The 103,193-nt window shown below is 73.2% G+C and carries 89 protein-coding genes; 26 read left to right on the plus strand and 63 right to left on the minus strand.

Annotation, left to right across the window (positions count from 1 at the left end):
* Positions 1–22 precede the first annotated feature (22 nt).
* Complete coding sequence (locus tag ACR9ZK_RS00005) at positions 23–1,078, plus strand: peptidoglycan-binding domain-containing protein (RefSeq protein ID WP_481338689.1); 1,056 nt, start codon at positions 23–25, stop codon at positions 1,076–1,078.
* Between the two features lie 93 nt (positions 1,079–1,171).
* On the opposite strand, the gene ACR9ZK_RS00010 is transcribed toward ACR9ZK_RS00005, so the two are convergent.
* From ACR9ZK_RS00010 to ACR9ZK_RS00025, 4 genes are all read right to left on the minus strand, one after another.
* Positions 1,172–2,455, minus strand: a complete 1,284-nt coding sequence (locus ACR9ZK_RS00010; RefSeq protein WP_481338691.1) for an MFS transporter — start codon at positions 2,453–2,455, stop codon at positions 1,172–1,174.
* On the minus strand, positions 2,452–5,481 hold the full coding sequence (locus ACR9ZK_RS00015) for a bifunctional [glutamine synthetase] adenylyltransferase/[glutamine synthetase]-adenylyl-L-tyrosine phosphorylase (protein WP_481338693.1): 3,030 nt from the start codon (positions 5,479–5,481) through the stop codon (positions 2,452–2,454). Before ACR9ZK_RS00015 ends, ACR9ZK_RS00010 begins: the two co-directional genes overlap by 4 nt.
* Positions 5,482–5,511: 30 nt before the next feature.
* Entirely contained in the window at positions 5,512–6,849 is a 1,338-nt protein-coding gene (gene glnA, locus ACR9ZK_RS00020) for a type I glutamate--ammonia ligase (protein WP_481338695.1), read from the minus strand.
* A gap of 120 nt (positions 6,850–6,969) precedes the next feature.
* Entirely contained in the window at positions 6,970–9,288 is a 2,319-nt protein-coding gene (locus ACR9ZK_RS00025; protein ID WP_481338697.1) for an immune inhibitor A domain-containing protein, read from the minus strand.
* Positions 9,289–9,580: 292 nt separating this feature from the next.
* Here ACR9ZK_RS00025 and panB point away from each other — a divergent pair, with 292 nt between their 5' ends.
* The gene (gene panB / locus ACR9ZK_RS00030; RefSeq protein ID WP_481338699.1) at positions 9,581–10,501 is read left to right on the plus strand and encodes a 3-methyl-2-oxobutanoate hydroxymethyltransferase; all 921 of its coding nucleotides are present in this window, start codon (positions 9,581–9,583) and stop codon (positions 10,499–10,501) included.
* A 55-nt stretch (positions 10,502–10,556) separates the two neighbouring features.
* On the opposite strand, the gene ACR9ZK_RS00035 is transcribed toward panB, so the two are convergent.
* The gene (locus tag ACR9ZK_RS00035) at positions 10,557–10,790 is read right to left on the minus strand and encodes a methionine aminopeptidase (RefSeq protein WP_481338701.1); all 234 of its coding nucleotides are present in this window, start codon (positions 10,788–10,790) and stop codon (positions 10,557–10,559) included.
* A gap of 81 nt (positions 10,791–10,871) precedes the next feature.
* On the opposite strand from ACR9ZK_RS00035, the gene map reads away from it, so the two are divergent.
* Together map and ppgK are read left to right on the plus strand one after the other, a co-directional pair.
* Positions 10,872–11,750, plus strand: a complete 879-nt coding sequence (map, locus tag ACR9ZK_RS00040; RefSeq protein WP_481338703.1) for a type I methionyl aminopeptidase — start codon at positions 10,872–10,874, stop codon at positions 11,748–11,750.
* Between the two features lie 104 nt (positions 11,751–11,854).
* The gene (gene ppgK, locus ACR9ZK_RS00045) at positions 11,855–12,619 is read left to right on the plus strand and encodes a polyphosphate--glucose phosphotransferase (RefSeq protein WP_481338705.1); all 765 of its coding nucleotides are present in this window, start codon (positions 11,855–11,857) and stop codon (positions 12,617–12,619) included.
* Positions 12,620–12,702: 83 nt separating this feature from the next.
* Here ppgK and ACR9ZK_RS00050 read toward each other — a convergent pair whose 3' ends face one another.
* The 5 genes from ACR9ZK_RS00050 to ACR9ZK_RS00070 form a co-directional block, all read right to left on the minus strand.
* On the minus strand, positions 12,703–14,277 hold the full coding sequence (locus ACR9ZK_RS00050; protein WP_481338707.1) for a hypothetical protein: 1,575 nt from the start codon (positions 14,275–14,277) through the stop codon (positions 12,703–12,705).
* Positions 14,253–15,065 carry an ABC transporter ATP-binding protein gene (locus tag ACR9ZK_RS00055; RefSeq protein WP_481338709.1) on the minus strand — a complete coding sequence of 271 codons (813 nt, stop codon included), beginning with the start codon at positions 15,063–15,065 and terminating at the stop codon, positions 14,253–14,255. Before ACR9ZK_RS00055 ends, ACR9ZK_RS00050 begins: the two co-directional genes overlap by 25 nt.
* A gap of 64 nt (positions 15,066–15,129) precedes the next feature.
* A complete protein-coding gene (locus tag ACR9ZK_RS00060; protein WP_481338711.1) occupies positions 15,130–15,783 on the minus strand; it encodes an MBL fold metallo-hydrolase in 654 nt (217 codons plus the stop codon).
* A gap of 9 nt (positions 15,784–15,792) precedes the next feature.
* Positions 15,793–16,653, minus strand: a complete 861-nt coding sequence (locus ACR9ZK_RS00065) for a hypothetical protein (RefSeq protein WP_481338713.1) — start codon at positions 16,651–16,653, stop codon at positions 15,793–15,795.
* The gene (locus ACR9ZK_RS00070) at positions 16,650–17,261 is read right to left on the minus strand and encodes a hypothetical protein (RefSeq protein ID WP_481338715.1); all 612 of its coding nucleotides are present in this window, start codon (positions 17,259–17,261) and stop codon (positions 16,650–16,652) included. Before ACR9ZK_RS00070 ends, ACR9ZK_RS00065 begins: the two co-directional genes overlap by 4 nt.
* Positions 17,262–17,343: 82 nt before the next feature.
* Between ACR9ZK_RS00070 and ACR9ZK_RS00075 the strand changes: the two genes are divergently transcribed.
* Positions 17,344–18,144 (plus strand): DUF5995 family protein, encoded by an 801-nt coding sequence (locus ACR9ZK_RS00075; RefSeq protein WP_481338717.1) that lies wholly within the window; start codon positions 17,344–17,346, stop codon positions 18,142–18,144.
* A 27-nt stretch (positions 18,145–18,171) separates the two neighbouring features.
* On the opposite strand, the gene ACR9ZK_RS00080 is transcribed toward ACR9ZK_RS00075, so the two are convergent.
* From ACR9ZK_RS00080 to ACR9ZK_RS00090, 3 genes are all read right to left on the minus strand, one after another.
* Positions 18,172–19,233, minus strand: a complete 1,062-nt coding sequence (locus ACR9ZK_RS00080) for an aldo/keto reductase (protein ID WP_481338719.1) — start codon at positions 19,231–19,233, stop codon at positions 18,172–18,174.
* A gap of 34 nt (positions 19,234–19,267) precedes the next feature.
* Positions 19,268–19,468: a hypothetical protein gene (locus ACR9ZK_RS00085; protein ID WP_481338721.1), complete on the minus strand. Its 201-nt coding sequence runs from the start codon at positions 19,466–19,468 to the stop codon at positions 19,268–19,270.
* A gap of 543 nt (positions 19,469–20,011) precedes the next feature.
* Positions 20,012–21,031, minus strand: a complete 1,020-nt coding sequence (locus tag ACR9ZK_RS00090) for an SDR family NAD(P)-dependent oxidoreductase (protein WP_481338723.1) — start codon at positions 21,029–21,031, stop codon at positions 20,012–20,014.
* An 85-nt stretch (positions 21,032–21,116) separates the two neighbouring features.
* On the opposite strand from ACR9ZK_RS00090, the gene ACR9ZK_RS00095 reads away from it, so the two are divergent.
* A complete protein-coding gene (locus ACR9ZK_RS00095; RefSeq protein WP_481338725.1) occupies positions 21,117–22,301 on the plus strand; it encodes a zinc-dependent alcohol dehydrogenase in 1,185 nt (394 codons plus the stop codon).
* Positions 22,302–22,387: 86 nt separating this feature from the next.
* Complete coding sequence (locus tag ACR9ZK_RS00100; protein ID WP_481338727.1) at positions 22,388–22,855, plus strand: hypothetical protein; 468 nt, start codon at positions 22,388–22,390, stop codon at positions 22,853–22,855.
* Between the two features lie 105 nt (positions 22,856–22,960).
* Here ACR9ZK_RS00100 and ACR9ZK_RS00105 read toward each other — a convergent pair whose 3' ends face one another.
* Both ACR9ZK_RS00105 and ACR9ZK_RS00110 read right to left on the minus strand, forming a co-directional pair.
* Complete coding sequence (locus tag ACR9ZK_RS00105) at positions 22,961–23,692, minus strand: UdgX family uracil-DNA binding protein (protein WP_481338730.1); 732 nt, start codon at positions 23,690–23,692, stop codon at positions 22,961–22,963.
* A complete protein-coding gene (locus ACR9ZK_RS00110; protein ID WP_481338732.1) occupies positions 23,692–24,597 on the minus strand; it encodes an SDR family oxidoreductase in 906 nt (301 codons plus the stop codon). Before ACR9ZK_RS00110 ends, ACR9ZK_RS00105 begins: the two co-directional genes overlap by 1 nt.
* Positions 24,598–24,806: 209 nt before the next feature.
* Here ACR9ZK_RS00110 and ACR9ZK_RS00115 point away from each other — a divergent pair, with 209 nt between their 5' ends.
* Complete coding sequence (locus ACR9ZK_RS00115) at positions 24,807–25,709, plus strand: sigma-70 family RNA polymerase sigma factor (RefSeq protein ID WP_481338734.1); 903 nt, start codon at positions 24,807–24,809, stop codon at positions 25,707–25,709.
* Positions 25,710–25,839: 130 nt separating this feature from the next.
* On the opposite strand, the gene ACR9ZK_RS00120 is transcribed toward ACR9ZK_RS00115, so the two are convergent.
* The 7 genes from ACR9ZK_RS00120 to ACR9ZK_RS00150 form a co-directional block, all read right to left on the minus strand.
* Entirely contained in the window at positions 25,840–26,778 is a 939-nt protein-coding gene (locus tag ACR9ZK_RS00120; protein WP_481338736.1) for a carbohydrate ABC transporter permease, read from the minus strand.
* A complete protein-coding gene (locus tag ACR9ZK_RS00125; protein WP_481338738.1) occupies positions 26,775–27,722 on the minus strand; it encodes a carbohydrate ABC transporter permease in 948 nt (315 codons plus the stop codon). The genes ACR9ZK_RS00120 and ACR9ZK_RS00125 overlap by 4 nt, the downstream gene beginning before the upstream one ends.
* Positions 27,715–29,082, minus strand: a complete 1,368-nt coding sequence (locus ACR9ZK_RS00130; RefSeq protein ID WP_481338740.1) for an ABC transporter substrate-binding protein — start codon at positions 29,080–29,082, stop codon at positions 27,715–27,717. Before ACR9ZK_RS00130 ends, ACR9ZK_RS00125 begins: the two co-directional genes overlap by 8 nt.
* Positions 29,083–29,165: 83 nt before the next feature.
* Complete coding sequence (locus tag ACR9ZK_RS00135) at positions 29,166–29,966, minus strand: GAF and ANTAR domain-containing protein (protein ID WP_481338743.1); 801 nt, start codon at positions 29,964–29,966, stop codon at positions 29,166–29,168.
* A gap of 133 nt (positions 29,967–30,099) precedes the next feature.
* The gene (locus tag ACR9ZK_RS00140; RefSeq protein WP_481338745.1) at positions 30,100–30,606 is read right to left on the minus strand and encodes an ANTAR domain-containing protein; all 507 of its coding nucleotides are present in this window, start codon (positions 30,604–30,606) and stop codon (positions 30,100–30,102) included.
* Positions 30,603–31,325, minus strand: coding sequence for a GAF and ANTAR domain-containing protein (locus ACR9ZK_RS00145; protein WP_481338747.1), 723 nt, complete (start codon positions 31,323–31,325; stop codon positions 30,603–30,605). Before ACR9ZK_RS00145 ends, ACR9ZK_RS00140 begins: the two co-directional genes overlap by 4 nt.
* Entirely contained in the window at positions 31,322–31,876 is a 555-nt protein-coding gene (locus tag ACR9ZK_RS00150; RefSeq protein ID WP_481338749.1) for a GAF domain-containing protein, read from the minus strand. Before ACR9ZK_RS00150 ends, ACR9ZK_RS00145 begins: the two co-directional genes overlap by 4 nt.
* 365 nt (positions 31,877–32,241) lie before the next feature.
* Here ACR9ZK_RS00150 and ACR9ZK_RS00155 point away from each other — a divergent pair, with 365 nt between their 5' ends.
* Positions 32,242–33,240, plus strand: coding sequence for a helix-turn-helix transcriptional regulator (locus ACR9ZK_RS00155; protein ID WP_481338752.1), 999 nt, complete (start codon positions 32,242–32,244; stop codon positions 33,238–33,240).
* Positions 33,241–33,747: 507 nt separating this feature from the next.
* The gene (locus ACR9ZK_RS00160) at positions 33,748–34,509 is read left to right on the plus strand and encodes a glycosyltransferase family 2 protein (RefSeq protein ID WP_481338754.1); all 762 of its coding nucleotides are present in this window, start codon (positions 33,748–33,750) and stop codon (positions 34,507–34,509) included.
* Between the two features lie 6 nt (positions 34,510–34,515).
* Here ACR9ZK_RS00160 and ACR9ZK_RS00165 read toward each other — a convergent pair whose 3' ends face one another.
* The 5 genes from ACR9ZK_RS00165 to ACR9ZK_RS00185 form a co-directional block, all read right to left on the minus strand.
* Complete coding sequence (locus ACR9ZK_RS00165; RefSeq protein ID WP_481338756.1) at positions 34,516–35,406, minus strand: PRC-barrel domain-containing protein; 891 nt, start codon at positions 35,404–35,406, stop codon at positions 34,516–34,518.
* Between the two features lie 7 nt (positions 35,407–35,413).
* The gene (locus tag ACR9ZK_RS00170; protein WP_481338758.1) at positions 35,414–36,643 is read right to left on the minus strand and encodes an NRAMP family divalent metal transporter; all 1,230 of its coding nucleotides are present in this window, start codon (positions 36,641–36,643) and stop codon (positions 35,414–35,416) included.
* Complete coding sequence (locus ACR9ZK_RS00175; RefSeq protein WP_481338760.1) at positions 36,640–37,098, minus strand: hypothetical protein; 459 nt, start codon at positions 37,096–37,098, stop codon at positions 36,640–36,642. Before ACR9ZK_RS00175 ends, ACR9ZK_RS00170 begins: the two co-directional genes overlap by 4 nt.
* A gap of 157 nt (positions 37,099–37,255) precedes the next feature.
* On the minus strand, positions 37,256–37,822 hold the full coding sequence (locus tag ACR9ZK_RS00180) for a hemerythrin domain-containing protein (RefSeq protein WP_481338762.1): 567 nt from the start codon (positions 37,820–37,822) through the stop codon (positions 37,256–37,258).
* Between the two features lie 163 nt (positions 37,823–37,985).
* Complete coding sequence (locus ACR9ZK_RS00185; RefSeq protein ID WP_481338764.1) at positions 37,986–39,107, minus strand: YihY/virulence factor BrkB family protein; 1,122 nt, start codon at positions 39,105–39,107, stop codon at positions 37,986–37,988.
* Positions 39,108–39,205: 98 nt separating this feature from the next.
* Here ACR9ZK_RS00185 and ACR9ZK_RS00190 point away from each other — a divergent pair, with 98 nt between their 5' ends.
* A complete protein-coding gene (locus ACR9ZK_RS00190; RefSeq protein WP_481338766.1) occupies positions 39,206–39,733 on the plus strand; it encodes a CinA family protein in 528 nt (175 codons plus the stop codon).
* Positions 39,734–39,743: 10 nt separating this feature from the next.
* Here the strand turns inward: ACR9ZK_RS00190 and ACR9ZK_RS00195 are convergent, their stop codons facing one another.
* The 6 genes from ACR9ZK_RS00195 to ACR9ZK_RS00220 form a co-directional block, all read right to left on the minus strand.
* Positions 39,744–40,196, minus strand: coding sequence for an SRPBCC family protein (locus tag ACR9ZK_RS00195; RefSeq protein WP_481338768.1), 453 nt, complete (start codon positions 40,194–40,196; stop codon positions 39,744–39,746).
* Positions 40,193–41,800 (minus strand): phytoene desaturase family protein, encoded by a 1,608-nt coding sequence (locus ACR9ZK_RS00200; protein WP_481338770.1) that lies wholly within the window; start codon positions 41,798–41,800, stop codon positions 40,193–40,195. The genes ACR9ZK_RS00195 and ACR9ZK_RS00200 overlap by 4 nt, the downstream gene beginning before the upstream one ends.
* A 109-nt stretch (positions 41,801–41,909) precedes the next feature.
* Positions 41,910–42,986 carry an NAD-dependent epimerase/dehydratase family protein gene (locus tag ACR9ZK_RS00205; RefSeq protein WP_481338772.1) on the minus strand — a complete coding sequence of 359 codons (1,077 nt, stop codon included), beginning with the start codon at positions 42,984–42,986 and terminating at the stop codon, positions 41,910–41,912.
* A gap of 40 nt (positions 42,987–43,026) precedes the next feature.
* Positions 43,027–43,509, minus strand: a complete 483-nt coding sequence (locus tag ACR9ZK_RS00210) for a hypothetical protein (protein WP_481338774.1) — start codon at positions 43,507–43,509, stop codon at positions 43,027–43,029.
* On the minus strand, positions 43,506–45,881 hold the full coding sequence (locus tag ACR9ZK_RS00215; protein ID WP_481338776.1) for a molybdopterin oxidoreductase family protein: 2,376 nt from the start codon (positions 45,879–45,881) through the stop codon (positions 43,506–43,508). The genes ACR9ZK_RS00210 and ACR9ZK_RS00215 overlap by 4 nt, the downstream gene beginning before the upstream one ends.
* 75 nt (positions 45,882–45,956) lie before the next feature.
* A complete protein-coding gene (locus ACR9ZK_RS00220; RefSeq protein ID WP_481338778.1) occupies positions 45,957–46,994 on the minus strand; it encodes a glycosyltransferase family 2 protein in 1,038 nt (345 codons plus the stop codon).
* A gap of 167 nt (positions 46,995–47,161) precedes the next feature.
* Between ACR9ZK_RS00220 and gntA the strand changes: the two genes are divergently transcribed.
* The 3 genes from gntA to ACR9ZK_RS00235 are packed head-to-tail and all read left to right on the plus strand — an operon-like array spanning position 47,162 to position 49,325.
* Positions 47,162–47,932 carry a guanitoxin biosynthesis heme-dependent pre-guanitoxin N-hydroxylase GntA gene (gene gntA, locus ACR9ZK_RS00225; protein WP_481338780.1) on the plus strand — a complete coding sequence of 257 codons (771 nt, stop codon included), beginning with the start codon at positions 47,162–47,164 and terminating at the stop codon, positions 47,930–47,932.
* Positions 47,929–48,597: a DUF1989 domain-containing protein gene (locus ACR9ZK_RS00230; RefSeq protein ID WP_481338782.1), complete on the plus strand. Its 669-nt coding sequence runs from the start codon at positions 47,929–47,931 to the stop codon at positions 48,595–48,597. The genes gntA and ACR9ZK_RS00230 overlap by 4 nt, the downstream gene beginning before the upstream one ends.
* The gene (locus tag ACR9ZK_RS00235) at positions 48,594–49,325 is read left to right on the plus strand and encodes an alpha/beta fold hydrolase (RefSeq protein ID WP_481338784.1); all 732 of its coding nucleotides are present in this window, start codon (positions 48,594–48,596) and stop codon (positions 49,323–49,325) included. The genes ACR9ZK_RS00230 and ACR9ZK_RS00235 overlap by 4 nt, the downstream gene beginning before the upstream one ends.
* A 368-nt stretch (positions 49,326–49,693) precedes the next feature.
* On the opposite strand, the gene ACR9ZK_RS00240 is transcribed toward ACR9ZK_RS00235, so the two are convergent.
* On the minus strand, positions 49,694–51,124 hold the full coding sequence (locus tag ACR9ZK_RS00240) for an aminotransferase class I/II-fold pyridoxal phosphate-dependent enzyme (protein WP_481338786.1): 1,431 nt from the start codon (positions 51,122–51,124) through the stop codon (positions 49,694–49,696).
* 113 nt (positions 51,125–51,237) lie between these two features.
* Here ACR9ZK_RS00240 and ACR9ZK_RS00245 point away from each other — a divergent pair, with 113 nt between their 5' ends.
* A complete protein-coding gene (locus ACR9ZK_RS00245) occupies positions 51,238–52,272 on the plus strand; it encodes a UDP-glucuronic acid decarboxylase family protein (RefSeq protein ID WP_481338788.1) in 1,035 nt (344 codons plus the stop codon).
* On the opposite strand, the gene ACR9ZK_RS00250 is transcribed toward ACR9ZK_RS00245, so the two are convergent.
* From ACR9ZK_RS00250 to ACR9ZK_RS00285, 8 genes are read right to left on the minus strand one after another with little or no spacing between them, the layout of a single operon-like run.
* Positions 52,230–53,222, minus strand: a complete 993-nt coding sequence (locus ACR9ZK_RS00250) for a glycosyltransferase family 9 protein (RefSeq protein WP_481338790.1) — start codon at positions 53,220–53,222, stop codon at positions 52,230–52,232. The genes ACR9ZK_RS00245 and ACR9ZK_RS00250 overlap by 43 nt on opposite strands.
* Positions 53,219–53,929 carry an SDR family oxidoreductase gene (locus ACR9ZK_RS00255; protein WP_481338792.1) on the minus strand — a complete coding sequence of 237 codons (711 nt, stop codon included), beginning with the start codon at positions 53,927–53,929 and terminating at the stop codon, positions 53,219–53,221. The genes ACR9ZK_RS00250 and ACR9ZK_RS00255 overlap by 4 nt, the downstream gene beginning before the upstream one ends.
* On the minus strand, positions 53,926–55,377 hold the full coding sequence (locus tag ACR9ZK_RS00260; RefSeq protein WP_481338794.1) for a PfkB family carbohydrate kinase: 1,452 nt from the start codon (positions 55,375–55,377) through the stop codon (positions 53,926–53,928). Before ACR9ZK_RS00260 ends, ACR9ZK_RS00255 begins: the two co-directional genes overlap by 4 nt.
* Positions 55,374–56,033 (minus strand): D-sedoheptulose-7-phosphate isomerase, encoded by a 660-nt coding sequence (locus tag ACR9ZK_RS00265; protein ID WP_481338796.1) that lies wholly within the window; start codon positions 56,031–56,033, stop codon positions 55,374–55,376. The genes ACR9ZK_RS00260 and ACR9ZK_RS00265 overlap by 4 nt, the downstream gene beginning before the upstream one ends.
* Positions 56,030–57,229 carry a glycosyltransferase gene (locus ACR9ZK_RS00270; RefSeq protein WP_481338798.1) on the minus strand — a complete coding sequence of 400 codons (1,200 nt, stop codon included), beginning with the start codon at positions 57,227–57,229 and terminating at the stop codon, positions 56,030–56,032. The genes ACR9ZK_RS00265 and ACR9ZK_RS00270 overlap by 4 nt, the downstream gene beginning before the upstream one ends.
* Positions 57,226–58,356 carry a glycosyltransferase family 9 protein gene (locus tag ACR9ZK_RS00275; RefSeq protein ID WP_481338800.1) on the minus strand — a complete coding sequence of 377 codons (1,131 nt, stop codon included), beginning with the start codon at positions 58,354–58,356 and terminating at the stop codon, positions 57,226–57,228. Before ACR9ZK_RS00275 ends, ACR9ZK_RS00270 begins: the two co-directional genes overlap by 4 nt.
* Positions 58,353–59,888 carry an HAD-IIIA family hydrolase gene (locus ACR9ZK_RS00280; protein ID WP_481338802.1) on the minus strand — a complete coding sequence of 512 codons (1,536 nt, stop codon included), beginning with the start codon at positions 59,886–59,888 and terminating at the stop codon, positions 58,353–58,355. The genes ACR9ZK_RS00275 and ACR9ZK_RS00280 overlap by 4 nt, the downstream gene beginning before the upstream one ends.
* Entirely contained in the window at positions 59,885–61,516 is a 1,632-nt protein-coding gene (locus ACR9ZK_RS00285) for a carbamoyltransferase family protein (RefSeq protein WP_481338804.1), read from the minus strand. Before ACR9ZK_RS00285 ends, ACR9ZK_RS00280 begins: the two co-directional genes overlap by 4 nt.
* Before the next feature lie 215 nt (positions 61,517–61,731).
* Here ACR9ZK_RS00285 and ACR9ZK_RS00290 point away from each other — a divergent pair, with 215 nt between their 5' ends.
* The 4 genes from ACR9ZK_RS00290 to ACR9ZK_RS00305 all read left to right on the plus strand — a co-directional run bounded on the left by ACR9ZK_RS00290 (position 61,732) and on the right by ACR9ZK_RS00305 (position 65,594).
* Positions 61,732–63,105, plus strand: coding sequence for a UDP-glucose dehydrogenase family protein (locus ACR9ZK_RS00290; protein WP_481338806.1), 1,374 nt, complete (start codon positions 61,732–61,734; stop codon positions 63,103–63,105).
* 5 nt (positions 63,106–63,110) lie between these two features.
* On the plus strand, positions 63,111–64,106 hold the full coding sequence (locus ACR9ZK_RS00295; RefSeq protein ID WP_481338808.1) for a glycosyltransferase: 996 nt from the start codon (positions 63,111–63,113) through the stop codon (positions 64,104–64,106).
* Entirely contained in the window at positions 64,103–64,957 is an 855-nt protein-coding gene (locus ACR9ZK_RS00300; protein ID WP_481338812.1) for a glycosyltransferase family 2 protein, read from the plus strand. Before ACR9ZK_RS00295 ends, ACR9ZK_RS00300 begins: the two co-directional genes overlap by 4 nt.
* A 115-nt stretch (positions 64,958–65,072) precedes the next feature.
* The gene (locus ACR9ZK_RS00305) at positions 65,073–65,594 is read left to right on the plus strand and encodes a DUF4383 domain-containing protein (RefSeq protein ID WP_481338814.1); all 522 of its coding nucleotides are present in this window, start codon (positions 65,073–65,075) and stop codon (positions 65,592–65,594) included.
* On the opposite strand, the gene ACR9ZK_RS00310 is transcribed toward ACR9ZK_RS00305, so the two are convergent.
* Positions 65,546–67,243, minus strand: coding sequence for a RecQ family ATP-dependent DNA helicase (locus tag ACR9ZK_RS00310; RefSeq protein WP_481338816.1), 1,698 nt, complete (start codon positions 67,241–67,243; stop codon positions 65,546–65,548). The genes ACR9ZK_RS00305 and ACR9ZK_RS00310 overlap by 49 nt on opposite strands.
* 123 nt (positions 67,244–67,366) lie before the next feature.
* Between ACR9ZK_RS00310 and ACR9ZK_RS00315 the strand changes: the two genes are divergently transcribed.
* The 3 genes from ACR9ZK_RS00315 to ACR9ZK_RS00325 all read left to right on the plus strand — a co-directional run bounded on the left by ACR9ZK_RS00315 (position 67,367) and on the right by ACR9ZK_RS00325 (position 69,503).
* Positions 67,367–67,807 carry a hypothetical protein gene (locus tag ACR9ZK_RS00315; protein ID WP_481338818.1) on the plus strand — a complete coding sequence of 147 codons (441 nt, stop codon included), beginning with the start codon at positions 67,367–67,369 and terminating at the stop codon, positions 67,805–67,807.
* A 70-nt stretch (positions 67,808–67,877) separates the two neighbouring features.
* Positions 67,878–68,672, plus strand: a complete 795-nt coding sequence (locus ACR9ZK_RS00320; RefSeq protein ID WP_481338820.1) for an SDR family oxidoreductase — start codon at positions 67,878–67,880, stop codon at positions 68,670–68,672.
* Between the two features lie 75 nt (positions 68,673–68,747).
* Complete coding sequence (locus tag ACR9ZK_RS00325; RefSeq protein ID WP_481338822.1) at positions 68,748–69,503, plus strand: ZIP family metal transporter; 756 nt, start codon at positions 68,748–68,750, stop codon at positions 69,501–69,503.
* A 67-nt stretch (positions 69,504–69,570) separates the two neighbouring features.
* On the opposite strand, the gene ACR9ZK_RS00330 is transcribed toward ACR9ZK_RS00325, so the two are convergent.
* The 6 genes from ACR9ZK_RS00330 to ACR9ZK_RS00355 are packed head-to-tail and all read right to left on the minus strand — an operon-like array spanning position 69,571 to position 78,705.
* A complete protein-coding gene (locus ACR9ZK_RS00330) occupies positions 69,571–70,707 on the minus strand; it encodes an enolase C-terminal domain-like protein (RefSeq protein ID WP_481338824.1) in 1,137 nt (378 codons plus the stop codon).
* Between the two features lie 7 nt (positions 70,708–70,714).
* Positions 70,715–72,520, minus strand: coding sequence for a thiamine pyrophosphate-requiring protein (locus ACR9ZK_RS00335; RefSeq protein WP_481338826.1), 1,806 nt, complete (start codon positions 72,518–72,520; stop codon positions 70,715–70,717).
* 1 nt (position 72,521) lies between these two features.
* A complete protein-coding gene (locus ACR9ZK_RS00340; RefSeq protein ID WP_481338828.1) occupies positions 72,522–75,527 on the minus strand; it encodes an FAD-binding and (Fe-S)-binding domain-containing protein in 3,006 nt (1,001 codons plus the stop codon).
* A gap of 30 nt (positions 75,528–75,557) precedes the next feature.
* Entirely contained in the window at positions 75,558–77,357 is a 1,800-nt protein-coding gene (locus ACR9ZK_RS00345) for a glycoside hydrolase family 15 protein (protein WP_481338830.1), read from the minus strand.
* Entirely contained in the window at positions 77,354–77,647 is a 294-nt protein-coding gene (locus ACR9ZK_RS00350) for a hypothetical protein (RefSeq protein WP_481338832.1), read from the minus strand. The genes ACR9ZK_RS00345 and ACR9ZK_RS00350 overlap by 4 nt, the downstream gene beginning before the upstream one ends.
* Before the next feature lie 53 nt (positions 77,648–77,700).
* On the minus strand, positions 77,701–78,705 hold the full coding sequence (locus tag ACR9ZK_RS00355; RefSeq protein ID WP_481338834.1) for an SDR family oxidoreductase: 1,005 nt from the start codon (positions 78,703–78,705) through the stop codon (positions 77,701–77,703).
* Between the two features lie 76 nt (positions 78,706–78,781).
* Between ACR9ZK_RS00355 and ACR9ZK_RS00360 the strand changes: the two genes are divergently transcribed.
* Positions 78,782–79,261, plus strand: coding sequence for a MarR family winged helix-turn-helix transcriptional regulator (locus ACR9ZK_RS00360; protein WP_481338836.1), 480 nt, complete (start codon positions 78,782–78,784; stop codon positions 79,259–79,261).
* A gap of 175 nt (positions 79,262–79,436) precedes the next feature.
* Here ACR9ZK_RS00360 and ACR9ZK_RS00365 read toward each other — a convergent pair whose 3' ends face one another.
* From ACR9ZK_RS00365 to ACR9ZK_RS00380, 4 genes are all read right to left on the minus strand, one after another.
* Positions 79,437–80,141 (minus strand): GAF and ANTAR domain-containing protein, encoded by a 705-nt coding sequence (locus ACR9ZK_RS00365; protein WP_481338838.1) that lies wholly within the window; start codon positions 80,139–80,141, stop codon positions 79,437–79,439.
* A gap of 309 nt (positions 80,142–80,450) precedes the next feature.
* Positions 80,451–80,969 (minus strand): DinB family protein, encoded by a 519-nt coding sequence (locus ACR9ZK_RS00370; protein ID WP_481338840.1) that lies wholly within the window; start codon positions 80,967–80,969, stop codon positions 80,451–80,453.
* Positions 80,970–81,052: 83 nt separating this feature from the next.
* The gene (locus ACR9ZK_RS00375; protein WP_481338842.1) at positions 81,053–81,814 is read right to left on the minus strand and encodes a class I SAM-dependent methyltransferase; all 762 of its coding nucleotides are present in this window, start codon (positions 81,812–81,814) and stop codon (positions 81,053–81,055) included.
* 97 nt (positions 81,815–81,911) lie between these two features.
* A complete protein-coding gene (locus ACR9ZK_RS00380) occupies positions 81,912–85,433 on the minus strand; it encodes an ATP-binding cassette domain-containing protein (protein ID WP_481338870.1) in 3,522 nt (1,173 codons plus the stop codon).
* 399 nt (positions 85,434–85,832) lie between these two features.
* Here ACR9ZK_RS00380 and ACR9ZK_RS00385 point away from each other — a divergent pair, with 399 nt between their 5' ends.
* Positions 85,833–86,159, plus strand: coding sequence for a hypothetical protein (locus tag ACR9ZK_RS00385; protein ID WP_481338844.1), 327 nt, complete (start codon positions 85,833–85,835; stop codon positions 86,157–86,159).
* Positions 86,160–86,552: 393 nt separating this feature from the next.
* On the plus strand, positions 86,553–87,980 hold the full coding sequence (locus ACR9ZK_RS00390; RefSeq protein WP_481338846.1) for an NAD(P)/FAD-dependent oxidoreductase: 1,428 nt from the start codon (positions 86,553–86,555) through the stop codon (positions 87,978–87,980).
* Positions 87,981–88,053: 73 nt separating this feature from the next.
* Here ACR9ZK_RS00390 and ACR9ZK_RS00395 read toward each other — a convergent pair whose 3' ends face one another.
* The 8 genes from ACR9ZK_RS00395 to betA form a co-directional block, all read right to left on the minus strand.
* Positions 88,054–90,363 carry an FdhF/YdeP family oxidoreductase gene (locus ACR9ZK_RS00395; protein WP_481338848.1) on the minus strand — a complete coding sequence of 770 codons (2,310 nt, stop codon included), beginning with the start codon at positions 90,361–90,363 and terminating at the stop codon, positions 88,054–88,056.
* A gap of 176 nt (positions 90,364–90,539) precedes the next feature.
* Positions 90,540–91,424, minus strand: a complete 885-nt coding sequence (locus tag ACR9ZK_RS00400; RefSeq protein WP_481338850.1) for a universal stress protein — start codon at positions 91,422–91,424, stop codon at positions 90,540–90,542.
* Positions 91,421–93,247: an amino acid permease gene (locus ACR9ZK_RS00405; protein WP_481338852.1), complete on the minus strand. Its 1,827-nt coding sequence runs from the start codon at positions 93,245–93,247 to the stop codon at positions 91,421–91,423. The genes ACR9ZK_RS00400 and ACR9ZK_RS00405 overlap by 4 nt, the downstream gene beginning before the upstream one ends.
* Before the next feature lie 115 nt (positions 93,248–93,362).
* Positions 93,363–94,220, minus strand: a complete 858-nt coding sequence (locus ACR9ZK_RS00410) for a bifunctional methylenetetrahydrofolate dehydrogenase/methenyltetrahydrofolate cyclohydrolase (protein ID WP_481338854.1) — start codon at positions 94,218–94,220, stop codon at positions 93,363–93,365.
* 70 nt (positions 94,221–94,290) lie between these two features.
* Positions 94,291–95,433 carry an aromatic ring-hydroxylating oxygenase subunit alpha gene (locus ACR9ZK_RS00415; RefSeq protein ID WP_481338856.1) on the minus strand — a complete coding sequence of 381 codons (1,143 nt, stop codon included), beginning with the start codon at positions 95,431–95,433 and terminating at the stop codon, positions 94,291–94,293.
* Positions 95,434–95,544: 111 nt separating this feature from the next.
* A complete protein-coding gene (locus ACR9ZK_RS00420) occupies positions 95,545–96,717 on the minus strand; it encodes an NAD(P)/FAD-dependent oxidoreductase (protein WP_481338858.1) in 1,173 nt (390 codons plus the stop codon).
* A complete protein-coding gene (locus ACR9ZK_RS00425; protein WP_481338860.1) occupies positions 96,714–97,079 on the minus strand; it encodes a bifunctional 3-phenylpropionate/cinnamic acid dioxygenase ferredoxin subunit in 366 nt (121 codons plus the stop codon). Before ACR9ZK_RS00425 ends, ACR9ZK_RS00420 begins: the two co-directional genes overlap by 4 nt.
* Before the next feature lie 149 nt (positions 97,080–97,228).
* Positions 97,229–98,893 (minus strand): choline dehydrogenase, encoded by a 1,665-nt coding sequence (gene betA, locus ACR9ZK_RS00430; RefSeq protein ID WP_481338862.1) that lies wholly within the window; start codon positions 98,891–98,893, stop codon positions 97,229–97,231.
* A 173-nt stretch (positions 98,894–99,066) separates the two neighbouring features.
* Between betA and ACR9ZK_RS00435 the strand changes: the two genes are divergently transcribed.
* Complete coding sequence (locus tag ACR9ZK_RS00435; RefSeq protein ID WP_481338864.1) at positions 99,067–99,897, plus strand: IclR family transcriptional regulator; 831 nt, start codon at positions 99,067–99,069, stop codon at positions 99,895–99,897.
* 162 nt (positions 99,898–100,059) lie between these two features.
* On the opposite strand, the gene ACR9ZK_RS00440 is transcribed toward ACR9ZK_RS00435, so the two are convergent.
* Both ACR9ZK_RS00440 and ACR9ZK_RS00445 read right to left on the minus strand, forming a co-directional pair.
* Positions 100,060–102,498 (minus strand): GcvT family protein, encoded by a 2,439-nt coding sequence (locus tag ACR9ZK_RS00440; protein WP_481338866.1) that lies wholly within the window; start codon positions 102,496–102,498, stop codon positions 100,060–100,062.
* A 192-nt stretch (positions 102,499–102,690) separates the two neighbouring features.
* Positions 102,691–103,193 (minus strand): glycine betaine ABC transporter substrate-binding protein (locus tag ACR9ZK_RS00445; protein ID WP_481338868.1); only part of this gene is annotated, 503 nt, incomplete at its 5' end.

The raw sequence follows: 103,193 nt of genomic DNA on the forward strand, positions 1-103,193 counted from the left end.
TCCGTCGTCGGCAGCGTCAGATGTGTATAAGAGACAGATGCACCACACCCCCACCCGACCGTCGACCCACCCCTCGCACGACCTCACTTCCCGCCCCTCGCCCGACAGGACGTCGCGGCGCCGTCCCGTCCGCGCTCTCGTCGTCGTCGCCGCCCTCGTCGCCGCGATCCTCGTCCCCGCGCTCGCCTCCCCCGCTCGGGCGGGCGACGCCACCGTCCCACCCATCCCGAGCGGGCTCCCGACCGCCATCGAGGGCCTGTCACCCTACGTGCCGAACACCGGCTGCGACCTCCGCAACCGCACCGGAACCCTCAAGCTCGGCAACCTCATCAAGGCCACCTACGCGAACAGCTACAGCACGCTGCGTTCGTGCACCGGTGCGACCAGGCCGAACTCCGAACACTTCGACGGGCGCGCCCTCGACACGTTCTTCAACGTGCGCGACACCGCCGAGCGGGCCGACGCCGGCGCCCTGCTCACGTGGCTGCTCGCGACCGACGACTCCGGCAACCGCTTCGCCAACGCGCGCCGCCTCGGGGTCATGTACATCATCTGGAACAACAAGATGTGGAGCTCCTACCGCACGGACGAAGGGTGGCGTCCGTACCTCAACTGTGCCCAGACGCCGGAGCCGTCGGCCGACACGAACTGCCACCGCAACCACATCCACCTCACACTCTCGTGGGAGGGCGCGCTCGGTCGCACCTCGTTCTGGACCAAGCAGGTCGCTGCGGTCGACTGGGGCCCCTGCCGCCCGTCGGACCTCAACTGGTCCGCCGGCTACTCGAGCGCCAATGTCCGACGCTGCCCGGCCTACAGCACGGTCACGGCGCCCGCGGGCGCGAGCTCGCTGCTCAAGGAGCTGGTGCCGCGCTCCGGCATGGTGCTGCGCTACGGCATGACCGGGGCCGCGGTCTCGTCGCTGCAGAAGGCGATCGGCGTCTCGCCGACCGGCAGCTTCCTGTCCACGACCTCGGCTCGGCTCAAGGCCTGGCAGCTGGCCCACGGCCTCGTGGCGAGCGGCATCGCGTACCACTCGACGTGGCGGGCCCTGCTCAAGGCCAACGGGATGCGCTGAGGCCCATCCACCCGCTCGACCCGCTCGACCCGTCAGCCCGCCCGGCCGCCCCGCCGGGCGGGCTGACGCGTCCCCGGCGCCGCGGGTGACGCCTCAGGCGGCGTGGGACGACGGAGCGTAGGCGTGGTCGACAGCGCGGCGGACGTGGGCGTGCGGCCACGACATCGCGAGCAGGCCCACGAGGAGGAGGCAGACCGCGGCGCAGATGGCGACGGCCGGATGGGGCCCGGCGTGCGAGCCGAGCCACCCCGCCACGAGGTAGGCGGCCCCCGCCGCGGCGATCGACACCGACCCGGCGAGGGAGAAGATGCGGCCACGCAGCTCGGGCTCGGTGACGAGCGCGAAGGTGGCCTGCAGCGGGACCATGAACGCCTGGCACATGCCGGACACGAGGAAGAGCCCCGCGACGATGACGACCGGCGGTTGCAGGGCGGTCGCGAGCAGCGGCAGCGGCATGAGCAGCGCGAGCGGCACGATGGAGCGGTTCTGCTGGTGCACGCCACGCCGGCCGATGATGACGATGCCGACGATGGCCCCGACGATGGGCGCGGCCATGAGGACGCCGCCCCAGCTGGCCGCTCCGTGGTGCGCCGCGATCGGGATGGCCAGCGCCTCGGGGGCCGCGATGCCGAGGCACGCCACCGCGCTGAGCAGGACGAGGCGGGCCAGCACGGGATGCCGGGCGAGGTCACCGGCTGCGGTGCCGAGGTCGTGCAGGAAGCCCCGCACGCCCTTGCCGCGCTCGCCCGACACGGGCCGCAGGTCGACCACGACGAGGATCACGAGGGCGGCCAGCACGAAGGTCACGAGGTCGATGAGCAGCCCGAGCTCCGGGCCGACGAGCGCGACGATGCCACCGCCGAGGGCCAGACCGATGGCCTGGTTGGCCTGCTCGGACATCGCGCCGAGGCCGATGGCGCGAGCGTAGGTGTGGCGGTCCTCGAAGAGGTCGGTGAGCAGCACCATGTTCGAGGCGACCGAGGCTCCCCCGACGAGCTCGAGGAGGAACAGGACCGCGAACACCGACGGCAGGTGGACGCCGGAGCCGCCCACCACGAGCCACATCAGGCCGAGGACGCAGGCGGCGCGCAGCAGGTGCGACCAGATGAGGACCCACTTGTAGGGGAACCGGTCGACGACCGGCCCGACGAGGCTGCGGCCGAAGAACGAGGGCACGAGGCTCACCGCGAGCGTCGTGGCCGTCGCCAGCGGCGAGGACGTCATCTGGTAGACGACGGCCGCGATGGTGACGCGGGCGATGTAGTCACCCCACATCGACAGGGCGTTGGCCCCGAAGACCGGGAGGAAGTGCGGGGTCCGGAGCACGGCGGCGTAGGACGGCACGCCGGGGCCTGCCTCACCACCGCTCGCACTCACGGGATGACGCTACCCCGAGGTGGTGAGTCGTAAAAGTTGAAATCAGTCGCGTGCCGACAGCGTCGGGCGACGCGCCGCCACAGCTCCCACAGCTCGGCTCCCTCACCCGCCGGCCGACCCATGATCCGGCCCATGCCGTCGGCGTCGCGGACGTCCGAGGGCACGCTGTCGATGGACCGCCCACGCCAGAGCACGCCGGCGTTGCGCAGCATGGCGCCGAGCCGCCACGCGTCGCGCAGGGCCGTGGCGTCGTCGGCGTCGATGAGCCCCGCGTCGGCGAGGGCGTCGAGCGCCGCCATCGTGCCGGTGACGCGCAGCGCCGGGTGGTCGTGCGCGTGCCGCAGCTGGCCCAGCTGGACGGTCCACTCGACGTCCGTGAGGCCGCCGCGGCCCAGCTTGATGTGCGTACGCGGGTCGGCGCCCCGCGGAAGCCGCTCGCTCTCGACGCGCGCCTTCATGGTGCGGATGTCGCGCACCTGGCCCTCGTCGAGGCCGCCCTCGGGCCAGCGCAGCGGCGCGATGAGCGCGCGGAAGTCCTCGGCGAGGGCGTCCGAGCCGGCGACCGGCGTCGCCCGCAGCAGGGCCTGGAACTCCCACGTCAGCGCCCACCGCTCGTAGTACGTCCGGAAGGAGTCGAGGCTGCGCACGAGGGGGCCGTTCTTGCCCTCGGGCCGAAGGTCGGCGTCGAGCCCGAGGGCCGGGTCGGCGCCGGTGGCCGACAGCAGCTTGCGCAGGTCCTGGACGACCGCGGTGACCCGAGCCTGGACGTCCGCCTCGGCGAAGCCGTCCCCGGGGCGTGTCACGAACATGACGTCGGCGTCCGAGGAGTACGTCAGCTCACCGCCACCGAAGCTGCCCATGGCGACGACGAGCACCTCGCCGCCCAGCGGCTGCCCGCCACGCTCGGCCTCGGCGACGACGGCCTCGAGGCTCACCTGGATCGTCGCGGCCGTGAGGTCGGTCAGGGCCGTGCCGACCCCGGCGAGGTCGAGCTCGCCGACGAGGTCGGCGAGGACGATCCGCAGCAGCTCGTGACGCCGGATCGCGCGCACCGCGGCCACGGCCTCGGCGGCGGTGTCGCGGCGCCCGGCCGCCGAACGCATCGTCGCCTCGATGGCCGCACGACCCCGGGCGGCGAGACCGTTCGGGTCACCGAGGACCGACACGCTCTCGGGCGAGCTGACGAGCAGGTCCGCGGCGTAGCGGCTGCGGGCGAGGCAGTGCGCCAGCCGGTCTGCCGCGCGGCCCTCGTCGCGCAGCATCTTGAGGTACCAGTGCGTCGTGCCCAGCTCGTCGGAGACGCGGCGGAAGGACAGCAGCCCGGCGTCGGGGTCGGCCTCGTCGGCGAACCACGCGAGCATGACCGGCAGCAGGGTGCGCTGGATCGCGGCGCGTCGGCTCACCCCGGTCGTCAGCGCCTCGATGTGCCGGAGCGCGCCCGCCGGGTCGCGGAAGCCGAGCGCCGACAGCCGCTGCCGCGCGGCCTCCGCGCTGAGGCGGGCATCGGTCGGGCTGAGCTTGGCCACGGCCGCGAGCAGCGGGCGGTAGAAGAGGCGCTCGTGCAGTCGCCGGACCTCGCGTGCCGACGCCTGCCGCTCCCCCACGACCTCCTTCTCGGGGTCCGTGCGGTGGCCCATCGAGCGGCCGAGCCGCCGCAGGTCGGCCTCGGTCACCGGCATGAGGTGGGTGCGCCGCAGCCGGTGCAGCTGGATGCGGTGCTCGAGGCAGCGCAGCTGACGGTAGGCACGGTCGAGCACCGCGGCGTCGTCGCGGCCGACGTAGCCGCCGCGGGCGAGGGCGGCCAGGGCCTCGAGGGTCGTCGCCGAGCGAAGCGACGCGTCGGTGCGGCCGTGGACGAGCTGGAGCAGCTGGACGCTGAACTCGACGTCGCGCAGCCCACCCGGCCCGAGCTTGAGCTGGCGCTCGGCCTCACCGGCCGGGACGTGCTGCTCGACGCGACGACGCATCGCCTGGACGTCCTCGACGAAGTGGCCGCGGCTCGCCGCCTCCCACACCATGGGCGTGATCTCGGCCTTGTAGCGCAGCCCGAGGTCCTGGTCACCGGCCGAGACCCACGCCTTGAGCAGCGCCTGGAACTCCCACGTCTTGGCCCAGCGCTCGTAGTACGCCTTGTGGCTGCGGATTGTCCGCACGAGGGGTCCCTGCTTGCCCTCGGGACGCAGCGCCGCGTCGACCGGCCACAGGCTGCCCTCCGGCGTGGGCGTCGAGCAGGCCCGCATCGTCGCGGTCGCGAGAGCCGTCCCGACGCGCAGGGCGGTGTCCTCGTCGACGCCCTCGGCGGGCTCGGCGACGAAGATGACGTCGACGTCGCTGACGTAGTTGAGCTCGCCGCCGCCGGTCTTGCCCATCCCGATGATGGCGAGCCGGCAGGCCTCGTGGCCCGGACCGTGCTCCTCGCGGGCGATGACGAGGGCCGCCTCGAGGGCTGCCTCGGCGAGCTCGGCGAGGGCCTCCCCGACCGTCGGCATCATGGCGAGCGGGTCGGCCGAGGTCAGGTCGAGCGCGGCGACCCGGATCAGCCCGCGACGGTAGGCGATGCGCAGGCTGTCGAGGGCGGACAGCCCCTGCCCTCGGTGGGTGACGGCGCCGACGAGCTCGGCCCGGATCTCCTCCCCGCTGACACGTCGCGCGCGCGCCGCCTCCACCCAGTGCTCGGGGTGGCGCACGAGGTGGTCGACGAGGGCCGTCGACCCACCGAGCACGGCCGTGACGCGGACGCGGCCCTCGCCCTCGGTGGCCAGCTCACGCGCGAACGCGCTGATGCCCCAGTCGGCGTCGTCGTCGAGGCGGGCCAGCGACTCGGCGACGCGGACCAGCCCGAGCAGGCCCTCGTCGGGGTCGGCGGTGTCGCCGACCGCCGCGACCAGGTCGTCGAGGTGCCCGTCAGGGGTGGCGGCCCGCAGCGGAACCAGCGCCCGGTCGCCGAGCAGGCCGGCGGCTCGTGCCGGGTCGGCGAAGCCGAGCCGGGCGAGCGCCCCGGCGGTCGTGGTCGTGCGCGATGACATCGGTGTCGGGTCAGCTCGCTTCGGGTCGCGTCAGAGGCGGGGCAGGTAGCGGTTCAGCTCGAACTGGCTGACCTCGTTGCGGTAGTCGACCCACTCCTGGCGCTTGTTGCGCAGGAAGAAGTCGAAGACGTGCTCACCGAGGATGTCGGCGACGAGGTCGCTGCTCTCCATCACCTCGAGGGCGCGGCCGAGCGAGGCGGGCAGCGGCTTGATGCCCATGGCGCGACGCTCGGAGTCGGTGAGGCTCCACACGTCGTCCTCGGTCTCCGGCGGCAGGTCGTAACCCTCCTCGATGCCCTTGAGACCGGCACCGAGCAGCACGGCGAACGCGAGGTAGGGGTTGCACGCGGCGTCGAGGGAGCGCACCTCGACGCGCGTCGACTGGCCCTTGTTGGGCTTGTGCATCGGAACCCGCACGAGGGCCGAGCGGTTGTTGTGGCCCCAGGTCAGGTGGGCCGGCGCCTCGCCCCCTCCCCAGAGCCGCTTGTACGAGTTGACCCACTGGTTGGTGACGGCGGCGATCTCGGCGCCGTGGGTCAGCAGGCCGGCGATGAACTGCCGCCCGACCTTGCTGAGCTGGTACGGCGCCCCGGCCTCGTAGAAGGCATTGGAGTCGCCCTCGAAGAGCGACAGGTGGGTGTGCATGCCCGAGCCCGGGTGCTCCGAGAACGGCTTGGGCATGAAGGTCGCGTAGATGCCCTGCGTCAGCGCGACCTCCTTGACGACCGTGCGGAACGTCATGATGTTGTCGGCGGTGCTCAGGGCGTCGGCGTAGCGCAGGTCGATCTCGTTCTGGCCGGGCGCCCCCTCGTGGTGGCTGAACTCGACCGAGATGCCCATGTTCTCGAGCATCGTGATCGCCGCCCGGCGGAAGTCGTGGCCCGTGCCGTGCGGCACGTGGTCGAAGTAGCCGGCGTCGTCGACCGGCACGGGGCGGCCCTGCGCGTCACGGCCCTGCTCGAGGAGGAAGAACTCGATCTCGGGATGGGTGTAGAAGGTGAAGCCGAGGTCGGCGGCCCGGGTCAGCGCCCGCTGGAGGACGTGCCGGGGGTCGGCGTTGCTCGGTGAGCCGTCCGGCAGCTGCAGGTCGCAGAACATCCGGGCGGTTCCCGGCGGGTCCCCCCGCCAGGGCAGGATCTGGAAGGTCGAGGGGTCGGGCTTGGCGAGCATGTCCGCCTCGTACACCCGGGTCAGGCCCTCGATCGCCGAACCGTCGAAGCCGATGCCCTCGGCGAACGCGCCCTCGAGCTCCGCCGGCGCGACGGCCACGGACTTGAGGGTGCCCAGCACGTCCGTGAACCACAGACGGACGAACCGGATGTCACGCTCCTCGATCGTGCGCAGCACGAACTCTTCCTGACGGTTCATGTGTCGATCCTGCCGCATCGCTGTTTCACCGACGTTAAGAGACTCGCAGCCCGAGACACCCGACGCGCACGGGCCCCCGGGGACACGTCCCCGGGGGCCCGCACGTCAGCCGACCTCAGGTCACTTGAAGCTGACCTTGACCTGCAGCTCGTTGCCACCGTCGGAGGTCTTGGCGACCGTCATCGTCGTGCCCGAACCGGCCACCTTGGTGGAGGCCCACGGGTTCGCCGAGGACCAGTACCGGTTGACGTCGGAGTCGTCGAAAGTCGGGATGGCCGGCCGCGACGGGACCACGGTCTCGACGCCGTTGCGGTGGAAGCTCACCGCGTCGGTGGCCTCCTGGCCGAACGTCGCGTCGAACGGCTGGCGACGGTTGCCGAGCATCGTCTGGGTGCCGTTGGCGTTGTCCAGCATGATCGGCGCGGGTCGCGCGTCGACCGGCAGCACCTGACCGCCACCCGGGTGGTCCTTCGTGTTGTTGTCGCCGTACTCACCGTTGGCGAACCAGACGAGCATGCCGTTCTGGTACGGGAAGCGCTCCACCCAGTCGGGCTTGGTCGTGGCCCAGCCGAAGTTGTACGGACCGGTCTTCAGCGTGGCGTCATAGCCGCTGTAGACGCGGTTCTCGGCGAAGTAGACGTCCTGCACCTGCTTGGAGGTCGTGCCGTCGATGATGCTGAACCCGTCGGCGGTCCACGCCCCGGCGCCCGACTCGACGTCGTCGACCGGACCGGCCGTGCCGTCCGTCGTCACCGTGACGTCGTCGACGAATGCCTCGCTCGCCACGCCGCCGTCGGTGGCGACGCGGAAGCGGAACTGGACCGACGTGCCCTTGTAGGCCGACAGGTCGAAGCTCTTCTTCGCCCAGCCGAAGATGCCGTTGACCGGCTGGCCCACCTGCGTCCACGTCGCACCGTTGTCGGTGGAGACCTCGCCGTAGAGGTAGTCGTAGTCCGGCTCGAGGTTGCCCTGGACCCAGGCGTCGACCGAGGCCGACGTCGTGGCGCCGGTCAGGTCGACGGTGCGCGACAGGGTGGCGTCGAGGTTGTCGCCGAAGCCGCTCCACCACTCACCCGAGCCCGAGTGGGGGGTGTTGCGGTCGGAGGTGACGGTGCGCTCGGGCAGCGGGACGACCAGCGCCTGGTAGTTCGTCCTGCTCGCGCGGTCGGCCGGGCCGAGCTTGACGGTCATGTCGGTGCCGTACGGGACGACCTTGTAGTCGAGCCAGCCGAGCTGGAGCTTCTCCCACGGGCCCATGTAGCCGGGCGTCGTGCCGATGGAGTCGGTGCCGTGGTTGAGCCACGACCCGCCGCTCATGAGAGTCCAGAAGGCGGTGCTGTTGTCGCCGCCGTTCGTGTCGTAGAGGTCGGGCAGGCCGAGGTCGTGCCCGAACTCGTGCGAGAACACGCCGAGGCCGCCGTTCTCGGGCTCGGTCGTGTAGTCACCGATCCAGATGCCGGAGCTGCCGAGCGGCACGCCACCGAGCTTGTTGCCCTCCGGTCCGGTCTTGCCGGCGTCGGTCGAGAAGGCGTACCAGCGGTGCGACCAGATGGCGTCGACGCCCTGGGCGCCACCGCCGGCCTCCTCGCCCTCACCGGCGTGGATCGCCTGGAAGTGGTCGATGTAGCCGTCCGGCTCGTTGAAGTTGCCGTCGCCGTCGTAGTCGTAGCGGTCGACCTTGTCGAACTGCTTGAGGTAGTCGGCGATCTCGGCGTCGGACCTGCCCTTGGCCTTCTGGTCGTCGTACCAGGCGCTGGCGGTGTCCTTGATGTAGTTCCAGTAGCCGTCGGCGTTGTTCTTCGCGCCGTAGCGGGCCTCGTTGTAGGGGACGGTCACCCAGTCGGAGACGTCACCCTTGGCCAGGAAGCGGCCGTTGGACTGCTTGAGGTAGAAGTTCTTGAACGACTCGCCGTCGCCGAACATCATGTCGAGGTAGTGGGCGCGGTTGAAGTCCGGGACCCAGTACGTCGAGTTGTCGTCGGTGCTGTTGCCGTCCCAGGTGCGGTCCGGGCTGGCGATCTGGTTGTGCACCGGGCCGGGCGCCGTGCTGAAGCCGGTCTTCGTCTGGGTGCCGAAGTCGGTAAGGACCGTGAAGATGTCCTCTTCACGGTTGACCGGGTAGTCGACGTACCGCGACGTACCGGGCTTGCCGCCCTTGCCCTTGCTCTTGACCTCGATGACGCGGTTGCCGCCGATGGTCTTCGTCGTCGCCTCGCCCCTGAGGAGCTTGTGGACGGCGTCCTGGCGCTCGGCGTTCTTGGCCTCGGCGAGGGGGTTGGGCAGGTTGTCGGGCTGCGAAGCCTGCGCGGCCGCGGGGTCACCGCTCACCGTCGCCGTCGCCACGGGCGTTGCCTGAGCCTGCGTCGGGGCGGTGAGGCCGGTGACGACGAGCGCCCCCACGGCCAACCCCGAGACAGCACTCCACTGGCGCTTGTTCAAGATCTGTCCTCCTGGTCACAGAGCGCCTCCATCCGGCGCCATCGCGTATCAGAACACAGATCACCGACAATGTGGCCGGGAGTGGACGGGGAAACGAAAAAACTTGTGGTACAGGGCTGTTCGGACAGGAGAACGTAAAAACTTCGTAAAGAGACGGGTATCGGACCTTGGCAACGGCGAGACGATCGGATACGGGTCACAGCAGTCACACCGGGCCCGTGTCTGCGAGGCCCGGGGACCACCCGACCGGACCGGTCCGGGGTCCCGGCGGCCCGTCGATATGCTCGGCGACATGAGCAGCGACGCCGCCGAGGAGCCGAGCCCGTACGGCTCGGGCGCCCGGGACCTGTCAGGTGGCGCCGGGAGCACCGGGCCGGGCTCGGGCTCGGGCTCGCCCGTCGTGGACCCCGGGCCGCGCCGGGTCCGCATCCCGCACCTGCAGGCGATGAAGGCCGAGCGGCGTCGCTGGGCGATGCTCACGGCGTACGACATGTACGCCGCGCAGATCTTCGACGAGGCCGGTATCCCCGTCCTGCTCGTCGGCGACTCCGCCGGCAACAACGTGTACGGCTACGAGACGACGGTGCCGGTGACGCTCGAGGAGCTGGTGCCCCTCGTGCGCGCGGTCTCGAGCGCCGCCCGGCGCGCGCTCGTCGTCGCCGATCTCCCGTTCGGCTCGTACGGGGCCTCCGTCGAGCAGGGCTTCGCCAGCGCGGTGCGCCTCATGAAGGAGGGCCTGGCCCACGCGGTCAAGCTCGAGGGAGGCACCGCCATGGTCCCCCTTGTCCGGACCCTCACCGATGCCGGCATCCCCGTCATGGCGCACGTCGGGTTCACCCCGCAGAGCGAGCACCAGCTCGGTGGCTACCGGGTGCAGGGCCGTGGCGACGCCGCCGACGCGCTCGTCGACGAGGCGTTGGCCCTGCAGGACGCGGGCGCCTTCGCGGTGGTCCTGGAGATGGTTCCCGCCCCGGTGGCCGAGCGGGTCACCGAGGTGCTGGCCATCCCCACCATCGGCATCGGCGCCGGGCCGGCGACCGACGCCCAGGTGCTCGTCTGGAGCGACTTCGCCGGGCTGCGCGCGGGCCGGGCACCGCGGTTCGTCAAGAAGTACGCGGACCTGCGCGGCACCCTGCTCGCGGCAGCGCGCGCCTACGCCGAGGACGTCGCGGCAGGCACCTTCCCGGGTCCCGAGCACTCCTTCGACAGCTGAGGCGAGCCGGCCCGGCACGAAGGGTGCCGCCCGGCCGGCCGCGTCCTCGGGACCGTCAGTCCTCGACCTCCTCGTCGTCCCACGACGTGCCCGTCGTCCCCCTGCCCGCGGAGCCCTTCTCGTTCCAGGCGCGGTCCTCCGCGTCCCACTGGTCCGTCCTCGCCCGCGCGGTGTCGAGGGCGCGGCGCGCCTCCTCCTCCGTGGCGTACGGGCCCAGGACCTGCTCGCCGCGGCTGCGGTTCTCGTCGGTCTCGACCTGACCGGTGTCGACGTTGTACCAGAAGCTCACCTTCGCACTCCTTCTCGACCGGGGTCCGTCTCGTGGGCAGCCCTCGTGGCGGCCCACCTGCGACGACCTACACTCCACCGTATGCCGTTGCTCCAGCCCGGGGTGTCACCGCACCCGCTCAGTCCGCGACGCCCGGTGCCGGCCTCCATCGAGCGTCCCCACTACGTCGACGTGCCGAACCCCCGGGAGGACGGCGACGTCCTCGTCAAGGACGCCGAGACGATCGAGCGGATGCGGGTGGCGGGCCGGATCGCGGCCGACGCCATGGCTGCCGCGGCCCAGCGCATCGCGCCCGGCGTCACCACCGACGAGCTCGACGCCGTCGCCCACGAGTACCTCCTCGACCACGGCGCCTACCCCTCGCCGCTGGGCTACAAGGGTTTCCCGAAGTCGGTGTGCACGAGCGTCAACGAGGTCATCTGCCACGGCATCCCCGACGCGCGCCCCCTCGAGGACGGTGACATCGTCAACATCGACGTCACCGCCTACATCCACGGCGTGCACGGCGACACCGACGCCACCTACCTCGTCGGTGACGTCCCCGAGGAGTCCCGGCTGCTCGTCGAGCGGACCCACGAGGCGATGATGCGCGGCATCAGGGCGGCCCGGCCGGGCCGTGAGATCAACGTCATCGGACGCGTCATCGAGAGCTACGCCAAGCGCTTCGGCTACGGCGTCGTGCGCGACTTCACCGGCCACGGCATCGGGCTGGAGTTCCACTCCGGGCTCATCGTGCCCCACTACGACGCCGCGCCGAGCTACGCGACCGTCATCGAGCCGGGCATGACCTTCACCATCGAGCCCATGCTCAACCTCGGCACGCCGGAGTGGCGGATGTGGGACGACCGCTGGACCGTCGTGACGCGCGACGGCAGCCGCTCGGCCCAGTTCGAGCACACCATCGTCGTCACCGAGGACGGCAACGAGATCCTGACGCTGCCGACCGCGGCCATCCCCTAACCTCGCACGAGCGCCCGGTACCGGACCGTCGCTCCGGAGGCGCGACGACGACGACCACGACCACGACCACCACGACGACACGTCCTCAACACGAAGGCAGGGACATGGGCAAGAAGGGCAAGCCCCTCGGCATCGACATCGGCGGGAGCGGCATCAAGGGCGCACCGGTCGACCTCGCCGAGGGCGACCTCGCCGGCAAGCGGCTCAAGATCCTCACCCCGAAGCCAGCGACGCCCGACGCCGTCGCCGAGGTCGTCGACCAGATCGTCGAGCACTTCGCCGACGTCACCGGCGACTCGCCCATCGGTGTCACCGTGCCGGCCGTCGTCATCCGGGGCACCGTCCTGTCGGCGGCGAACATCGACCCGTCGTGGATCGACACCGACGCCGAGGCGCTCATCAAGGAGCACACCGGCCGCGCCGTCACCGTCCTCAACGACGCGGACGCCGCCGGCCTCGCCGAGATGTACTACGGCGCGGCGAAGGGCGTGCAGGGCCTCGTCATCCTCACGACGCTCGGCACCGGCATCGGCACGGCCCTCATCCACGACGGCCGCCTCGTCCCGAACTCCGAGCTCGGCCACCTCGAGATCGACGGTTTCGACGCCGAGGACCGGGCGGCGTCGTCGGTCAAGGACATCGAGGGCCTGTCCTGGGACGAGTACGTGGAGCGCCTCCAGCGCTACTACGACGTCATCGAGAAGCTCTTCTCCCCCGACCTCATCGTCGTGGGCGGCGGCATCTCCAAGGACAGCGAGGAGTTCCTGCCGCGGATCAAGCTGCGCTGCCCGATCGTGCCGGCGCAGCTGCGCAACCAAGCGGGAATCATCGGGGCAGCGCACCTCGCCGTCGACCTGGCGCAGGCCTGACTCAGGCCTGAGGGCAGCGCAGGTCGCGCGCGGGATGGGCGTGGGTTCGCCTGCGCCCCTGGGCATCCCGCGCGACGGCATCGTCAGGTGCCTCGGAGGCTCGCGAGCAGGTCAGGTGCGCGCCGGTCGTACAGGCGCGCACCGTAGCGGACGCCGACCGCGACCAGGACCGGTCCGAGTGCGAGCCCAGCGACCGCGGTGACCCACAGGAGCCAGGTCGCGGCCGGCGGCGAGTACGCGAGCCACGCGAGCAGCAGCACCGGCGAGGACAGCGCGACCGTGCCCGCGCTCGCCAGCGACTGGGCCACGATGGTGATGCCCGCAGCGCCCGGCGGCGCGCCGAAGGGGCTCTCCCCCGGCTCGGCCACCGGGTAGGGCAGCACGATGCTCATGACGCTCGACACCGCGTTGCCGGCGCCGAGGACGGTGACCGCGACCCCGAGGATGAGCGGCAGCAGGTCCCACCGGCCCCCGAGCCAGCTGCCGACGACGACGTACACGGGTCCCAGCACGGCGGCCAGCACGAGGTTCGGCACGACGCGACCGACGCGGTCGTCGAGACCGCGGGTGCCGGCGGCCACGTGCAGCCAGAACGCCCCCGACTCGTAGGCGATCGCGTTGTGCTCGCTCCAGCCGAGCAGGAAGGCCAGCAGCGGGCCCATGAGCAGCGGCGTCCACGTGACGTCGGCAGTCGCCCAGGGGATGAGCAGGGCGAGCGGGAAGACCGGCGTCATGAGCAGGCCGATCTGGTAGCGCGGGTCGCGTCGCCAGTACGTGAGGACCCGGGCCGCGACCGCACCCGCGGGCCGGTCCGGCACGCGGCCGAGCAGGCCGAGGTCGCCGGGAGGACTCGTGCCGGAGTCGCTGCGCGACACGGCGCGCGGGTTCTCGACCTGGCGGCGGACGGCGCGCGCCCAGAGGGCACCGACGCCGAGCAGGAAGGCGACGGCCAGGGCGAGGCGCAGCGCACCGACGAGCGGACGGCCGGCCGCCACGTCCCCCGGGGCGGCCCACGCCCAGCCGAGCGGCGTCCAGGCCACGACGCCCGACACGCGCACGGCGAGGCGTTGCACGTCGTCGACGTGGGCCGCGACCGACACGGCCGGCCCGACGAGGACGAGCACCACCAGACCGGCGACGACGAGGGTGTCGCGCCCACGGCGGCTCGAGGTCGCGGCCGTGGCCAGCGCGGACACCCACCGCGAGAGCGTGACGGCCGTGAGGAGGCCGACGGACGTGGCCAGGAGGGCGACGACCGTCGAGGCAGGGGTCCGGGACCACGCGACGACGACGCCGAGGCCGAGGATCCCGCTCGCGACGGACGGCAGCCCGACGAGCGCGGCCGCGACGAGGCCCACCGCGAGGGTCCGCGCCGGCACCGGGAAGGGGGCGAAGCGACCGGGGTCCAGGGTCGGGTCGGAGCCGAACGAGAAGAGCGGCACGACGACCCAGAGCACGATGCCGGCAGCCCCGGCGAGGGGCAGGGCGACGGTCGCGACCTCCAGCGAGCCGCGCAGCGACGCCAGGATGAGCGTCAGCCCGGTGACGAGGACCGAGAAGTAGACGATGCCGACGACGGCGCCGACGGTCTGGGCCCGACTGCGGCGGAAGATGTTCCGCAGCAGGGTCAGCTTCAGTCGGACGAGGTGCGCAACCACGAGAGCCCCACCACCTCGGTCGACCCGCCGACGAGGTCGACGAACCGCTCCTCGAGCGAGCGTCCCGCGCGGACGTCGTCGAGACCCCCTGCCGCGAGGACCGAGCCCTCGGCGATGACGGCGACGTGCGTGCAGATCCGTTCGACGAGGTCCATGACGTGGCTGGACAGGACGACGGTGCCGCCGGCGGAGACGAAGTCGGTGAGGATGCGGCGGATCGTGGCGGCGGACACGGGGTCGACCGCCTCGAAGGGCTCGTCGAGGACGAGGACGCGCGGGGCGTGGACGAGCGCCGACGCGAGGGTCACCTTCTTGGCCATCCCCGCCGAGTAGTCGACGACGAGCATGCCCTGGGCCTGCGTGAGCCCGAGCGCGTCCACGAGCTCGGCGGCTCGCTCGGCGGCCAGCTCGCGGGGCATGCCCCGCAGCAGCCCGGCGTAGGTGATGAGCTGCAGGCCCGTCAGCCGGTCGAAGGTCCGCAGGCCGTCGGGCAGGACGCCGAGGAGCCGCTTGGCGGCGGTCGGGTCGGCCCACACGTCGCGGCCGAGCACGAAGGCCCGACCTGCGTCGGGCCGGAGCAGGCCCGTGACCATCGACAGCGTCGTCGTCTTGCCCGCACCGTTGGGCCCGACGAGCCCGAAGAACGATCCGCGTGGCACGTCGAGGTCGATGCCCCGGACGGCGACGAGGTCACCGAACCGCTTGCCCAGGCCGCGGACCGCGATGGCGGGGCCGTCGGCTGGAACCCCCTGCGGCGCAGGCAGGTCCGGCGCTGCCGACTCGGTCATGGTCCCCCTGACGCTCGGTGGGTCTGGGCCGGTGGCGGGTCGGCCGGGTGGCGGGCGGTGGCCCTCAGAAGGTGGCGGACTCCTCGTCGCGCAGGTCGGTGTACTCGAGGCCCTCGACGCCGGCGAAGGTGCGGACGTGCCCGGCGTACATGTCGCGCCCGACGTCTGAAAGGAGCGCGTCGTGGATCGGGATGAAGACCTTGGGTGCGATGCGGCCGACGAAGGCGATGGAGTCGCGGCTCGCCGCCCACGGTGCGTTGAGCGGGTGGGCGAGCACGTCGACCGGGCCGGGCTCCCCGTCGTAGGCGTCGCCCGGGTGGTAGAGCGAGGGCTCGCCGGCGGCGCGCAGGACGACGCCGACGTTGGGGATGCGCGGCATCGCGTCGTGGTTGAAGGCGTGCAGCTCGCCGACCGGCGTGACGGTGACGTCACCGACCTCGAACGGTTCTCCCTGCCGCGTCGGTACGGCGTCGAGCCCCTCCTCGCGCAGCTTCTCGGCCGTGAGCGGGTCGGTGTGCACCGGCGTCGAGGGGTTCGCGCGCACGAGTGCCGGGACACGGTCGGGGTCGAAGTGGTCGGCGTGGTTGTGCGTCACGAGGATCGCGTCGAGCCCGGTCAGCTGCTCGAAGCCACGCGAGAACGAGCCCGGGTCGATGAGCAGCCGGCGGCCGGCCGTCTCGACGAGCAGGCAGGCATGTCCGAGGTGAGTCACGCGCATGGCCTCAACCTAGCCCAGCGGTCCCGCCCGCGAGCCCGACCGGAGCACGCGGACCGAACCGGCCAGGGCGCCCGCCATCCCCGTGACGAGCAACCACGTCATCGGGCGCCCGGCATCGAGGGAGTCGCGGTCGCGCAGCATCGCCACGAGCATGGCGACGACCATGACCGTCTCCGCCTCGACGAGCAGGCGCAGGCGGACCCACCTCCAGTCGCGGAACGCGACGAGCCCGGCGCTGCCGAGGCAGAAGATCGCGCCGAGGACCCGGGCGGTCAGGGGCGTCAGCGCCCACGGCCAGACGCGTGACACGAGGCCCGGACCCGCCCAGAGCAGGACGCCGAGGGCCAGCGAGACCGCTCCCCCGCCCCCGATGACGGCTCGGGTCACCGGGCCGACGCGGCGTTCGTCCTGGCGCGGCGGTGTCGCGGCGCGCGCGTTGGCGAGCCACACCGCCACGACGGCCGGTGGTGCGACGAAGTACAGGCCCGCCCAGACCCAGAAGGCGGGGTGGTCGTGGGTGAACCGGTCCCAGTGCACGACCGTCGCGACGCCGAGCAGCGCGGCGAACAGGGCGACCGCGGGCAGGCCGGCGGACACCAGCGCCCAGCGCGAGGCCCGGGCGGCACGGAGGAAGAACCAGATGCCGCCGAGGTACGCGGAGGCGAGGACCATCGCCGTGAGCGGCGGCGTGACGGGCCACGCGAACAGGCGTCGGGTGTCGCCCGGGAACCCGTAGAGCAGGACGACGCCCGCGACGAGGAACGGCACGATGCCGACCGCGAGGGCCCGGGTCGAGGCGAGCACGCGGTCCTCGCCCTGCTGCCGCCGAGCGGGGAGCTCGCCCGTCGCCGTGCGGCCGACGCGGCTCATGACGCCGCCTCCCCGACCCGCGAGACGGCATCGAGCAGCGCGCTGTGGCTGGCGACGAGTGCCCTGCGCTCCTCGCCCAGCAGCGGGTCCGAGGCGTTGCAGCCGGCCGCGACCCACCGGTCCGACAGGTCCATCGCCTCGACCCGGTGCCGCGCAGCCGGTTCGACACGGTCCGGCGGCTCCCCGTAGACGTGGGCGTAGAGGCGCACGAGGGACGCGACGAGCTCGTCACGCGTCACGTCCTCGTGGTGCTGGTGGGCGCGGTGGACCCGCCACCACTCCACCTCCAGGGCCGCGGCCTCCGCGGGGTCCAGGGGTAGGTCCCCGCGCCGCGCGACGAGGGCGTAGAAGCGGCGCATCTGCTCGCGGGCGCCGTCACCGTCGTTGTCGGGGAAGGGCGCCCAGAGCTGGTTGGCGCGCAGCACGTGCCAGGTCGCGCGCACGGTGGCGACGCGTCCCAGGCCGAACCCCTCGGCCACCATGCCGAGGGCAGCCCGGAGGAAGGCCGGCCACTCGCGGCGGTAGTAGGCCGCCCACGCGTCGGTCTCGCGGTGTGCCACGACCACCGGGTCGAACGACCGCGGGCCCCGCCCGGACGCATCACGCATGGCCCCTCCTCACCCGGAGGCCGACGGGCGTCACGTGCGCGTTCTCGCTGACGCCGCGCGGTCCTCGCTCCAGAATAGGAGCGTGAGCGCGACCCGTGAGCGTATTCCGGACATGGGCGGACCGGCGGACGGACGCGGCGTCGCCGACGTCGTGGCGAGGATGGACGAGCGTCTGGCGCGGCTCGCGTCGGCCGAGCACGACGGTCGCGCCGCGCAGCGCGACTTCCTCGCGACCTACCGGCGCACGACGCTCGCCGTCGGCCGGGCCCTCGAGGGCGCGTGCTTCGAGGACACCGAGTGGGTGGAGCGGTGGGACGTCGTCTTCGCCGGCCTCTACCTCGAGGCGCTCGACGCGGACCTCACCGGTGTCGGAACCGTGTCGCGGCCCTGGCGCCTCGCGTTCGACGTACCGGCCGGGCTCCCCCCGCTGCGCAACGTCCTGGCCGGCATCAACGCGCACGTCAACTACGACCTCCCCCAGGCGCTCCTCGCCGTCATCGACGACGCCGACTTCGACGACCCGCGCCTGATGGCCCGGCGCCGGCGCGACCACGAGCGCATCGACGCCGTCCTCGCCGGACGCGTCGCCGCCGAGGACGCCGAGCTGGCGGCGACGTCCCGGCGCACCCTGCTCGACCGCGTCCTCGTGCCCGCCAACCGGGGCGCGTCGCGGCGGTTCCTCCGCGAGGCGCGACAGAAGGTGTGGCACAACACCGGCGAGCTGCAGCGTGCCCGTCTCGCCGGGCCCGACGCCTACGCCGCGCGGCTGCGCGAGCTGGAGGTGCTCAGCGCGGCCCGGGTCGCCGACCTGCTCGCTCCCGGTCAGGTGCTCCTGCGCCTCGCCGTGGCCGGGTTCGGAGTCACGCTGCCACCGGCGGCCTGAGGGGTCGGCGCCGGGAGCCGCGAGGCCTCAGTCGTCGATGGAGGACATGTCGCCGTAGCGGGCCCCGACGACGGCATCGCGCGGCACCGCGGCCTCGAGCGCCGTCAGGTCGTCCGGGGTCAGCACGACGGCCGCTGCACCGACGTTCTCCTCCAGGTAGCGCACGCGCTTGGTGCCGGGGATCGGCACGACGTCCGCGCCCTGCGCGAGGACCCAGGCGAGGGCGAGCTGCCCGGGTGTCACCCCCTTGGTTGCGGCGAGCCCGCGGACCCGGTCGACGAGCGAGAGGTTGGCCTCGAGCGCCTCGCCCTGGAAGCGCGGGAAGTACGCCGTGCGGCGCGAGTCACCCGACTCGAGGTCCGCCTCGGCGGTGATGGCGCCGGTGAGCATGCCGCGGCCGAGCGGCGAGTAGGGCACGAGCCCGATGCCGAGCTCGCGCAGCAGGGGAAGGATGTCGTCCTCGACGTCGCGGGTGAACAGCGAGTACTCGGTCTGCAGGGCGGTGATCGGGTGCACCGCGTGGGCGCGGCGGATCGTCTCCGGCGAGGCCTCGGACAGACCGAGGTGGCGCACCTTGCCGGCGGCCACGAGCCCGGCCATCGCACCGACGGTCTCCTCGATCGGCACGTTCTTGTCGACGCGGTGCTGGTAGTAGAGGTCGATGTGGTCGACGCCGAGCCGCTGCAGCGACGCGTCGGCGGCCCGGCGGACGTACTCGGGGCGCCCGTTGATGCCGAGCCGCCTGCCGTCCTCGGCACGCTCGTTGCCGAACTTCGTCGCGACCCGGACCTCGTCCCGGCGCCCGGCAATGGCCGAGCCGACGAGTCTCTCGTTCGTGAACGGCCCGTACATGTCGGCGGTGTCGAGGAAGGTGACGCCGAGGTCGAGGGCCCGGCGGATCGTCGCGATGCCCTCCTGCTCGTCACCCGTGCCGTAGAACTCGGACATGCCCATGCAGCCCAGCCCGAGGGTCGACACGGTGAGTGCGGCGGGACCGCTACCGAGGGTGCGGGTGCCGAGGGTGCGGGTGCCGGCCGGTGTCCCGGTGGAGCCGGCCGAGGGAGTCGTCTCGGGACTGTTCGCTGTCATGAGGACGAGTCAAGACCCTCGAGCGCGCTCGAGGTCAAGCCGTGGCGCCGTCCTCCGGGCGCGCGTGGGCCCTGCGGCAGGCCAGGCGCGCGAGGCGCACGCGGCGGAGGCGCGCACGGCCGCCGCCGGCCGAGGCCCCGCGAAGGGCGTGCAGCCGACGCTCCTCGGCGTCCGGCCAGGCCCAGCACGAGTGCGTCTCCAGGCGCCGGTGCGCGCAGACGTTGTCCTCCGTCATGGCCTCGCCCCGGCGAACCGGTCGAGCCGGGAGTCCCTCGAGATCGACACGCTGACCCGCTCCTTCCACATGTGCGGTGGCTGTGCGGACCCGTGAGGTTCCCCCTGACGCTCACCGGCCCGTGAACCACTCGCGCCAGCACGGGCCGTGGCCCGATGTCAGTTACAACGACGTCACCCCCACCTCGGTCACGGACGGCGTCCGAGAGTCTGGTGGAGCCTGACGGACGAGGCCGGGCCGGCCCCTCCACGAACCGGCCTGGCCCCGTCACAGTGAAGACGGCCCGATGACGGATTCGTGACACGCTTTTCGAAAGTTTCTCGGCGACTGCCGGGATTTCCCCGTGCGGACCCGTAACGCCGTCGCGTCGGTGGCGATGGAGGCACCGGAGCGCCCGTTCGACGACCCCTGACCGAACGGTCGCTCCACCCGCTCCCGGCATCCCTCCACGACCCGTGCCGCGGACGCTGCGAAGCCCCGGTCCGTCCCCGTCGGACCGGGGCTTCGCTGACCCACCGGCCGAGCAGCGCCCCGGGCCGCGGTTCAGGGCTCGTCGCGCTCGTTCGTCTGGGCGGCAGCGCGGTCCCCGAACGTCGTGAGGCGGTCGACGAGCGGGGATGCGAGGCGGCGGGCCGCCTCGTAGCCGGGCACGGACCGCCGGCTGCCCCGCGCCGGGCGCTCAGGCAGCAGCCGGCCGGCCAGACCGAGCAGGCGAGTCGTCGTGGCCGGTGCCAGGCCGTGCACCCGCATCCCGACCCACGCGAGCGGGGTCAGCACGACCATGGGCCGTCCTCCGAGCACCCCGTCGACGATGCGTCGGGCGGCGCGGTCGGCGTCGACCGACAGCAGGGGCATCGAGGCGGCGGGCGCGAACCACGCGTACTCGGCCGTCCCCTCGCCGGCGAACACGGCCCGCTGGTGCGACCCGGTGCGCATGAGACCGGGCACGACCGTCGTGGCCGTGACGCCCGACCCGCTGACAGCCGCGGTGAGCCCCTCGGAGAACCCGACGGCGCCGAACTTCGCCGTGGCGTACGGCAGCAGGTGGGGCGGCGGCACGACCCCACCGATCGAGGTGACCGTGCCGATGCGCCCGCGGCCTCGCCGCTGCATGTGAGGCAGCACCGACAGCGCGGCGTGGATCGGCCCCCAGGTCATCGTGGCGATCGCGTCCTCGAAGTCGCCCATCGTCATGGCGCGCGCCGGACCGACCTGGATGATGCCGGCCACGGTGAGGAGCACCTCGATCGGGCCCAGCTCGCGCTCGACGTCGCCCACGAGGGCTCCGACGGCGTCACGGTCGCGGACGTCGCAGACGCGCGCGTGGACCTCGCCCTCGGCTTCGAGCTGCTCGACGGCGCGGTCCAGCTCTGCCTCGTCCCGGGCCGCCACGACGACGCGGTGGCCCCGCTGCAGAAGCTCGCGCGCCAGCAGCAGGCCCAACCCGCGCGAGGCCCCGATGACGAGTGCCACGGGCTCGGAGGCGGCCTCCGATCCCGGTCGGCCGGTCGGCGGGGACGTCGCGTCGGTCGTCGGCACGGTGGCGTCCTGTGCGGGGTCCATGGGTGTCCTCTCGAGGTGCCGCGGTGCGGTCACCACCCGGGTCGTGCGGATGTTTGGCACCCGACACGCCGGGTAGGTCGGGGTCATGAAGGCTGTGTGCTGGTGGGGCATGGAAGACGTCCGTGTCGTCGAGGTACCCGAACCGACCATCGACCACACGACCGACGCGATCGTCCGGGTGACCTCGACCGCCATCTGCGGCTCCGACCTGCACCTCTACGGCGTGCTCGCGCCGTACCTGAAGCAGGGCGACGTCCTCGGGCACGAGTTCATGGGCATCGTCGAGGAGGTCGGCGACGCCGTCGGCACGCTGGAGCCGGGCGACCGCGTCGTCGTGCCGTTCAACATCTCGTGCGGGCGGTGCTGGATGTGCGAGCGGGGGCTCTTCGCCCAGTGCGAGACGACCCAGAACACGGAGCAGGGCAAGGGCGCCAGCCTCTTCGGCTACACGAGCCTCTACGGGTCGGTCCCGGGCGGTCAGGCCGAGTACGTGCGGGTCCCCCACGCCGACTTCGGCCCGATCGAGGTGCGACATGGCCGGCCGGACGAGCGCTACCTGTTCCTGTCCGACATCCTCCCCACGGCGTGGCAGGCCGTCGAGTACGCCGGCGTCAACGGCAACGACACGCTGGCGGTCCTCGGCCTCGGGCCCGTGGGTCAGCTCGCCGTACGCAGCGCCCGCCACCGCGGCGTCGGACGTGTCATCGGCGTCGACCTCGTGCCCGACCGGCTCGAGCTGGCGCGGCGCAGCGGCGCCGAGGTCGTCGACCTCTCGGACGTCGACGACGTCGCGGACGCCCTGCGCGACCTGACGGACGGCCGCGGACCGGATGCCGTCATCGACGCCGTGGGCATGGAGGCCCACGGGAACCCGTTGTCCGAGAAGGCCATCTACGCCGCCGCGCGCCTGCCCAAGGCGCTGGCCCGCGCCGCGGTCGAGCACGGCGGCATCGACCGGCTCGCGGCCCTGCACACCGCGGTCGACGCGGTACGGCGGGGCGGCACCCTGTCGATCAGCGGCGTCTACGGAGGCACTGCCGACCCGATGCCGATGATGGACCTCTTCGACAAGGGACTGACCATCCGAATGGGCCAGTGCCACGTGCGCCGGTGGTCCGACGAGCTGCTCGACATCGTCGACGCCGACGAGGACGTCCTCGGGCTCGAGTCGTTCGCCACCCACCACGGCAGCCTCGAGGAGGCGCCCGAGCTGTACCGGACCTTCCGCGAGAAGGACGACGGCTGCCTCAAGGTGGTGCTGCGCCCGTGACCACGCCCGGACCGAACCCCTCGCGAGCCACGCGACGGGGCTCGCGACAGGCCCCGGGCGGCCCGTCGGCGAGGGACCAGCTGGCGGTGTACCTGCGGAACCACGACGCGGTCGAGCTCGCCGGCGCGAAGCGGCTCTCGCTGACGGCAGGCAACCACCTGCAGGCCTCCGTGCGACGCGAGCTCGGTGAGCTGCTGGAGGACGCGACCGCCGACCGGGCCGCGCTGGCCGGGGCGATGCGGGCCCTCGGCGTGCGGCCCAGCCGCGTGCAACGGACGGTGAGCACCTTCGGTGAACGCATCGGGCGCCTCAAGCCCAACGCGTCGTGGTCACACCGGACGCCGATCACCGACGTCGTCGAGCTCGAGGCCCTCGGGCTCGCGGCGACCGGGACCCTGCGCCTGTGGCAGACGCTCGAGGCGCTCACCCCGCTCCACGGCCGGCTCGGCGACCTCGACCTGCCGGCGCTCGTCGCCGGGGCGCGCCGACGGGTGGAGACGCTCGAGCGCCTCCACGCCGACAGCGTGCGCGCTCTCGTCCACGACGGCGGGTAGGGCGGGTCGGGGACGGCACGTCGCGCTGACCCGGCCGTGCGGGCGTCAGTCGCGCGGGCGTCAGTCGCGCGGGCGTCAGTCGCGCGGGCGTCAGTCGCGCGGGCGTCAGTCGCGCGGGCGGTCCCCGTCGTCGAGCAGCTGCCGCGCGACGACGAGGTCGGCCACGAGCGCCTCGAGGTCCTCGTCGCGGTGTCGTGACCGCAGCACCGCCGAGGGGTGGGTGGTGGCGACGACCGCGGACGGGGTCCAGGCCGACGCGCTCCGCTCGGGCCACTCGAGCCGCCGGCCACGCATGGCTCCCACCCGGAAGGACGAGCCGAAGACGGCCTGGCCGGCGGTCGCTCCGAGCAGGACGACGACCGGTGGGCGCACCGCGCCCAGCTCGGCGAGCAGCCACGGCTCGCAGGCGGCGACGTGCCAGCGCGACGGTCCCTCGTGGATCCGCCGCTTGCCGCGCTGCGTGAAGCGGAAGTGCTTGACCGCGTTGGTGCGGTACACGGCGCCCGGGTCGAACCCCGCCTCCGCGAGTGCCTCGTCGAGGAGCCGACCGGCGGGGCCGACGAAGGGCCGACCGGCGAGGTCCTCCTTGTCGCCCGGCTGCTCGCCGACGACCATGAGACGCGCGTCCGTCGGGCCGTCGCCCATGACCGCCTGGCTCGCCGCCCGGAACAGGTCGCATCCCCGGCAGTCGTCGACCGCGCTGCGGAGGGCGGCCACCGTCGCGTGCGGCGGAACCCACTGCCCCGCGCCGGGGAACTCCTCGGACCCCAGGGTGGGGGGCGCAGCGGACGCCTCACCGTCGTCCGGGGAGGGCGTCGCGCCCCGGCGGCGCGGCATCAGAACACCGCCCCGCCACCGGTCACGCCGAGGACCGTCCCGGACACGTAGCTGGCATCGCTCGGCGAGGCGAGGAAGACGTACGCGGGCGCCACCTCGGCCGGCTGCCCGGCCCGGCCGAGCGGCGTCTGGGCGCCGAAGGTCTCCATCCTGTCCGCCTCGCGGGTCGCCGGCTGCAGCGGTGTCCAGATGGGCCCCGGCGCCACGGCGTTGACCCGGATGCCCCGAGGGCCGAGCGACGCCGCGAGGTTGACGGTGAGGTTGTTGAGGGCAGCCTTGGTGGCCGCGTAGTCGAGCAGGCTCGGTGACGGGTCGTAGGCCTGGATGGAGGTCGTGTTGATGATGCTCGACCCCGGGCCGAGATGCGGCAGCGCCGCCTGGCACAGCCACAGCACCGCCTCGAGGTTCGTGCCGAGCACCCGGTGGACGTTGTCGGGTTGCAGACCCTCGAGCCCCTGGGGGCCCTTGTCCCAGTGGAAGCCCGCGTTGTTGACGAGGATGTCGAGGCCGCCCAGCTCGCGCACGGTGTCGGCGACGACCTGCAGGCACGTCTGGCGGTGGACGAGGTCTCCGGGCAGCAGGACACCCTTGCGTCCTTCCTTGCGGACCCACCCGATGGTGTCCTCGGCATCCGGTTGCTCGGGCTCGAGGTAGCTGATCGCGACATCGGCTCCCTCCCGCGCGAAGGCGATGGCCACCGCACGGCCGATGCCGGAGTCACCGCCGGTGACGAGCGCGCGGAGGCCGGCCAGCCGGCCGTGCCCGACATAGGTCTCCTCACCGTGGTCCGGCACAGGGTCCATGCGGCTCGTCAGGCCGGGCGGGTCCTGCTGCTGCGCGGGGAAGCCGCCGCTGTCGTCGTCACGCACCATGGCGGCGGCGCGGTCGCCGATCTCGGACGTCATGTCATCTCCTGGTGCTCGGACGGACCGGACGTGCTCACCAGGCCTCTACCCGAGGCACTTCGGGGCAAACGGCCCGCACGGCGGTCTGCCGAGCCCGACGCTTCGCATTTCGGCTTTTCCATCGGCGCCCGTCGGTGCGAGGGTCGAAGGGCAACCCGAGCGGTCCAACCACGTGCCGACTCTGTCCGAACCATCGACGGAGGACTGGCATGACATCTCCCACCCCTACGTCCACCCCGGAGACCGCTCCGCGAACCATCCCGGGAACCGCCCCGGGCACCACCAGCGGCAGCTCGACCCGCGCCGCTGCCCGCCGACGCGAGTCGGCCCGCGTCCACGCCGAGCGGGACGCCCGCACCGACGAGCTGTTCGCCGAGCTCGCGAGCATCGGTGACGTCGACAGCCCGGAGGGGCGCCACGTCGTCGAGCAGATCTTCTCCCTGCACGTCGAGCTGTGCGACGGGCTCGCTCGTCGCTACACCAACCGGGGCATCGAGCGGGACGACCTGCTCCAGGTGGCGCGTCTGGCGCTGCTCAAGGCGATCCGTCGCTACCGACCGCGCGTCGGGGCCTCCTTCGCCGGTTTCGCCGTGCCGACGGTGTCCGGCGAGCTGAAGCGGCACTTCCGCGACCACGGCTGGGTCGTGCGGCCATCGCGCCGCGTGCAGGAGCTGCGACTCGCCTTGCGCCAGCGACGCGAGGTCCTCACGCACGAGCTGGGCCGGACCCCGACGCGCGCCGAGCTGGCGGCCGCGCTCGGCGTCGACCCCGCCGACCTGGGCGAGGCCGAGGGCTCCGACTCCAGCTTCCGGCCCCTGTCGATCGACCTGCCGAGCACGACGGGCGAGCAGAACCACGTCGCGGACGCGGTGTGCGAGAACGACCCCGATCTCGAGCTGCTGTGCGACCACGTCGACCTCGGCCGCGCGCTGGCCGGCCTCCCGGCCCAGACGCGTCAGGTGCTGCGCCTGCGGTTCGTCGAGGACCGCACCCAGCGCGAGATCGCGTGCGAGCTGGGCGCGACGCAGATGCAGGTGTCCCGACTGCTGGGGCGCGTCTTCAAGCAGCTGCGCGACGAGCTGGCCGACCATCCCGAGCCGTTGGCCAGCTGACGGGCCCACGAGGCCCCGCACCGACCCACCCGGGGAGGCGGGTGACGAGCCGCCGTACCGGTCCCACGCGGACCGGTACGGCGGTGCCCGTCTGTGACGGCACCGTTACGGCGTGTGACGGCGGCCCGCCTCAGCCCTGCTTGGCCGTCGTGGCCAGACCCTCCATGAAGTACCGCTGGCCCAGGGCGAAGACGACGATCATGGGCAGCGTCGCCACGAGCGTCGCGGCCATGGCGATCTCCCAGTGGTACTCCCCCGACAGGGCGAACCCGTCGACGATCTGCTTGAGGCCGCGCGGCATCGTGTAGTACTCCTCGGTCTGCAGGTAGATGAGCGGCTTGAGCAGGTCCGACCAGCTGGCCTGCAGCTCGAAGATGAACACGATGATGAGCGCCGGTCGGCACAGGGGCAGGGCGATCCGGCGGAACAGCCCGACGTGGCTGCAGCCGTCGATCCGGGCCGCCTCGAACAGCTCCCGCGGGATGCCGAGGAAGAACTGGCGCATGAGGAAGATGTAGAAGGCCGACCCGAAGAGGTTGTTCGCCCACAGGGGCACCTGGGTGTCGACGAGCCCGAGCCGGTGCCAGATGAGGTAGACCGGGATCATCGTCACCGCGCCCGGCAGCATCATGGTGGCCAGGACGAGGCCGAACAGGGGTCCGCGCAGCCGGAACCGGAAGTAGGCGAACCCGAACGCGATGAAGGCGCTCGACAGCGTCACGGTCAGGGCCGCCATGACGGCCACGACGCCGGAGTTGAGCAGCCAGCGCAGCACCGGTCCGGCGTTCCACACCTCGACGAAGTTCGACCACTGGACCGTCTCGGGGACGAGCCGGTTGTCGAAGACCTGGGACTTCGGCTTGAGGGAGGCGCTGACGAGCCAGACGAGCGGGTAGGCGAACGCGATGCTCGCGACGAGCAGCGCGAGCCACTTGGCGAGCCGGAGCGGCCCGGTCACCCGGCCCGGTCGCCGCGGCCGACCCCGGGACGCCCACTGCTCCAAGGGCGTCGGGGCGCCTTCGAGGGGCGGCTCGGTGAACGGCGGCAGGTCGCGCGTGTCGATGCTCATCGCGTCGGCCCTCCCTCGTAGTAGACGAAGCGGTTGCCGATGCGCACCTGCACGAGCGTGATGACGAGGATGATGACGAACAGCAGCCAGGCCATCGCCGAGGCGAAGCCCATCTTGAAGAACTCGAACCCGTTCTGGAACAGGTAGACCATGTAGACGAGCGACTCGTCGGGTGCCGTCGCCTTCTGCTGCGGCCCGTAGAACATCGTGTACGCCTGGTCGAACATCTGCATCGCCGCGATCGTGTGGGTGATGACGGTGAAGAAGAGGGCCCCGGAGATCATCGGCAGCGTCACGCTGACGAAGCGCCGGACCGGCCCCGCCCCGTCGAGGAGCGCGGCCTCGTACAGCTGCCTGGGGACGTTGTTGAGCGCCGCGAGGTAGATGATGATGCTGGCGCCCACGGTCCACAGGCTGACGACGGCGAGCGACGGCTTGAGCCACGCCGGGTCGGTGGTCCACTCGGGACCGTCGATCCCGACCCAGCCCAGCACCTCGTTGACGAGCCCGCGCTGCCCGTTGAGCAGGAGCAGGAACATCGCCGCCGCCGCGACCCCCGGCGTCATGACCGGTAGGTAGAACACGGTCCGGAAGAACCCGGCCGCGCGGCCCACCCGGTGCAGCAGCATGGCGAGGGCCAGGGCGACCGCCGTGCCGAGCGGCACGAAGAGCGCCGCGTACACGAACGTGTTCTCGAGCGACTTCGCGACGCGCGGGTCGTTCCACAGCTGCCGGTAGTTCTCGAGGCCGACGACGTTCGCCTGGTCGACGAGCGAGTAGTCGGTGAACGAGAGCCACAGGCTGGCGACCATCGGCCCGGCCGTGAACACGAGGAACCCGAAGACCCACGGCGCGAGGAACAGGTACGCCGACCGAGCCTCCTTGCGCGACAGGGAGCCCCGCATCCGCGTCCGAAGGTGTCGCCCCACGGCGACCTCAGCCATTGCCGGCAGCCTTGGTGAAGGCGGTCTCCGCCTCCTTCTGGGCCTGGTCGAGGGCCTGCTGGGCGGGCTGCCCGGCGAGGGCGCGCGTCACGGCGCTGCGCCAGGCGGCGTCGATCTCCGCGCCGGCGGGGGACGGGTTGAGGGCCACGGCACCGTCGAGCGTGTCGTAGAGGTTGGTGATGGCCCGCTCGAAGCCGGGGTCCGGCACGTTCTTGAGGTACATCGCCTTGATCTGCTCGTCCGCTGGCTTGTTGGCGGTGAACAGCCCGGTGAAGAAGCTCTTGTCGGCCTGCACCTTCTGCATCCGGGCCCGAGCGGCCTTCATCCACGTGTCCTTGTCGGTGAGCGTCTTGGCCCACGCGCAGGCGGCGGTCGGGTTCCTCGAGCCCTTCGGGATGGCCCAGGCGCTGCCGCCGACCATGCTCACCGGCCGGCCCTCGTGGTCGGTGAACGGCGTGCTCTCCAGCTGGAGGCCCTTGCCGATGAAGTCACGCAGGACGTTGACGTACCAGTTCTCCATGGGGAAGGCGGCGACGGCGTGTGCCGAGAGCGGGTTCTTCTCCCCGAAGATGTCGAACGCGTCCCGGAACGACTTGAACCTCGTCCAGCCGCCCTGCGCGTTCACCAGCCCGACGGTGTAGTCGAGCGCCTGGACTGCCTTGGGGTCGTTGAGGTTCGGGGCGCCGTCCTCCTTGACGATCGTCGCGCCGTTCGCCGTGGCCCACAGCGGGAAGTACTCGGGCAGCTTGGGGTCGAAGCCGATCCGCTCGATGGTGCCGCCGTCGGCCTTGAACAGCTTGGCGGTCGTGGCCCGGAGGGCGGCCCAGTCCTTGGTCTGGATGTCGGTCGGGCGGACGCCGGCCTGGGTCAGGGAGCCTGCATCGACGAGGTTCGTCGTGACGACGTAGAACTCCGGGATCCCGTACACCTTCCCGCCGAGCGTGACCGAGCGCATCGCTGCCTCGCGGTACTGCGACGTGTCGATCTTCTGGCCCGAGATACAGCTCTCGAGCGGCACGACGGCGCCCTTCCTGGCGTACGTGCCGATGAGGTTGCGGTCCATGTAGACGAGGTCCGGCGGGTTGCCGCTGGCGAGCGCCGTGAGGAACTGCTGGGCGTCGAAGTCGCCCTTGCTGTTGGTGACCGCGACCGACGGGTAGGCATCCTTGAAGGCCTTGATGCGCGCCTGTCCCACCTCGTCCTCGCCGCCGAATCCCATGATCCTCAGGGCTCCGGTGGGGGCTCCGGTGGGGGCGCCGGCGCTCGCGTCCCCGGCGTCACCGCCCCTGTCGCCGACCCCTGCACAGCCGGCGAGCAGCAGCACCGCCGTGGCGCCCAGCCCGACCATCGTCCGACGCATCGTGTCTCCTCGTCCGGGGCGCCTCGTCCGGCACCGCTCGGCCGGGCACTACCCGAGCAGCCGTGGGGGAACACGTCCTCGTGCTAGCCGCGGTCCTCGCGACGCGTCGAGCGGGTGGCTGGTCCCGGCCGGGCGGCCTGCGGTCCCGGCTCGCCGAGGCGACCGGTGGAGAGCAGCTCGGTGGCGACGTCACCGATCCGGCGACGCGTGCTCCGGGCAGTCGAACGCAACAGCTCGAACGCCTGCGGTTGGGGCAGCCCACGCCGGGCCATCAGGAACCCGACGGCGCGCTCGATGGGGGCGCGGTGCTCGAGGGCGTACGTCAGCTGCGCCGCGAGCTCGTCCGCGCGCTCGGCGGCCACGGAGGCGCGCATCAGCTGCTCGGCCACCTCGGCGAACCGGAGCAGCGCCTGAGGGGCGTCCGGCTCCCACCGCGTCGGGGTCGAGCGGTACACGTCGAGCGTGCCCACCGGGGCGCCGCTCAGGTGGATGGGCACGCCGACGACCCCGCGGATGGGGCTGTCGGCGACGACCCGGGACAGCACCGGCCAGCGTCGGTCCGCGTGGAGGTCGAAGACCGTGACGGGTCGGCGCGTCACGAACGCCTCGATGCACGGTCCCTCGCCCGTCTCCAGCTCGGCGTCCTCCAGCCGACGTCCCGGTTCGTCGGTGGCGACGACGTACCGAAGGTCGCTGCGGTCGTCCACGAGCATGATCCCGGCGCCGTCGACCCGGAACAGGTCGACACAGGATTCGGCGACCTGCTGCAGCGACGGTCGCAGCAGCGCCTCGGCGCCGCTGCGGCCGAGGGAGCCGAGGCTGGCGGCCAGGGCCGCGGGGTCGATCGGCCGGCTGCGGTCCGCGCCGTCGGTGGACGGTGTCATGCGATGGTCCTCGCTCACGTCTCGTCGGCTCCACGGCGGCTGCCGCCGCAACGGCGACCGGCGGGTCCGTGGGTCCGCGCGACTCGTGCCCCGTGCGTTGCCTCCGACGCTACCCGTGTCGCGCTCCCGGGGGCTAGCCGGCCTCACTCCCGTCCGGCAGCGCCCCGGTCTCGACGACGACCCCCGCGATGTCGCGCAGCTTGCGGTTGGCGCGCTGGCTCGCCGTCACGAGCCGGTCGAACGCGTCCGCGTAGGTCAGCCGGTGCCGGGTCATGATGATCCCCACCGCTGCGCCGATGGTGCGGTTCGTGGCCAGGGCGGTCCGCAGGTGGTCGCGCTCGTGGTGCAGCGCCACCGCCTGTTCGGCGAGCGCGCGCAGCTCGCTCGCGGCGCCGTCGGCGGCCGCGAGCGCCTCGACGAGCGCGCGGAGCGGCTCCTCGAACGCATCGGCCGGCGTGGCCGGACCGGTCCGGCCACCCGGGCGTTGCGTCCCGGTGGAGAGGGCGTCGACGAGACGCGCCAGGGCCCGACGGGCCTCGTCCGGCAGCACCGGCATCGGCCGGAAGCCGTCCGGTGCCGGGGGACGGTCGCCGACCACGGCCTCGCCGTCCCCGGTCATGATGGTGCCCTCGTCGCTCATGGCAGGTCCTCCCCGGGTAGCCGCCCGGTGTCCAACAGCTGCGCGGCGACCTCGCCGATCTTGCGCCGGCTGCTGCGGGCCGCCGAGCGCAGGACCTGGAAGGCGTCCGCCTGGGAGAGTCCGTCACGCCCCATGAGGTAGCCGACCCCCCGCTCGATCGGGGCCCGGTACTCCAGGGCGTAGGACAGCTGGCTGGCGAGCTCGCCGGCATGGTCCGCCGCGACAGCGGCGGACATCATCGTCTCGGCCACCTCGGCGAACTTCTCGAGGGCCGACTGCATGGCCAGGTCCCACGCCACCGGGCGGGCCTTGTACAGGTTGAGGCTGCCGACACAGACGCCGGCCAGGTGCACCGGAACACCGAGCACCGCCGCGACGCCGAGTCCCTCGAGCCGTGGCCCGAGGTCGGGCCACCGCTCGTCGGCCCTGACGTCTTGCGTCTCCACCGCCATGTCCTGGCTGAAGGTGTCGATGCACGGCCCCTGCCCGGTCTCGATCTGCGCCTGCTCGAGCAGCCTCCCCGGTCCGTCGGACGCCGCGGTGTAGTGGAGGTCGCCGTGCTCGTCGGTGAGCATGAGGCCGCTCCCGTCGACGTCGAACAGCTGGTCGCATGCCTCGATGACCCGCTGGAGCGAGGGTCGCAGCGAGATGGTGTCGCCCCGCCGGTCGAGGCGACGCAGGCTGGCGGCGAGGGCCGCCGGGTTGACTCCGGCGCTCACCCGCGACCCCCAGCGCCACCCCGGTCGTCGGCGCCGGCGTGGCCGACGCACGCCGTGAACTGCAGGAGGGCGGCGACGGCACCGGCGAAGGCCTCGGCGGTCCCGACCTCGACGGTCGACCACGTGTGGGGCCGGTCGTGCACGAGGTCGAGGGTGCCCATGACGTCGTACGGCCCCCCGCCCGGCAGGCGCACGGGCACGGAGAGCACCGCCCGGGCGGCCGGGACCGTCTCACGGCAGCCCAGCCCGACGTACCGCGGCTCGTCCTGGAGGTCGACGACGGTGACCGGCGCCCCCTCGGCGACGACGTCGACGGCGGGACCGACGCCCAGCCGCCACTCCGCCTCGACGAGCCGCGAGGCGTCGTCACCGATGGCGGTCACCTCACGCGCCCGGTCCTCCTCGTCGAGCAGCACGAGCGCGATGCCCCTGACGCCAAGCACGTCGCGCACCGCGCCGACAGTCTCGCGCAGGCGCGCGGCCGCGCTGGCCACCGGCCAGGCGGCAGGCTCGAGCGAGGGCTCGCCCACCGGGGCGGTCTGCGTGCTCATCGACGAGCCCCACCGACGCGGGGGCCAGGTCGACGGACGGGGGACGTGGGCATCGACATGGAGGTGTCTCCGATCCTTGGCACCACTCGGGACCGAGATGGTGCAGGACCGCGGACACACGGCGGTCGGGCGAACTCGAGCAGGCGCAGGGTCATGCGCTCGAGACGAACCTAGACGATGCCGGAGGCGTGAGGCAAACACATGCTGTTGTGTCCTCCGGCACGTGCCCCGAGACCCGCAGCGCCAGAGGAAGGGCGGGAACGGGTACTGTCGAGGAGACGGGTCGGGGTCAGACCGCGGCTCCCCCGTCCCCTCGGACGAGGGACGATGACGGCCTCACCGGCCGCCGGCGAACGGATCCCCCCATGGACGCCGTGGTCTTCGACAGCACCGACCTCGACCGCATCGAGAAGTTCCTCAGCGCGGCCTACGCGCCGATGCGCGTCCGCAGCACTACACCGCACCCGCACGCCCACCTCGACCGGGTGGAGGGGCCGGACGCGCTCACCATCGACCATGTCGACGTCGACTTCGAGATGCGGTACGACGTCGTGCCGCTCGGGCGGATCAGCCTGTGCAGCATCGACGACGGCAGGATCGAGGACCACCGCGTCGGAGGCGGTCGGCACAGCCGCACCTTCGGCGCGGGCGAGGTCTTCACCCTCTCACCGCCGGACCGGCCGTACGCCGGCACGGTGAACCGCGCTCGCTACAGCGTCACCATGTTCGACCCGCGCCTGCTGACGGAGGTGGCCGCCGGCCGGGGTGAGGAGGATGCCCCCGTGCGCCTGCTGCACCACCGCCCCGTGACGGCGCAACGGGGTGCGGCGCTGCGGTCGGCCGTCGAGGCGGTGGCCCACACGCTGTCGAGCGCCGCGGCCACCCCGTCCTCCCTCGTGCGCCAGACGGCCTCGCACGACCTCGCGGCCGCGGTCCTACGGGCCTTCCCGTCGACGGCCGACCTGGGACCGACCGAGGCCGACCGCGAGGACGCGGCACCGTCTCGCGCGCTGTGCCGGGCTCTGGACTTCATCGAGGCGCACGTCGCCGAGCCGGTGTCGCTGCCGGACATGGCCTCGGCGGCAGCCGTGACGCCGCGGGCCCTGCAGAACGCCTTTCGCAAGTACCTCGAGACCACGCCGTCGGAGTACGTGCGCCGGGTCCGCCTCGACCGGGCCCACCGCGAGCTGGGGTCGGGCGACCGTGACCCGTCCCCGACCGTCATCGACGTGGCGATGCGCTGGGGGTTCTACCACCAGGGCCGGTTCGCGGCCGCCTACCGTCGCCGGTATGGCGAGGCCCCCCACGAGACGCTGGCCGCCTCACGGCACCGACGTCGCTCCGGCGCCGTCACCGAGGGGTGACCGGCACGGCCCCTGCGTCACTGCTCAGTGAGAGTGAGCAGTGACGTAGCGCTCGGCCGGGGTGTCCCTGGGCCGGTGGGGGGTCAGCGTGTACGTCACTGCTCAGTGAGAGTGAGCAGTGACGTAGCGCTCGGCCGGGGTGTCCCGGGGCCGGTGGGGGGTCAGCGTGTACGTCACTGCTCAGTGAGAGTGAGCAGTGACGTAGCGCTCCGACCAGATGCCCCGGTCCAGCCGGCCGCCCGTCCCTGCATCGAGGATCGGAGGTCGGGGTACACCGGCAGACGGCGGCGCCGTCCCGGTTCAGAAGCGCAGTCGGGACGGCGTCGTCCGCCCTGCGTCGCGCCCGTCGTGACGCAGGGCGGGCGAGGCGAGTCACGGACCGCTCCGCGGGGTAAGGGGTGCGCGACCGCCCGGTTGCGCCGACTCCGGGCGGCCCATGCACTCCCCCGCACTCCCCCGCCGACACCGGCATCGCGAACGATGCCACCGACCTGGAAGGAGCCGCTCGTGACGCGGACCGCCGCAGCGAGGCCCGATGCCGACGCCCTGACCCACGTGGCCGTCGTCGTCCCGGCCCGGAACGAGGAGCGCCTGCTCGGTACCTGCCTGTCCTCGGTCGTCCGGGCCACCGAGGCCCTCGGCCGGATTCGGCCCGACGTCTCCGTCGTGGTCGTCGTGGCGCTCGACGCCTGCACCGACCGCTCGGCCCGGGTGGCTGCCGGCTACCCCTCCGTCTCCGTCGTGACGACGAGTGGGGGCGTCGGGCGGGCCCGCGCCCTCGGGGTCGACCATGCGGTGCACCTGGCCCGTTGCCGGACGGCGGCAGCCGGCGACCGGGTCTGGATCGCGTGCACCGATGCCGACAGCAGGGTGCCGGAGGACTGGCTGATCCTCCACGTGCAGCTCGCGGAGGCAGGCGCCGACGCCGTCGTGGGCCCCGTCGAACCCGAGAACGACCCCGAGCCGGCTGCCCTGTCCCGCTGGGTCCGGGCTCGTCACGAGGCCGGCGGCCACCGGCGCGTCCACGGCGCCAACCTGGGCGTGCGCCTGTCGACGTACCGGGCGGCGGGCGGCTTCCGCTCGCTGCTGGCCAACGAGGACGTGGCGCTCGTCGAGGCGGTGCGCCGGGTCGGTGGACGCGTCGAGGAGACTCCCGCCGGCGTCGTCACCTCGCTGCGCGACACGGCACGCGCCCCGGAGGGCTTCGGTCCCTACCTGCACGACCTCGGGCGGACGGCGAGCTGGGAGTCCATCGTCGACATCGGGTGACGCCGGTCACCACGCGATGTGCGGGTGCACGGTCCGGTCGGCGTCGGCGACCACGAGCCGGTCCCGGGGCCAACCGGCCATGCCTTCCACGGGGACCACGCGGTTCGCCCGCTGCCACCGACGCACGAGCGCGCCGACGATGGCCGGACCCTGGCGTGGGTCGTCCGTGTAGCCGAGCTGCGTGCCGCGACCGTGCGGGCCGACCTGCACCGCCACCACCTCGATCGGTACCTGGTGGGCACCGGCCGGTCGCCCCGCACCGTGCAGCTCGACGACCTGCCCCAGACGGCGACCATCCGCCGAGAACACTTCACGACCGAGCACGGCACTGGCCAGCACGGCGTCCGGCGCCGGCCGCCACCCCGGCTCACCGGCTGCGGCAGGACCCGTGCGGTGCGGCGGCTCACCCGTTCGCGAGTCGCTGTCGACCCGGTTCTCGTCCCGTTCGTCGCCCCCGTCCGTCGCCCCCGGGAGGCGCCCCGTGAGGTACCGGCGCAGCCACAGCTCCAGGCCCTGCACCCCCGCGAGGGCGCGGGCCGCCTCGGCGTCCACCTCGATGGCCGAACCGATCCGCGTCACGTGCTCGATGGGGACGACGACCGGCTGCGGGTCCGGGTCCGGATGGAGCCGGCGCCAGACCGCCCCGAGCCAGTCGCCGAGCAGGCCCGGGAGGCGCTCGGACAGAGCGCCCGGCCCGACGGCGAACCCGGTCACGTGCCAGCGTCCGTCGAGGCTGCCGAGCACGAGGTCGTCGACGTTGCCGAGCAGCTCACCCTCGGGACCGACGACCTGGTGGTCGAGCAGACGGAGCACGAGGTCGACGCGTTCTGTGCCCTCGGGCAGGCGCAGACGCGTGTGGGAGCCTGCGGGGACGGGTGCGGGCGGCTGCGATGTCATGGCGTCCTCACTGCCCGGCCCGGGTGACGATCATCAGCGGGATCGCCGCCAGCGAGGCCACGACCACGATGACGAGGTAGATCGACCCCAGCGTGTTGGCCAGGCGCCCGTTGGCATATCGGCCCATGTAGGTGCGGTCGTTGGCCACGACGAGGATCGGCAGATAGGTCAGGGGCAGCGCCACCGCCGAGAAGACGACCGAGTACTCGGTCACCATGATCGGGTCGACCGTCGTCAGGAGCGTGCCCACCGCCACGATCGCCGACACCAGCAGGACGGTGTGGAAGCGCGAGGCCTGCATCGGTCGCACGTACTTGCCCCACTGCCACCCGAAGTACTGCGAGATGCTGTAGCCGACGGACAGGCCTGTCTCGCAGGCGGCCCCGAAGGTCGCGGCGAAGACGCCGAGCAGCACGAGCACGAGCCCCACCTGCCCGAGCGCCAGCGGCACAGGCAGCGTGACCTGCCCGAGCGTCGACAGCTCGATGCCCTCGGGAAGGTAGACGACCGCCGCCACGGCGGCGATGGCAAGCGAGATGAGCCCCCCGAGGGGGAAGCCGACGAAGACGTTGGCGCGCATCGTGGACAGGTCCTTGGGGGACCAGTGCTCCTCGACCCCGCCGGAGGAGAAGAAGAAGACCTCGTACGGCGTCATGGCCGCGCCGAAGAGCGCGATGGCGTAGTAGAAGTACGTCGTGTGGCTCTCGTCGTGCGGGACGAACGGTCGGGACGCCTGTCGCCACAGGTCTGCCCAGTCCGGGCCGAGCTGCCACAGCGCGACGGCGAAGACCACGAGCGCCAGACCCGCGATTCCGAACGCGTTCTCGAGCACCGCGAACTTGACCCGCCAGAGGACGATCCAGACAGCGGCGCCCGCCACCGGGATCCACAGGTACGGGTGGATGTCCGAGGCCAGCTCGAGTGCGAGGGCCACGCCGCCGATCTCCGCGACGAAGGTCAGCAACGTCACGAGCATCGAGGCGACGAGGTTGAGCAGCCCCATCCGCGGTCCGAGCCGTTCGCGGACGAGGTCGAAGGTGGCGCGGCCACTGACGGCCGCGACCCGTCCGCTCATCTCCGCGAAGACGCAGATCCCGAGGATCCCGACGACGACGACCCAGGCCAGGGACATGCCGTACCTGGAGCCCACGAGACCGTTGGTCACGAGGTCCCCGATGTCGACGAAACCGCCGATGGCCGTGAGGATCCCGAGCGTCAGGGCGAACAGCTTCTTCACGAGCCACTCCCCGTCAGATCGTCGGACTCCGTCTCGAGCGCGTCGGCCGCCTTGCGCAGCGTCGTGACGGCGTCCCGCATGGCGGGGCGGTCGTGTCGGCGCACCGCGATGCGCGCGTCGGTCAAGCCGTCCGACGCGTCCTGCAGCAGCGACGTCACACGGTCGCGCAGCTTGTCATCGGACGTGGACGGCGCGTCCACCGCGCCGAAGCTGTCCTGGACCGGTCCGAGGGCCTGCTCCGACGCGCTGACGACGGTGTCGAGGTAGGCCTGGCTGACCCGGCCCTGCAGGGCCGCATCCAGCGCGATGGCGGCCGTGCGCGTCTCACCCGTCGCGGAGTCGAGTGCGTGCACGGCGTTCTCCTCGTAGGCACCCGAGTCGAAGGCCGGCGCGACGCACGAGGACACGGTCAGCGTCAGCAGGGCGCCGGCGATGGCGGCCCGGCCGGGGCTCACCGCTGCGCGCGAGCGCCGCCTGTCGCCCACGGCTACCGCCGGGTCCCGAGGACGCGGACGGCCAGCACGAGCAGCATGGCCCCGAACAGCAGCCAGCCGAAGCCGAGGGCGAACCCGTCCGTCATGCGACCACCTCCACCGTAGCGACCAGCAGCGTTCAGCCCTCGGACTCCTCCTCCTCGGCCTTGGCCTTGAGCTCGCTGGCGATCTCGTCCTTGCCCATGGCGCCGCGGCCCTCGAGGTCGGCGTTGGCGGCCTGCTGGCGGCGCTCCTGCAGGGTGATGTCGTCCGGACCGGCGCCGAGGTGCTCGGCGCGACTGGCGAGGAAGGCGTCGGCCAGCTCGGCGCGGCGGGTGTCGTCCAGGCCCGAGCGCATCGCCGGCAGCACCGACTCCTCCTCCTCCTCGACGTGGTGGGTCACCGCGTCGACGAGCTCCGACAGGACCGCGTCGAAGTCGCTCGAGGCAGGGTCGGTCTCCTGCAGGCGCGCGAGCAGCTCGTCGGCCTCGGCGTGCTCGGCCTGGGAGTGGGCGACGTCGTCGGCCGCCCCCGCCTCGTCACGGGCGACCGGGTAGACCTCGGCCTCCTCGGCGCGGCTGTGGGCGGTGAGGAGGGTGACCAGCAGGGGCACGTTCTGTGCCCGGGTGCCCGGGTCGCGGAGCAGGTCGAAGAGTCGCTCCACCTCGCGGTGGTCGTTCATGATCACGTCAACGACGTCGGGCACGGCATCTCCTCGTGGAGTCGTTCGGGCGGCTCGCGTACCGGCGCGGCCGCGGGTCACCTGTCTCCTACCCGGCACACCCGCACGCAAAACGGGCTGACCGCGCTCGGACCGGCCTCGGCGGCGGGAAACACCCCTCCTGTGGCGCGCGGGACGATCCCGGCCGTCAGGCCCGGTCGTCGGCAGGACCGCGGTCCGCCCCGTCCGTCGAGGGCAGGTCCGCGCGGTAGCGCACCGCTCGTTCGGCCTGGGCGCGCTCCTCGTCGTCCATGGCGCGCGTGTCCCGCGGTTCGGCGAAGGGCTCGACGTGCTCGGGCAGGCCGCCGGCGATGGCCCGGCCCCGGTCGAGCTCGGCGTTGATCTCCGCGCCGAGCAGGAGCGCGATGTTCGTCAGCCAGAGCCAGACGAGGAAGATGACGACGCCCGCGAGCGACCCGTAGGTCTTGTTGTACGAGGCGAAGAACGCGACGTAGAGGGCGAAGAGGGCGGAGGCGACGACCCAGATGACCACGGCGATGAGGCCGCCGGGACTCACCCAGCGGACGCCGCCCTGGCGCGCGTTCGGGCTGGCCCAGAAGAGAACGGCGAGGAGCACCGAGAGGATGACGAGCAGGACCGGCCACTTGAGGATGTTCCACAGCAGCACGGCCGTGTCACCGGCACCGACGAGGTCGCCGACCTGGTGGGCCACCGGCCCGGAGACGACGACGATGACGGCCGAGACGACGAGGACGACGACGGCCAGCACGGTGACGCCGATGCGGATCGGCACGGTCTTCCAGATCGGGCGGCCCTCGGGCACGTCGTAGACGACGTTCGAGGCTCGCATGAACGCCGCGACGTAGCCGGAGGCTGACCACAGGGCCACGAGGATGCCGAGCACCGCACCGAGCCCCGCCCCGGTGCGGTTGGCCTGCGCCTGGTGGACGAGCTGCGCGACGAACTGGGCGCTCGAGCCGGGCGCGAGCGTCTGCGTCTGGGCGATGACACGCTCGGTGACGCCCGGGCCGGCCAGCCCCAGCCCGGCGACGAGCACGACGAGTGCCGGCGCCAGCGAGAGCAGCCCGTAGTAGGTCAGGGCGGCGGCGAGGTCGGTGAGCCGGTCGCGCCGGAACTCGCGACGCGCCCGCACGAGGACGGCGCGGAGCGACTCCCTCGACAGGTCGGTGGGTGCGTCCGGTTCCTCGCGACGGTCCGCCGGCACGCGGTGCCGTCCCCCCGAGGCCGTGGGACGTGCGGAGCCCGAGGTGGTGGACGTCGGTGAGGTGGTGCTGTCCTGGGGTGCCATGCCTCCCGCGTACCCGGCCGGCCGGGGCCCGGTGCACGATCCGGTGAAACGGCTGCCCGACCCCGCTGCCGGAACCCCGCGGCGGGTAGGACGTGGACGTGACCGCGACCGACCCGAAGACGCTGCCCCCCGACGACACGGACGCCGCCGACCTGGCCGAGCAGGTGGCCGACGTGGTGCGCCGCCGGGGCTGGACCGCGGCCGCAGCCGAGTCGCTGACCGGTGGTCAGCTCGCCGGGCGGCTCGCGGCGGCTTCCGACTCCGGAGACTGGTTCCGCGGCGGTGTCGTCGCGTACGCGTCGCAGGTGAAGCACGAGGTCCTCGGCGTGCCCGATGGTCCGGTCATCAGCGGGGAGTGCGCCCGTGCGATGGCCACCGGAGTGCGCGACCTGCTCCGTGCCGACACGTCCGTGGCGACGACGGGCGTGGGCGGACCGGATGACCAGGAGGGCCAGCCGCCGGGCACGGTGTGGTTCGGCGTCGCCGGCCCGGACGGGCAGGTTCGCACCGAGCTGTGGCACGTGCCGGGTGACCCGGCGCAGGTCGTCGAACGGTCGACGCGACGGGCACTGCGCCTCCTGCTCGACGTCGCGTCCGACGGAGAGGGCAGCGGCGTGGGGGCGTAGGCCGAGCGGGTCAGCGCGCGTACGGGCTCTGCCGCGCCCGTTCGACGAGGAGCGCCAGGCGGGCAAGCGCCTCCCGGTTGCGCAGGTCGAGCACGGGGTCGACGAGCACCTTGGGCAGGAACGTCACCAGGCCCCTCGTCGGGTGCTCCTCCATCGTGACGAGCGTGCCCTCCCCCTCCGGCTCGAGCGTGATGAGCACCCGGCCCTCACCGGACGGCCAGGCCCGGACCGTCAGCTCGAGCAGGCGCGGGCGCTCGCACCGACGGACCGTGGTGACGTCGTCGATGAGCACCGGCCAGGAGCCGACCGAGTGGTGGATCTCCGAGCCTGGTTCCGGCCACGTCTTCGTCACGTCACGGATGCGGGAGGCCCCGACGACCCACTGGCTGTAGTTCCAGCCGTGGGACAGCACGTCGAAGACGTCGTCGGGTGGCCGGGCGATGACGCGGCTGGTGGTGCTCATGGTCGCCTCCAGGGGGCTCGGATGCGGTCGTGCCAGAGGGCGGCGCGTGCGGCGTTGGCCCCGCAGGCGCCGTGGACGCCTCCACCGGGGTGCGCCGACGCGGAGCCGAGGAACAGGCCCGCCACGGGCGTCTCGGCGCGGCCGGAACCCGCCACGGGGCGGAAGACGAGCTGCTGGTGCAGGGAGGCGGTTCCGCCGTTGAGCGCACCCCCGGCGAGGTTGCGGTTGCGCGACTCCAGCTCGTGGGGGCCGAGAACACGCCGGGCACGGATCCGGCTGCGGAAGCCCGGCGCCCGCTCCTCGAGGCGTGCCTCGACGCGCTCGGCGAAGACCTCGAGGTCGGCGTCGTCCCAGACGCCGCGCACGGGCGAGGCGCCGGACCCGGACGCGGCGTCGCCGTGGGTCCGTTGCGGAACATGGGTGTAGGCCCACAGCGACTCGGCTCCCGCGGGGGCGCGGGTGGGGTCGGTCGTCGCCATCTGGCCCACGAGGAGGAACGGCCGGTCCGGGACGAGGCCGGCGCTGATCTGCGCGCCGGTCAGCGTGATCTCGTCGAGCGAGTCCGCGAGGTGCACCGTGCCCGGCGCCACCGCGGGCGCCCCCCGCCACGGGACCGGACCGTCGAGCGCCCAGTCGACCTTGACGGTCGAGGGGTCCCACGTGAACCCGGCCATCCGGCGCCGCAGCCGGGCCGGCAGGTCGTCCCAGGCGACGAGCCCGCCGTAGAGGGCGGGGGCCGACACGTCGGCGACGACCGCGCGTCGCGCGGCCAGCTCACGCGAGCCCGTCCGCACGGCGACGGCGCGCCCGCCCTCGACCCTGATGCTCTCGGCGCGCTCCCCGAGGCAGACGGTGCCGCCGCGCGACTCCAGCCGGCGCACCATGGCCGCCGAGAGCTGCCCGGCCCCGCCCTCCGGGACCGGGAACCCCACCGTCTGGCCGAGGAGGACGAGCAGCAGGCCCATCGTTCCCGACCCCGGCGACTCCATCCCGATGTCGGCATGGGTGGCGTTGCCGGCGACGAGGAGGCTGGCGGCCTCGCCACGGAACAGCTGCTCGGTCAGGGCGCGAGCGGGCATGAGCAGCCGGCGGAACAGCTCGAACCCGCCGTTGCGGAGGGCGCGGGCGCCGAAGCCGAGTCCTCCGCGGACCGGGGGGAACGGCGTCATGAGCGACCGCACGAGGTCCTCGCCGACGCGGTCCCACGTGCGGCACAGCTCGAGCCACGCGTCCCCGTCACCGGATGCGTCCTCCTCGAGTGCGGCAGCGGTCTGCTCACGGTCGCGGTACAGCACGGCCCAGCGGCCGTCCGGGAAGGAGTGGCCGACGACGGACGGCGCGTGGACCCACTGCAACCCGTGCTGCTCGAGCTCGAGACCGCGGATCGTCGGCGAACCGACTGCGAGCGGGTAGAACGAGCTGAACGTGTCGTGGACGTAGCCGGGCGCGACGGTGTCGTCGCTGCGGACGGCACCGCCGGGTGTGTCCTGCTCCTCGAGCACGACGACGGACCAGCCCGCGTCGGCGAGCAGGTTGGCAGCCACGAGCCCGTTGGGGCCGCTGCCGATGACGACGGCGTCGGTCGCCGCCACGGTCGTCGTCACGCGCTCTCCTCTCGTCGCCTTGCCTCGCCTCTACCCGTCACGGCCGCGACGAAAACGTCGCCACCGACGCGCAGGCGCCGACGCGCAGGCGCCGACGCGCAGGCGCCGGTCAGGTGAGCGCGCGCCGCGAGACCGGGCCGTTCACGAGCCCGCGTCGCACGCCGTCCAGGACGCTCCTGGGGCGCAGGGCACCGGAGCGGCACCCGCCGGCGCCGTCGGCCATCCCCCGGAGCAGCTCGCCGAGGACGTCGACGCCGGAGTGCAGCGGCCGCCAGCCCAGCGCATCGCGCGCCCGGCGGGTGTCGACCCACGGCGCCTGCAGCGCCATGTCGACCCAGCCGGGGTCGAGAGGGTGCAGGTGCGCGTGCCACGCCGCGGCGACGGCCGAGCGGGCGACCTCCTGCCTGACCCGCACGGGCCGGGCCCGCAGCGCGGCCGCGACGTCCGCTCCGCGCACGAGCCCGTCTGCGGCGAGGTTGTAGGACCCGTGGGCGCGCTGCTCGACGACGCGCAACACGGCGTCGGCGACGTCGTCGGCATGGACCATCTGCAGGCCGAACCGCTCGTCCACGGGCACCACGGGAACGTGCCGCAGCAGCCCGCCGGGCAGCCACGCCGGCGCACCGCATCGCAGCATCGGACCGCCGGCGTCGTACTGGCCCACGAGGCACGGCCGCAGGACGGCGACGCGACCGGCAGCGTGCCACTGACCGGTCCGCGCCGCGAGGGCGCGCTCGGCCTCGACCTTGAGCCGGCTGTAGGTCGCGCCGGGGATGCCGTCGCGGGGCCAGTCCTCGTCGACGAGCTCCTCGGTGCGCCGTGGGGAGTAGGCCGCGACCGACGACACGTGCACGAACCGGGCGTCGCTGTGCGCCAAGGTGGTCCGCGCCACGAGGTCGAGCACGCCGACGCAGGCGCGCGCGAGGTAGCGCGGGCGCCGCATCGGCTGGAAGGCCCAGGCGAGGTGCACGACCGCGTCGGCGTGGGCCACGAGTGAGCGCAGGAGCGGCTCGCACTGCGGGTGGTCGAGGTCGGCCGTCTCCCAGGTGACCGGTGGCGTCGCCGCCGTCGTCCGGGCCGGTGGACGACGCGCCAGACCCACGACGTCGTGGCCGCGGCCCTGCAGCGCGCGCACGACGGCGCTGCCGATGTTGCCGGTGGCCCCCGTGACGACGACCCGGCTCACGGCTGCTGCCGCACCCGGGCCTCGTGCGGCACCGAGGCGCTCATACGACCAGCGCCTGGGTGGAGCACTCCTTGATCTTGGCGTTGGCCCACTGCGCCTGGCGCTTGGCCTCGGCACCGCAACGTGCCGCCAGCTCCATGAGGCCGTCGTGCACGATCGCCTGGGCGGCCTGGCCGATCATCTCCCAGTCGGCGAGGACGCCCGACGCGCGGAGGTACACGTCGCGCAGGTCGCGGACCATGACCAGCTCGGTGGCCGACGAGCGTCCGGCCCGCGCGGACATCCAACGCCTGGCCTGGTCCACGATGGTCGGCGTCCCGTCCGGTGCCGGGTCCAGGTTCTCGCCGAACTCCTCTGCGGCCGTGGCGATCTGACGGACGTGGCGGCTGGACCACTCCGCGAGGTCACGCGCGACGTGGTAGACCTCGTGGTCCACACGGTGCTCGTCGGACAGGCGCAGCAGGGCGCGGACCAGCTCGTTCTCGTCGTGGTGCAGGTCCTTCAGGACCGTCCCGATCCTCATCGGACCACTCCTTCCCTCGCGGCGTGGCCCGCCGCGGCCGCCTCACCCTCGACCCTGCTGACCACGCACGCCGCCGTCTTGAACAGGGGCTGCTTGGACGCCGGGTCCCAGTCGGTGCGCGTGAGCTCGTTGGCCGCCCGGCCGTGCTCCCCGGGCCGCCACCCCTCGGGCGTGTCCCAGTACCCGTAGTGGAAGGGCAGGAAGACGACGCCCGGACGGATGCCGCCCACCCTGGCCCGTGCCCGCACCGCTCCGCGCGCGGTGCGGACCTCCGCGAGGTCACCGTCGGCCACACCGAGCGCCGACGCGTCGACGTCGGACAGCTCGACCCACACCTCGGGTGCGGCCGCCTGGAGCTCGGGGGCCCGGGCCGTCCGCGTCCGCGTGTGGAAGTGGTAGACCGTGCGCCCCGTGATGAGCTGGAGCGGGTGGTCCTCGTCCGGCATCTCGTGCGGCGGGCGGTACTCGGCCGCCTTGACGACGGCCCGGCCGTACGGGTTGAGGGCCCGGTACTCCTGGGCCTCCATCGGCGCCCCCGTCTCCAGGTCGCGGCCGTAGGACTCGCACTCGTCCGGGCCGGCCCAGAAGACGCCGCCGGCGTACAGTCGCTCGGTCCCGTCGGGGCTCTCCTCCGTGCACGGCCACTGGATGCCACCACCGCGGAGCCGGTCGTAGGTCAGGGCGCTGTAGTCGCACGGACGGCCGCGGCTGCACTCACGCCACGCGTCGAACGCCTCCTCCGGTGTCCGGAACGTGACGAGGGGCCCACCGTCCTTGTCCTCCAACCCCATCCGCGTCGCGAAGTCGACGAAGATGTCGAGGTCCGGCCGCGCCTCGCCCGGCGGCTCGACGGCCTTCTCGGACAGGTGCACGGTCCGGTCGGCGTTCGTGAAGGTGCCGGTCTTCTCCCCCGACGCCGCCGCGGGCAGCACGACGTCGGCCAGCTGGGCGGTCTCGCTGAGGAAGATGTCCTGGACGACGAGGAACAGCCGCTCCTGGGACAGGATCGAGCGCATCCGGTCGAGCTCGGGCATCGAGACGACCGGGTTGGTGCCCGACACCCACAGCAGGCGGATCGACCCGTCCTCGACGTACCGCATGATCTGCATCGCGTGGGTCGGTGGGGTGGCGTGCGGGATCTTCTTCGGCTCGAGGTTCCACACGCGGGCCAGGTCGGCGACGTGGTCCGGGTTGCTCCAGTTGCGGAAGCCGGCCATGTCGCCGTCGGCACCGCACTCGCGGGTGTTCTCGGCCGTCGGCTGTCCGTTCATCTGCAGGATGCCGCATCCCGGACGACCGAGCATCCCGCGCAGCAGGTGCACGTTGTTGACCTGCACCGCCGCCGCGGTGGCCTGGTGCGACTGGTAGAAGCCCTGAAGCACCGTCGACAGCAGCGCCTCGGCCTCGCCGAGCAGCCGGGCCGCCGCCCTGATGTCCTCGGCGGGCACGTCGCAGATCGTGCTGACGACGTCCGGCGAGTAGCGCTCGACCGTCGTGGCGAGGTCCTCGTAGCCGACCGTGTGCGCCGCGACCCACGCCTCGTCGACGTACCCCTGCTCGATGATCTCGTGGAGCAGCGCATTCATCAGCGCGACGTTGGTGCCCGGGCGCGGGGCCAGGTGGACCGTCGCGGCCTGCGCCACCGGTGTGCGCCGCGGGTCCACGCAGAGGAGCCTCGGCGGGTCCTCGCCGGCGAGCCGGTCGAGGATGCGCATCCACAGCACGGTCTGCGTCTCGGCGACGTTGTGCCCGAAGAGCGCGATCGTGTCGGCGTGGTCGACGTCGGTGTAGGACCCGGGCTGCCCGTCGCAGCCGAAGGACTCCTTGAGCGCCTCCGCGGCGGTGGCCGTGCACAGGCGGGTGTTGCCGTCGACGTGGTTGGTGCGGATGCCTCCGTGCGCGACGAGCGCCAGCGCGTAGTACTCCTCGAGGTAGAGCTGCCCGGTCGTGTAGAAGCCGATGGCGCTCGGTCCCTGCTCGTCGAGCAGCTCGCGCGTCCGGCCCACGACGGCCTCCATCGCCTCGTCCCACGAGCACTCGACGAGGCGTCCGTCGCGGCGCAGGAGCGGACGAGTCAGGCGGTCCGGGGACTGGATGGCCTGCCAGCCGTACAGGTCCTTGGGCCCGAGCCGTCCGCGGTTGACGCGGTCGTCGGCCCGTCCGCGGACGCCGACGACGGCGCCCGCGCGCACGGCCAGGTCGAAGGCGTCACCGTTGGAGTGCAGCGTCGACGCCGTGCGCACCCAGCGCTCGACGTCCTGGTCCTGCACGCCCTCGGCCAGGTGCGTGTCGACCCGCTCCGGCCAGCGGCCGCCGCGCGGGTACGGTGTCCGGTCCCCCCAGACGTCGGTGATGCGGTCCTGGGCAGGCATGTCGTCCTCCTCGGGAGCTCGGGCCGTCGGCGAGCGGCAGGGCGCGGGCCCGGCGGCCCATCCGTCGCGGGCCCCCTACCCACCCGCGGTCGTGGCGATCACCCGGGCCTCCGCGGCGCGCTCGGTCAACCGGCGCAGCGAGTGTGCCGCGGTGGGCAGCCGGCGTCCGTGGTACCGGACGCCGCCCCGGACCCTGGTGCCGACGGCGAGCCAGACGCACACGCCGCGCTCGAGCAGCCAGAGCGGGGCGGCGAGCGGGACGAGCGCCGGCACGTGGTGACGCCCGATGCGGCGGCGCCCGACCTCGGCGAGGACGACGGAGGCCAGGGCGCCGAGGAGCAGGGGGCGACGTCCGCGTCGTGCCCCCACGACGACGGCCGGCAGCACGAGGAGCTCTGCCGCGAGGCGTCCGGGCTGGGCGAGGTCGTCATAGGCCTGGCGCACCCGCTGGGCCCGGAAGTGTGCCGCCGTCGGCGGCAGCCGCCGGACGACGATGTCGGTGGCCGACCTGGTGCGGGCCCCGTGGGCCTGCATCGTGCGCCAGAGCTCGAGGTTCTCGAAGAGCACCTCGGGGCTCCACCCACCGGCTGCGAGGACCGTCGAGCGGCGCAGTCCGAACACACCGGGCCAGTCGTCGGCCAGGGCGGTGTTGAGCAGCGTGCGCGCGCCGTCCCAGCAGGCGTGCCACGGCCACCGGTCGAAGACGTTGACCGGCTTGACGAGGTCGCAGTCCTCGAGCCGGTGCGCCAGCGCGGCGAGGTCGTCCACGGTGAGGCGGACGTCGTCGTCGGCGATGACCACGCGCTCGCAGCGGGACATCCGGATGCCGGTCATGGCGCCGAGGACCTTGCCGTTGACCGGCCGGTCCGCGGCGGACCCCGGCTCCCCGGCGGGGACGGGACGCCACGCCTCCGCCGGTTCGGGACGGACGTGGCGCACCCCACTCGGCCAGGTCGCGCGATGGCGCCGGAACTGCTCCGGCGCACTGCCGTCGACGACGGTGACGTGGGGGGTCGCCGTGAGCAGCGACGCGAGGTAGGCACCCATCTCGGTCGCCCGGCGCAGGCCGGGACGACCGCCGTCCGGCCAGCGCAGCGGGACGACCACCTCCACGTCGACAGGCCCCGTCGGGTGGCCTCCACGCCCGTCCACGACCGCCGCACTACCCCGGCGCCGGGGACCGAAACGGTCCGGGCGACAGCCCTCTCCGGCCGGCGCCGCGTCTGCGGACCCCGTCTGCGGGTACGTCCCCGCCACACGCCCGACCGAGAGGAGGCCCCATGACGACGACCCACCCGCCACCATCCGGTGCCCCCTCCGGAGGCGATCTGGAGGCGACGCTGGCCGCGCTCGCCGACCTGGACCTGCGACGCCGGCCCGGGCGCGACGTGCGACGCGCCGTCGAGCAGATGGTCACCCACGCCGAGTACCCCTGTCTCGGAGCGAAGTCGGTGTTCCGCCGACGGGGCATGCTGCACCTCGTCCTCGACGACATGGACGAGCCCGAGACGGCCGACGTCCTGCTGCGACACCTCGAGGTCTTCGCCGACGACGAGGTTCCCACCGACGGCTTCCACTCCTTCATCGCCTCGTTCCGGGCTCCCGTGCACCGCGACGAGGCAGCGTTCGAGCGATCCCTGTTCGGACTGCTCCAGCGCCTGCACGACGCCGACGACGCGCCGTGGGCCGACGGCGTCGGCTCCGATCCCGCCGACCCGCACTTCGCCTTCAGCGTCCGCGGGACGGCCTACTTCGTCGTCGGGCTGCACCCCGCCGCCTCCCGCGTGGCCCGGCGTGCGCCACTGCCCACGGTCGTGTTCAACCCCCACGAGCAGTTCGAGCAGCTGCGCGACGAGGGCCGGTACGAGGGGATGCGCTCGCGGATCCGCGCCCGGGACGAGACACTGCAGGGCAGCATCAACCCCATGGTCGCCGACCACGGCGAGTCCAGCGAGGCCCGACAGTACTCGGGGCGGTTCCATGGCCCCGGGTGGGTCCCGCCACTCGACGTCCGGCTCGCCGAGACCCACGAGGAGGACACCGCTTCATGACCGAGAGCGCCACCAGCACCAGCAGCAGCCGAGCACCTGGGATCGCCTCTGCCGCAGACGGATTCGAGCGCCTAGACCCGCAGACCGGGGTCGCCTTCCTGCTGCCCGCCGGCGCCCGTCTCACCGTCGCGGACCCTGTCGGCGAGCAGGTGAGCGACTTCTTCTGCGTCATGGCCGACACCCTCGGCGAGTGGTTCTCCTCCGGCCGCACCATCGACTACGCCAACTCGGTCGCGGTGACGACGGGCACCGTCCTCTACAGCAACCGCAGCCGACCGATGGCCGTGGTCGAGGAGGACACGTGCGGGCGGCACGACATCCTCCTGACGCCGTGCTCGCAGCAGACCTTCGACATCCTCTACCCCGACCTGCAGGGCGCCTCCCACCCGAGCTGTTTCGAGAACCTCGCGACGTCGATGGCGGCCTTCGGGGTCAGGCCCGACACGATCTCCACGACGCTCAACATCTTCATGAACGTGTGGACCGAACGCGACGGCACGCTGCACATCGACCCACCCACCTCGCGCCCCGGCGACCGGATCACGCTGCGGGCGGAGGCCGACCTCGTCGTCGGTCTCACGGCGTGCTCGGCCGAGAAGTCGAACAACGGCACGTGCAAGCCGATCGACTTCCGCGTGGTGCTGGCCGGCTCCGACGCGGCATGACGCCACCGCCGCCCCCGCTCGAGGGCACGGCGTGCGGACCGCTCGTCGTCGTCGTGCCCGGGCTCGGGCTGACCCACTACGTGCGTCGCCTCGTTCGCGAGGTCGAACGACGTGGTGCATCCGCCGTCGTCCTCGACCTGCCCGGCTACGGCTCGCCGGGTCCGCGCACGACGGCCCCCGACGTCCGGGACGTGGGGCGCGCCGCCGCCTCCTGGCTCGTGCACCACGGGACCGCCCGACCGGTCGTCCTCGTCGGGCACTCGACGGGCGCGCAGGCCGCGCTCGTGGCGGGGCTGGAGGTACAGGCGTCACGCGACGACGTCACCGTCGTGCTCGCCGGGCCGACGTTCGCGCCGGGACAACGCACCCTGCCGGGCGTGCTCGCCCGTGTCCCCCTCGCCTACCGCCACGACGGACCGTGGCAGCTGGACCCCCGTGAGCTGCTGCGCGCCGGGCCGCGTGACCTCCTCGCACTCGTGCGCTCGGGGCAGCGGGACCGGCCGGAGGACGGTGTCGCCGGCCTCCGCCTGCCGCTCGTGCTCACCGCGGGGCGGCACGACGCGTTCGCGCCCGTCGAGTGGCTCGAGCTGCTGCGCGGGCGCGCGGTCCGCTCCCCCGACGTCAGGGTCCGCGTCCTGGGCGGGTCGCACAACAACCCGTGGACGCACGCCGCCCAGCTCGCGACGCTGCTCCTGGGCGGCGTCGCGCACGCCGGCCCCCCGATGTGAGGAGGCGCCGCCGCCCCTGCTGGTTGAAGGGCGACGGCGCCGGTCGGAAGGTCGGTGCGGGCTCCGTGCGCGGCACACACACCGCGACGCCGGGCAGAGGCGGCCACAGCGGGCGCGGCGTGACGCAGGCGGCTGCCACGATGTCGGCGACGCCCCTGCTGGGACCCGGCAGGGGCGTCGACGCAGGCCCGGGGCCGCTCGAGGGTCGAAGCCCCGCGTCACGTCGGGCCGCCTGAGGCGAGGGCATGGGTCCTCCTGTCGCTGGAGAGGGCCCCCGGCCCTCCCTCACAGGACCGTTACCCCACTCCGAGGCCGCGAGACGACGCGAACCGCCGTGGCGGGTCCGCTGAGGGTCTACGCGCGACCGGTCATTCGCGGACGACGCGGAACGTCGCCAGCTCGGGGTCCGACGCGTCCGGGATCGTCGCGCCGGCCGCCTTGGCCGCCCGCAGGTAGGTGACGACCGGCTCGGTCCAGCGCTCGCCCGGCAGGACCGTCGGCACACCGGGCGGGTAGGGGCTGACCATCTCGGCACTGACGCGTCCGGCCGGGTCGGACACCTGCTCGGTCTCGGCGAAGAAGGCGTCACGGGGGCTCATGACCTGCTCGAGCTGCAGCTGCTCGAGCGGCGGGATCTGCGGGGCAGGCGCCTGCCCGACCGGCGGGTCGGCGGCCAGCGCCTCCATCGCCGAGACGAGCCGGTCCGCCGCCGCCTGGTCGTCGGCGTAGGTGAGCGAGAAGACGAGCCGGCGCGCGTCGCCCAGCTGTGCCGCGATCTGTCGCTCCTCCCGCAGCCACGTCTTGGCGGTGTAGCCGGTGATGCCGAGGCCGCTGACGTCGACGCAGAGCTTGAGCGGGTCCCACTCGTGGACGCCCTCGACGTCCAGGAGGCGCTCGTCGTCGACCCGCAGCCCGTCGACCTTCCCGAGCCGACGGCGCAGCTCGGAGGCCAGCTGCAGCGCGCCGTCGATGAGCTCCTTGCCCTCGAGGGCCAGGTGGCGGCGCCACCCGTCGATGGAGCCGTAGACGAGGGCCGAGGGGCTCGTCGTCGTGATGAGGTCGAGCCGCAGGCGCAGGTCGACCGGGTCGACGATGTCGCCGCCGACGAGGATCATCGACGCCTGGCACAGCCCGCCGTCGGCCTTGTGGAGGCTCTGGACGGACAGGTCCGCGCCGGCCTTGACCGCAGCGGTCGGCGGGTCCGGGTGGAACCCGAAGTGCCCGCCCCAGGCCTCGTCGACCATGAGGGGGATGCCGCGCTCGTGGCACAGGTCGGCGACGCCCGCGACGTCGGCCCCGGTGCCGTACTCGGTGGGCGTGATGAGCAGCACCGCCGTGGCCTCGGGGTGGTCCCGCAGGGCCTGTTCCACGGCGGCCGTCGTGGCCGGGTGGGCCACCTGCCGCTCCTCGTCCCAGGCCGGCTCGAGCCACACCGGGTTCGCGCCGGACAGGATGAGCGAGGCGACGACGGACTTGTGGACGTTGCGGTCGACGACGACGGTGCGGCCCGGACCGGTGACGGTCAGCAGCCCGACGTGGATCGAGATGCTCGAGCCGCACGTCGTGAAGACGGCCTGCCTGGCCCCGACGGCCGCGGCGTAGAGCTCCTCGGCCTCCCCCACGGAGGACTTGGCCATGATGACGTCCGCGCCGAACGTGTCACGTGACAGGACGCGGGCCGTGCCCTCGTCGACGCCCGCCCCGAACCGGTGGCCCGGCAGGGAGAAGGTGTATGTGTCGATGGCGCGGAGGTGCTCGATCGTCTCGAGCACCGGGGCCCTGGTCTGGTCGACGTCCATGTCGTAGCCCTACCCCCAGGCAGCCCGCTCCACTCGGGTGCCACCACGCACGAACGCGCGAGGGCCCGCGGTCCGAAGCGTTTGGTGGCGGACCGGCCGGGTACCCCGCCGCCGTGGACCACGACCCGGACCGGACGCCCGCGAGGCCCGCTGCGCGGCGCGCCGTCGTCACGGGCGGGGCCGGCTTCCTCGGCGGGTGGCTCTGTCGCCGCCTGCTCGGTCGGGGCTGGGAGGTCGTCGCGGTCGACAACCTCCTGACCGGCTCGCGCTCGGTCGTCGAGGAGCTGTCCGCGCACGAGGGGTTCACGTTCCTCGACGCCGACGTCACGCACGTCCTCGACGTACCGGGCGAGGTGGACCTCGTCATGCACCTGGCCTCCCCCGCCTCCCCGGTGCACTACGCCGCGCTGCCCGTCGAGACGATGCTCGTCGGGAGCCAGGGCACCATGCACGCCCTCGACCTGGCGCAGGCCCGCGGGGCGCGTTTCGTCCTCGCGTCGACGTCGGAGGTGTACGGCGACCCACTCGTGCACCCGCAGCCGGAGACGTACTGGGGCAACGTCAACCCCATCGGTCCACGCAGCGTCTACGACGAGTCCAAGCGGTTCGCCGAGGCGCTCACGACGGCCTACCGCACGAGTCGCGGCGTCGACACCGCCATCGCGCGCATCTTCAACACCTACGGGCCGGGGATGCGCACCGACGACGGGCGGATGATCCCCTCGTTCACGACCCAGGCGCTGCGCGGCGAGCCGATCACGGTGGCCGGCGACGGCAGCCAGACGAGGTCGCTGTGCTACGTCACGGACACGACCGACGGCCTGTGCGCGCTCGCCGAGAGCGACCATCCCGGACCGGTCAACCTCGGCGGGCAGGACGAGGTGACGGTCCTCGAGCTCGCCGAGACGGTGCGCCGCTTGACGGGTTCCCGCTCGCGCATCCGGTTCGTGGACCTGCCCGAGGACGACCCTCGGGTGCGACGGCCCGACACCTCACGGGCCGAGCAGCTGCTCGGCTGGCGTCCGACCGTCGGCATCGAGGAGGGCCTGCGCCGCACCATCGACTGGTTCCGGGACCGCCTGCGGGTCGAGACCCACCCGCCGGCTCACCACCTCCGCAGTGTGGCGGCACCCCACGTGGGATCCTGAGCACCGGTGTCCTGCAGGCGATCCCGCACGGCGTCGATGACGTCGGCGACGTCGGTGGCCACCAACGCGGCATCAAGCTCGATCCCGTGAGGGTCTCCTCGGCCACCACGCGCCTCCCGCGTGCCGCCGCGCCACACGACGGTGTGCGGGCCTGCGGCGGGTGGCCCCCACAGGGCCGGCGCCACCGGGCCGAAGACGACGACGGACGGCGTGCGGTGCGCCGAGGCCAGGTGGGCGACGCCGGTGTCGCCGCAGACCACGAGCTCGGCGCCGGCGACGAGTGCCGACAGGGCCGGTAGGTCCGTGCGCCCCGCCAGCACGCAGCTGCCCGGCAGGCCGGCCGCCTCGGCGACCTCACGGGCGAGCGCGACCTCCTCGGCGGAGCCCGTGACGACGACGTCGTGTCCCTCCGTGCGGAGCCAGTCCGCTACGGCCGCAAAGCGTTCCGCGGGCCAGCGGCGAGACGGGTAGGCCGCGCCCGGGTGGACGACGACCACCCCGGGGGCCGGGTTGGCGACGTCCGCCGGCGGCAGGTGCAGCTCGTCCGGGTCGGCCGGCCAGCCCGCGTCGGCGACGAGGCGGCACCACCGGCGGACCTCGTGCTCGTCGTCGACCCAGGCCGGGCCGTCGACCCCCACCTCCGCGCAGGCGTACCCGACGAGCCGGCCCGGCCGCAGGGACGCGAGCGCGAGATGGCTCTGCGGACCCGAGCCGTGGAGGTCGACGGCCACCTCGGGCGCCGGACCCTGCCACGCGAGGGGTCCGAGACCCTCGGTGGGCAGGACCCGGTCGACGAGCCCACCACCGGTGACGAGCGCCCCGATGCCCGCAGGTGCCGCGAGGACGAGCTCGTGGTCGGGCAGCCCCCGCCGCACCGCCCGGAGGGCCGGCACCGCGGTCAGCACGTCGCCGAGACCGAGGGCGCGCAGGACCAGCGCCCGCGGCGTCACGGCCAGGAGCCCTCGACCGACGGCGTGACGACGAGCTCGCGCACCTCGCAGCCACGTGGCTGGCGCAACGCGAACAGCACGGTGGCGGCGACGTCCTCGGGCCGGTTGAGCTTGGCGTCGGGGCCCGGACGGTACTGCTCGGGCCGGCCGTCGAAGAAGGCGGTGTGCATGCCTCCGGGCACCAGCGTCGTGACCCCGATCCGTCCCTGCGTCTCGACCGCGAGGGCGCGGGAGAAGCCGATGACGCCGAACTTGGAGGCGCAGTAGGCGGTCGCGTCGCTGAGCACCCGCAGGCCCAGCGTCGAGGCGACGGTGACGACGCGTCCCCCGCGCTCGAGCAGGGACGGGAGCGCGGCGCGGACGACGGCGGCCGTGCCGATGAGGTTGACGTGGACGACCCGGTCCCAGTCGGCCCCGTCCACCTCGTCGAACCGCCCGCACGCGTCCGTGCCGGCACACGTCACGACCGCATCCACGCCGCCGGCGCGGTCCACGAGCCGGCGCACGGCCGCTTCGGCGGCGCGCGCGTCGGCGAGGTCGACGACCTCGAGGTCCGAGTCGGGGACGCCGACCACGTCGGCGTCGGGGGCACGCCGGTCCAGCACGAGCGGCCTCCCGCCCTCCGCCGCCACGGCGCGGGCGACGGCGGCGCCCAGGCCCGAGGCGGCGCCGGTGACGAGGACGGTCCCGGGTGTCGAGGTCGTCATGTGTCTGTCCCTTCGTCGGTTCCAACGGTCTTTGCGGCCGCGGCGGCGCTCGCTCCCACGGCGTGTTGGGAGCCGGACCGGCCGGCCGCCGCCTCGACGAGGGCCGTCGTCGAACGGCCCTCGACGTACGGCAGGACGACCGCCTGCCCGTCCCACTCCTCGAGGACGGCGAGCTCGGGCACGTCCGCACCCGCGTAGTCGCCGCCCTTGGTCCAGATGTCCGGGCGGAGGCGGCGCAGGACCTCGACCGGGGTGTCCTCGTCGAACAGCACCACCTCGTCGACGAACTCGAGTGCCAGGAGCACCTGCGCCCGGTCGCTCGCGGGCACGATCGGACGACCGGGCCCCTTGAGCCGGCGCACCGACGCGTCCGAGTTGAGGCACACGACGAGCCGGTCGCCGAGGGCCCGGGCCGCGCGCAGCGTCTCGACGTGGCCGGCGTGCAGCAGGTCGAAGCAGCCGCCGGTGGCCACGACCACCGGGCGGCGGGTGGTCGCGGGTCCTCCTCCGGTCTCCGGCACCGACCACCGGGAGCGTCCGGCGTCGGAGTCGAGCGCGGCGGGCCCACCGGCGGCGACGAACTCCGCGGCCCGACGGACGCCGTCGCCCACGGCCTCCGCGATGACCCGGCCCTCCCCCAGCGCCAGCGCAGCCGACACCGCGAGCCGGTCGCCGGCCCCGCACGGGTCGATGCACCGGACGTCGGGGGGCGGCACGAGCACGGGCGTGCCCGCGCCGTAGGTCAGCAGGGCTCCGCGGTCCCCCAGCGTCACGGCGACGGCCCGCGCCCGCCACACGCGGGCCAGGGCCTCGGCACGGCGCCGGATGCTGACGAGCGAGTGCCGGGGCCCCTCGACCTCGAACCCCCGCCGGGCGGCCAGCACGGCCGCCTCGTCCTCGTTGGGGGTGACGAGGCGCGCGCCCCGGACCGGCTCACCGCCGCGCGGGTGGGGGTCCCACGTGACGGGCACGTCCCCTGCGGCCGAACCGAGCGCGTCCCTCAGGCCCTCGGCCTCGACGGTGCCCCGACCGTAGTCCGCGACGAGGACGGCGCCCGCCCCACGGACCGCGTCCAGCGCGCGCGCCGGCGCCGGGCCCACCCCGCCGGGCGGCCCACCGGTGTCGAGGCGCACCAGGGACTGTCCCTCCGCGCGCACGCGTCGCTTGACCGGGGTCGCACCCCGCGCGGGGAGGGCGATGACCTCGACGCCGTGCAGCAGCTCGCGCACGCGGGCCGCGGACGCGTCGTCGCCGAGCGCGCTCACCAGGACGACGTCCGCGCCGTCCGCGCGGGCCAGCGCCGCCGCCATCCCCGCACCCCCGGGCCGCGCCCGTTCGACGAGCTCGTCGAGGACGGGCACCGGGGCGTCCGGACACAGCCGGTCGGCGCGACCGTCGAGGTCGACGTCGAGCAGGGCGTCACCGACGACGACGAGCGGACCCTTCATGCCGGCCTCCGCACGGCAGGCACGTCCTCGGTCGTGCGCGCCGGGTGCACGCCGAGCGCGCGGTCGAGGCCGGCGCAGAGGATGTGCACGGCGACGAGGTGCAGCTCCTGGACGGTGGCGGTGTACTCGGCGTCGACGGCGAGCGCCTCGTGGGCGACCGCGGCGAGGGGGTTGGGCGCCGGACCCGTCAGGGCCCAGACGGTGGCGCCGCACTCGCGGCCACGACGCGCGGCCTCGACGACGTTCGGGCTGCGGCCGCTCGTGGAGAGCAGGACGAGCACGTCACCCTCCCGGGCGTGGGCCTCGACCTGCCGCGCGAACAGCTCCTCGCCCGGGTAGTCGTTGCAGATCGCCGTGAGGCTCGACGTCTCGGCACTCAGGCAGATGGCCGAGAAGGGCCGCCGGTCGAGGCGGTACCTGCCGACGAGCTCGGCGGTGAGGTGCTGCGCCTGGGCGGCGCTGCCGCCGTTGCCGGCGGCGAGCAACCGACCCCCGCGGTCGAGGACCGTCGCGAGCGTGCGTCCCCACCGGTCGGCGAGGTCGACGCACGGCTCGAAGGCGCGGGCCGCGGTGACGAGGGCGTCGAGGTGGGCGTGGTCGCACGGCGTGACGGAGGTCGCCGCGGCGCCCCGACGCGGGTCCGGGGCGCCGGTCACGGCGCCACCGCCCGGGTCGCGGCGGCGACGAGCCGGCCGTAGACCTCCTCCGTGGCCTCGGCCACGCAGGACCAGCGGTAGAGGGCGAGGGCCCGGTCGCGGCCGGCCCGGCCGTACGCCGCCCGGCGCTCGGGGTCCCCGAGCAGGCGGTGGACGGCTGCGGCGACCTCGTCGGGCCGCCGCGGCGGCACGAGCTCGCCGGTCACCCCCGGCAGGACGGTGTCGAGGAGCCCACCGACGGCCGAACCGACGACCGGTCGCCCGCACGCCATGGCCTCGACGGGCACGATGCCGAACGGCTCGTACCATGGCACCGCCACGACGACGTCGGCCTCGTTCATCAGCCGGGGCACCTCGGCGCGGCCGACGCCGCCGAGGAAGCGGACGCGCTCCGCGACACCGACGCGTCCGGCCACCTCGCGCAGGCGGCGCACCTCCGGGTCCGTGTCGAGCCGGGCGGGGTCCGGCCCGCCCGCGACGACGAGGTCCACGCCGGGCAGGGACGCGAGGGCCTCGATGACGTTGCCGACGCCCTTGCGCTCGACGAGGCGGCCGATGGACAGCAGCCGGGGGCCGGCGCCGTCCCCGACCGCGAGCGGCCGGAACAGGTCGGTGTCGACGCCGCACGGGACGACGGTCGCCCGCCGCGCGGGCAGGCCCATGGCGCGTAGCTCGTCCACCTCGTCGGTGCACGTGGCGACGACGTGGTCGACGTCCCGGCACAGCCGCCGCTCCAGGCCCAGGCGCTCGGGTGGGCTGGTGTCACGGACGCCCTGCTGGCGCCGCTTGACCGTGCCGAGCGCGTGGAAGGTCTGCACGACCGGGACCCCGACCCGGCGGGCGGCCCGCGTGCTCGCGACCCCGCTCATCCAGAAGTGGGCGTGCACGATGTCGACGGGCTGCTCGGACCACCGAGCCTCGAGGTAGCGCGCGAACGCCGGCATGTACTGCAGCAGGTCGTCCTTGGGGACGTCCTCGGGAGGTCCGACCGGCACGTGCTCGACGACGTACCCCTCGGCCGTCGTGACGCGGGTCGGCACGTCCGCGGCCGTCCACCGGCTGTAGACCGTGACGTCGTGCCCGCGGGCAGCCAGCTGCCCCGCCAGGGCACCGACGTGCACGTTCTGGCCGCCCGCGTCCGCGCCCCCGAGCACGGCGAGGGGGTTGGCGTGCTCGGACACCATCGCGATCCTCATGTGACACCTCCTGGGACTGGGCGGGCGCAGGCCTCGGGTTGGCGACCCTGCTCGGGCTCGACGGGTTGCGTGCCGGCGCGCGGCAGCAGGGACTCGACGGCCGTCACGACCTCCTCGGCCGTGACGGTGGACAGGCACGGGTGCCCCGGCACGGGGCAGGTCGTGGCGCGGCTGTCGCGGCAGGGGGCATCGCCCCGGCCGAGGGCGACGACCGGCACGCCCCAGGGCCGCCAGCACTCGAACGGCACGGTCGGGGCGAAGAGCGACACGACGGGCGTGCCCACCGCGGCGGCGAGGTGCGCCGGACCGGTGTTGGCGGCCACGACGACGGACGCACCTGCGAGGACCCCGGCCAGGCCCGGCAGCGTGGTGGCGCCACCGAGGTCGAGGACGCGGCCGGCCGGGGCGCCGCCGGACCCGCGGGCCGCCGCGGTCACCGACGCCGTCAGCCTCCGCTCGTCCGGGCCGCCCGTCACGACGACGTGGTGACCGCGCGCCACGAGGGCCGTGGCCAGGGACCTCCAGCCGGGCTCGGGCCAGGCGCGCGCCGGCACCGACGCGCCCGGGTGCAGCGCGACGTAGGGCTGTGGCTGCGAGGACGCCGCGCCGGGCCAGGGCAGCCACCGGCGTGCCTGCGGGCGCACGGCCAGGCGTCCGTCGTCACCGGGGGGCAGCTCGTGCCCGGCAGCCCGGACCAGCGACAGGGCGCGCTCCACCTCGTGCACCCGCGTCGGCACGTGGTGTCGCAGGTCCAGGAGGCTGCCGGGGTAGTCCTCGCTGGCGGCCCCGACCCAGGGGATACCGGCCAGGCGCAGGACGAGTGCCGTCGGCAGGGCCGACTGGTGGAACGACGTGAGCACCAGGGCACGGTCCGGCGCCAGGTCGCGCAGCGTCGAGACGATCCGGCCCACGTCCTCGGCGCCGACCGCCTCGGGGCTCGGGTCGACCCAGGGGCAGCGCCACGTCACGACGGCGTCGACGCCGGGCAGCAGGCGTGCCGCGTCGGCACCCCGGGGCCCGCAGAGCAGGGTCACCCGGTGGCTGCCCGCGGCGACGGCCCGGACGGCGGGCCCCGCGAGGAGCACGTCTCCGGCGCTGTCGAGGCGCACGACGAGAGAGTGGGTCACCAGCGTCCTCCCAGGAGGTCGTCGACGACCGTGCCGAGGTCACGCCCGACCCGCCGGGCGGCGGCCACCTCCTCGGGCCGGGTTGCGCCGTTCGGGACGAGGACGCCGTGGGCCCCGGCCCTCTCGGCGGCTGTGACGTCCGAGCCGATGTCGCCGACGAGGACGGTCCGCGAAGGGTCGACGCCGAGCCGGTCACAGGCCTCGAGGACGAGCTGCGGGCTCGGCTTGCGGCATCCACAGCCCTCCTCCGGAGCGTGCAGGCACTGGCACCACACGTCGAACGGGCCGAGCAGGTCGGACACGCGCCGGTTGACGGCGTCCAGCTGTGCCGGTGAGATCAGACCACGGCCCACGCCCGACTGGTTGGTCACGACGCCGACGCGGATCCCGTTGCCGCGCAGGCGGTCCAGGGACTCCCGTGCGCCCTCGAACGGTCGCACCGCGGCGGGGTCGGCGTTGTAGGGCACGTCGTGGACGATCGTCCCGTCACGGTCGAGCAGGACGAGGTCCGGCGGTCCGGTCCACGGCGTGGCGCGCCGATGACGCAGGTGGCCACGAGCGCTGTGGACGACGGCCGCGAACGGGATGACCGCGCTCGTGGCGAGCATCGCGCCGATCTCAGAGGTGTCCCGTGGACCGGGCAGCACCCGGGCGAGGGTGAGCTGTGCCGTCAGCCCTGCCCAGGCGAGCGCGGCGACCCCCCCGGCGCGTCGGTGCCTCGTCGCCACCGCTCCCGCCGCCACCACGGCGGTGGCGACCGTGACCGCGTGCAGCCGCAGCCGCCCCCGCGGGGCGTGCGCCCGCGCGCGCCAGTCGGACCCGTGCAGCCGGCGCATCAGCGCGTCGTCGGCGTTGCCGGCCTGGCGACGGACGCTGACCCAGGCGTCCGCGGGACGGACCGGGTGCTCGACGCGGCGACGCCCCCACTCGATGCGCCCACCGGCGGCGCTGACGCGCAGTCCGAGGTCGACGTCCTCTCGGTAGGCGCGCGGGAACCGCTCGTCGAAGCCGCCCACCGCGACGAGGGCCGAACGACGGTAGGACAGGTCGGCCGTGATCCAGCGGGCGCCCTCGAGCCCCCCGGTCGACCGCTCCCAGTCGGTGGGGCGACGGTCCACCGGAAGCGGCACGGACAGCCGTCCCTGGCTGCCCACGACCTCGGAGGGCGCGTCGCCCAGGTCGACGAGCAGGTCCGCGTACCAGTCCTGCCCGGGCAGCACGTCGTCGTCGAGGAACGACACCCACCCCGTCCGGGCATGGCGCCAGCCGAGGTTGCGGGCCGCCGCGGGTCCGCGTCCACCACTGCGCAGCACCGTCGTCGCGTAGGGCAGCTCCTCGAGCCACCCGGGCAGGCCGCCGGTGCCCCGGCCGCTGTCGTCGACGACGAGGACGGGGGCCGTGACGTGCGTCGACTGCCCGGCCAGGCGCTCGAGGAGCGTGACGAGGCAGGCGCGGCCGACGGTCGGCACGACGATCGTCGTCGGCGCGACGACGGCGTCGGGGCGCCCGGCCACGGCAGCGGTTGCGGTCACGCCGGCCTCCTGACGACGAACGGTCCGAGGGTGAGCAGGTCGACGGGAGCGGAGCCGAAGCACTCCAGGGCGTCACGAGGGCTGTCGACCATCGGCCGCCCGGCGGTGTTGAGACTCGTGTTGACGACGACGGGCAGGCCGGTGCGCTGCTCGAAGGCCGACAGCATCCGGGCCACGAGCGGCTCCTGGACAGGGTCCACCGTCTGCACCCGGGCGGTCCCGTCGACGTGGACGACGGCCGGGATGCGGTCGCGCCACGGCGGCGCGACGTCGTGGACGAAGAGCATGTACGGCGACGGCACGGGCCCGCGCCCGAAGATCTCGTTCGCCCGTTCGAGCAGGACCATCGGGGCGACGGGCCGGAACTGCTCGCGTCCCTTGACGTCGTTGAGGCGCTCGAGGTTCTCGGCCCGACCGGGGTGGGCGAGCAGCGACCGGTGACCGAGAGCTCGCGGCCCGTACTCGCTGCGGCCCTGGAACCAGGCGACGACGCCGTCGGCGGCGAGGCAGGCGGCCGCCGCCTGCGCCACGTCGCCCGCCCGCTCGTAGGGCAGGCGCGCCGTGCGCAGCACCTGTTCGAGCTCGGCATCGGTCCACTCGCGCCCGAGGTCGGCACCGGGCATCGGCGTGCACCGGTCGCCGCCGTCGGTGGCGACGGTCAGCGCGGCCCCGAGGGCCGTCCCGGCGTCCCCGGCCGCGGGCTGCACCCAGATGTCCTCGTAGGGGCCGTCGGCGTGCAGCCGGGTGTTGGCCACGCAGTTGAGGGCGACACCGCCGGCGAGGGCGAGCCGTCGCGAACCGGTGCGCTCGTGCAGCCAGTGGACGAGCTCGAGCAGCACCTCCTCGAGACGCTGCTGCACGCTGGCGGCCAGGTCCGCGTGGTCCTGCGTCCACGGGTCGTGCGCGGCGCGACGCTTGGCCAGCGCTGCCCACTCGACCGGGTCGGTGCGGAAGCCGCCGTCCGCCGACGCGACCACGGCCCGGCGCAGCTCGTCGGCGAACTGGGGGGTCCCGTAGGACGCCAGGGCCATCACCTTGTACTCGTCACTGCTGCGGAGGAACCCGAGGTGATCGGTGACCTCCTCGTAGAGGAGGCCGAGCGAGTGCGGAAGCCGTTGTGCCGCAAGGGTCTCCAGCACGCCCCCGGTGTAGGATCCGGCGAGGTGGCTGGCGCGTTCGCCGCGCCCGTCGAGCACGAGGACGTCGGTGTCGGGTCCGGGCGAGGCGAGGGCTGCCGACGCCGCATGGGCGACGTGGTGCGGGACGAACCGCACGGACGCGGGGTCGAGGCCGGGCAGAGCCGAGGCGATGAAGCCCGGGGCGTGTCGTGCGTACGTCTGGCGCAGGTGGTCCCACGGGTCGTCGAGGCCCAGCTGGTCGGCGGGCTCGGCCAGCCGAGGGTCGTAGGAGTAGGCCACCGCGTCGAGGTCGGACGCCTCCAGGCCCGCCCGCTCGAGGCACCACCGGGCGGCCAGCTCGGGCAGCTCCCAGGCGGCGAACGGCACGGGGCGGTGCCCGTGCTTGCGGCGCGTGAGCCGCTCCTTCTCGAGGGCCGCGACCGTGACCCCGTCGACGACGAGCGCGGCCGCAGGGTCGTGGAACAGCGCATTGACGCCGAGAACCTTCACGAGTCCTCCGATGCCGTGGGTGCCTGCTGGACGGAGCGGGAACGGGCCCCTCTGCGAGGCGATGCCCACTTCTCCGCCCGTCAAACGGCTCGGCGTCGGAGAAGTGCTCCTCGGCGCGTGAAATGCCCTGTCTGCGTGCCCCGTCCGGGCGGCCGGGCCGGGTCCGGCCGCGGCCGGCCCGTTTGACGAGCCGGTTCCGGGGCATGGGAGGAGCCGTGCGCACCTCCGTCCTCGGAACCGGCTATCTCGGCGCGACGCATGCCGTGGCGCTGGCCCACTGGGGTCATGACGTCGTCGGCGTCGACGTCGACCCCGGCAGGGTGCAGCGCCTCGCCGCCGCCCTGCCACCGTTCCACGAACCGGGGTTCGCCGACCTCCTCGAGCGGGGGGTGGCTTCGGGGCGCCTCGTCTTCACCACCGACCCCGGCGCGGCCGCCGACGCCGACGTCCACTTCCTCTGCGTCGGCACGCCCCAGGTCGACGGCGGACGCGGCGCCGACCTGGGCGCCGTCTGGTCGGCGGTCGACGCGATCGCGCCGCGCCTGCGCCCCGGTGCACTCGTCGTGGGGCGCTCGACGGTACCCGTCGGGACGGCGGCGCAGGTGCAGGACCGCCTCGACGCCGCACACGGTGGCCGGCGGGTGGAGGTGGCGTGGAACCCCGAGTTCCTCCGCGAGGCGCACGCCGTCGAGGACTCGCTCCGTCCGGACCGGCTCGTCCTCGGCGTCAGCTCGGACGTGGCCGAGGGGCGTCTCCGGGAGGTCTACGCCGCCCTCGTCGAGGCCGGTGTGCCGGTCGTGCGCACCGACCCCCGCACCGCCGAGCTCGCCAAGGCCTCGGCCAACGTCGTCCTCGCGAGCCGCATCTCGGTCGTCAACGTCCTGGCCGAGGTCTGCGAGGCCGCCGGCGCCGACATCGAGCGTCTCACCGAGGTGCTCGGGCTCGACCCGCGGATCGGCCCGCACTACCTGTCCCCCGGCCTCGGCTTCGGCGGCGGTTGCCTGCCCAAGGACCTGCGCGCCTTCGCGACGCGGGCCGCCGAGCTCGGCGTCGACGCCGCGGCTTCGCTGCTCGCCGCGGTCGACGACGTCAACACCCACCAGCGCACGCGCACCGTCGAGCTGGCGGCGGCGCTGCTGGGCGGCAGCCCCCGGGGACGACGCATCGCGGTGCTCGGGGCCGCCTTCAAGGCCGGTTCGGACGACGTGCGCGACTCGCCGGCGCTCGCCGTCGCGTCGACCCTGGCGGCCCTGGGCGCCCACGTCCGCGTGCATGACCCCGAGGCCGGCCACCACCTGGCCCACCGTCCGGACCTCGAGCTCGCAGACGGTGTCGAGTCCGCTTGTGCCGCAGCCGAGCTCACCATGGTCCTCACCGACTGGCCCACGTTCGCCCGCATCGACCCGGGCGCGCTCGCCGGCGTCGTGCGGCGCCGCACCGTCCTCGACGCACGCCTCGTCCTCGACCCCGACACGTGGCGTCGGGCCGGCTGGGACCTCCACGCCCTCGGGCGCACGCGCCGCCCGCCTGAGACGGACCTCGACACCGACCTCGGCCCGGCGTCCGAGGCCGGACGCCGGGCCGGGTGACCGGCGTGCGCGTCCTCCTCTGGCACGTCCACGGCTCGTGGACCACCGGCTTCGTCCAGGGCCCGCACGAGTACCTCCTCCCGGTGCTGCCGGGTCGGGGGCCGGACGGCGTCGGGCGGGCCACGTCGTGGGACTGGCCGGACTCGGTCCGGGAGCTGTCGCCCGACCAGCTGCGCGTGGAGCCGTTCGACGTCGTCGTCCTCCAGCGCCCGCACGAGGGCGAGCTGGTGCACGAGTGGACGGGTCGCCGGCCCGGGCTCGACGTGCCCGCGGTCTACCTCGAGCACAACGTGCCGGGTGGACGGGTCCCGTTCGACCGGCACCCGATGGCCGACCAGACCCGCGTCCTCGTCGTCCACGTGACGGCCTTCAACGCCCTCATGTGGGACACCGGGTCGGCGCCCACCACCGTCGTCGACCACGGGGTCGTCGACCCGGGCCACCGGTACACGGGTGAGCTGGAGCGGGCCGCCGTCGTCGTCAACGAGCCGCTGCGGCGAGGGCGGGCGGTGGGTACCGACCTCGTCCTCCACCTGGCGGAGGCCGTCCCGGTCGACGTCTTCGGCATCGACGCCCACGCCCTGCGCTCGCTGCCGGCGGTGCCCCGCGGCCTGCGCACGGTGGAGGGTCTGGACCAGGAGCGCCTGCACCGGCAGATGGCTCGGCGCCGGGTCTACCTGCACCCGAACCGCTGGACGTCGCTCGGGCTCTCGCTCGTCGAGGCGATGCTGCTCGGCCTGCCCGTCGTCGCCGTCGCCAGCACCGAGGTGCCCCTGGCCGTACCGCCCGAGGCCGGTGTCGTCTCGACCCGACCGGACCGGCTCGCCGACGCCGTCCGGGAGCTCTGCGCGGACGGTGACCGTGCCCGCGCCGCCGGCGAGGCCGCCCGCGCGCACGCGCTGCGCCGGTTCGGTCTGCAGCGGTTCCTCGACGACTGGGACGCGGTGCTCGAGCGCGCCGTCGCCGAGCACGCGCCGGCGCCCAAGGTGGCCGGGGCGTGAGCGGGGCGCCCGACCGCGCGGAGCGCGTGACCGTCGTCGTCATGACGCGCGACCGCTGGCCCGACCTCGAGCGCTCGCTTCCACGGCACCCCCGCCCGGTGGTCCTGGTGGACAACGCGTCCCGCGACGGGACCCCAGCGCGGGTGTCCGCCACCTTCCCGGACGTCGAGGTCGTCCCGCTGCGTCGCAACGTCGGGGCTGCGGCCCGCAACGTGGGCGTCCGCCGGGCCGGTACCCCCTACGTGGCCTTCGCCGACGACGACTCGTGGTGGGAGGCGGGTGCCCTCGACCGCGCCGCCGACCTGCTCGATGCCCATCCGCGGCTCGGTCTCGTGGCCGGGAGCGTCCTCGTCGGTGAGGAGGGCACCCTTGACGGGGTCTGCCTCGAGATGGCCCGCTCACCGCTCGGGACCCGGCCCGGTGAGCCGGGACCGCGCGTCCTCGGGTTCATCGCCTGCGGCGCGGTCGTGCGCCGGTCGGCGTTCCTCGAGGCGGGGGGCTTCGACCCGGTCGTCTTCTTCCCCGGCGAGGAGGAGCGCCTCGCCCTCGACCTCGCGGCCCGCGGCTGGGCGCTGTGCTACGTGCCCGAGGTCGTCGCACGGCACGTGCCCTCGAGGTCACGCGAGCACAGCGAGGCGCGTCGGGTCCTCATCGCCCGCAACCGGCTCCTCACGGCAGTGCTGCGGCGCCCGACGCGCGCGGTGCTGGTCACGGCCTGCCACCTGGCCGCGGACCCGGCAGGCCGGCGCGGGATCCTGGCGGCGGTGCCACGGCTCGTCGCGGCGGTCCGGGCCCGCCGGGTCGTGCCCGCCCCCGTCGAGGCCGAGCGCCGGCTCCTCGACGCCCCGTGACCGCGAGGCCTCATCGGCGCGGTCACCGATGCCGATGGTGTCGCGCCGGGTTTGAATGGGCCGGCCGTGGGCACGGGATCGCCACAGCCCGGGCACCGGGCGGAGAGGAGCACCCATGTCCACCCGACCGGATCGACCCACGACCGACCGTGCACCGACGCGCCGCAGGACGGCCGTACAGGGCGCGGCGCTCGTCGTCGGGCTCGTCTTCCTCCTCGTCGGCATCGCCGGCTTCGTGCCGGGCGTGACGTCCGACTACTCCGACCTCGGCGTGGCCGGCCACCACTCCGGCGCGATGCTGCTCGGGCTCTTCCAGGTCTCGGTGCTGCACAACGTCGTGCACCTGCTCTACGGGGCCGCCGGTCTGCTCGCGGCCCGGACGTGGGGAGCCTCGAGGGCCTTCCTCGTCGGCGGCGGCGTCGTCTACCTCGTCCTGTGGCTCTACGGGCTGCTCGTGGACAAGACGTCCGCCGCCAACTTCGTGCCGGTCAACCGTGCCGACGACTGGCTGCACCTGGTGCTCGGCCTCGGCATGGTCCTGCTCGGCATCGTCCTCGGCCGGCACCGCGAAGCCCAGGGGCCCGCCGGTCACGACGCCGCGTTCGGCGACTGGCGTCGCGACAGCGCGTCCTCCTGAACCGCAGCGGCTCGGTCCGCGCGCCGCAGGACACCGTTGGCCCTGACCGCCTCGACCGACAGCGTCCGGTAGCCGAAGCGCTCGAACAGCACGGTCACCCGGTCCTCCTCCACGTCCATGACGGTCCCGGGGCCCCACTCGTCGTGCTCGACCGCTGCGCCGAGCCGGAAGCCACCACGTCGGGCCGGACGGGTGCGCGCGGTCCCCGCCTCGCACGTGTCGCAGTTGCCGCACGGCTCGGCGAGGCGCTCCCCGAAGTAGCCGAGCAGCAGCTGCCGCCGGCACCCGGTGGACTCGGCGTAGGTGCGCACCATCTCGACGCGGGACCGGATCAGCTGCTGGTGCTCCTCGGAGCGCTCCACGGCGGCGGCCACGGCGTCCTCAGGGGTGACGCCGTCCCTGAGCCCGACGCGTCCGCGGCGCACCAGGCGGACAGCACCGACCTGTTCGAGGAGGTTGAGCACCCTCGTGCGCCGCGCGCGGGAGAGCCGGAGCTCGGCGTCGAGGGCCGTCGCACGGACCGGTCCGGAGGCCGCGTGCAGTGCGGCCGTCACGGCATGGAGGTCCTCCTCGGGTGCGCTCACGGCGGTGAGGAAGGTCTGCAGGCGCAGGTCCTCGGGCCGGTGCACGAGGAGCGCCTCGGCAGGGTCACCGTCCCGGCCGGCGCGCCCGACCTGCTGGTAGTAGGAGTCGAGCGACTCGGGCGCGGCGGCGTGCACGACGAACCGGATGTCCGGCTTGTCGATGCCCATGCCGAACGCCGAGGTGGCGACGACGACGTGCAGGCCCCCGTCACGGAAGGCCCGGTGCACCTCGTCACGCCGGGCCCCGCGCACCCCGGCGTGGTAGGCCGCGCACCGGACCCCCGACCCCGCGAGCGCCGCGGCCACCTCGTCGGCCGCCCGGCGGCTCGCGGTGTAGACGAGACCGGCAGCGCTGTCGCCGTGCAGCTCCGCGGCGCGCTCGAGGACGGTCCGACGCTGGTCCTGTGCGTCGGTGGCCCGTCGCACCTCGAGGTGGATGTTCGGGCGGTCGAAGCTCGTCACGACCGATGCAGGCTCGCGCAGGCCCAGTCGGGCCACGATGTCGTCGCGCACGGGAGGTGCGGCGGTGGCCGTCAACGCTGCGACGGGTGGGTGGCCGAGGCGCTCGACGACCTGCCGCAGCCTGAGGTAGTCGGGCCGGAAGTCATGGCCCCACGAGGAGACGCAGTGCGCCTCGTCGATGACGAGCAGTCCCACCCCGGCGTCCGCCAGCCGCCGCAGCGCGTCCTCGTTCGCCAGCTGCTCCGGCGACGTGAAGACGTACCTGGCCTCGCCCCGACGGACCAGCTCCCAGGCCTCCTTCCGTTGCCTCGTCGTCTGCTGCGAGTTGACGAGGACGCCGGTCGGCGCGCGCGCCTGCCGCAGCCCGTCGAGCTGGTCGCGCTGCAGGGCGAGCAACGGCGAGACGACGAGCGTGGGGCCGGGCACGAGCAGCGCGGGAACCTGGTAGATGGCCGACTTGCCCGCACCGGTCGGCAGCACCGCCAGCACGTCCCGGCCCTCGAGCAGATGCTCCATCGCCGCGAGCTGGTACGGGTGCAACGGGTGCCACCCGAAGGTGGTACGCGCCACCTCCTCGAGTCTCGCCGTCTGCTGCGTGGACACGAGCCTCACCTACCCCGGGCGAACCCGCGTGCACCGCCCGCAGACCTCGACCCGTCCCCGGTGAGCCCGGTCAGGGGTGGGTAGGGGCCGGAGGCAGCGCACCGACGACGGGAGGAGGCCGACATGCGACGGGTGGCGACGGCCCAGGGCATGTTCAACGTGGCGGGCGGGCTGTGGCCGCTGGTCAGCGTCCGCAGCTTCGAGGCCGTCTACGGCCGGAAGACGGACCGCTGGCTGCAGCTCACCGTCGCAGGGCTGCTGACGACCGTGGGCGCCGCCCAGCTGCTGTGCCGCGACGAGTCGCGCCTGCCGGTCGCGCGCGCCCTGGGCGTCGGCACGGCGGCGACGCTGCTGGCCGTCGACGCCGTCAACGTGCCGCGCGGTCGCATCAGCCGCATGTACCTGCAGGACGCGGCGTGCGAGGCTGCGTTCCTGGCCGCCTGGGCGTGGGTGTCCCGTCCCGGGACGGCATCGTCGTCGGACACCACCGACGAGGTCGTGCCGTGCGCCGCGGCGGACCCGGCCGGGGCCCCGTCGCCCGCGGGGCCCCTCAACCCGGCCTGACGACTCGGTCGCGCGACGCACCGCGCGAGCGGGTAGGAGCCGGATGTCCTCGATCGAAGGAGCCACCACCATGAGCGGAACGCTGACCCGCATCGCCGTCGTGACCGGAGCCGACTCCGGCATCGGGCGCGCCACCGCCCTGCTGCTCGCCGACGAGGGGTTCGACGTCGGCATCACCATGCACGAGGACTCCGAGGGCGCAGAACGAACGGCCGACGACATCCGGCAACGCGGGCAACGTTGTGCCGTCGAGAGGTTCGACGCCTCATCGCCCGACGCCGGGTCCGTCGTCGACCGGCTCGCCGACGCGCTGGGCGGCATCGGCGTGCTCGTCAACGTGGCCGGCACCGGCCACTCGACCCCCGCCCTCGACCTCGACCTCGAGACGTGGAACGGCGTCGTGGGCACGGACCTCACCGGGCCGTTCCTCTGCTCGAGGCAGGCCGCTCGTCGCATGGTCGCGGCGGGACAGGGGGGACGCATCGTCAACGTCACGAGCGTCCACGAGCACGTGCCACGCGTCGGCTCCGCCGCCTACTGCGCGGCGAAGGCCGGTCTGGGGATGCTGACGAAGGTCCTCGCCCTCGAGCTGGCCGAGCACGGCATCACGGTCAACGCCGTCGCGCCCGGCGAGATCGCCACCGAGATGACCGGGCAGGACGAGCAGGCCGCGTACCGGACCGACCGACCCGGCAACCCGCTCGGGCGACCGGGCCACGTCAATGAGGTGGCCTCCGTGATCGCCTTCCTCGCCTCGCCGCGAGCCTCGTACGTCACCGGGTCGTCGTACGCCGTCGACGGTGGCCTGATGCTCATGAGCGCCCACGGCCACGACGACGCCGGCCCCTCGTGGCGCCGGCCGTGACCGGACCCCGGGAGACCGCACGGAGAGCGGCCCCCGTGGTCCGGGTGGTCGCCGCCGGGGCGAGGGAGTGACGGCGTGCCGATCTGGGTCCAGGCCGGTCTCTGGGGGCTGCTCGCGGGTGCGGCGCTCGTCGTCGGTGCGGCGGTGGCGTGGCGGGTCTCCGTGCCACGCCGCGTCGTCGCGGGCGTCATGGCGTTCGGCGCCGGCGTCCTCATCTCGGCCCTCGCCTTCGACCTCATCGACGAGGCGGAGTCGACCGGAGGCCTGCTGCCCACGCTCGTCGGTGCGCTGGGCGGCTCGCTCGTCTACGTGGCCGCCAACATCGCGCTCGCGCGCCGGGGTGCCCGGCACCGCAAGCGTTCCGGGGACCAACAGCCCTCGGAGTCCGAGCAGCAGGGCAGCGGTGCGGCCATCGCGGTCGGGGCCCTGCTCGACGGCGTCCCCGAGTCGGTGGTCCTCGGCCTGTCCCTGCTGTCCGGCAACGGCGTCGGCGTCGCCGTGCTCGCCGCGATCTTCATCTCCAACGTGCCCGAGGGACTGTCGAGCGCGGCGGGCATGAAGCGTGCCGGACGGCCCGCCGCGTACGTCTTCGGCGTGTGGGTCGGGATAGCGGTGGTCAGCGGGCTCGCCGGCCTGCTCGGCTGCCTGCTGCTGCAGGGTGCCTCCCCGGAGGTGGTCGCCGTCATCACCGCCACCGCAGCGGGCGCGATCCTCGCCATGATCGCCGACACGATGATCCCCGAGGCCTTCGAGCAGACCCACCTCTACGCAGGGCTGCTCGCGACGCTCGGCTTCCTCACCGCGTTCACCATCTCGCGCGCGGGCGGGTGAGGCGTCCTGCGCCGTCGACGCCGCGCCCGCTCGCCGGTCGGCGTGCCGACCACTGCCGCCCGGACGCTCAGCCGCGTCGGTCCACCGCCCAACGGGAGGCGTCCGCGTGCAGTCGCAGGCCGTGACCGGGCAGGTCGTCGCGCAGCGGCAGGCCACCGTCGACGAGGTCGGGCACACCGTCGAGGAGCCGGCTCTCGACCCGCACGTGGTCATGGAAGTACTCGAGGTGGCGCAGGCCCGGGACGGCCGAGAACGCCGACGCGCTGAGGTGCGGGGCGCAGTGCGCGGACACCTCGAGGTGGTGGGCCTGGGCGACGGCGGCCGCGCGGTAGAGCGCCGTGATGCCGCCGACCCGGGTGACGTCGAGCTGCAGGCAGTCGACCGAGCAGGCCACGCAGAGCGCGCGCACGGCGTCGAGCGAGTCGGCGTACTCCCCCGCGGCGACGTCCGCGCGGACCCGCTCGCGCACCGTGCGCAGGCCCGACAGGTCGTCGCTGCTCACCGGCTCCTCGAACCACGTGACCCCGAGCTCGTCGAGCTGCTGCCCGAGGCGCACCGCCTGGCCGACCGAGTACGCGCCGTTGGCGTCGACGAACACCTCGACCTCCGGTCCCACCGCCTCGGTCACCCGGGCGGTGCGGGCGAGGTCCCGGTCGACGCACGTGCCCCGGGACTCGCCGATCTTCAGCTTGACCCAGCGCGCACCGCGGGCCGCCCAACCGGTCAGCTGCTCGACGGTCCGCTCGTCGGTGTAGGTGGTGAACCCGCCTGAGCCGTAGACGGGTACGGTGTCGCGCCCCGACCCGAGGAGGCGGTGCAGGGGCAGGCCGAGCAGGCGGGCCCGCAGGTCCCACAGGGCCGTGTCGACCGCCGAGAGCGCCATGGCCCCACCGCTGCCGGCGCCGACGTTGCGCAGCGCCCGGACCTGGTCGCGCCAGCGGTCGGCGACCGCGAGGGCATCGCCGCCCCGGACGACCGGCCCGAGGACACCGCGCACGAGCTCGGCCAGCGACGCCGCGCCGTAGGTCCAGCCGGTCCCCGTCACGCCGTCGGCGTCGACCTCGACGACGACGCACGTCGTCGAGTCCCAGGCGATGGTGCCGTCGGCCTCGGGACCGTCGGTCGGCACGGTGAACGCGGTGGCCCGGACCGCCTCGACCGAGGCGGCGCCGGAGCGGTCCCGGGAGCGCTCCCCGTCGGGCATGCCCGGGTCACCCCTCGTGGCCGGGGAGCACCTCGGCGAGCTTGCTGCGGATCCCCTCCTTGACGACGTCGGCCCGGTCGGGGTCGCCACGCAGCACCGACTCGGCCGCCTTCTTCAGCTGGTCCCACGTCGCGTGCGGCGGGATCGGCGGCACCGCCGGGTCGGTCTCGAAGACGATGACGCACGGCCGGTCGCAGGCCAGCGCTCGCTGCCACGACGCCGCGACGTCGGCAGGGTCGTCGACGTGGATGCCCTCGAGGCCGAGGCTGCGGGCGAACCCGGCGAAGTCGACGACGGGCAGGTGCTGCGAGGGCAGGAACTGCGGCGAGCCGCCCATGGCGCGCAGCTCCCACGTGACCTGGTTGAGGTCACCGTTCTGCAGGACCATGACGACGAGCCGGGGGTCGGCCCAGTCCTCCCAGTACTTGGCGATGGTGACGAGCTCGCCCATGCCGTTCATCTGCATCGCGCCGTCGCCGACGGTCGCGAGGACCGGACGGTCGGGGTGCGCGAACTTCGCGCCGATGGCGTACGGCACGCCGCACCCCATCGTCGCCAGGGTGCCCGACAGGGTGCCGCGCATCGTGCCGCGCATCCTGATGTGACGGGCGTACCAGTTGGTGCCCGACCCGGAGTCGGCCGTGATGATCGAGTCCTCCGGCAGCAGCGGCGACAGCTCCTCGAAGACGTGCTCGGGGTTGATCGGGTCCGCCTCCACCCGGCCGCGGGCCGCCATCACCTCCCACCACCGCTGCACGTTCGACTCCACGGTCTCGCGCCAGCCGCGGTCGGTCTTGCGGGTCAGCAGCGGCAGCAGCGCACGGAGCGTCCGTGCCGCGTCGCCGACGAGGTTGACCTCGAAGGGGTAGCGCAGGCCGACCATGGTGGGGTCGGCGTCGACCTGCACCGCGCGCACCGCGGGCCTGCCCTCCTCGAAACCCGGCAGGAACTGGGTGTACGGGAAGTTCGAGCCCACGACGAGCAGCGTGTCGCAGTCGGTCATCAGCTCGTAGGACGGACGCGTCCCGAGCAGCCCGATGGAGCCGGTCACCCACGGCAGCTCGTCGGAGAGCACGTCCTTGCCGAGCAGCGCCTTGGCCACTCCCGCCCCGAGCGCGTCGGCGACCTCGGTGACCTCTGCGACCGCGGCCCGGGCGCCCTGCCCGACGAGCATCGCGACCCTCTCCCCCGCGTTGAGCACCTCGGCCGCCCGCTGCAGGTCCGCGTCACCGGGCACCGGCAGGGCGAAGGTCTGGTCGAGGCTGGAGGGCACCATCTTGAAGGCGTGCTGCGGCGGTGCGTACTCGAGCTCCTGCACGTCGCTCGGGATGATGACGGCGGTCACGGTGCGCCGGGAGGCGGCGATGCGGATCGCGCGGTCGAGGACGTTGGGCAGCTGCTCGGGCACCGTCACCATCTGGCAGTACTCGTTGGCGACGTCCTTGAAGAGGCTGAGCAGGTCGACCTCCTGCTGGTAGCTGCCGCCCATGGCCGAACGGGCCGTCTGGCCGACGATCGCGACGACCGGGACGTGGTCGAGCTTGGCGTCGTAGAGGCCGTTGAGCAGGTGGATGGCGCCCGGGCCGCTCGTGGCCGTGCAGACGCCGACGCGTCCGCTCATCTTGGCGTAGCCGACGGCCTCGAAGGCGGCCATCTCCTCGTGCCGCGCCTGGATGAAGCGGGGCTGGTCCTCGGCGCGCTCCCACGCGGCGAGCAGGCCGTTGATGCCGTCACCGGCGTAGCCGAACACCTGCTCGACGCCCCACTCGCGCAGTCGCTCGAGGACGTGGTCACCGACGGTCATGGTCGTCATCTCAGTTCTCCTCGGATCGGGGATGGTCGTGCCGGTCGGGGTGCGCGCCGTCGTGCGGTCGGCGGTCGTCCAGGCCGCGGGCGAGCAGCTCGGCGAGGTGCACGGCGTGGCGCCCGGTCTCCTGCTCCACCTGGGTGCGGCAGGAGAAGCCGTCGGCGAGCACCACCGTCGACGCGTCCGCGTCCCGTACCCGCGGCAGGAGCACCCGCTCGCCCGCCCCGACGGACACCTCGTAGTGCCCGCGCTCGAAGCCGAAGTTGCCGGCGAGGCCGCAGCAGCCGGAGCCGAGCCGGTCGGCACGGACCCCGGCGGCCTCGAGCAGCTCGTCGTCGGGCGTCGTTCCCATGACGGCGTGCTGGTGGCAGTGCGTCTGGACGATGGCCTCGACGTCGACCCGCGGCGGCGTCCAGCCCGGTGCGCGGGTGCGCAGGAGCTCGGCGAGCGTCATCGTCTGGTGCGCCAGGCGTCGGACGTCCTCGTCGCCGGTGAGCAGCTCCGGGCCGTCGGACCGGAACACCGCGGTGCACGACGGCTCGAGGCCGACGACCGGGGTCCCGGCGCGCAGCTCGTCGCGCAGCACCGACACGGTGTGCCGCAGCATGCGCTTGGCCGTGCGCAGCTGCCCGGTCGAGATCCACGTCAGACCGCAGCAGACCGGTTCGGGTGGGAGCGCGACCGTGAAGCCGGCGTCCTCGAGCACCTGGACCGCCGAGCCCAGGACGGCGGGGTGGAAGTAGTTGGAGAAGGTGTCCGGCCAGAGGACGACGCGGCCCCGGCCGCCCGCGCGACCCGGTGCGTCGCCGGTCGGGCTCGGGCCCAGCATCCGCGACCGCCCCGGCTCGGACGCCGTGAACGGCTCCTCGGCGAAGGCCGGCAGACGGCGTTCGGGCGCGATGCCACCGAGGCGCTTGAGCACCGGCGCGGTGAGGCGGGACTGCGTCAACCGGTTCACCGCGCGCGGGGCACGTGCCGCCGCCCTCGCCGTCAGCGGGAGCCAGCCCATCGAGTAGTGCGCCGCGGGTCGGACGCGGTGCCGGTAGTGGTGGGAGAGGAACTCCACCTTGTACGTCGCCATGTCGACGCCGACCGGGCAGTCGGACTTGCAGCCCTTGCACGCCAGGCAGAGGTCGAGCGCGTCGCGCACCTCCGTGGACCGCCAGCCGTCGGTGATCGCGTCGCCGCGCATCATCTCGAAGAGCAGCCGGGACCGGCCGCGCGTCGAGTGCACCTCGTCGCGGGTCACCATGTACGACGGGCACATCACCTGGTTCTCGCTCGAGGAGCTGCGGCAGCTGCCGATGCCGGCGCACCGCAGGACGGCCCGGGAGAAGCGGCCGTCGTCGTGCGGGAAGCCGAACTCGGTGCGCGGCTCCGGGTGCGCGTAGTCGGTGCCGAGCCGCAGATGGGTGTCGCGCGGGTTCGGGCGCACGACCTTGCCCGGGTTCATCCGGTTGTCCGGGTCGAACAGGTCCTTGACCTCCTCGAAGAGACCGACGACCTCGTCGCCGAACATGATCCGCAGCAGGTCGCCGCGCGCCTGTCCGTCACCGTGCTCGCCGGACAGCGACCCGCCGTACCGCACCACGAGCCTCGCTGCCCGAGAGGTGAACTCGTGGTAGTTCGCGATTCCGTCGGCCGTGCGCAGCTCGAACGGGATGCTGCAGTGGACGCAGCCCTGGCCGAAGTGTCCGTAGATCGACGTCTCGTCCTCGCGGTAGCCGTACTCGTCGAAGAGCCGGCGCAGGTCGCGAAGGTAGTCCCCGAGCCGGTCGGGCGGCACGGCCGAGTCCTCCCAGCCGGGCCACGTGTCGTGCCGTGCCGACGGGTGGGCGGTGGCGCCGAGCCCCGCCTCGCGGACCCGGACCAGCTCCTCGATGTGGCTCGAGTCGTCGTAGAAGCGGGTCGTCGGGGGGTGCTCGTTGCGCTCGACGTCGTGCACGAGCCCCTTGGCGCGCTCGTCCGCCTCCTGCCTGGTGTCGGCCGCGAACTGGACGACGAGCCAGCCGCGGCCCCTGGGCAGGTCGTCGACGGCGTCACCGGCCAGGGCCGTCTCGCGCTCGAGGTTGATGAGCACGTCGTCGAGCCCCTCGAGCAGCCAGGGCTCGTGCGCGACGACCTGCGGGACGGCGTCTCCGGCGTCGGCGATGTCGGGGAACCCGAGGACGACCATCGCCGTGGCCTTGGGCACCTCGACGAGCACGAGCTCCGCGCGCAGCACGGTGACGAGGGTGCCCTCGGAACCGACGAGCGCCCTGGCGAGGTCGAAGTGGTCCTCGGGCAGCAGGGAGTCGAGGTTGTAGCCCGAGACCCGGCGCGGGATCTTCGGATAGCGGGTGCGCAGGAGCTCCAGGTTCTCGTCGCGCAGGCCGCGCAGCGCCCGGTGGATCTCGCCGCGCCGGCCGCCGGCGTCGAGGGCTGCGGCGTACTCCTCCTCGCTCGTCGGCCCCACCCACATCCGCTCACCGTCGAACGTGAGCACCTCGAGCCGGGCGACGTTGTCGACGGTCTTGCCGTAGGCCTGCGCCGTCGAGCCGCACGAGTTGTTGCCGATCATCCCGCCGATGGTGCAGGTGCGGTGCGTCGACGGCTTGGGCCCGAACATCAGGCCGTACCGCGAGAGCTCGCGGTTGAGGTCGTCGAGCGCGATGCCCGGCTGGACGACGCAGCGGCGTCGGGCGACGTCGACCGACTCCACCCGGGTGCAGTGGCGCGACCAGTCGAGGACCACGCCCGGCCCGGTGGTCTGGCCCGCCAGGCTGGTCCCACCGCCGCGGGAGACGATCGACGCGTCGTGCTCCCGGCAGACCGCCACGGCCGCCTCCGCGTCGTCGGGGTCGAGCGGGTTGACGACCACCGTGGGGACGTACCGGTAGTTGGAGGAGTCGACGGCGTAGGCTCCCCGGCTCGCCAGGTCGGGGCGGACCTCGCCGCGTACCCGGGAGCGCAGAGCCGTGACGAGCCGGGCCTCCGACGTCGGGGCCGGCGCAAGGTTCTCCGTCAGGGTCATCGCGATCTCCTCTCCTTCCGGGCGCGCCTCTCAGGTGCCGCTGCCCGTGTCGGTGTCGGGCTCGCCGCCGAGACGCTGGGCGCACTCGAGCAGGAGGGCGTGGACGAAGCCCTGGGGCAGGTTGCCGCGCAGCTGCTGCTGCTCGACGTCGAACTCCTCGGCGAACAGTCCCGCCGGCCCGGCGGCGGCGCGCTGGCGCTCGAACCACCGGAAGGCCTCGACGTCGTGGCCCGCACCCCAGTGGGCGAGGCTCATCGCGAAGCCGCAGAGGAGGAAGGCACCCTCGGCCTGCCCGAGGGGCCGGTCGTCGGGCCGGTTGCGGTAGAGGTAGCCGTCGGCGGACAGGTCCTTCTCGAGGGCGGCGATCGTCGCGAGGGTGCGGGGGTCCTGCGGCGACAGGGCGCCGCGGACGCCGGGAAGCAGCAGCGACGCGTCGAGCTCGTGCCGCCCGGGTCGGCGCTGCCACACGCCCTCGGGCGACAGGCACCGTCGGCTCGTCTCGGCGAGGATCACGTCGGCGAGGTGGTCGGCCCGGTCGGCGACCGGACCGGACAGCTGCTCCGCGGTGCGACGCAGCCCGCCGACGCAGGCCAGCCGGGAGTGGGTCCACCAGTCGGGGTCGAGCTCCCAGATCCCGGCGTCCGGCTCCTGCCAGCGACGGGCGATGACGTCGACGAGCAGGTCGGCGGCGCGCGCGTCGTCGGCCGTCAGGAGGTCGTGACGCGCAGCGGCGGCGTAGAGCTGGAGGATCTCACCGGGCGTGTCGAGCTGGAACTGTCCCCGGACCCAGTTGCCCACGACGTCGGCCCCACCCGGATACGCCGGCAGGTCCAGCGTGCTCTCGTGCGGAGGCAGGGCCCCGGTCACCGAGTACGCCGGCGCGAGGTCACCACCGTGCTCGAGGACGCGGGCCGTCGTCACGTCGACGAACTCCGACAGCAGCGGGAGCGGCTCGCGCACCGAGACGGCGAGGCCGGCGTAGGCCTGGTCGCGCAGCCAGACGTAGCGGTAGTCGTAGTTGCGTCCGGCCTCCGCGCGCTCGGGCAGCCCGAGCGTCGGCGCGGCGACCATCCCGCCGCCCGGAGCCGTGAGGCCGCGCAGGACCGCGTACGCCACGCGGGCGTCACGCCGGCCGACGACGTCCTCGAAGTCGGGCACCTGCTCGTGCCACCACTGTTCGGTCAGGCGCCAGGCGGCATCGGGGTCCACGGGGTCACCGAGCGGGTGGTCCGACACCTCGAGGACGAGGTCGCGGTGCGCGCCCCGGCCGAGGTAGAGCTCGGCCCGCAGGACGCCGTCGGAGTCCACGGTCGCCTCGGGCACGCCGCTCCACCGGGCCCGCACGTCTCCGGCGTCGAGGAGCCAGTGACCGGCCTCGTCGCGTCGCACGTCCGCGGCTCTGCGCCCGAAGTCCGGGCGCAGGTCGAGGGAGACGGCGACGCGCGCCCCGTCGTCCTCCGGCATCTCGACCCGTCGCAGCAGCACCGCGCGATGCGGGTCGGCCGGGACGGCGAGGGCCTCCCGACACTCGACCGTCGTGGTGTTCGTCACCCAGTGGCTGCGCCAGACGAGGCTGCCGGGCTCGTACGCGCCGCCCCACACGTACGGGTCGACCGGGGTGACCGTGTAGCCGCCCCGGCCCCCGATGAGGGTGGCGAAGGCCGCCGGCGAGTCCCAGCGCGGTACGCACAGCCACGCGACGTCACCGCGTGGCCCGATGAGGGCGCCCCGGTGGCCGTCCGCCACGAACGAGTAGTCGCGCAGGACGTGGAACGGCTGGCCCGTCGAGGTGCTCGTCGCCGCCGAGGTGGAGGCCGCTCGATCCGTCATGTCCGTTCCCGGCGGATGCCGGTGAGCACGGCTGCCGCCAGTGCCACGGCGGTGGAGGTGAGGGCGGGGCGCGCGTAGCGGGGTCGCCAGCCGGCGAGGGCGACCATCGACACACCGTGGGTCAGGTCGGTGGCGACGGCAGGGCCACGCACCGCTCCCGGTGCGGCCACCAGCGCGAGCCCCTGGACGACGTGCCGCAAGCCGAGGAGCTGGGTCACCAGCTGCTCGTCCGCGTCGCAGGCGCGACCCAGCATCCGTTGCCAGACCGTCTCAGGGTAGGTGAACAACATTGCACCCCAAACGATCCCGGTGACCCCGGCCAGTCGGGCCCGGCGCCGTGAGCTCATCGCCGTCGCCCCGCCAGCGCCCCCGCGAGGCCCGCCGCCGCGACGCCGGCGACACCAGCCAGCTGCGGGTACCGGTGCGCCAGCCACTGCTGCCTGCTCGTCGACTTCGACCGGCTGTCGAAGGCCCCGTGCGCACCGAAGTCGCGGCCGCCGTCACCGTCCGCGGGCTCCCAGAGGTTGGCGGGCTGGTCCTCGGGACGGGGCTCGCTCGTCTGCTGCGAGTCGAAGCCGGTGCGGGCGAGGTACCGGTCGAGCAGCCCCGGGGCCACGGCGTTGGCCAGGAGCGTCGCGGCCGTCGTGGCCCCGACCCAGTACTCCCGTCGGCGCGGGTGCTCGGACGCGTAGACGATCGCCCGTGCCGCGACCTCGGGCTGGTAGATGGGCGGCACCGGCTGCGCCTTGCGGGGCAGGCGCGACAGGACCCACGAGAACTGCGGCGTGTTGAGGGCCGGCATCTGGACCATCGTCACGTGGACGTTGCTCTTCTCGTGGAGCAGCTCGACCCGCAGCGCCTCGTGGAAGCCCTGGATCGCGTGCTTGGCGCCGCAGTAGGCGGTCTGGAGCGGGATGCCCCGGTAGGCGAGCGCCGACCCGACCTGCACGATGGTGCCGGCGTCTCGCTCGCGCATCCGCTTGAGCACCGCACGCGTCGCGTACACGTACCCGAGGTAGCTGACCTCGGTGACCCGCCTGAACTCCTCGGGCGCGATGTCCTCGAAGCGCGCGAACACCGACGTGAAGGCGTCGTTGACCCAGACGGAGATCGGCCCGAGCTCGCGCTCGATCCGGGCGACCGCGGCCTCCACGGCGTCGGCGTCGGCGACGTCGACCGGCACGACGAGGGCCCGCCGCCCGTGCGCCCGGACCTCCTCGGCCGCCGCCTCGAGCCCTCGGGTCCCGCGGGCGATGAGCGCGACATCGCTTCCGCGGCGGGCGAACTCGCGGGCGGTGGCCCTGCCGATGCCCCCGCTGGCGCCGGTGATGGCGACGACGTGGTCCATGCGTCCTCCTCGATCGCTCTCTTACGTGTATAACTGCAACAGTTGCAGCAATGCAAGAGTCGCCTACGCTGTTCACGTGGCGACGACACCGGATTCGTACCCTCAGCCGCGCACCTCGGACGTCGAGTCCCTGCTGCGGGCCTCGCGCGTCGTCACGGCCGTCGTCACCAGCTCGCTCCCCGAAGCCGGCGAGGGGTCCCTGACGCTCCCCCAGCTGCGCGGTCTCGTCCTGGTCGCGAGCGGACGCGCCACGTCGACGACCGAGCTCGCCGCAGCCCTCGAGGTCCACGCGTCGTCGGCAAGCCGCCTCGTCGACCGCCTCGTGGCGGCGGGGCTCGTGCGTCGCGCCCCGAGCCCGCGGGACCGCAGGCAGGTGGTGCTCGCGACGACCGCCGCCGGCCGGCGCACCCTCGATGCGGTCATGGAGCACCGCAGGCAGCGCTTCCGCGCACTGCTCGCGCGGCTGGACGAGCCGACGCGTCGGTCACTGTCCGCCGCCCTCGACGCGCTCTCGGACGCTGCCGGCGAGCCCGAGGGCGTGCCGCACCTGCCCTGACCCGATACGTGGGTCGTCCCTCGGCGATAGCCCGGTCCGCCTCGTGGGTACGAGGCTGCCGTCCGCCCCGGCGGCGCCGTGGAGGGAGCCGGCGGGGCGGACGATCCCAGGACCGGCTCCAGGCCGGTTCGCCGGTGCCGCCCGCCGCGGCCCCGGGTCGTCCGGGACGACGGGCTCAGTCCAGATCGGGCAGCGTCCCGGTCCGGACGACCTCCGCAGCCAGGTCCCGCACCTTGACGTTGCGGTTCTGCGAGGCGCGGCTGAGCGCCGCGAACGCCTCGTCGGCCGTCAGGACGAACCGGCTCATGAGGATGCCGCAGGCCTGGCCGATGCGTTCCCGGCTCGCCACGGCGACGGTGAGGTCCGCGACGAGCCGGTGCTGCTCCACCACGAGGGCGGCCTGTGCGGCCAGGGCCTCCGCGAGCTCGAGCATCGACAGGTCGACCTCCGTGTCGACCGTCGTGCACACGCTCAGCGCGCCGACGGCCTGACCACCCTGCAGCAGCGGCACGGCCAGCTGGGTGCGGACCCCGAGCACCGTCGCGGCCGCGAGGACCTCGGGGAAGCGGTCGGCGCGATCGGCAGCGGCGACGATGACGGGCAGACCGGTGCGCACCGCCTCGTACAGCGCGCCCCCGTGGACGCTCAGCTGCTCCCGAGCCATCCTCGAGGCGAGCCGGCTCGACGCGGCCAGCGGTTGGTCCTGGTCGAGGTGCAGGTGGGCGACGGCGACGTGCCGGAACCTGGGCTCGACCGCGGCGACGGCGGCGAGCAGCGTCTGCAGCGTGTCCGACGGCCCCGACGGTGCGCTCGGGACCTCGACCGGGTTCGTGAAGGGAGCGACGCGGGCGCTCGGCGGGATCGGGCGCGTGACGGACATGGAACCTCCAGCACGTTTCGCCGGCGGGAGACCCTCACTGTCGAAGGTGGGGGCCCGGTGGCGACCCCCACCACACGAGCCGACCTGACCGGTTGTCGTATCCCCAAGGTACAACGCGGCTCCGTCCGCCGAGTCTTTGGGAACCTGCGGGTTTCACCTCGGCGTCGGCGGCCGGCGCCGGGGGCGTAACGACGCCGGTGGCGGCGCCGATGTAAGGGTCGGCGTGGTGGTGGTCGGTCCCCCGAGCGACTGCCACCACGCTCCTTCCTCGCGGCGCCGAGAGCAGGCGCCGAGCCCAGGGTGCACCGGCTACTCGGGCGCCTCGCCGGTGGCACCGTCGATCAGCTCCCGTGCGATGTCCAGGTGGCCGGCGTGCCGCGCATACTCCTGGATGAGGTGCAGCAGGATCCACTGCAGCTGTGGGGCCGAGGAGGCGTCGGTGAACCGACCTCCGACCCGCGCGGGCTCGGCCAGGTCATGGGCCTCGACGACGGCTCGGGTGCGGCGCCCGGCCGCCGCGAGCAGGGCGGTGAGCCGGTCGGCCGGCAGGTCGGGTGACACCCATCCGGTCCCTTCGCTGTCGGCCCAGGGGTCCGTGAGCTCTTCGGCCATGAATCCCCAACGGATCCAACGCCGCTCGACGTTGGCGAGGTGGTTGACCAGTCCAGCGGGCGTCCAGCCGGACGGCACCGTCGCCCGCTGGAGGTCATCAGGCGCCAGCCCGTCAAGCTTGCTGGCGATCACGGCCCGGTAGTAGTCCAGGTACTGCAGCAGCAGGGCGCGCAGGTCGGGTGTCGAGGACGGTTCGGGAAACGCTGAGGTCGGCATGACCGGCATCCTCCCGGTAGGACGCGTCCCGCGCACGAGGTGGGGCATGCGGGTCCGGGGGCCCACCTCAGCGGCGTCGGTCCTCAGCGGCGTCGGGCAAGGAGCACGTACGTGCCGCGCGCCACGGTCACCGTGCCGCCGTGTCGCCCGATGACGTCGGCGAGGGCGGAGGTCAGGCGCCCCAGGTGTTCCGGTCCGAGGCGTCGATGGTCGCCGAAGGTACCGACGAGACCTGCCCACTGGGCGCCTGTCAGGCGCCGGTGCCACCGGTAGGTCCGCGGGCGCGAGACCGTGAAGTCACCGTGCACGGCGAACGGGTCCGGGGCGTCGGCGGCGGTGCTCGGGTCGCGCCCGATGACGGTGAGCCCGGGGGCGATGTCGGCGTAGACGGCCTCGAGCTCCGCGAGCACGTCCGCCGGCACGGCGTGGTAGTTCCAGAACCTGGCGATCCGGCCGCCCGGCTCGAGCAGCCGGGCAGCCTTGTCGGGACCTGTGGCGGGATCCACCCAGTGCCAGGCGTGCCCACAGGTGATGAGCTCGAAGCGGCGCCCGGCGTCGTCCCAGCTCTCGAACCGGTCGACCTCGACGTCGACACCGTGCGCCCGGGCCACGGCAGCCATCCGCGGGTCGGGGTCGACGCCGAGCGTCGCGACCCCGCGACGTGCCAGCTCGACGGCCACCTTGCCGGTCCCGCAGCCGACGTCCAGGGCGGAGCGGACGGGGTGGGCGAGCAGGTCGTCGAACAGTGCCGCAGGGTAGCCCGGGCGAAACCGGTCGTACGCCTCGGCGCCCGACCCGAACGACTCCGCCCGTTCGCGATCCGGCTGCAGATGCTCCAGTGGCACGAGGCAAGTATGAGCCGGCCCGGCCCCCCAGCCGCCCTCCGGCCCGGAGTCGGTGCCGGCGTGCCACCGCGGGACGTGCGGCCGCTCGAGCCGGTGGTCACCCGGCGAGGTGGCCCCACCGCGGGGAGAGCTCGCGCCAGGGTGCGGTCTCGACGACGCGACCCCCGTCGAGCACGACGACGCGGTCGGCCTGCGCCAGCGCGGCTGCCTTGCTCGTGGCGCCGATGACGGTCGCCCCGCCCGAGCGAAGCGCGGCCCACAGCTCGATCTCGGTGGCCGCATCGAGCGCCGAGGACACGTCGTCGGCCAGCAGCAGGTCGGCCTCGCAGGCGAGCGCGCGGGCCAGGGCGAGCCGCTGGACCTGCCCGCCGGAGAGCCGGACCCCACGGTGGCCGACGAGCGCGTCGGGTCCGCCCGCCTCGGCGACGTCGCGCTCCATCCGGGCGGTGGCCAGGGCCGGCTCGACCTGCCGGCCCGCGTGGTCCAGGGCGACGTTGCCGGTGAAGGTGCCCGACAGCACGCGCGGCACCTGGGCGATGTGGGAGACCCGACCCGGCCGGAGCTCGACCTCGGGCTCGGTCAGCGCCCGGCCGTTCCACAGCACCTGACCGGTGTGGTGCGTCAGCCCGGCCAGCGAGGAGAGCAGGCTGGACTTGCCGGAGCCGACCTGCCCGAGCAGGAGCACGAGCTCTCCCGCGTGGACCGTCAGGTCGACGTCCTGGACACCGATGGTGCCGTCGTCGTGGACGGCCGTCAGGCCGCGGAGGCTGAGGGTTCGCAGGGGTTCCCGAGCGCCGGTCTGCGGGTCGTCGGCGGTGCCGTGGACGAGGTCCATGCCCGGCGGCACCTCCATGAGGTCACCGCCGCCCGCGAGCCGGCTCGTGGCGTTCATCCACGCCCGCACGCCCGGCGCCTCGGTGACGACCGAGCCGGCGACACGGCCGAACCAGTCGAAGCCGCTGACCGCGTTGGCGACGAGCAGGGTGATGGCGAGCGGCCACGTGCCGTGGAGGAAGCCGGCCCAGGCGGCCACGACGCCGCACTGGACCATGACGATCGGCACGCCGTCGAGCAGGGCCTGGACACGGTGTTCGCGCACGGCCGCGTCGACCCGGCCGCCGTCCACGCGACGCAGGTGCGCGTGGACCTGTGGCGTCGCGGCGGCGAGCTTGACCGTGCGGATCGACTCGAGGGCCGACACCAGCGACCGCCCGAAGCTGGCCCGCGCCGTCGAGGCAGCCGCGGCCGAGCGCCCCGCCACCGGCCGTCCGAGCGTGGAGGCCAGCGCCGAGGTCACCATCACGACGAGCAGGACCGCGCCCGCGAGCCAGGTGCCCGCGATGAGGGCCGTCATCGAGGCGACGACGAGGCCGTTGACGAAGTCGACCCACCGGTCGGTGTAGCGCGCCAGGCGGTCGGCGTCCATCGTGCGGGCCACGACCTCGCCGGGCGGGGTGCGGACCAGGCGTCGTTGTGCGGTCTGTCCGGCCAGCACCGCGGCGCGGACCCGCAGGCGCACCTCCACCCACCAGTGGGGGTAGGTGCGGAAGGCCTGGGACAGGACGATCGGACCGGTCACGAGCGAGACGACGAGGGCCGCGGTGAGCGGTCCGGGGTTCTGCCCGGCCTCCAGGTCGGTCACGACGAGGCCCCAGATCCAGCCGGTGACGGCGCCGAACGCGCCCGTCAGCGAGGCCAGCAGGAACAGCGCGGCGCCGAGCAGGCCCCACTGCGGCTGGATGCGGACGGTGTGGAACACCTGGCGCGCCAGGCTCGGGGTCGGCGCGAGGACCGGGGGCGGCGGCGGGGTGGTGCTGCGGCGCACCGAGCCGATCGCGGCGTCCTCGTGGTGGTGCTGCTCCACGGCCACCTCGTGGGCCGCTGCCTCGAGCAACCGGCGGAACGGACCGTCGACGGCGGCCAGCCGGCCGCGCGGACCCTGCTGCACGACGCGACCGGACTCGAGCACGGCCACCTGCTCGGCGCGCTCGGTCGTCGAGAGGCGGTGGGCGACGAGGATGCCGGTACGCCCGGAGATGAGCCGGTCTGCGGCCCGGACCACCCGCGCCTCGGTGACGGGATCCATCCGGGCGGTGGCCTCGTCGAGCACGACGACACGCACGTCGCGCACGAGCAGCCGGGCGAACGCGACCAGCTGCTCCTCCCCCGCCGAGAGGGTGGTGCCGCCCGGACCGAGCATCGTGTCGAGCCCGTCGGGCAGGCCGGCCACCCACTCGGTGAGACCGAGCTCGGCGACCGCGGCCTCGACCCGCGCTCGCGGCACGGCGCCGAAGAGCGTCATGTTCTCGGCGAGGGTTCCGGCGAGCACCTCGGTGCGCTGGGTGACCACGCCGACCGCCGCCCGCAGCTGTTGCAGGTCGAGGTCGCGCACGTCGGTACCACCGAGCAGCACGGTGCCCGGCGGCGGCTCGACCGCCCGGGACAGGAGCGAGGCCAGCGTGGACTTGCCGGAGCCGGTGCGTCCGACGAGGGCGCAGGTGTGGCCGGCGGGAACGACGAGGTTGACCTCGCGCAGTGCGAAGGTGCCTGTGCCGTAGGTGAACTCGAGGTCGCGGAACTCGACGTCCAGGGGCCCGTCGCGCAGCGGCAGCCCACCGGTCGGCTCGGCCGGGGAGTCGAGCATGGCCCGCAGCCGAAGGACCGCACCGAAGCCCTCCTGCAGGTCCGGCAGGTGGCGTGCCAGCATGTCGACGCCGCCGACGAACATCGTCGTGACGAGGAAGAGGGTGACCAGCCGCGCGGTCGACAGGTCGCCGGCGAGCACCAGGGCGGCGCCGACGACGGCGACGGCGGCCAGCGCGCCGTGCAGGAGCCCTCCGCTGCGTCGCGTGATCCGGGCCTCGACCTGGAGCACCCGGTCCAGCGCCGCGTGGACGCGGGCGGCCATCCGGGCGTTGCGGCGCAGCACGTGCGCCTGGCCGAGCGCCGTGCGCAGGTCGTCGCGGGCGGCGACGCCCTCCTCGGTGGACGCCGCGTGGTCGGTCCACGCGGCTTCCTCGACGACCTTGCGCTCGGCGACCTGCGGCAGGAGTCTGCGGACCACCCAGTAGGTCGCGAACCCGGTCAGCGGGAAGAGGATGGCGGCGGGCCACCACGCGAGGCTCGCGACCACCCACAGCGGCCCCGACGCGAGGAGCGTGCGCACGGCCTGCCACACGCCCCAGCGCATCAGCTGGCCGACCTCCCACGTGTCGTCGTCGATGCGGTCGAGCACCTCCCCGACGGCCTGCTCGGACAGCTCGGACAGCGGCTGGGCCATCGCGGCGTCGAGCAGGTCGGCCCGCAGCCGGCCCTCCGCCCGGTCGCAGACCGTCGCCCAGATCATCTTGGCGACCGTGTCGATGACGGCACCGCCGACGACGCACAGGGCGAGCAGCATCACCAGCGTCGAGGTGGCGTGCTCGGCGAGCCGGCCGGCGACCATCGAGCCGAGGGACGCCGCGACGGCACCGAGCAACGACATCGAGAAGCACACGACCGTGAGCGGGCGACGGATCCGGCGCCAGTCGACGGGGACGCGGTCCGCGGGCACGCCGGAGCGGCGAGGGGACGCGCCCTGCCTCGTGCCACGCGCCTCGTCGTACCCCAGCCTCGTCATCGTCACAGTCACCAAACGCTACCGACGACCACCGACGCTCCGCCTCCGGTTTTCCGGGCCCCGGGGGCCCTGGTCGACCCGCGGAGCGGAGAACGGGTGAGGGCGGGCGCGGAGCGGGACCTGTACGGGCACGGGCACCTCGTCACCGATGACACCGGAGCCTTCGTCGACGTCGCTGGGGCCGCATCGAGGACCCGCTCGGCACCATCTCGTGGGTCGTCAGCCACGTCGAGGACGTCCCCGCGTGGACGCGGCAGCGCACCGGTCCGCTGAACCGGCGCTCGAGACCTGCCGGAGGCACCGGGCCACGGATGTGGCGCCCGTAGGTGTGTTCATGGGTCACGCGCCTCGCCGGCGGGTATGCAGCCGGGGACAGGGAGCACCACGCGAGGAGGACACATGACCAACCCAGCTGGCACCTCCGGCAGCGGCGGCATTCCCGTCGCAGGCGCTGCGGCGGCATCCGGCGCCTTCGACGACCGCGGCGACGAGCAGCAGACCGACCAGGGCGTGCCCGTCGGCCGCGCGGACGTCGAGGCGGACCGTGAACGCGCCGCCGGCGACGGCGATGCGGATGACGGCGAGGACGCAACCGACGGCCTGACGGGCGTCGCGGGCAGCACGGACGCCGAGACGGACGACGGGGTGCCCGTCGGCAGCGCGGACGCCGAGGAGGACCGACGCCGCGCAGCGGCAGCCGGTGACGAGCCCGACGACGCCCCATGAGCCCAAGGCTCCTGTAGGCCCGCCGGGGAACGGGCCGGCGTGAGGGGCTGCCCGTCACCGAATCGTGAGGCCGTCGAGGGCCGACTTCACGCGAACCGCTGAACCGGCACCCGACCTGCTGCCACGCTCTAGTCACCGCCGCGCGTGACCCCAGCCTGCGCGTCGAGGCCTCGGTCCCCCACGAGGCGGCTGAGGTCAGGCCGTCGCTCCACCCTTCCCTCGAGTGGCGGCCTGACTTCACGGCTCCGGCCCGGCCGCGCCAGCCGGCTTGCCCGGCAGGCCCCGCTCGGCCGCGTGCGCCGTTCCTTTCCGTGAGATGAATGTCCCGACTTCCGCCGAGGCCGCCAGAATGACTGTCGACAGACGACAGTCGGTACGCGGAGGTGCGCAGTCATGTCGAAGAACGGGCCCGTTGATGCGGCCGCTGTCCCCCCGGCGGCCGACAACCGCTGGTCGAGGAGCCTGTGGCTCGACGGGGTGGTCCAGGACCTGACCCCGCGACAGCAGCTGTCCGGTGACCACACCTGCGACGTCGCGATCGTCGGAGCGGGGTTCGCCGGCCTGTGGACGGCGTACTACCTCAAGAAGGCCGACCCGTCCCTGCGGGTCACGGTCGTCGAGGCCGAGATCGCGGGGTTCGGCGCTGCCGGTCGCAACGGCGGCTTCGTGTCCGCCGGGATCGCCGGCAGCGGCGCACGCTACGCCCGCGACCACGGGTGGGACAACGTCCTGCGGGCCGAGCGCGAGACCCAGCACGGGGTCGACGAGATCGGCCGCGTCGTGGCGGCCGAAGGCATCGACTGCGGCTACCGGAAGGAGGGGGCGCTGAACATCGCGACGACCGATCCGCAGGTGCAGCGTCTGCGCGCCAGGGCCGAGGCGAAGCACCGCTTCGGGCTCGGGACCGAGGACTACCGGATGCTGACGCCCGAGGAGTGCGCTGAGCTCGTCCGGGGGGCGGAAGGCGTCCTCGCCGGGTCGTTCACGCCGCACTGCGCGCGCGTCGACCCCGCCCGGCTGGCCCGCGGACTGGCCGATGCCTGCGAGCGCCTCGGGGTGACGATCTACGAGCAGAGTGCAGCGGAACGCTTGGGCCCCAAGGTGGTCCACTGCCGGAACGGACGAGTTCGGGCCGATGTCGTGGTTCGGGCCACGGAGTCCTACACGATCCGCGAGCGAGGCCAGCGACGCAGGTTCCTGCCCCTCTACTCCCTGATGATCGCCACCGAACCGCTCCCGCAGGAGACGTGGGACGAGCTCGGCTGGCGGGACGGTCTCGGGGTCTCGGACGTGAGGCACCTCTACTACTACGCCCAGCGCACGGTCGACGGCCGGGTCGCCCTGGGCGGCCGAGGGGCGCCGTACCGGCTGACCAACCCCATCTCCCCCGAGAACGAGCGCGACGCCGGGGTCTTCCAGAGGCTCACCGAGACCCTGCGCGAGGCGTTCCCGGCAGCGGCGCAGGCTCGCATCACCCACCACTGGGGCGGGCCCCTGGCGGTCCCGCGCGACTGGTGCATGCGGACGACGTTCGACCGCACCACGGGACTCGGGTTCGTCGGTGCCTTCGGCGGCCACGGCGTCACGGCCGCCAACATCTCCGGCCGCACCATGCGCGACCTGATCCTGGGCGACAGCACGGACCTGACCTCGCTGCCGTGGGTCGGGCACCACACCCGCAACTGGGAACCCGAGCCCATCCGGTTCATCGCCTCGAGGCTCATCGCCAAGACGCTCGACGCGTCCGACGCCTACGAGGAGCGGACCGGCAAGCCGGCGAAACGGGCCCGGCTGGTCGCACCGTTCCTGCCACCGAGCTAGGCGAGCCGTCGGGCGCGTCCAGCTCGGTGGCCGACCGGCGGAACGGGCCCGGACGGCCGCTGCCTCGGCTCCGTCACCCAGGTGCGGTGCTGGGCTCGAGCCTGACGACGACGGACTTGGACGTGGGCGTGTTGCTGTGCTCGGCGACGGACGCGAGCGGCACCAGCGGGTTGGTCTCGGGGTAGTACGCCGCGGCGGACCCCCGCGGGGTGTCGTACTCGACGACCCGGAAGTTGCGGACGCGGCGGTCGACGTCGTCGCCGGCCCAGTGCGCCACGATGTCGACGTGGTCGCCCGCCCGCAACCCGTGGGCCTCGATGTCGCGACGGTTGATCAGGACCACCTGACGCCCGCCCTCGATGCCGCGGTAGCGGTCGGACAGGCCGTAGATCGTGGTGTTGAACTGGTCGTGGCTGCGCATCGTCTGCAGGACGAGGTGGCCCGCCGGCACCTCGAGCAGGTCGAGGTCCGACGTCGTGAACTGGGCCCGGCCCGACGGGGTGTCGAACGCGCGCCGGTCGCGCGGCGGGTGGGGCAGCACGAAGCCGGTCCTGGTCAGGACCCGGGCCTCGTAGTCGTCGAACCCCGGGACGACGCGCTCGATGTGCGCGCGGATCCGTCCGTAGTCAGCCCGCAACGCCGCCCAGTCGATGCTCGTGCCGTCGGCGTGGCTCGTCCCCGCGCCCAGGGTGGCCTCGGCCAGCCCGCAGACGATGGCCACCTCCGAGCGCAGCTGCTCGCCGGCGGGTGCCAGGCGGCCACGCGAGGCGTGGACCACCGACATCGAGTCCTCGACCGTCACGAACTGCGGCCCGCTCTCCCGGTCGTCGCGCTCGGTGCGCCCGAGCGTGGGCAGGATGAGAGCGGTCTCCCCGGTCACGAGGTGGGAGCGGTTGAGCTTGGTCGACACCTGCACGGTCAGCGCCGTACGCCGCAGCGCCTCCGCCGTGACGCCCGTGTCCGGCGCGGCGTGGAGGAAGTTGCCGCCGAGCCCGACGAAGACCCCGACCTTGCCGGCGAGCATGGCTTCGATCGTCTCGACGGTGTCGTAGCCGTGCCGCCGCGGCGGCTCGAACCCGAACTCGGCCGCCAGGGCGTCCAGGAAGGAGGCCGGCGGCTTCTCCCAGATGCCCATGGTCCGGTCGCCCTGGACGTTGGAGTGGCCCCGGACCGGGCACAGGCCCGCCCCCGGCTTGCCGATGTCGCCGCGGGCCAGCGCGAGGTTGACGACCTCCTTGATGGTGGCCACCGAGTTGCGGTGCTGGGTCAGGCCCATCGCCCAGCACCAGACCGTGGCGCCGGAGCTCGCGACCATCCTGGCCGCCTCGACGACCTGGTCGCGCTCGAGGCCGGTCGCCTGCCCGACCCGCTCCCAGTCGACGTCGGCCACGTGTGCCCGCCACGCGGCGAACCCGTCGGTGTGGGCGTCGACGAAGGCGTGGTCGATCGCATCCCACTCGACGAGCAGCGACCCGATCGCCTGGAAGAGTGCCTGGTCCCCGCCGAGACGGATCGGCAGGTGCAGGTCGGTCAGGTCGGTGCCGTGGCCCACGACGCCGCGGGCGTGCTGCGGGTTGCGGAAGTTGACCAGGCCCGCTTCGCGCAGCGGGTTGATGCTGATGATCCGCGCCCCGCGCCGCTTCGCGGTCTCGAGCGCCGAGAGCATCCGCGGATGGTTCGTGCCCGGGTTCTGCCCGGCCAGCACGATGAGCTCGGCCCGGTACAGGTCCTCGAGGCTGACGCTGCCCTTGCCGATGCCGATCGTGTCGATGAGCGCCACGCCGCTCGACTCGTGGCACATGTTCGAGCAGTCCGGGAGGTTGTTGGTCCCGAACGCGCGGACGAACAGCTGGTAGACGAACGCCGCCTCGTTCGAGGCGCGCCCGGACGTGTAGAACGCCGCCTCGTCCGGCGTCCCCAACCCGTTCAGGTGCGACGCGGCCAGCGTGAACGCCTCGTCCCACGCGATCGGCTCGTAGTGCGTGCCACCCGGACGGCGCACCATCGGGTGGGTCAGCCGCCCCTGCTTGCCCAGCCAGTGGTCCGGGCGCGCAGCCAGCTCGGCGATGCTGTGCCGAGCGAAGAACTCCGGCCCCACCCGGGCCGTCGTCGCCTCCTCGGCCACGGCCTTGGCGCCGTTCTCGCAGAACTCGGCGGTGTGGCGATGATCGGGATCCGGGTCGGGCCACGCGCAGGACATGCAGTCGAACCCGTCGACCTGGTTGAGGCGCAGCAGCGTCCGGGCGGCGCGCGAGGGTCCCATCTCCCCCAGGGCCCGGCCCATGGCCACCGCCACCGCCTCGACACCCGCCGCGTGGTCGCGTGGGGTCCGGACCCTCAGGCGAGACTCGTCGGGCGTCCCCAGCAGCTCGTGCTCGGCCATGGCGTGTGATAGCTCCTCGGTCACGGGACGCGGACGCCCCTTCGGTTCGTTTCAGGGCCGGGCGGCCCGGCGGCCCACGGCTTCATGGCAGCCGACGTCCCCGGTCGTGCCGGCCGCACGCCAGGACATCGGCGTGCGACCGGCCACCGCCGGGTTCCGGGGGCCCGGTTCACGGGTCAGGGCGTGGGGCGCTGCCTCGGGACGATCATGACCGGGACCGGCGCGTGCCGCAGGATCTTCGCGGCCGCCGAACCGAGGAAGACCTGCGCCATCGGGCCGGCCGCCCCGGATCCGAGCACGAGCAGGTCACCGCGCCTCCACGGGATGTTCTCCACTGCTTCGCGCCACTCGGTGCCGATCCCGGTCACCACGTCCACGTTCGAGACAGGGTCGGGCACCTCGCCCAGCTGCTTGACCGCCTCGTCCATGGTCCTGCGCCTCCATCGCTCGACGACCAGGTCCTCGGCGGACCGCTCGATCGAGCCGCCGAACATGGTGAACGGCCGCGACGTGAAGGATGCGATCCGCAGCCGCACCTTCCACCGGTCGGCCAGCCGGGCACTGGTCGCGATGAGGCCTCCGTCGTCCGGGGCGCCGCCGAAGGCCGCCGTCAGCCGCCCGATCGGAATGCGACCCGGTGGGTAGCCACGGGGGGCGATCGCGACCGGCACCTTCGAGGTGTGCACGAGACGCTCGGTCACACTGCCCAGGTCGACCCTGCCGAGCAGACCCGCCGACGACGACCCGACCACCACGAGGTCGGCGTCGTGCTCGCCCACCAGCTCCATCAGACCGTTGGGTGTCGAGGTCGACGGGTGGACCTTCACGCAGATGTCGACGTCGCTGCACGCCTGCTCGACCACCCGTTCGAGGGACGCTGTCACCTGGGACACGAGGTGGCGCCGGTACTCGTCCTCGATCCGGTCGGCGCCCGCGCGCGGCCCCCGCTCCACGACCGCCGCGGCGACGATCTTCTGCCCGGTCGTCCGCGCCAGCTGAGCGGCCAGGTTGAGCGGAGCGCTGCCCTGCCTGCTCGAGCTGAACCCAGCGATGATCGTCATGCGACCGTCGCTCCGACGGGCACGGGAGCCGCCACGACATGGGTGACCGGCAGCTCGGGGTACTCCGCCCGCGCTCGGTCGACGACCTCGAAGCGGTGCCACACGGAGCTCTCGAGCGGCAGGGTCGCGATGACGATCTGGTCCGGACGGAAGGTGGCGACACCGTTCGCCAGTGCTCGCAGCGGCCGGTAGTCCCCCAGCGCGCCGTCGGCGTCCAGACCCTCCGAGCGAAGCGTCCCCAGGGTGTGGTCGAGCCGTGCCGTGGCGGCCTCGCGGGTCGCCTGCATCACGTCCAGCGGGCCGTGCGTGGCCGCCACACCGGTCTCGACGGGGCTGGCGGGCACGACGACGTAGTAGCTGGCGTCGTGCTCGGCGCCGATGCCGCGCAGCTCGTCGAGCAGCTCGGCGGAGTTGGCCGTCTCGTTGGCCAGCACGAGGACCCGGTGCGGAGCCACCGTCCGAGCAGGTGCCTCGGCCACGGGACGACGGGCGATGAACCACCGGTTCGCGAAGAAGAACGCGATGACGACGGCCCACGACAGCAGGCTGAGGATCAGCTGCGACCGGGAGTCCTCCTTGATGCCCATCTGCGCCAGGATCGCGGCGATCGCCAGGACCGTCCCGATCGACAGGAACGGGAAGAGCCACATCTTCACCTTCAACGACTGGCTCCCTGAGCGGAACCGCAGCACCACCTGCGAGATGCCGATGAGGCAGTAGACGAACAGGATGATCGCGCCGCTGGAGTTCAACAGGAAGGCGAAGACCGTGTCGGGCGAGACGGCGGCGGCGATGACGCACAGGAAGCCGACGACGGACGACGCCAGGATCGCCACGGCGGGCACCCCGCGGCTGGTCACGCTGACCAGCTGCAGCGGAGCCTCACGGCGAGCGGCGAGCACGAAGAGCATGCGCGAGGCGGTGTACATCCCGGAGTTCAGGCAGCTCAGCACCGCCGTGAGCACGACCGCGTTCATGATGTGGTCGGCGTAGGGAATCCCCATCTGGGTGAACGCGGCGACGAACGGCGAAGCGGCCACCGTCTTGTCGTTCCACGGCAGGATGACGGTCAGCAGGAAGATCGAGCCGATGAAGAAGACCGCGATGCGCATGATCACCGAGTTCGCGGCCTTGGCCACCGCCCTCTCCGGGTCCTTCGACTCGGCGGCAGCGATGGTGGCGACCTCGGCGCCGGTCATCGAGAAGATCACCGTCACGATCGCGGCGGTGACGCCGAGCGCGCCATGGGGCAGGAACCCCCCATGAGCCGTCAGGTTGGAGAAGTCCATCGACTTGCCGGGCCAGAATCCGAACGCGTACGCCGCACCGAGAGCCAGGAAGATGATGATGGCCGCCACCTTGATGCCGGCGAACCAGAACTCGAACTCCCCGAAGGAGGACACCGAGAACAGGTTCGTGGCGGTCATCGCGCTGAGCAGGATCAGCGAGACCAGCCACAGCGGGGCGTTCGGCACCCAGTACTGGACGATCTTCGCGCCCGCGATCGCCTCGAACCCGACGATGATCACCCAGAAGTACCAGTACAGCCATCCGACCGAGAACCCGGCCCAACCGCCGAGGGCGTTGCGCGCGTAGTCCGCGAACGAGCCTGTCGAAGGGTTCGCGACCGCCATCTCGGCCAGCATGCGCATGACCATGATGACCACGAAGCCGCACAGGGCGTACGCGATGAACGATCCGGGCCCCGTGCTGCCGATGACCACGCCCGAGCCGACGAACAGGCCCGCTCCGATCACGCCGCCGATGGCGATCATCCTCAGCTGACGGTCGCTGAGACCCTTTTGTAACGTCGTTGAAGCCATGCCGTTTCCTTTCAGACGTGAACCGGGAGGTGCTCACCGTTCTGTGGGATTGCTGTGCTCGAACGTCATCGCGGCAGCATCGGCGCAGGACCCTTCGTCGGGTCCGGCACGCCGATCACGGGCCTCCGAGGGTCTCGGCCATCTCCACGACGTTGGTGAGCAGCATCGCTCGCGTCATGGGCCCGACCCCCCCGGTTGCTCCGCTGACCTTGCCTGCCACGCTGTCCACGGCCGGATGCACGTCGCCCAAGATGCCTTCGATGGTGCGGGTGATGCCGACGGACAGCACCGTCGCACCTGGCCTGACCCAGTCCGGCTGCACGAGGTGTGCCACGCCTGCGGCCGCGACGACGACGTCGGCGACGCGCGTGTGCGCCGCGACGTCGACGGTCGCCTCGTGGCACAGCGTCACCGTCGCGTGCTCACTGCGCCGCGTCAGCATCAGTCCCAGCGGACGGCCGACGGTCAGGCCGCAGCCGATGACGCAGAAGCGTGCCCCGGTGATGGGGACGTCATGGTGTCGCAGCAGCTCGATGATCCCCCTCGGCGTGCACGGCAGCGGGGCCGGCATGCCGAGGACCAACCGCCCGAGGTTGACCGGATGGAGGCCGTCGGCGTCCTTGTCCGGGTCGATGAGCTCGAGCACGCGGTGGGTGTCGATGTGCGCCGGCAGCGGCAGCTGGACGATGAACCCGGTACAGGCCGGGTCCGCGTTCAGCCGGAGGACGGCCGCCTCGATCTCCTCCTGGGAGGCGGTCTGCGGCAGCTCGATCCGGATGGAGTGCAGCCCGACCTCGCGGCAGTCCCGGTGCTTGCCGTTGACGTAGGAACGGCTCCCCGGGTCGTCTCCGACGAGGATCGTCCCCAGACCCGGCCGGATGTCCTGCAGCTGCAGCATGGAGACGCGCTCTGCCAGGTCGCGCTTGACCGTCTCGGCGATCCGCTTGCCGTCGATCAGTGTTGCAGTCGCCATGCCCGCTCCTTCCGTGAGCGCCGAGGCCGGCCGGGTGTCCGGGCGGGTGGGTGGAGGTGGAGCTGCACCGCTAGCCGGCGGTCGGGCCGACGGCGCCCGCGAGCTTGGCCTGGACCCACTCGTGGAACTCGCCGATGTGGTGCTCGCTGGGGACCAGGACTCCCCCGTCGGCGTAGACGCGCGAGCTCATCGCCGGCTGGCACCGCTCGCAGGCGTCGAAGTCCTGCTGGTTGACCCGGTGGAACAGCTCCACCGACGCGCTGACGTCCTTGCCGCTCTCGACCACACCGGGCAGGTAGAGCCAGTCGCACTCGACGATGGTGTGGTCGGCCGCCAGGGGGTACATCCGGTGGAAGATCACATGGTCGGGCACCAGGTTGATGAAGACCTGCGGCTTGACGGTGATCGCGTAGTAGCGACGGTCCTGGTCGTCGGAGACGCCCGGGATACGGTCCAGCCCCTCGGAGCCGTCGACGGTGAACCCCTTGATCTCCTCACCGAAGACGGCGCCGTGGCCCACGAAGTACTGGGCGGCGAACCCGTCGGCGAACTCGGGCAGGACCTCGGTGAGCTCGGGGTGGATCGTCGCGCAGTGGTAGCACTCCATGAAGTTCTCGATGATGAGCTTCCAGTTGGCCTTGACGTCGTAGACGATGCGGCGCCCGACGGCGAGGTTGGCGACGTCGTAGTGCTCGATCGACTCGAGGTCACCGAGGCGCTCGATGACGGCGTGGCGGACGGTCTCGTCGAACGAGGGCGGCTCCGGCGCGAGGCACACCCAGATGTAGCCGAGCCACTCCTGCACCGAGATGGTGCGCAGCCCGTACTCGACGCGGTCGATGTCAGGCATCTTCGTCAGGTTCGGCGCTGCGACGAGCTTGCCGTCGAAGTCGTACGTCCAGGCGTGGTAGGGGCACTGGAACGAGCGCTGGGCCTGGCCCGACTCCTCGGTGCACAGCTGGGCGCCGCGGTGGCGGCAGATGTTGAAGAAGGCCCGGGCCTCGCCCTTGCGGTTGCGGGTGATCAGCACGCTCTCGCGGCCGACCTGCACCGTCTTGAACGAGCCGGGCCCCGTCAGGTCGCTCGAGCGGGCGGCGCAGAACCACATCGCCTCGAAGATCCGCTCCTGCTCGGCGGCGAACACGGCCTCATCGGTGTACGTGTGACCGGGCAGGGTGGCGATGAGGCTGGGCGAGGTCTCGATGACGGACATAAGAGCTCCTGGACGACGGGCGGGGTGGTGAGGTTTTTTATGACGCAACGTTAAGTGTGATACGCAACAGCGTGGTGGCAGACGCCGGCGCTGTCAAGGGTTGTCCGGCCTTCAGGCGGGAGCCGGAACGGTGGGGGCGCCGAGCATCCGGCGCCACCGGGTGAAGGGTCTGGTCTGGTTCAGGCCGAGGACCCCGACCGGCTCCTGGGCGCGTCGGTAGACCGCCAGGAAGCAGTGCTCGGCAGGGTCGCCCTCCTCGATGGTCACGCTGTCGGCGGACCGCGCGTCGCCGGCGAACTGCAGGCGCACGCCGTACTGGTCCGACCAGAAGTAGGGCGGAGCCACATCCGGTCCCGAGCCGTCGCCGGACAGCAGCGTGGCCACCGCGCGCTTCGGCCGGTCGAGCGCTCCGGTCCAGTGCTCGACCCGGTGGTGACGACCCAACCGTCGGTCGTACCAGGCCGCGCAGTCACCGACGGCCACGACGCCGGGAGAGCTCGTCAGGCCGCCGGCGTCGCAGCGGACGCCGTTGTCGAGCTCCAACCCGGAGCCCTGCAGCCAGTCGACGTTGGGCTGGGCCCCGACACCGACGAGCACGAGGTCGGCCGGCAGCAGCCGGCCGTCGTCGAGCTCGACACCGTCCACCCTTCCGGCACCGGTGAACCGCCGCACCCCGGTGCCGCAGATGAGCCGGACACCGTGGTCGGCGTGCAGGCTGCTGACGATGCGGCCCATGTCCGTGCCGAGCGGTCCGGCGAGGGGGGTCGCCATCGCCTCGACGACGGTGACCTCGAGGCCGAGGGAACGCGCGGTGGACGCGACCTCGGCACCGATGAAGCCGGCGCCGATGACGACGAGCCGCCGCCCGGGCTCGATCTCGGCCCTCAGTGCCACGGCGTCGTCGAGCGTCCGCAGGGTGTGGACGCCCGCCAGCCCTTCCGTGCCCGGCAGGGTCCGCGCGCGGGCACCCGTCGCGACGACGACCCCGTCGGCCCGGATCCGCGTGCCGTCGCCGAGCACCACGCTGCGCTCGGTCAGGTCGAGGCTGGCTGCGCGGACGCCGAGCAGCCACTCGACATCCAGGTCCTCGTCGTCGTCCTCGAGGGCGATGTCCTCCTGCGCGACCTTTCCGGCCAGGAACTCCTTGGACAGGGGCGGCCGGTCGTAGGGCCGGTGCAGCTCGTCACCGATGACGACGAGCCGCCCGTCGAAACCCTGGCTGCGCAGCGCCCTGGCCGAGGAGAGCCCGGCCAGCGAGGCGCCGACGACCGCGACGGTCCTCATCCCCGACCACCCGCACCCTGGCTGCTCGCGCTGACACCGGGCGGCAGGTTGGGCTCCTCGGAGGACAGCTCGACGTAGATGTGGCCGTCCTCCACGACGACGCGGTGGGTTCGCACGGGCTTCTTGGCCGGCGGTGCGTCGACCTGGCCGGTGCGCAGGTCGAAGCGGGAGGCGTGCAACGGGCACTCGATCTCGCAGCCCTCCAGCCAGCCGTCGGCGAGCGACGCGTCCTGGTGGGTGCAGGTGTCATCGAGCGCGAACACCTCGCCGTCCTCGGTGTGGAACACCGCGATCGGCGGCTCGGCCTGAACGCGCAGCGCCTCCCCCGGCGCGAGTGAGGACAGCGGACAGACTGACAACATAGGAACCACCTCGATGCGAATAACACAACTCAAAGCACGATGCGCAACAGTCTGAGACCACGACAAAGCCGTGTCAAGAGACTCGCCCGCGAAGCCTGAGGGCTTCGCGGGCGAGGGGCTCGGAGGTCGACGTCGCGCCGGTGGGCAGGTCAGTGAACCGCGGGCTGGTGGCGGTAGAACTGGGCCTCCGACGGCGGCAGCGGGGTGTTGCCGAGGATCAGGTCGGCAGCCTTCTCCGCCACCATCATCACCGGGGCATAGATGTTGCCGTTGGTGACGTAGGGCATCACCGAGGCGTCGACGACCTTGATGCCCTCCAAGCCGTGAACGCCCATGGTGAGCGGGTCGACGACCGACCTGTCGTCGACCCCCATCCGCAACGAGCACGAGGGGTGCAGCGCCGTCTCCGCGTCCTCGGCGACCCACCTGAGGATCTCCTCGTCGGTCTCGACCGAGGGTCCGGGTGAGATCTCACCGGCGTTGAACGGGTCCATGGCCGGCTGGGTCAGGATGTTCCGCGCGACGCGCACCGCCTCCACCCACTCGCGGCGGTCCTGGTCCGTCGACAGGTAGTTGAACCGGAGGGCCGGGTGCTCCCGGGGGTCCGTGCTCCTGATCTTGACGGAGCCGACGGCATCGGAGTACATCGGCCCGACGTGCACCTGGTACCCCTCGCCACCCTCGGGCGCCGACCCGTCGTACCGCACCGCGATGGGAAGGAAGTGGAACATCAGGTTCGGGTAGGCCACGTCGTCGTTGCTCCGGACGAACCCGCCACCCTCGAAGTGGTTGGTCGCGCCCGGACCCTGGTGCCGGAAGAGCCAGTCGGCACCGATCAACGGCTTGTACCGGTGCTTGAGGTAGCGCTGCATCGTGACCGGCTGCTTGCAGGCGTACTGGATGTACACCTCGAGATGGTCCTGCAGGTTCTCCCCCACGGCCGGCAGGTCGTGCACGACGTCGATGCCCAGCCGGGACAGCTCCTGGGCGTTGCCCACCCCGGACAGCTGAAGGAGCTGCGGCGAGTTGATGGCGCCGCCGCTGAGGACCACGGTCTTGGCCCGCACCTGCGTCGCGGCACCGCGGCCACGCTGGTACTCCACGCCCACGGCGGTCTTGCCCTCGAAGAGCACGCGCGTGGCCAGGGCCCTCGTCACGACCTCGAGGTTGGGCCGGTCCATGACCGGGTGCAGGTAGGCGCGCGCGGCGGACAGCCGCCGGCCGTTGCGGATGTTCCGGTCGAAGCGCGCGAAACCCTCCTGACGGTAGCCGTTGACGTCACTGGTCCGGCTGTAGCCGGCCTGCTCGGCAGCCTGGAAGAACGCCTCGAACAACGGGTTCGTCGCGGGGCCCCGCTCGAGGGCCAGCGGCCCGTCGTGGCCGCGGAACGGGTCGTCCGGGTCGGCGGCCAGGCAGTTCTCCATCCGGTTGAAGTACGGCAGGCAGTGGGCGTAGTCCCACGTCTCCATGCCCGGGTCCGCCGCCCACCGCTCGTAGTCCAACGGGTTGCCACGCTGGAAGATCATCCCGTTGATGCTGCTGGAGCCGCCGAGCACCTTGCCGCGCGCGTGGTAGATCCGACGGCCCCCCATGTGCGGCTCGGGCTCGGACTCGTACTTCCAGTCGTAGAACCGGCTGCCGATCGGGAAGGGCAGCGCGGCGGGCATGTGGATGAACACGTCCCAGAGCGAGTCGTTGCGACCCGCCTCCAGGACGAGGACCTTGGTGGCCGGGTCGGCCGAGAGGCGGTTGGCCAGCGCACAGCCGGCCGATCCCCCTCCCACGATGACGAAGTCGTAGACAGCAGACGCCATGTTTCCTCCGAACTCGGGCCGCAGGGAGCTGCGGCCGTGCCAGGGTCGGCGACGCGTGGGCCGGGCACGACGTGCCACAGCTGGCCGACCAGCTGTGCTGAGCGTACCGGAGTAGCGGATTGCGCACTAGACTGCGCGATGCGCAACTGTTACCCGTGCGTTAAGGTTGCGTCATGAGCAACGATATGCAGGGGGAGAACAACAGCAGAGCTCCACGGCGGAGCAGCCGCGCCAACGGCGACACGAGCGGCGGCGTCCAGTCGGTCGATCGGGCGGTGCGCGTGCTCGAGATCCTGGCCGCCACCGGTGGCTCGGGCGTCAGCGAGGTCGCCGCCGACCTCGACGTGCACAAGTCCACCGCCTTCCGGCTTCTCGCCGCGCTGGAGGATCGTGGCCTCGTCGAGCAGAACTCGGAACGCGGCAAGTACCAGCTCGGCTTCGGCATCCTGCGTCTGGCCAGCGCGATCCCGGTGCGGCTCGGCGTCGTCCGGCAGGCCCGGCCGATGCTCGACGAGCTGGCCACCAAGCTCGGTGAGACGATCAACCTGGCCGTGATCCGGGAGCACTACGCCGTCAACGTGGCCGAGGCACTGGGGCCGTCGGCGATCTCGGCCCAGACCTGGATGGGCCAGCTCACCCCGCTGCACGCCACGTCCAGCGGCAAGATCCTGCTGGCACATCTCGACCGCGCCCAGCGCGACGAGGTCCTCGACGTCGCGGGCCAGCCACGGCTCACCGACGCCACCATCACCTCGCGCAGCGCGCTCGAGAAGCAGCTCGAGCAGGCCCTGACCGACGGGTTCGCCACCACGTTCGAGGAGTACGAGGTCGGCCTGAACGCCGTCGCCGTCCCGGTGCGCGACCACACCGGCGGCGTCGTCGCTGCGGTGAGCGTCTCGGGCCCCGCCTTCCGGCTCGTCCCGGACCGCATTCAGGAGGTGGCCGGCGTGCTGCAGGCCGCCGGGAGCCAGATCAGCCGCCGGTTGGGCCACCTGGGCAGCTGACCGACGCCGGGTGGCCCCGGCCGAGCCCGCGTCCCGTGCCTCGGACCGACGCAGTGGCGTCGGGTACGAGACGCGGGACGCCACTGCGTCGGGTCCGTCGTGGTCGGCGCCCGGCCGCCGCCACGTCGACGGATGTCGCGGGACGCCGACCGGCGCCGGCCCTCAGCTGCGCAGGCGCGTCATCGCGGGGTCGAACAGCGGCTCGGCGGTCACGACGGCCCTCACGCGCTCGTCGAAGTACCCGATCTCGAGCTCGGTGCCGACGTCGGCGAGATCGACGGGCAGCCAGGCGTACGCGATCCCCTTGCCGATCGTGTAGCCGTAGGCGGCGCTGGTGACGTACCCGACGCAGCGGTCACCGGCGTACACCGGCTCCTTGCCGAGGACGACCGTGCCCGCGTCCGGCAGCGTGAGGCAGGCGAGCCGGCGCGTGCTGGACTCCTTGCGAGCCAGGAGGGCCTCGCGGCCGACGAAGTCGCCCTTGTCGAGCTTGACCGCGAAGCCGAGGCCTGCCTCGTAGGGGTCGTGCTCGGCCGTCATGTCGGCACCGTAGGAGCGGTAGCCCTTCTCCAGGCGCAGGCTCGAGAAGGCACCGCGGCCGGCCGCGATGACGCCGTGCTCCTGCCCGGCCTCCCACAGCAGGTCCCACAGCCGCTGGCCGTGGTCCGCCGTGGTGTAGAGCTCCCAGCCGAGCTCCCCGACGTAGGACAGCCGCATCGCGGTGACGGGCACCGTCCCGATGAAGGCCGAGGTGGCGCGGAAGTACTTCAGGGCCTCGTGGCTGAAGTCGGTGTCGGTCAGCGGCTGGATGAGGTCGCGGGCCTTCGGGCCCCACAGGCCGATGCAGCAGGTGCCCGCGGTGATGTCGCGGACCTGTGCGCTGCCGTCGGCGGGCAGGTGGCGCCTCAGCCAGTCGAGGTCCGCGTTGCCGTTGGCACCGATCTGGAACCGGTCCGTGGCCAGGCGGGCCACCGTGATGTCGCTGCGGATGCCACCGTCGACGTCGAGCAGGAGGCAGTACGTCACCGACCCGACCGACTTGTCGACGTTGGCCGTGACGAGGCCGTTGAGGAACTGCGCCGCACCGGGGCCGGTGACCTCCAGGCGCTTGAGCGCCGTCATGTCGTACATCGCGACCGACTCGCGCGTCACCTGCGCCTCGGCGGCGACGATCGGGGACCAGAACCTGGCGGCCCAGTCGTTCGGCGTGGAGATGTCACGGCCTTCCACGAGACCGGCGTTGGCGGAGTACCACTGCGGACGCTCCCAGCCGGACGCCTCGAGGAACTCGCCGCCGAGCGCCTGCTGGCGCCCGTAGAACGGGCTGGTGCGGATCGGGCGTGGGCTGCCGGTCGGCTGCAGCGGGTGCAGGATGTCGTAGACCTCGATGAAGTTCTGGCAGTCCCGGGTGAGGACGTACTCCGGCGAGAGCTGGTGCTCCTCGAACCGGTTGAGGTCGCACTCGTGCAGGTCGAAGCTCGAGCAGTGCCCGTCGACCAGCAGCTCCGCGACAGCGCGGCCGACGCCGGCCGAGTGCGTGACCCAGACCGCCTCGGCGACCCAGAAGCCGCTGACGTCCGGCGACTCCCCGATGAGCGGCATGTTGTCGGTGGTGAACGAGAAGAGCCCGTTGATGCCCTCCTCGACCTTCGCGTCGCGCGTGGAGGGCAGCAGCTTCTGCGTCTGCGTCCACGCCTCCTCGAAGTCCTCCTGGGTGAACTCCAGGACGGAGGGCATGACCGCCGAGTCGTCGAGGCGGGCGATGTCCTCGGCCCGGATCGGCATCGGCCGGTGCCCGTAGTAGCCGATGCCCAGCGTGTCGAACCGCTCGCGGTAGTAGAGGTCCTGGTCCTGGTGGCGCAGGATCGGCAGCGTCGCCTCCCGAGTGGCCCCGGCCAGGGCCGGAACCTGTGACGTCCAGGCGAGCTGGTGCGCCAAGGGCGTCAGCGGCAGGCTCATGCCGACCTTGGCGGCGATGACGGGGCCCCAGATTCCGGCGCAGCACACGACGATGTCCGCGGGGATCTCACCGTGGTCCGTCACGACGCCGGTCACCCGGCCGTCCTCGACGGTGACGTCCAGGACCTCGTGGCGGGGCAGCAACCGCGCTCCGCGGGAGGCGGCCCGGCGCGTCTGGGCATCGACGGCGTTGACCGCCTTGGCGAGCCCGTCGGTCGGGATGTGCAGGCCGGCGAGCACGACGTCCGGGTCGAGCAGCGGGTACATCGCCGCGGTCTCTGCGGCGTCGAGGACGCGGGACTCGACACCCCACGCGGTGAGCCACCCGTGCCGGCGGTGCAGCTCGACGACTCGCTCGGGCGTCGTGGCCACCTCGAGCCCACCGACCTGCAGGAAGCACGGCCCCGCTTCCGACTCCATCGAGCAGAACTTCTCGACGGTGTAGCGAGCCAGCTCGGTCATCGTCTTCGAGGCGCTTGCCTGGAACACCAGCCCGGGCGCGTGCGACGTCGACCCCCCGGGGGCCGGCAGGTCGCCCTGGTCGACGACGGTCACGTCGTCCCAGCCGCGAGCGGTGAGCTCGTCGACCAGCGCGGCGCCGACAACCCCCGCACCGATGATGACCACCTTGGGACCCGTCATTCCAAAACCTCCAGAGTGCGTCTGGCGCAACACAATGCGCTGATCGCAACAATCGTCGTGGACCACCCGCGGGGTGTCAAGAGCCCCGCGGACCCTGATGTGGCGATGTCGGCCGGCATCCGTGGACCGGCAGACCACAGTGCCCGGTCACGGACGTCGTCCGTGACCGGGCACATGGGCCGATCGACCGCGTCAGCCGGCAGCCAGCCAGGCGTTCACCTTGTCCGGGTTGGCGTCCACCCACTTCTTGGCCGCTGCGTCGTCGGACAGCTTGTCCTGGGCGATGGACTTCGCGACGAGGTTCTGGTCGTCGTTGGTCCACTTGAAGTTCTTGACGAGGTTGTAGGCCGGGCTCCCGGACTGCGCGAACTTGGTGCTGACGACCTTGTTGAGGTTGTACTCGGGGTAGTCGCACGCGACCTTGGCCGGCACCGCATCACAGCCCTTGGTGTACTTCGGCAGGTTGACCTTGACGAGCGGCACCTCGGCGAGGAACCACTGCGGCGAGTAGAAGTAGCCGATCATCGGCTTCTGGGTCTGCTCGGCCTGCCGGAAGCTCGTGATCAGCGCTGCCTCGGAACCCGCGTAGACCACCTTGTAGTTGAGGTTCAGGTTCTTGACGAGGGCGGCGTCGTTGGTGACGAAGCCCGGGTCGCCGTCGAGGATCTGGCCCTGCCCGCCGGACTCCGAGGTCT

The organism is Monashia sp. HAY1-5C (genome assembly GCF_056755255.1).

Bases quoted from the DNA above. Each gene is read 5' to 3' on its own strand.
- ACR9ZK_RS00060 (WP_481338711.1), bottom strand. From the start codon at position 15,783: ATGCGCGTGACTCACCTCGGACATGCCTGCCTGCTCGTCGAGACGGCC.
- ACR9ZK_RS00320 (WP_481338820.1), top strand. From the start codon at position 67,878: ATGAGCGGAACGCTGACCCGCATCGCCGTCGTGACCGGAGCCGACTCC.
- ACR9ZK_RS00015 (WP_481338693.1), bottom strand. From the start codon at position 5,481: ATGTCATCGCGCACGACCACGACCGCCGGGGCGCTCGCCCGGCTCGGC.
- ACR9ZK_RS00070 (WP_481338715.1), bottom strand. From the start codon at position 17,261: ATGCGTGATGCGTCCGGGCGGGGCCCGCGGTCGTTCGACCCGGTGGTC.
- ACR9ZK_RS00400 (WP_481338850.1), bottom strand. From the start codon at position 91,424: ATGACGATCATCGCTGGGTTCAGCTCGAGCAGGCAGGGCAGCGCTCCG.
- ACR9ZK_RS00120 (WP_481338736.1), bottom strand. From the start codon at position 26,778: ATGAGCATCGACACGCGCGACCTGCCGCCGTTCACCGAGCCGCCCCTC.
- ACR9ZK_RS00110 (WP_481338732.1), bottom strand. From the start codon at position 24,597: ATGACGTCCGAGATCGGCGACCGCGCCGCCGCCATGGTGCGTGACGAC.
- ACR9ZK_RS00435 (WP_481338864.1), top strand. From the start codon at position 99,067: ATGAGCAACGATATGCAGGGGGAGAACAACAGCAGAGCTCCACGGCGG.
- betA (WP_481338862.1), bottom strand. From the start codon at position 98,893: ATGGCGTCTGCTGTCTACGACTTCGTCATCGTGGGAGGGGGATCGGCC.
- ACR9ZK_RS00090 (WP_481338723.1), bottom strand. From the start codon at position 21,031: ATGGACCCCGCACAGGACGCCACCGTGCCGACGACCGACGCGACGTCC.
- ACR9ZK_RS00255 (WP_481338792.1), bottom strand. From the start codon at position 53,929: ATGACGACCTCGACACCCGGGACCGTCCTCGTCACCGGCGCCGCCTCG.
- ACR9ZK_RS00315 (WP_481338818.1), top strand. From the start codon at position 67,367: ATGCGACGGGTGGCGACGGCCCAGGGCATGTTCAACGTGGCGGGCGGG.
- ACR9ZK_RS00125 (WP_481338738.1), bottom strand. From the start codon at position 27,722: ATGGCTGAGGTCGCCGTGGGGCGACACCTTCGGACGCGGATGCGGGGC.
- ACR9ZK_RS00155 (WP_481338752.1), top strand. From the start codon at position 32,242: ATGGACGCCGTGGTCTTCGACAGCACCGACCTCGACCGCATCGAGAAG.
- ACR9ZK_RS00365 (WP_481338838.1), bottom strand. From the start codon at position 80,141: ATGTCCGTCACGCGCCCGATCCCGCCGAGCGCCCGCGTCGCTCCCTTC.
- ACR9ZK_RS00230 (WP_481338782.1), top strand. From the start codon at position 47,929: ATGACCGAGAGCGCCACCAGCACCAGCAGCAGCCGAGCACCTGGGATC.
- ACR9ZK_RS00150 (WP_481338749.1), bottom strand. From the start codon at position 31,876: ATGAGCACGCAGACCGCCCCGGTGGGCGAGCCCTCGCTCGAGCCTGCC.
- ACR9ZK_RS00085 (WP_481338721.1), bottom strand. From the start codon at position 19,468: ATGACGGAGGACAACGTCTGCGCGCACCGGCGCCTGGAGACGCACTCG.
- ppgK (WP_481338705.1), top strand. From the start codon at position 11,855: ATGGGCAAGAAGGGCAAGCCCCTCGGCATCGACATCGGCGGGAGCGGC.
- map (WP_481338703.1), top strand. From the start codon at position 10,872: ATGCCGTTGCTCCAGCCCGGGGTGTCACCGCACCCGCTCAGTCCGCGA.
- ACR9ZK_RS00135 (WP_481338743.1), bottom strand. From the start codon at position 29,966: ATGACACCGTCCACCGACGGCGCGGACCGCAGCCGGCCGATCGACCCC.
- ACR9ZK_RS00335 (WP_481338826.1), bottom strand. From the start codon at position 72,520: ATGACGACCATGACCGTCGGTGACCACGTCCTCGAGCGACTGCGCGAG.
- ACR9ZK_RS00410 (WP_481338854.1), bottom strand. From the start codon at position 94,220: ATGGCGACTGCAACACTGATCGACGGCAAGCGGATCGCCGAGACGGTC.
- ACR9ZK_RS00355 (WP_481338834.1), bottom strand. From the start codon at position 78,705: ATGGACCACGTCGTCGCCATCACCGGCGCCAGCGGGGGCATCGGCAGG.
- ACR9ZK_RS00105 (WP_481338730.1), bottom strand. From the start codon at position 23,692: ATGCCGCGCCGCCGGGGCGCGACGCCCTCCCCGGACGACGGTGAGGCG.
- ACR9ZK_RS00065 (WP_481338713.1), bottom strand. From the start codon at position 16,653: ATGAGCCGCGTCGGCCGCACGGCGACGGGCGAGCTCCCCGCTCGGCGG.
- ACR9ZK_RS00235 (WP_481338784.1), top strand. From the start codon at position 48,594: ATGACGCCACCGCCGCCCCCGCTCGAGGGCACGGCGTGCGGACCGCTC.
- ACR9ZK_RS00240 (WP_481338786.1), bottom strand. From the start codon at position 51,124: ATGGACGTCGACCAGACCAGGGCCCCGGTGCTCGAGACGATCGAGCAC.
- ACR9ZK_RS00340 (WP_481338828.1), bottom strand. From the start codon at position 75,527: ATGACCCTGACGGAGAACCTTGCGCCGGCCCCGACGTCGGAGGCCCGG.
- ACR9ZK_RS00215 (WP_481338776.1), bottom strand. From the start codon at position 45,881: ATGCCTGCCCAGGACCGCATCACCGACGTCTGGGGGGACCGGACACCG.
- ACR9ZK_RS00080 (WP_481338719.1), bottom strand. From the start codon at position 19,233: ATGACAGCGAACAGTCCCGAGACGACTCCCTCGGCCGGCTCCACCGGG.
- ACR9ZK_RS00260 (WP_481338794.1), bottom strand. From the start codon at position 55,377: ATGAAGGGTCCGCTCGTCGTCGTCGGTGACGCCCTGCTCGACGTCGAC.
- ACR9ZK_RS00305 (WP_481338814.1), top strand. From the start codon at position 65,073: ATGTCCACCCGACCGGATCGACCCACGACCGACCGTGCACCGACGCGC.
- ACR9ZK_RS00390 (WP_481338846.1), top strand. From the start codon at position 86,553: ATGTCGAAGAACGGGCCCGTTGATGCGGCCGCTGTCCCCCCGGCGGCC.
- ACR9ZK_RS00380 (WP_481338870.1), bottom strand. From the start codon at position 85,433: ATGACGAGGCTGGGGTACGACGAGGCGCGTGGCACGAGGCAGGGCGCG.
- ACR9ZK_RS00370 (WP_481338840.1), bottom strand. From the start codon at position 80,969: ATGCCGACCTCAGCGTTTCCCGAACCGTCCTCGACACCCGACCTGCGC.
- ACR9ZK_RS00395 (WP_481338848.1), bottom strand. From the start codon at position 90,363: ATGGCCGAGCACGAGCTGCTGGGGACGCCCGACGAGTCTCGCCTGAGG.
- ACR9ZK_RS00350 (WP_481338832.1), bottom strand. From the start codon at position 77,647: ATGTTGTTCACCTACCCTGAGACGGTCTGGCAACGGATGCTGGGTCGC.
- ACR9ZK_RS00385 (WP_481338844.1), top strand. From the start codon at position 85,833: ATGACCAACCCAGCTGGCACCTCCGGCAGCGGCGGCATTCCCGTCGCA.
- ACR9ZK_RS00140 (WP_481338745.1), bottom strand. From the start codon at position 30,606: ATGAGCGACGAGGGCACCATCATGACCGGGGACGGCGAGGCCGTGGTC.
- panB (WP_481338699.1), top strand. From the start codon at position 9,581: ATGAGCAGCGACGCCGCCGAGGAGCCGAGCCCGTACGGCTCGGGCGCC.
- ACR9ZK_RS00115 (WP_481338734.1), top strand. From the start codon at position 24,807: ATGACATCTCCCACCCCTACGTCCACCCCGGAGACCGCTCCGCGAACC.
- ACR9ZK_RS00210 (WP_481338774.1), bottom strand. From the start codon at position 43,509: ATGAGGATCGGGACGGTCCTGAAGGACCTGCACCACGACGAGAACGAG.
- ACR9ZK_RS00345 (WP_481338830.1), bottom strand. From the start codon at position 77,357: ATGACGGATCGAGCGGCCTCCACCTCGGCGGCGACGAGCACCTCGACG.
- ACR9ZK_RS00425 (WP_481338860.1), bottom strand. From the start codon at position 97,079: ATGTTGTCAGTCTGTCCGCTGTCCTCACTCGCGCCGGGGGAGGCGCTG.
- ACR9ZK_RS00420 (WP_481338858.1), bottom strand. From the start codon at position 96,717: ATGAGGACCGTCGCGGTCGTCGGCGCCTCGCTGGCCGGGCTCTCCTCG.
- ACR9ZK_RS00405 (WP_481338852.1), bottom strand. From the start codon at position 93,247: ATGGCTTCAACGACGTTACAAAAGGGTCTCAGCGACCGTCAGCTGAGG.
- ACR9ZK_RS00270 (WP_481338798.1), bottom strand. From the start codon at position 57,229: ATGAGGATCGCGATGGTGTCCGAGCACGCCAACCCCCTCGCCGTGCTC.
- ACR9ZK_RS00440 (WP_481338866.1), bottom strand. From the start codon at position 102,498: ATGACGGGTCCCAAGGTGGTCATCATCGGTGCGGGGGTTGTCGGCGCC.
- gntA (WP_481338780.1), top strand. From the start codon at position 47,162: ATGACGACGACCCACCCGCCACCATCCGGTGCCCCCTCCGGAGGCGAT.
- ACR9ZK_RS00165 (WP_481338756.1), bottom strand. From the start codon at position 35,406: ATGACATCGCAGCCGCCCGCACCCGTCCCCGCAGGCTCCCACACGCGT.
- ACR9ZK_RS00055 (WP_481338709.1), bottom strand. From the start codon at position 15,065: ATGACCGAGTCGGCAGCGCCGGACCTGCCTGCGCCGCAGGGGGTTCCA.
- ACR9ZK_RS00415 (WP_481338856.1), bottom strand. From the start codon at position 95,433: ATGTCCGTCATCGAGACCTCGCCCAGCCTCATCGCCACCCTGCCCGGT.
- ACR9ZK_RS00095 (WP_481338725.1), top strand. From the start codon at position 21,117: ATGAAGGCTGTGTGCTGGTGGGGCATGGAAGACGTCCGTGTCGTCGAG.
- ACR9ZK_RS00130 (WP_481338740.1), bottom strand. From the start codon at position 29,082: ATGCGTCGGACGATGGTCGGGCTGGGCGCCACGGCGGTGCTGCTGCTC.
- ACR9ZK_RS00330 (WP_481338824.1), bottom strand. From the start codon at position 70,707: ATGCCCGACGGGGAGCGCTCCCGGGACCGCTCCGGCGCCGCCTCGGTC.
- glnA (WP_481338695.1), bottom strand. From the start codon at position 6,849: ATGAACCGTCAGGAAGAGTTCGTGCTGCGCACGATCGAGGAGCGTGAC.
- ACR9ZK_RS00185 (WP_481338764.1), bottom strand. From the start codon at position 39,107: ATGGCACCCCAGGACAGCACCACCTCACCGACGTCCACCACCTCGGGC.
- ACR9ZK_RS00195 (WP_481338768.1), bottom strand. From the start codon at position 40,196: ATGAGCACCACCAGCCGCGTCATCGCCCGGCCACCCGACGACGTCTTC.